This window comes from Prauserella sediminis (assembly GCF_014195435.1).
GTDB lineage: Bacteria > Actinomycetota > Actinomycetes > Mycobacteriales > Pseudonocardiaceae > Prauserella > Prauserella salsuginis.
The window spans coordinates 228,015-343,357 of record NZ_JACIBS010000002.1; the positions used below are offsets into that span (position 1 = coordinate 228,015).

Annotated in this window: 107 protein-coding genes (2 of these 107 cut by a window edge); 31 read left to right on the forward strand and 76 right to left on the reverse strand. The window is 71.6% G+C overall.

Annotated features, from left to right (window positions below; all coding sequences use genetic code 11):
- Positions 1-448, reverse strand: the 5' end (the start) of a protein-coding gene (locus tag FB384_RS19435; protein WP_183786111.1) for an acyl-CoA dehydrogenase family protein. Its footprint begins 671 nt before the window's first position; the window shows 448 of its 1,119 coding nt (coding positions 1-448); the start codon lies at positions 446-448; its stop codon lies off the left edge, out of view.
- Positions 449-668: 220 nt separating this feature from the next.
- Here FB384_RS19435 and FB384_RS19440 point away from each other — a divergent pair, with 220 nt between their 5' ends.
- Positions 669-1,943, forward strand: coding sequence for an alpha/beta hydrolase (locus tag FB384_RS19440; protein ID WP_183786113.1), 1,275 nt, complete (start codon positions 669-671; stop codon positions 1,941-1,943).
- Here the strand turns inward: FB384_RS19440 and FB384_RS19445 are convergent.
- A complete protein-coding gene (locus FB384_RS19445) occupies positions 1,900-4,074 on the reverse strand; it encodes an acyl-CoA dehydrogenase family protein (RefSeq protein WP_221213441.1) in 2,175 nt (724 codons plus the stop codon). The genes FB384_RS19440 and FB384_RS19445 overlap by 44 nt on opposite strands.
- A 131-nt stretch (positions 4,075-4,205) precedes the next feature.
- Here FB384_RS19445 and kstR point away from each other — a divergent pair, with 131 nt between their 5' ends.
- Positions 4,206-4,850, forward strand: a complete 645-nt coding sequence (gene kstR, locus FB384_RS19450) for a cholesterol catabolism transcriptional regulator KstR (RefSeq protein WP_183786117.1) — start codon at positions 4,206-4,208, stop codon at positions 4,848-4,850.
- Positions 4,851-4,915: 65 nt separating this feature from the next.
- On the opposite strand, the gene FB384_RS19455 is transcribed toward kstR, so the two are convergent.
- The 6 genes from FB384_RS19455 to FB384_RS26535 all read right to left on the reverse strand — a co-directional run bounded on the left by FB384_RS19455 (position 4,916) and on the right by FB384_RS26535 (position 15,048).
- A complete protein-coding gene (locus FB384_RS19455; RefSeq protein WP_183786410.1) occupies positions 4,916-5,749 on the reverse strand; it encodes an LLM class F420-dependent oxidoreductase in 834 nt (277 codons plus the stop codon).
- A gap of 123 nt (positions 5,750-5,872) precedes the next feature.
- Positions 5,873-9,109 (reverse strand): fused isobutyryl-CoA mutase/GTPase IcmF, encoded by a 3,237-nt coding sequence (gene icmF, locus FB384_RS19460; protein ID WP_183786119.1) that lies wholly within the window; start codon positions 9,107-9,109, stop codon positions 5,873-5,875.
- 108 nt (positions 9,110-9,217) lie between these two features.
- The gene (locus FB384_RS19465; RefSeq protein ID WP_183786121.1) at positions 9,218-9,841 is read right to left on the reverse strand and encodes a GTP-binding protein; all 624 of its coding nucleotides are present in this window, start codon (positions 9,839-9,841) and stop codon (positions 9,218-9,220) included.
- Positions 9,822-10,469, reverse strand: a complete 648-nt coding sequence (locus tag FB384_RS26915) for a DUF742 domain-containing protein (RefSeq protein WP_228726485.1) — start codon at positions 10,467-10,469, stop codon at positions 9,822-9,824. Before FB384_RS26915 ends, FB384_RS19465 begins: the two co-directional genes overlap by 20 nt.
- 8 nt (positions 10,470-10,477) lie before the next feature.
- Entirely contained in the window at positions 10,478-10,930 is a 453-nt protein-coding gene (locus tag FB384_RS19475) for a roadblock/LC7 domain-containing protein (protein ID WP_030533451.1), read from the reverse strand.
- On the reverse strand, positions 10,927-15,048 hold the full coding sequence (locus FB384_RS26535; protein WP_323985318.1) for a nitrate- and nitrite sensing domain-containing protein: 4,122 nt from the start codon (positions 15,046-15,048) through the stop codon (positions 10,927-10,929). Before FB384_RS26535 ends, FB384_RS19475 begins: the two co-directional genes overlap by 4 nt.
- A 1,143-nt stretch (positions 15,049-16,191) precedes the next feature.
- On the opposite strand from FB384_RS26535, the gene FB384_RS19485 reads away from it, so the two are divergent.
- From FB384_RS19485 to FB384_RS19495, 3 genes are all read left to right on the forward strand, one after another.
- The gene (locus tag FB384_RS19485) at positions 16,192-17,379 is read left to right on the forward strand and encodes a type III PLP-dependent enzyme (protein WP_183786123.1); all 1,188 of its coding nucleotides are present in this window, start codon (positions 16,192-16,194) and stop codon (positions 17,377-17,379) included.
- Positions 17,369-17,767 (forward strand): adenosylmethionine decarboxylase, encoded by a 399-nt coding sequence (speD, locus tag FB384_RS19490; RefSeq protein WP_183786125.1) that lies wholly within the window; start codon positions 17,369-17,371, stop codon positions 17,765-17,767. The genes FB384_RS19485 and speD overlap by 11 nt, the downstream gene beginning before the upstream one ends.
- A gap of 66 nt (positions 17,768-17,833) precedes the next feature.
- Positions 17,834-18,691 carry a spermidine synthase gene (locus FB384_RS19495; RefSeq protein WP_183786412.1) on the forward strand — a complete coding sequence of 286 codons (858 nt, stop codon included), beginning with the start codon at positions 17,834-17,836 and terminating at the stop codon, positions 18,689-18,691.
- Here FB384_RS19495 and FB384_RS19500 read toward each other — a convergent pair.
- The 7 genes from FB384_RS19500 to FB384_RS19530 all read right to left on the reverse strand — a co-directional run bounded on the left by FB384_RS19500 (position 18,669) and on the right by FB384_RS19530 (position 24,529).
- Positions 18,669-19,049, reverse strand: a complete 381-nt coding sequence (locus FB384_RS19500) for a DUF3817 domain-containing protein (RefSeq protein ID WP_183786127.1) — start codon at positions 19,047-19,049, stop codon at positions 18,669-18,671. The two genes, FB384_RS19495 and FB384_RS19500, sit on opposite strands and share 23 nt — an antisense overlap.
- A gap of 4 nt (positions 19,050-19,053) precedes the next feature.
- On the reverse strand, positions 19,054-19,500 hold the full coding sequence (locus FB384_RS19505; protein ID WP_183786129.1) for a hypothetical protein: 447 nt from the start codon (positions 19,498-19,500) through the stop codon (positions 19,054-19,056).
- A 96-nt stretch (positions 19,501-19,596) separates the two neighbouring features.
- Positions 19,597-20,430: a lytic transglycosylase domain-containing protein gene (locus tag FB384_RS19510; protein ID WP_183786131.1), complete on the reverse strand. Its 834-nt coding sequence runs from the start codon at positions 20,428-20,430 to the stop codon at positions 19,597-19,599.
- A gap of 415 nt (positions 20,431-20,845) precedes the next feature.
- A complete protein-coding gene (locus tag FB384_RS19515) occupies positions 20,846-21,349 on the reverse strand; it encodes a helix-turn-helix transcriptional regulator (protein WP_183786133.1) in 504 nt (167 codons plus the stop codon).
- Positions 21,350-21,705: 356 nt separating this feature from the next.
- Positions 21,706-21,873 (reverse strand): hypothetical protein, encoded by a 168-nt coding sequence (locus FB384_RS19520; protein WP_183786135.1) that lies wholly within the window; start codon positions 21,871-21,873, stop codon positions 21,706-21,708.
- A gap of 327 nt (positions 21,874-22,200) precedes the next feature.
- Positions 22,201-23,343: a CaiB/BaiF CoA transferase family protein gene (locus FB384_RS19525; protein ID WP_183786137.1), complete on the reverse strand. Its 1,143-nt coding sequence runs from the start codon at positions 23,341-23,343 to the stop codon at positions 22,201-22,203.
- Between the two features lie 28 nt (positions 23,344-23,371).
- A complete protein-coding gene (locus FB384_RS19530) occupies positions 23,372-24,529 on the reverse strand; it encodes an acyl-CoA dehydrogenase family protein (protein WP_183786139.1) in 1,158 nt (385 codons plus the stop codon).
- A 118-nt stretch (positions 24,530-24,647) separates the two neighbouring features.
- Between FB384_RS19530 and FB384_RS19535 the strand changes: the two genes are divergently transcribed.
- Complete coding sequence (locus tag FB384_RS19535) at positions 24,648-25,292, forward strand: TetR/AcrR family transcriptional regulator (protein ID WP_183786141.1); 645 nt, start codon at positions 24,648-24,650, stop codon at positions 25,290-25,292.
- Positions 25,293-25,580: 288 nt separating this feature from the next.
- Positions 25,581-27,203, forward strand: coding sequence for a succinic semialdehyde dehydrogenase (locus tag FB384_RS19540; protein WP_183786143.1), 1,623 nt, complete (start codon positions 25,581-25,583; stop codon positions 27,201-27,203).
- A 272-nt stretch (positions 27,204-27,475) separates the two neighbouring features.
- Here FB384_RS19540 and FB384_RS19545 read toward each other — a convergent pair whose 3' ends face one another.
- From FB384_RS19545 to FB384_RS19565, 5 genes are all read right to left on the reverse strand, one after another.
- Positions 27,476-27,724 carry a DUF397 domain-containing protein gene (locus FB384_RS19545; RefSeq protein ID WP_183786145.1) on the reverse strand — a complete coding sequence of 83 codons (249 nt, stop codon included), beginning with the start codon at positions 27,722-27,724 and terminating at the stop codon, positions 27,476-27,478.
- Between the two features lie 22 nt (positions 27,725-27,746).
- Complete coding sequence (locus tag FB384_RS19550; protein WP_183786147.1) at positions 27,747-28,607, reverse strand: helix-turn-helix domain-containing protein; 861 nt, start codon at positions 28,605-28,607, stop codon at positions 27,747-27,749.
- Between the two features lie 220 nt (positions 28,608-28,827).
- Positions 28,828-29,730 (reverse strand): acyl-CoA thioesterase II, encoded by a 903-nt coding sequence (gene tesB, locus FB384_RS19555; protein ID WP_183786149.1) that lies wholly within the window; start codon positions 29,728-29,730, stop codon positions 28,828-28,830.
- A 47-nt stretch (positions 29,731-29,777) separates the two neighbouring features.
- Entirely contained in the window at positions 29,778-31,202 is a 1,425-nt protein-coding gene (pyk, locus tag FB384_RS19560; protein ID WP_183786151.1) for a pyruvate kinase, read from the reverse strand.
- Between the two features lie 91 nt (positions 31,203-31,293).
- A complete protein-coding gene (locus FB384_RS19565) occupies positions 31,294-31,956 on the reverse strand; it encodes a DUF2461 domain-containing protein (protein ID WP_183786153.1) in 663 nt (220 codons plus the stop codon).
- Between the two features lie 418 nt (positions 31,957-32,374).
- Between FB384_RS19565 and FB384_RS19570 the strand changes: the two genes are divergently transcribed.
- Positions 32,375-33,856, forward strand: coding sequence for an NCS1 family nucleobase:cation symporter-1 (locus tag FB384_RS19570; RefSeq protein ID WP_183786156.1), 1,482 nt, complete (start codon positions 32,375-32,377; stop codon positions 33,854-33,856).
- Between the two features lie 106 nt (positions 33,857-33,962).
- Complete coding sequence (locus FB384_RS19575; RefSeq protein WP_183786158.1) at positions 33,963-34,694, forward strand: aspartate/glutamate racemase family protein; 732 nt, start codon at positions 33,963-33,965, stop codon at positions 34,692-34,694.
- 47 nt (positions 34,695-34,741) lie between these two features.
- On the opposite strand, the gene FB384_RS19580 is transcribed toward FB384_RS19575, so the two are convergent.
- Positions 34,742-35,431: a GntR family transcriptional regulator gene (locus FB384_RS19580; protein ID WP_183786160.1), complete on the reverse strand. Its 690-nt coding sequence runs from the start codon at positions 35,429-35,431 to the stop codon at positions 34,742-34,744.
- A gap of 180 nt (positions 35,432-35,611) precedes the next feature.
- Entirely contained in the window at positions 35,612-36,637 is a 1,026-nt protein-coding gene (locus FB384_RS19585; RefSeq protein ID WP_183786162.1) for a 6-phosphofructokinase, read from the reverse strand.
- Positions 36,638-36,804: 167 nt separating this feature from the next.
- On the opposite strand from FB384_RS19585, the gene FB384_RS19590 reads away from it, so the two are divergent.
- Both FB384_RS19590 and FB384_RS19595 read left to right on the forward strand, forming a co-directional pair.
- Complete coding sequence (locus tag FB384_RS19590) at positions 36,805-37,218, forward strand: hypothetical protein (RefSeq protein ID WP_183786164.1); 414 nt, start codon at positions 36,805-36,807, stop codon at positions 37,216-37,218.
- Positions 37,219-37,513: 295 nt separating this feature from the next.
- Positions 37,514-38,626 (forward strand): 3-deoxy-7-phosphoheptulonate synthase, encoded by a 1,113-nt coding sequence (locus FB384_RS19595; protein WP_183786166.1) that lies wholly within the window; start codon positions 37,514-37,516, stop codon positions 38,624-38,626.
- Between the two features lie 58 nt (positions 38,627-38,684).
- Here FB384_RS19595 and FB384_RS19600 read toward each other — a convergent pair whose 3' ends face one another.
- A complete protein-coding gene (locus FB384_RS19600) occupies positions 38,685-39,185 on the reverse strand; it encodes a polyadenylate-specific 3'-exoribonuclease AS (protein ID WP_183786168.1) in 501 nt (166 codons plus the stop codon).
- Between the two features lie 145 nt (positions 39,186-39,330).
- Positions 39,331-40,110: a lysophospholipid acyltransferase family protein gene (locus FB384_RS19605; RefSeq protein WP_183786413.1), complete on the reverse strand. Its 780-nt coding sequence runs from the start codon at positions 40,108-40,110 to the stop codon at positions 39,331-39,333.
- 229 nt (positions 40,111-40,339) lie between these two features.
- On the opposite strand from FB384_RS19605, the gene FB384_RS19610 reads away from it, so the two are divergent.
- Complete coding sequence (locus FB384_RS19610) at positions 40,340-40,579, forward strand: hypothetical protein (RefSeq protein ID WP_183786170.1); 240 nt, start codon at positions 40,340-40,342, stop codon at positions 40,577-40,579.
- Complete coding sequence (locus FB384_RS19615) at positions 40,576-41,169, forward strand: hypothetical protein (RefSeq protein WP_183786172.1); 594 nt, start codon at positions 40,576-40,578, stop codon at positions 41,167-41,169. The genes FB384_RS19610 and FB384_RS19615 overlap by 4 nt, the downstream gene beginning before the upstream one ends.
- A 22-nt stretch (positions 41,170-41,191) precedes the next feature.
- Here the strand turns inward: FB384_RS19615 and FB384_RS19620 are convergent, their stop codons facing one another.
- From FB384_RS19620 to FB384_RS19650, 7 genes are read right to left on the reverse strand one after another with little or no spacing between them, the layout of a single operon-like run.
- Complete coding sequence (locus FB384_RS19620; protein WP_183786174.1) at positions 41,192-42,082, reverse strand: NUDIX domain-containing protein; 891 nt, start codon at positions 42,080-42,082, stop codon at positions 41,192-41,194.
- Positions 42,083-42,131: 49 nt separating this feature from the next.
- Entirely contained in the window at positions 42,132-43,070 is a 939-nt protein-coding gene (locus FB384_RS19625) for an ROK family protein (RefSeq protein ID WP_183786414.1), read from the reverse strand.
- An 18-nt stretch (positions 43,071-43,088) separates the two neighbouring features.
- Complete coding sequence (locus FB384_RS19630) at positions 43,089-43,733, reverse strand: hypothetical protein (protein ID WP_228726486.1); 645 nt, start codon at positions 43,731-43,733, stop codon at positions 43,089-43,091.
- On the reverse strand, positions 43,730-44,902 hold the full coding sequence (locus tag FB384_RS19635; protein ID WP_183786176.1) for an ArsA family ATPase: 1,173 nt from the start codon (positions 44,900-44,902) through the stop codon (positions 43,730-43,732). Before FB384_RS19635 ends, FB384_RS19630 begins: the two co-directional genes overlap by 4 nt.
- A 5-nt stretch (positions 44,903-44,907) precedes the next feature.
- Positions 44,908-45,351, reverse strand: a complete 444-nt coding sequence (locus FB384_RS19640) for an SRPBCC family protein (protein ID WP_183786178.1) — start codon at positions 45,349-45,351, stop codon at positions 44,908-44,910.
- A gap of 27 nt (positions 45,352-45,378) precedes the next feature.
- Positions 45,379-46,167: a metallophosphoesterase family protein gene (locus tag FB384_RS19645; RefSeq protein ID WP_183786180.1), complete on the reverse strand. Its 789-nt coding sequence runs from the start codon at positions 46,165-46,167 to the stop codon at positions 45,379-45,381.
- Between the two features lie 4 nt (positions 46,168-46,171).
- Complete coding sequence (locus FB384_RS19650) at positions 46,172-46,588, reverse strand: polyketide cyclase / dehydrase and lipid transport (protein ID WP_183786182.1); 417 nt, start codon at positions 46,586-46,588, stop codon at positions 46,172-46,174.
- A 121-nt stretch (positions 46,589-46,709) separates the two neighbouring features.
- Between FB384_RS19650 and FB384_RS19655 the strand changes: the two genes are divergently transcribed.
- On the forward strand, positions 46,710-48,503 hold the full coding sequence (locus FB384_RS19655) for an AMP-dependent synthetase/ligase (RefSeq protein WP_183786184.1): 1,794 nt from the start codon (positions 46,710-46,712) through the stop codon (positions 48,501-48,503).
- Positions 48,504-48,848: 345 nt separating this feature from the next.
- Here FB384_RS19655 and FB384_RS19660 read toward each other — a convergent pair whose 3' ends face one another.
- The 8 genes from FB384_RS19660 to FB384_RS19695 form a co-directional block, all read right to left on the reverse strand.
- A complete protein-coding gene (locus tag FB384_RS19660) occupies positions 48,849-50,789 on the reverse strand; it encodes a peptidoglycan D,D-transpeptidase FtsI family protein (RefSeq protein ID WP_183786186.1) in 1,941 nt (646 codons plus the stop codon).
- A gap of 53 nt (positions 50,790-50,842) precedes the next feature.
- On the reverse strand, positions 50,843-51,730 hold the full coding sequence (locus FB384_RS27540; RefSeq protein ID WP_183786188.1) for a hypothetical protein: 888 nt from the start codon (positions 51,728-51,730) through the stop codon (positions 50,843-50,845).
- Entirely contained in the window at positions 51,727-52,686 is a 960-nt protein-coding gene (gene rsmH, locus FB384_RS19670; RefSeq protein ID WP_183786191.1) for a 16S rRNA (cytosine(1402)-N(4))-methyltransferase RsmH, read from the reverse strand. The genes FB384_RS27540 and rsmH overlap by 4 nt, the downstream gene beginning before the upstream one ends.
- Before the next feature lie 199 nt (positions 52,687-52,885).
- The gene (gene mraZ, locus FB384_RS19675; RefSeq protein WP_183652950.1) at positions 52,886-53,317 is read right to left on the reverse strand and encodes a division/cell wall cluster transcriptional repressor MraZ; all 432 of its coding nucleotides are present in this window, start codon (positions 53,315-53,317) and stop codon (positions 52,886-52,888) included.
- Between the two features lie 444 nt (positions 53,318-53,761).
- Positions 53,762-54,547 (reverse strand): ESX secretion-associated protein EspG, encoded by a 786-nt coding sequence (locus FB384_RS19680; protein WP_183786193.1) that lies wholly within the window; start codon positions 54,545-54,547, stop codon positions 53,762-53,764.
- Positions 54,544-55,188, reverse strand: coding sequence for a PE-PGRS family protein (locus FB384_RS19685; RefSeq protein WP_183786195.1), 645 nt, complete (start codon positions 55,186-55,188; stop codon positions 54,544-54,546). Before FB384_RS19685 ends, FB384_RS19680 begins: the two co-directional genes overlap by 4 nt.
- The gene (locus FB384_RS19690) at positions 55,185-55,760 is read right to left on the reverse strand and encodes a DUF3558 domain-containing protein (protein WP_258935934.1); all 576 of its coding nucleotides are present in this window, start codon (positions 55,758-55,760) and stop codon (positions 55,185-55,187) included. The genes FB384_RS19685 and FB384_RS19690 overlap by 4 nt, the downstream gene beginning before the upstream one ends.
- Before the next feature lie 62 nt (positions 55,761-55,822).
- The gene (locus FB384_RS19695; protein WP_183786197.1) at positions 55,823-56,218 is read right to left on the reverse strand and encodes a hypothetical protein; all 396 of its coding nucleotides are present in this window, start codon (positions 56,216-56,218) and stop codon (positions 55,823-55,825) included.
- Between the two features lie 227 nt (positions 56,219-56,445).
- On the opposite strand from FB384_RS19695, the gene FB384_RS19700 reads away from it, so the two are divergent.
- The 3 genes from FB384_RS19700 to FB384_RS19710 all read left to right on the forward strand — a co-directional run bounded on the left by FB384_RS19700 (position 56,446) and on the right by FB384_RS19710 (position 61,537).
- Entirely contained in the window at positions 56,446-57,639 is a 1,194-nt protein-coding gene (locus tag FB384_RS19700) for an AAA family ATPase (RefSeq protein WP_258935935.1), read from the forward strand.
- 131 nt (positions 57,640-57,770) lie between these two features.
- Complete coding sequence (locus tag FB384_RS19705; protein ID WP_183786417.1) at positions 57,771-59,042, forward strand: DUF58 domain-containing protein; 1,272 nt, start codon at positions 57,771-57,773, stop codon at positions 59,040-59,042.
- Positions 59,039-61,537: a transglutaminase family protein gene (locus FB384_RS19710; RefSeq protein WP_323985320.1), complete on the forward strand. Its 2,499-nt coding sequence runs from the start codon at positions 59,039-59,041 to the stop codon at positions 61,535-61,537. Before FB384_RS19705 ends, FB384_RS19710 begins: the two co-directional genes overlap by 4 nt.
- 324 nt (positions 61,538-61,861) lie before the next feature.
- On the opposite strand, the gene FB384_RS19715 is transcribed toward FB384_RS19710, so the two are convergent.
- The 3 genes from FB384_RS19715 to FB384_RS19725 form a co-directional block, all read right to left on the reverse strand.
- Positions 61,862-62,278 carry a DUF3040 domain-containing protein gene (locus FB384_RS19715; RefSeq protein WP_183786202.1) on the reverse strand — a complete coding sequence of 139 codons (417 nt, stop codon included), beginning with the start codon at positions 62,276-62,278 and terminating at the stop codon, positions 61,862-61,864.
- A 206-nt stretch (positions 62,279-62,484) separates the two neighbouring features.
- Positions 62,485-63,738, reverse strand: coding sequence for a DNA polymerase IV (locus tag FB384_RS19720; RefSeq protein ID WP_183786204.1), 1,254 nt, complete (start codon positions 63,736-63,738; stop codon positions 62,485-62,487).
- A 58-nt stretch (positions 63,739-63,796) separates the two neighbouring features.
- Positions 63,797-64,558, reverse strand: a complete 762-nt coding sequence (locus FB384_RS19725) for a class I SAM-dependent methyltransferase (protein ID WP_183786206.1) — start codon at positions 64,556-64,558, stop codon at positions 63,797-63,799.
- Between the two features lie 157 nt (positions 64,559-64,715).
- Here FB384_RS19725 and FB384_RS19730 point away from each other — a divergent pair, with 157 nt between their 5' ends.
- The 3 genes from FB384_RS19730 to FB384_RS19740 all read left to right on the forward strand — a co-directional run bounded on the left by FB384_RS19730 (position 64,716) and on the right by FB384_RS19740 (position 68,288).
- Positions 64,716-65,561, forward strand: a complete 846-nt coding sequence (locus FB384_RS19730) for a ParA family protein (protein ID WP_183786208.1) — start codon at positions 64,716-64,718, stop codon at positions 65,559-65,561.
- 3 nt (positions 65,562-65,564) lie between these two features.
- Positions 65,565-66,410, forward strand: coding sequence for a DNA-formamidopyrimidine glycosylase family protein (locus FB384_RS19735; protein ID WP_183786210.1), 846 nt, complete (start codon positions 65,565-65,567; stop codon positions 66,408-66,410).
- An 828-nt stretch (positions 66,411-67,238) separates the two neighbouring features.
- A complete protein-coding gene (locus FB384_RS19740) occupies positions 67,239-68,288 on the forward strand; it encodes a quinone-dependent dihydroorotate dehydrogenase (protein ID WP_183786212.1) in 1,050 nt (349 codons plus the stop codon).
- Between the two features lie 45 nt (positions 68,289-68,333).
- Here the strand turns inward: FB384_RS19740 and pspM are convergent, their stop codons facing one another.
- From pspM to rimO, 6 genes are all read right to left on the reverse strand, one after another.
- Positions 68,334-69,311: a phage shock envelope stress response protein PspM gene (gene pspM, locus FB384_RS19745; RefSeq protein ID WP_183786214.1), complete on the reverse strand. Its 978-nt coding sequence runs from the start codon at positions 69,309-69,311 to the stop codon at positions 68,334-68,336.
- Positions 69,312-69,356: 45 nt separating this feature from the next.
- Entirely contained in the window at positions 69,357-70,223 is an 867-nt protein-coding gene (locus FB384_RS19750; protein ID WP_183786216.1) for a PspA/IM30 family protein, read from the reverse strand.
- A 202-nt stretch (positions 70,224-70,425) separates the two neighbouring features.
- Entirely contained in the window at positions 70,426-70,908 is a 483-nt protein-coding gene (locus FB384_RS19755; protein WP_183786218.1) for a helix-turn-helix domain-containing protein, read from the reverse strand.
- Positions 70,909-71,097: 189 nt separating this feature from the next.
- A complete protein-coding gene (locus FB384_RS19760) occupies positions 71,098-71,574 on the reverse strand; it encodes a CinA family protein (RefSeq protein ID WP_323985323.1) in 477 nt (158 codons plus the stop codon).
- A 31-nt stretch (positions 71,575-71,605) separates the two neighbouring features.
- Positions 71,606-72,274 (reverse strand): CDP-diacylglycerol--glycerol-3-phosphate 3-phosphatidyltransferase, encoded by a 669-nt coding sequence (gene pgsA, locus FB384_RS19765; RefSeq protein WP_183786220.1) that lies wholly within the window; start codon positions 72,272-72,274, stop codon positions 71,606-71,608.
- Positions 72,271-73,722: a 30S ribosomal protein S12 methylthiotransferase RimO gene (gene rimO, locus FB384_RS19770; protein WP_183786222.1), complete on the reverse strand. Its 1,452-nt coding sequence runs from the start codon at positions 73,720-73,722 to the stop codon at positions 72,271-72,273. The genes pgsA and rimO overlap by 4 nt, the downstream gene beginning before the upstream one ends.
- Positions 73,723-73,786: 64 nt before the next feature.
- Here rimO and FB384_RS19775 point away from each other — a divergent pair, with 64 nt between their 5' ends.
- Together FB384_RS19775 and FB384_RS19780 are read left to right on the forward strand one after the other, a co-directional pair.
- Complete coding sequence (locus FB384_RS19775; protein WP_183786224.1) at positions 73,787-74,284, forward strand: amino-acid N-acetyltransferase; 498 nt, start codon at positions 73,787-73,789, stop codon at positions 74,282-74,284.
- Positions 74,285-74,479: 195 nt separating this feature from the next.
- Positions 74,480-74,920, forward strand: coding sequence for a phospholipase (locus FB384_RS19780; RefSeq protein ID WP_183786226.1), 441 nt, complete (start codon positions 74,480-74,482; stop codon positions 74,918-74,920).
- 89 nt (positions 74,921-75,009) lie between these two features.
- On the opposite strand, the gene FB384_RS19785 is transcribed toward FB384_RS19780, so the two are convergent.
- Entirely contained in the window at positions 75,010-77,724 is a 2,715-nt protein-coding gene (locus tag FB384_RS19785) for an FtsK/SpoIIIE family DNA translocase (protein WP_183786228.1), read from the reverse strand.
- A 236-nt stretch (positions 77,725-77,960) separates the two neighbouring features.
- Here FB384_RS19785 and FB384_RS19790 point away from each other — a divergent pair, with 236 nt between their 5' ends.
- Positions 77,961-78,704 carry a lysophospholipid acyltransferase family protein gene (locus FB384_RS19790; protein ID WP_183786420.1) on the forward strand — a complete coding sequence of 248 codons (744 nt, stop codon included), beginning with the start codon at positions 77,961-77,963 and terminating at the stop codon, positions 78,702-78,704.
- Here the strand turns inward: FB384_RS19790 and FB384_RS19795 are convergent.
- The gene (locus FB384_RS19795) at positions 78,685-79,206 is read right to left on the reverse strand and encodes an Lrp/AsnC family transcriptional regulator (RefSeq protein WP_323985325.1); all 522 of its coding nucleotides are present in this window, start codon (positions 79,204-79,206) and stop codon (positions 78,685-78,687) included. The two genes, FB384_RS19790 and FB384_RS19795, sit on opposite strands and share 20 nt — an antisense overlap.
- Positions 79,207-79,314: 108 nt before the next feature.
- Between FB384_RS19795 and FB384_RS19800 the strand changes: the two genes are divergently transcribed.
- Entirely contained in the window at positions 79,315-80,331 is a 1,017-nt protein-coding gene (locus tag FB384_RS19800; RefSeq protein ID WP_183786230.1) for an EamA family transporter, read from the forward strand.
- Positions 80,332-80,381: 50 nt separating this feature from the next.
- Here FB384_RS19800 and FB384_RS19805 read toward each other — a convergent pair whose 3' ends face one another.
- The 5 genes from FB384_RS19805 to thyX form a co-directional block, all read right to left on the reverse strand.
- Entirely contained in the window at positions 80,382-82,079 is a 1,698-nt protein-coding gene (locus FB384_RS19805; RefSeq protein WP_183786232.1) for a ribonuclease J, read from the reverse strand.
- Entirely contained in the window at positions 82,076-83,101 is a 1,026-nt protein-coding gene (dapA, locus tag FB384_RS19810; protein ID WP_183786234.1) for a 4-hydroxy-tetrahydrodipicolinate synthase, read from the reverse strand. The genes FB384_RS19805 and dapA overlap by 4 nt, the downstream gene beginning before the upstream one ends.
- A gap of 173 nt (positions 83,102-83,274) precedes the next feature.
- Positions 83,275-84,816: a serine/threonine-protein kinase gene (locus FB384_RS19815; protein WP_183786236.1), complete on the reverse strand. Its 1,542-nt coding sequence runs from the start codon at positions 84,814-84,816 to the stop codon at positions 83,275-83,277.
- A gap of 55 nt (positions 84,817-84,871) precedes the next feature.
- A complete protein-coding gene (locus FB384_RS19820) occupies positions 84,872-85,273 on the reverse strand; it encodes an ACT domain-containing protein (RefSeq protein WP_183786238.1) in 402 nt (133 codons plus the stop codon).
- 9 nt (positions 85,274-85,282) lie between these two features.
- Positions 85,283-86,035, reverse strand: coding sequence for an FAD-dependent thymidylate synthase (gene thyX / locus FB384_RS19825; protein WP_183786240.1), 753 nt, complete (start codon positions 86,033-86,035; stop codon positions 85,283-85,285).
- Between the two features lie 311 nt (positions 86,036-86,346).
- On the opposite strand from thyX, the gene FB384_RS19830 reads away from it, so the two are divergent.
- Positions 86,347-87,033, forward strand: a complete 687-nt coding sequence (locus tag FB384_RS19830; protein ID WP_183786242.1) for a toxin-antitoxin system HicB family antitoxin — start codon at positions 86,347-86,349, stop codon at positions 87,031-87,033.
- Between the two features lie 2 nt (positions 87,034-87,035).
- Positions 87,036-87,935, forward strand: a complete 900-nt coding sequence (locus FB384_RS19835; protein ID WP_183786244.1) for a DUF4097 family beta strand repeat-containing protein — start codon at positions 87,036-87,038, stop codon at positions 87,933-87,935.
- On the opposite strand, the gene FB384_RS19840 is transcribed toward FB384_RS19835, so the two are convergent.
- Complete coding sequence (locus tag FB384_RS19840; RefSeq protein ID WP_183786246.1) at positions 87,919-89,148, reverse strand: winged helix-turn-helix domain-containing protein; 1,230 nt, start codon at positions 89,146-89,148, stop codon at positions 87,919-87,921. The genes FB384_RS19835 and FB384_RS19840 overlap by 17 nt on opposite strands.
- Positions 89,149-89,200: 52 nt before the next feature.
- Here FB384_RS19840 and FB384_RS19845 point away from each other — a divergent pair, with 52 nt between their 5' ends.
- Together FB384_RS19845 and FB384_RS19850 are read left to right on the forward strand one after the other, a co-directional pair.
- Positions 89,201-89,761 carry a GNAT family N-acetyltransferase gene (locus FB384_RS19845; protein ID WP_183786248.1) on the forward strand — a complete coding sequence of 187 codons (561 nt, stop codon included), beginning with the start codon at positions 89,201-89,203 and terminating at the stop codon, positions 89,759-89,761.
- A gap of 298 nt (positions 89,762-90,059) precedes the next feature.
- A complete protein-coding gene (locus FB384_RS19850) occupies positions 90,060-90,599 on the forward strand; it encodes a hypothetical protein (protein ID WP_183786250.1) in 540 nt (179 codons plus the stop codon).
- Between the two features lie 160 nt (positions 90,600-90,759).
- Here FB384_RS19850 and FB384_RS19855 read toward each other — a convergent pair whose 3' ends face one another.
- The 11 genes from FB384_RS19855 to FB384_RS19905 form a co-directional block, all read right to left on the reverse strand.
- Positions 90,760-91,221 carry a hypothetical protein gene (locus FB384_RS19855; RefSeq protein ID WP_183786252.1) on the reverse strand — a complete coding sequence of 154 codons (462 nt, stop codon included), beginning with the start codon at positions 91,219-91,221 and terminating at the stop codon, positions 90,760-90,762.
- Positions 91,218-91,973: a 4-hydroxy-tetrahydrodipicolinate reductase gene (gene dapB, locus FB384_RS19860; RefSeq protein WP_183786254.1), complete on the reverse strand. Its 756-nt coding sequence runs from the start codon at positions 91,971-91,973 to the stop codon at positions 91,218-91,220. The genes FB384_RS19855 and dapB overlap by 4 nt, the downstream gene beginning before the upstream one ends.
- Positions 91,970-93,331 carry a M16 family metallopeptidase gene (locus tag FB384_RS19865; protein WP_183786256.1) on the reverse strand — a complete coding sequence of 454 codons (1,362 nt, stop codon included), beginning with the start codon at positions 93,329-93,331 and terminating at the stop codon, positions 91,970-91,972. The genes dapB and FB384_RS19865 overlap by 4 nt, the downstream gene beginning before the upstream one ends.
- Before the next feature lie 103 nt (positions 93,332-93,434).
- Positions 93,435-95,684, reverse strand: a complete 2,250-nt coding sequence (locus FB384_RS19870; protein ID WP_183786258.1) for a polyribonucleotide nucleotidyltransferase — start codon at positions 95,682-95,684, stop codon at positions 93,435-93,437.
- A 299-nt stretch (positions 95,685-95,983) separates the two neighbouring features.
- Positions 95,984-96,253 carry a 30S ribosomal protein S15 gene (gene rpsO / locus FB384_RS19875; RefSeq protein ID WP_183786260.1) on the reverse strand — a complete coding sequence of 90 codons (270 nt, stop codon included), beginning with the start codon at positions 96,251-96,253 and terminating at the stop codon, positions 95,984-95,986.
- Positions 96,254-96,350: 97 nt separating this feature from the next.
- Positions 96,351-96,869 carry an RNA 2',3'-cyclic phosphodiesterase gene (thpR, locus tag FB384_RS19880; RefSeq protein ID WP_183786262.1) on the reverse strand — a complete coding sequence of 173 codons (519 nt, stop codon included), beginning with the start codon at positions 96,867-96,869 and terminating at the stop codon, positions 96,351-96,353.
- Positions 96,870-96,900: 31 nt separating this feature from the next.
- Positions 96,901-97,383, reverse strand: coding sequence for a helix-turn-helix transcriptional regulator (locus tag FB384_RS19885; protein WP_183786264.1), 483 nt, complete (start codon positions 97,381-97,383; stop codon positions 96,901-96,903).
- A gap of 163 nt (positions 97,384-97,546) precedes the next feature.
- Positions 97,547-98,506, reverse strand: a complete 960-nt coding sequence (locus FB384_RS19890) for a bifunctional riboflavin kinase/FAD synthetase (protein ID WP_183786266.1) — start codon at positions 98,504-98,506, stop codon at positions 97,547-97,549.
- Between the two features lie 102 nt (positions 98,507-98,608).
- Entirely contained in the window at positions 98,609-99,499 is an 891-nt protein-coding gene (gene truB, locus FB384_RS19895) for a tRNA pseudouridine(55) synthase TruB (protein WP_183786268.1), read from the reverse strand.
- 25 nt (positions 99,500-99,524) lie between these two features.
- Positions 99,525-100,856, reverse strand: a complete 1,332-nt coding sequence (locus FB384_RS19900; RefSeq protein ID WP_183786270.1) for an MFS transporter — start codon at positions 100,854-100,856, stop codon at positions 99,525-99,527.
- Between the two features lie 129 nt (positions 100,857-100,985).
- A complete protein-coding gene (locus FB384_RS19905) occupies positions 100,986-102,290 on the reverse strand; it encodes an MATE family efflux transporter (RefSeq protein ID WP_183786422.1) in 1,305 nt (434 codons plus the stop codon).
- A 94-nt stretch (positions 102,291-102,384) separates the two neighbouring features.
- On the opposite strand from FB384_RS19905, the gene FB384_RS19910 reads away from it, so the two are divergent.
- Together FB384_RS19910 and FB384_RS19915 are read left to right on the forward strand one after the other, a co-directional pair.
- Entirely contained in the window at positions 102,385-103,923 is a 1,539-nt protein-coding gene (locus tag FB384_RS19910; protein ID WP_183786272.1) for an NAD(P)H-binding protein, read from the forward strand.
- An 89-nt stretch (positions 103,924-104,012) separates the two neighbouring features.
- Positions 104,013-105,053, forward strand: coding sequence for a TRM11 family SAM-dependent methyltransferase (locus FB384_RS19915; RefSeq protein WP_183786274.1), 1,041 nt, complete (start codon positions 104,013-104,015; stop codon positions 105,051-105,053).
- A 238-nt stretch (positions 105,054-105,291) separates the two neighbouring features.
- Here the strand turns inward: FB384_RS19915 and rbfA are convergent, their stop codons facing one another.
- From rbfA to rimP, 6 genes are all read right to left on the reverse strand, one after another.
- The gene (gene rbfA, locus FB384_RS19920; RefSeq protein ID WP_183786276.1) at positions 105,292-105,741 is read right to left on the reverse strand and encodes a 30S ribosome-binding factor RbfA; all 450 of its coding nucleotides are present in this window, start codon (positions 105,739-105,741) and stop codon (positions 105,292-105,294) included.
- Between the two features lie 96 nt (positions 105,742-105,837).
- A complete protein-coding gene (locus FB384_RS19925) occupies positions 105,838-106,134 on the reverse strand; it encodes a DUF503 domain-containing protein (RefSeq protein WP_183786278.1) in 297 nt (98 codons plus the stop codon).
- A 96-nt stretch (positions 106,135-106,230) separates the two neighbouring features.
- Positions 106,231-109,179, reverse strand: a complete 2,949-nt coding sequence (infB, locus tag FB384_RS19930) for a translation initiation factor IF-2 (RefSeq protein ID WP_183786280.1) — start codon at positions 109,177-109,179, stop codon at positions 106,231-106,233.
- 147 nt (positions 109,180-109,326) lie between these two features.
- Entirely contained in the window at positions 109,327-109,530 is a 204-nt protein-coding gene (locus tag FB384_RS19935) for a YlxR family protein (protein ID WP_372497677.1), read from the reverse strand.
- Between the two features lie 104 nt (positions 109,531-109,634).
- Entirely contained in the window at positions 109,635-110,696 is a 1,062-nt protein-coding gene (nusA, locus tag FB384_RS19940) for a transcription termination factor NusA (protein ID WP_183786281.1), read from the reverse strand.
- The gene (rimP, locus tag FB384_RS19945; RefSeq protein WP_183786282.1) at positions 110,693-111,259 is read right to left on the reverse strand and encodes a ribosome maturation factor RimP; all 567 of its coding nucleotides are present in this window, start codon (positions 111,257-111,259) and stop codon (positions 110,693-110,695) included. The genes nusA and rimP overlap by 4 nt, the downstream gene beginning before the upstream one ends.
- Positions 111,260-111,536: 277 nt before the next feature.
- Between rimP and FB384_RS19950 the strand changes: the two genes are divergently transcribed.
- On the forward strand, positions 111,537-112,472 hold the full coding sequence (locus FB384_RS19950; RefSeq protein WP_258935952.1) for a ferritin-like domain-containing protein: 936 nt from the start codon (positions 111,537-111,539) through the stop codon (positions 112,470-112,472).
- Here FB384_RS19950 and FB384_RS19955 read toward each other — a convergent pair.
- The 3 genes from FB384_RS19955 to FB384_RS19965 form a co-directional block, all read right to left on the reverse strand.
- Positions 112,455-113,024 carry a hypothetical protein gene (locus tag FB384_RS19955; protein WP_183786284.1) on the reverse strand — a complete coding sequence of 190 codons (570 nt, stop codon included), beginning with the start codon at positions 113,022-113,024 and terminating at the stop codon, positions 112,455-112,457. The two genes, FB384_RS19950 and FB384_RS19955, sit on opposite strands and share 18 nt — an antisense overlap.
- A gap of 386 nt (positions 113,025-113,410) precedes the next feature.
- Positions 113,411-114,448 carry an aminotransferase class V-fold PLP-dependent enzyme gene (locus tag FB384_RS19960; protein WP_183786285.1) on the reverse strand — a complete coding sequence of 346 codons (1,038 nt, stop codon included), beginning with the start codon at positions 114,446-114,448 and terminating at the stop codon, positions 113,411-113,413.
- Positions 114,449-114,487: 39 nt separating this feature from the next.
- Positions 114,488-115,343 carry the 3' portion of a PH domain-containing protein gene (locus tag FB384_RS19965; RefSeq protein ID WP_323985336.1) on the reverse strand. 680 nt of this gene lie beyond the right edge of the window, so the window shows 856 of its 1,536 coding nt (coding positions 681-1,536); the start codon falls outside the window, past its right edge; it ends in the stop codon at positions 114,488-114,490.

Genomic DNA, 115,343 nt, shown 5'->3' on the forward strand with positions numbered 1-115,343 from the left:
GCCGCCACGTCGTGGCCGCGGCCGTCTGCCCCGGAGCCGACGCGGTGGTCGCGGTGGTCGCGGGACGTTCGGCCATCGGGGCCGAGGGTTCGTGCAACGCGGCGGTCAGCAGCGCGTCCCCCGCCGCCACGGCCTGCAGCAGGCCGGCGTACCGCTCGGCCGCACCGAGGTCCACGAGTGGCGCCAGGCCGAGCGTCAGGGTCGCCCACGCGGGCGCGTGCGAGCCGGCGCGGCCGACCTCCCGCACCACGGCGGCCGTCTCCGCGGCACCGAGCCCGTCCCCGCCGAGCGATTCCGGCACGGCGAGGGCGAGCAGTCCGGCATCGGCCAGTCCGCGCCAGGCCTCGGCCCCGTCGGCGGCACCGCCGCCATCGCCCGCGGCCCGGGCCAGTGCACCCGCCGTGAGTTCGGACGCGGTGCGCTGCGTCTCGTCCGGAGTGAAATCCACGCGACTCCTTCGTCCAGCGCCGTCCGGCGTCGCCGGTCCTCGCGAGCGCCGCAGGACCGTCCCCACGACGACCGCGACCCGCCGGTCCGACACCATCGATATTTGTAACATGTTCTAGTTTGCTGGATGGATGCACCCGCTGGCAAGGACGCTCCCGATTTCCAAGGGAGGAACCAGTTCTCGACACAGGACGCCACCGGTTCCCGGATACGCTGGCCGCATGCACGCGTTGTTCCGTGCGCGCCGAGCGCTGCAACTGGCCCTGACCACCAACGCGATCCGGCCGTGGTCCGGACACCGGGTCTCCGTCCCCACCTTCGTCGCAGGCTGGCTGACCTCCGAACTCGCGCCGCACCTGCTCGCGCTCACCGCCGCCGACACGGCCGCCCACCTCGTCCGTCACCGCCGCACGAGCGACCCCGCCGGCCTGACGATGGCGGCCGCGTCCGCGGGCGGACTCGCCACCCTCATCGCATCCGCCCGCCGCGCCCGTGACGTCGTCGACACCGCTCTCACCGACGCCCTCGGTCCGGACCACCGCGCCGCGACCGGTGAGCGCACACCCGACGACGTGGCGACACCGTGGGGCAGGCTGGCGTTCCCGTTCCGCATGGACACCCGCGGTGTCCGGCGCGACCGCGACATCGCCTACGCCCAGGGCGGACGCCGGTTCCTGCTGGACGTCTACCGGCCGAGCGAACCCGGCACCGGCAGGCCCGTGCTGCTGCAGGTGCACGGCGGCGCGTGGATGACCGGCAGCAAGAACGAGCAGGGCGTCCCGCTGATGCTGCACATGGCCCGGCGCGGCTGGACGTGCGTGGCGATCAACTACCCGCTCTCGCCCCGGTCCCGCTGGCCCGAGCACATCGTGGCCGCCAAACGCGCCCTCGCCTGGATCCGGGACCACATCACCGACTACGGCGGAGATCCCTCGTTCGTCGTCACCACGGGCGGTTCGGCGGGCGGGCACCTGGCGTCGCTGCTGGCACTGACCCCGAACGACCCCGCGTTCCAGCCGGGCTTCACCGACAGCGACACCAGCGTGCAGGGCTGCGTACCGCACTACGGCGTCTACGACTTCGCCGCGACGAGCGGCTCCCGCGCCAGCGCCGCTCGGATGCGCGGCCTGCTGGCGCGGTTCGTCATGGGCCCCGACCCGACCCACGAGGACTACGTCGCCGCCTCCCCGCTGGACCGCATCACCGACGCGGCACCGCCGTTCTTCGTGATCCACGGCGACCTGGACAGCCTCGTACCCGTCCGCGAGGCACGCCGGTTCGTCGACGCCCTGCGCGCCGTCTCGCCGCAGCCCGTGGCCTACGCCGAGATCCCGGGCGCACAGCACGCGTTCGACATCTTCCCGTCGATCCGCAGCGCCCACGTCGTCGGCGGCGTGGAACGGTTTCTCGAATGGACCCGCGCCCAACACCGCAACGGCCCGGGAACGCCCGTCAGCGGCGAGGCAGGCCCAGCAACCGCTGCGCCACCACGTTGAGCAGCACCTGCGTCGTCCCGCCCGCGATGCTCAAACACCGCGTGAGCAGGAACTCGTGCTGCGCCGCCGACGTCGCCTCGTCGACGACGACTCCGCGGGAACCCCGCACCTCCAGTGCCGTCTCGGCGACCTCCTGCCGGTGCCGCACCCCCAGCAGCTTCTGCACGCTCGACTCCGCACCGGGCTGACCGCCCCCGAGCCTCCGGACCGTGTCCCGCACGCCGAGAACCGACACGGCCGACCCGTCGACGACCAGCGCACCGAGACGTTCCGCATCCAGGTCGGGCTGCGCGACCAGCAGTTCCTCCACGGCCTCGCCGACGGCCGATCCGCCGCCGAGTGCGACGCGCTCGTTGGCGAGGGTCGTACGCGCGAGCGACCACCCGCCGTTCACCTCACCCACGACATCGGCGTCCGGAACGAACACCCCGTCCAGGAACACCTCGTTGAACCGCACCTCACCGGTGATCTCGCGCAGCGGCCGCACCTCGATGCCCGGCGCCCGCATGTCGACGAGGAAGTACGTGATGCCACGGTGTTTCGGGGCGTCCGGGTCGGTGCGGGCAAGGCAGATCGCCCGGTCCGCCTCGTGCGCGAGCGAGGTCCAGACCTTCTGACCGGAAAGTCGCCATCCGGCGACGCCCTCGCGCTCGGCCCGTTCCGCCGAGGTGCGCAGGGACGCGAGGTCGGATCCTGCTCCGGGTTCGCTGAACAGCTGGCACCACGTCACCTCGCCGCGCAACGTCGGCAGGACGAACCGTCGCCGCTGCTCCTCGGAGCCGTGTTCGAGGATGGTCGGCAGCGCCCACGCGCCGACCACCAGGTCGGGCCGCGTCACGTCGGCGCGATCGAACTCGGCGTCGATCACCAGCTGCTGGGCCGGCGTGGCGTCGAGCCCGTACGGCCGAGGCCAGTGCGGCGCCAGGTAACCGCTCTCGGCGAGCCGCACCCGGGCGTCACTCCCGGCCAGGCCGGCGACCTCAGCCGCCAGTGCGGCCGCTGCGCGGCGCGTCTCGGCCAGTGCCTCCCCCTCGGGGGCGCCGCTGCCGGCGTGGGCGTCGACGTCGACCTCGACACCGCGCCGGAGACCGCCCCGGGTCAGCTCCCCCGCACGGCAGCGCCACCGCGCCGTGCCACCGAGCAGCTGACGCAACGACACCGCGCGGCGCAGGTACCGGTGCGCGTCGTGCTCCCAGGTGAAGCCGATCCCGCCGAGCACCTGGATGCAGTCCTTGGCGGTGTCGACGGCCGCGTCGAGCGCGCCCGCAGCAGCGACCGCCGCGGCGACGGCGAACTGCTCGCCGTCGCCCGTGTCGGCGGCCCGTGCGGCATCCCACGCGAGCGCCGCGGCCGACTCGGACCGGCACAGCATCTCCGCGCACAGGTGCTGCACCGCCTGGAACGCGCCGATGGGACTGCCGAACTGCTCCCGGACCCGCGCGTACTCGCTCGCCGTGCGCACGCACCAGTCCGCCACGCCCGCAGCCTCCGCGGCCGCCAGCGTGGCCGCGAGTTCCGGCACCGCGATCCGGCCCAGCACGTCGGCCGCCGGCACGGTCACCGCCCGGAGCTGCGCCGTCGCGACGCGGCGGCTCGGGTCGAACGATTCGTGCTCGGCCACCCGGACTCGCCCTGCTTCGACCGCGAACCACACCGTGTCCGCAGCGGACACGCTCGCCACGTGCTCGCCCTCGGCACCGTCGGTACCGGTGCGCGCGGCGAGCACCAGCACATCCGCGTCGGGACCGTCCACCAGCACCGGTGTGGTGCCGTCGACGACGAGGCCGCCGTCCCCGCCCGGCCACGCGACGAGATCCGCCGCATCGAGTGCCACCGCCGCCCGCACCGTGCCCGCGGCCACGGCGGGTGCATGCCGGGCGGCCACAGCGGACTCCGGCCGCTGGGCCCACGAGAGCCCGGCGAGGATCGTGCCGAATCCGGCGCCGCCCGCCAGCTCACCCGCTGCGGCCGCGATTCCCGCCACCAGGTCCGTCACACCGCCGCCCGCCCCGCCGAGCGACTCCGGCAGGGCGATCGACGGCAACCCGATGCCGCCGATCGCCGTGGCCGGGTCCGGGGACTGCGCCGCGGCGCACACGGCGTCGGCCAGTGCTCGTTGCTCGTCCGTCATCGCGATACCCACGACGGCGATTGTAGAACATGTTTCACTTAACCGGGTGTAGCCCGAGCATCGGTTTCAGCCGATATTGGGTAGACTGCAGATCAGGACTGGAACAGGTTCTTTAATCAGGAGAGATGCCGATGGCAAGCAAGCCCAAGGCGCCGGCCTCGTCGAAGACGGCGTCCCGGAGCTCGACCGCTCTCGGCCCGATGGGCGGGGACGAGCCCGGGACGGCGGCACAGCGCGACCGGCGCAAGCGCATCCTCGACGCGACGCTCGCCCTCGCGGCGAAGGGCGGCTACGACGCCGTGCAGATGCGTACCGTGGCCGAACGCGCCGACGTCGCCCTCGGCACTCTCTACCGCTACTTCCCGTCCAAGATCCACCTGCTCGTGTCCGGACTCGCGCGCGAGTTCGAACGAGCACAGGACAAGCTCGACCGCGGCAGCATCCCGGGCGAGACGTCCACCGAGCGACTGCTCGTGGTCCTGGGCCGCAACACCCGCATGATGCAACGGGACCCGCATCTCACCGAGGCGATGGTGCGGGCGTTCATGTTCGCCGACACCACGGCGGCGGCCGAGGTCGAACAGGTCGGCGCCATGATGGAGAACATGTTCGCCAAGGCGATGGGCATCGAGGAGCCCACCGACCACGACCGCGACGTCTTCCACGTGATCGCCGACGTCTGGATGGCCAACCTCGTTGCCTGGGTCACCCGCCGTGCGTCCGCGGCGGACGTCGCCAAACGCCTCGAGTTGTCGGTCCACCTGCTCCTCGACTGAACCGTCAGGGCGTTCCCCCGCAAACCCCGCGGTCCGAGGGAACGCCCGCACGATCCGCCGGACTCTCAGCTGCCGTAGCGCTGCGCGAAGGCGGCGAACTCGTCGAGTTCCCGCAGCGTGTCCGATTCCGGCGCGGTCTCGAGCATGAAGGTCACGTGGTCGACACCGGCCTCGGCCCACCCCGCGATCACCTTCTCGTCGGCGGGCGCCCCGAAGATCGCCATCGGCACATCCGGCTTCCCCTGCTCGGCGAACCAGTCCTGCGCCTGCCGGATCTCGTCCGGGCTGGTGTGCGGCCGCGGCAACCAGCCGTCGCCCCAGGCGACGGTACGGCGCAACGCCGCCGGACTCTCACCGCCCACATAGATCGGTGGATGCGGCGTGGCGGCCGGCTTCGGCCACGCGTACACGGGGTCGAAGTCCACGAACCGGCCGTGGAACTCGGCCTGCTCCTCGGTCCACAGCCGGGTCAACGCCTCCAGCTGCTCGTTCATCAGTGCGCCGCGGGTCGCCGGGTCCACGCCGTGGTTGCGCATTTCCTCACGGTTCCATCCGACACCGACGCCGAGCACGAACCGGCCGTCCGACACCAGATCCAGGCTGGCGCCCTCGTTCGCGGTGTGGATCAGATCACGCTGTGGCAGCAGGGCGATTCCCGTGCCCACGGTCAGCTCCCGCGTCGTCGCGGCGGCCGCGGTGAGCGCCACGAACGGGTCGAGCGTGCGGTAATACTTGCGCGGCAGGTCACCGCCGTCGGGATACGGCGACTCCCTGCTGACGGGGATGTGGGAATGCTCGGCGAGGAACAGCGAGCTCAGGCCCCGTTCCTCCAGCGCCGCACCCAGTCGGCCCGGCCGGATTCCCTCGTCGGTCACGAACGTCGAAACACCGAACTTCATACCCATGCCCAACCGGCCGCCCTCGGCATGCATTCCCGGAACGGACAACCGGGGACCAAAGACAGGTCACTCCCTCCGCCGAGGCCGTGACCGGCGGAGGGAGTGGTGCCCGACCGATCGCGGTCAGACGTTGCGTCGGTACTGGCCGCCCACCTCGAAGAACGCCTCGGTGATCTGCCCGAGCGAGCACACCCGCGCCGCGTCCATGAGGACGGCGAACACGTTCTCGTCCCGTGCCGCCGCGTCCCGCAGCCGCGTCAGCTGCACCTGGGCCTCGGCGTGGTTCCTCGTCTGGAAGTCCTCGAGGCGCTGCAGCTGCGAGCGCTTCTCGTCCTCGGTGGCACGGGCGAGTTCGACCTCGCCCTCCGCCTCGTCGTCGTCCGGGTTGCGGAACGTGTTCACCCCGACGATCGGCAGCTCGCCGTTGTGCTTGAGCCGCTCGTAGGTGATCGACTCGTCCTGGATCTTGCCGCGCTGATAACCGGTCTCCATCGCGCCGAGCACACCGCCGCGTTCGGAGATGCGCTCGAACTCGGTGAGCACGGCCTCCTCCACGAGGTCGGTGAGCTCGTCGATGATGAACGATCCCTGCAGCGGGTTCTCGTTCTTCGACAGGCCCCATTCCTTGTTGATGATCATCTGGATGGCCATGGCACGGCGCACCGAACTCTCGCTCGGGGTCGTGATCGCCTCGTCGTAGGCGTTGGTGTGCAACGAGTTGGCGTTGTCGTACAGCGCGCACAACGCCTGCAGCGTCGTGCGGATGTCGTTGAAGTTCATCTCCTGCGCGTGCAGCGACCGCCCCGAGGTCTGCACGTGGTACTTGAGCTTCTGCGACCGCTCCCCCGCGCCGTAGCGTTCGCGCATCGCCACGGACCAGATCCGGCGGGCCACCCGGCCCAGCACCGAGTACTCGGCGTCCATGCCGTTGGAGAAGAAGAACGACAGGCTGGGGGCGAACTCGTCGATGTCCATGCCCCTGGCCAAATAGGACTCGACGTAGGTGAAGCCGTTGGCCAGCGTGAACGCCAGCTGCGAGATCGGGTTCGCCCCGGCCTCGGCGATGTGATAGCCCGAAATGGACACCGAGTAGAAGTTCCGGACGCCGTGTTCGATGAACCACTCCTGGATATCCGACATCATCCGGAGGCTGAACTCGGTGGAGAAGATACAGGTGTTCTGCCCCTGGTCCTCCTTGAGGATGTCGGCCTGCACCGTGCCGCGCACCTGCCGCAGTGTCCACTCGCGAATCTCGGCGGCCTCGTCGGCGCTCGGCTCGCGCCCGTGCTCCGAACGGAACACGTCCACCCGCTGGTCGATCGCCGTGTTCAGGAAGAACGCCAGGATCGTCGGAGCGGGACCGTTGATGGTCATCGAGACCGACGTCGACGGCGCCGTGAGGTCGAAGCCGTCGTAGAGCGCCTTCATGTCGTCGAGCGTCGCGATGGAGACACCCGACGTGCCCACCTTGCCGTAGATGTCCGGGCGGGTGTCCGGATCGAAACCGTAGAGCGTCACCGAGTCGAACGCCGTCGACAGTCGCTTTGCCTCGGAGTCGGCGGACAGGTACTTGAACCGCCGGTTCGTCCGGAACGCATCACCTTCGCCGGCGAACATGCGGGCCGGATCCTCGCCGTCGCGCTTGAACGGGAACACGCCCGCGGTGTACGGGAAGTAGCCGGGCAGGTTCTCGCGCCGCAGGAACGACACGAGTTCGCCCTTGTCCTTGTACCGCGGCAACGCCACGCGCGGAATCCTGCTGCCGGAGAGCGTGTCCCGCCACAGCTCGGTGCGGATCTCCTTGTCCCGCACCGTGAACGCGAGCTCCTCGCCGCGGTAGGACTCGGACAGCTCCTCCCAACGGCCGAGCAGCTCGGTCGTCTTGCCGTCCACGTCGGACTCGGCACGTTCGAGCAGACGGTCGAGCGCCGCTGCGTCCCCGCCGTCGGCGGCGAGCGCCTCCCTGGCCACGGCGAAGTGCTCGCGGGTGCGCACGGCGTCGGCCTGACGTTCGGTCTCGGCGTGGTAGCCGCGCACGGTCTCGGCGATCTCCGCCAGGTACCGGACCCGGTGCTGCGGGATGATCGTCGCCGTCTGCGTCGACACCTTGCCCTCGACCTGCTCCAGCGTCCCCGCCGACACCGACAGCCCGCCGTCGGCCAGCATGTCGCGCAGCTCCTGGTACAGCGCCGTGACGCCGTCGTCGTTGAACGTGGCCGCGCTCGTGCCGTAGACGGGCATGTCCTCGGGGTCGGAACCGAACGCCTCACGGTTGCGCACCAGCTGCCGTGCGACGTCACGGCGCGCGTCCTCGGCGCCGCGCCGTTCGAACTTGTTGATCGCCACCACGTCGGCGAAGTCGAGCATGTCGATCTTCTCGAGCTGCGAGGCCGCGCCGAACTCGGGCGTCATGACATACAGCGAGTGGTCGACGTGGTCGACGATCCCCGCGTCACCCTGGCCGATACCGGGGGTCTCGACGATGACGAGGTCGAATCCGGCCGCCTTACAGGCCAGCACGGTCTCGTCGAGGCCCTGCGGGATCTCGCCACTGGTGGTGCGCGTGGCCAGCGACCGGAAGAACACGCGGTCGCCGTCGAGACAGTTCATCCGGATGCGGTCGCCGAGCAGTGCACCACCGCCGCGGCGGCGCGTCGGGTCGACCGCCAGCACCGCGATCCGGAGCTTGTCCTCCTGGTCGTTGCGGAACCGGCGCACGAGTTCGTCGGTCAGCGACGACTTGCCGGACCCTCCGGTGCCGGTAATACCGAGCACGGGCACCGTCCGCGCCTGGGCCGCCTCGCGGACGGCACCGAGCCACTCGGCGGACAGGACACCCTGCTGCAGCTGCGAGACCACTCGCGACAGCGTCCGGGTATCACCCGCCAACAGCTGGTCCAGGTCGCCGGCGGGCTGCTGGGCCAGGTCGACGTCGCACTCCCGGACCATGTGGTTGATCATGCCCGGCAGGCCGAGCTCCAGCCCGTCCTCCGGTGAAAAGATCCGCGCCACACCGCGCGAGTGCAGCAGGTCGATCTCGTCCTGGACGATGACGCCGCCGCCACCACCGAACACCTTCACATGGCCCGCCCCGCGTTCCCGGAGCAGCTCGACCAGGTACGAGAAGTACTCGACGTGGCCGCCCTGATACGCGCTGATGGCCACGCCCTGCACATCCTCGGTGATGGCGGCCGTCACGACCTCGTCGACGGAGCGGTTGTGCCCGAGGTGGATCACCTCCGCACCCTGCGCCTGCAGGATGCGCCGCATGATGTTGATCGAGGCATCGTGTCCGTCGAACAGACTCGCCGCAGTGACGAACCGGACGGGATGCACAGGCTGGTGCAGCTCGGTGGTCATGCCACCAAAATACTTGGACTTCCTACTAATTCAAAGCCGCAGTCGACCGTGACGACGGTCTCTCCCGCCCGCGGTGGCCGCGGAAGCACGGCCGCCGGGGTCGTCCACTCAGCCGACAGGCTTCGGAGCCGCGGCGCCGCGCACCGCCAGCCACTGCTGCATGGCGTATTCGACCATCGTGATCAGCGTCTGCTTGGTCGATTCGCGTTGCCGGGCGTCGCAGCGCACCAGTGGGATGCTCTCGTCGATCGACAGCGCCTCCCGCACGTCACCCAGGTCGTGCTGGAGCACACCGTCGAAGGTGTTGACGCCGACGATGTACGGCAGGCCCCGGTCCTCGAAGAAGTCGATGGGTGCGAACGAGTCGGCGAGGCGCCGGGTGTCGGCCAGTACGACGGCGCCGATCGCGCCGCGCACCAGGTCGTCCCACATGAACCAGAAGCGCTCCTGGCCGGGCGTGCCGAACAGGTACAGGATCAGGTCCTCGTCGAGCGAGACGCGACCGAAATCCATGGCCACCGTGGTGGTGGACTTGTTCGGCGTCGCCGCCGTGTCGTCGATGCCGGTGCTCGCGTCCGTCATCATCGCCTCGGTCGTCAACGGCACGATCTCGGACACCGAACCGACGAATGTTGTCTTGCCCGCGCCGAATCCGCCTGCCACGACGATCTTCGCCGAGGTCATCGTCTGCGGCGCGGCCTGGCGCGGTGCCTTAAAGCCGACGGAGTCCACTCAACACCCTTTCCATCAACGTAAAATGCGCTTCGGCGTTCTCGCTGCCCGCCACGGTGCGGTGCACGGTCACCAACCCCGTGTCCGCCGCGTCGCTGATCAGCACTCGCGCCACTCCGAGCGGCACCTGCAGAACCGCTGCGATCTCGGCCACCGAACGCGGAGTCCGGCATTCTTCCATGATGACCTGATGCTCGAGCTGATCGGGGACCGGAAGGACCGCGGCATCACGGGTCGAGATCAGCGTCTCGAGTTCCAGCGGGTAGTTCGCTTTCGTCCGGCCGCCGGTGATGGCGTAAGGACGGACGAAACCGGTTTCCTCAGCCGCCAGCGGCGGTGCCACCGGCTCGACGGGGATGGGTTCGGCCGACACAAACTGCTCCTCTCCGGTCCATGACCGGTCGTGGTCCTCCTCACCGGGCCACACCACGTCGGTGGGTTCGGCCGGTGCGGACGACGCTGCTTCCCGGCTGTCGTGCTCGCCGGTTGCTTCCCGACTGTCGTCGGGCTCGTCCCTGCGCTTGCCGCTCTTGCGGCCGCGCAGTCCGGACGTGAGCGCGAAGCCGTTGAGCACGTCAGCGATCGCGCTCTCGTCGTTCCCGCTCCCGAATCCGGAGTCAGTGCTCATCGCTACGGTCATCCCACCGATCCGCCGACCAGCGGGCCGCCCGCGCCCTGGAGCTGCGCACGCAGCTCGGGCGTCAGGATCTGCCCGACCCGGTCGACGAGGAGCGTCATCTCGTACGCCACCTGACCGATGTCGCAGTTCGGCGCGGCCAGCACGGCCAGGCACGAACCGTCACTGATGGACATCAGCACCATGATGCCGAGTTCCATTTCGACGACCGTCTCGTTGACGGCGCCCGCCTCGAAGCAACGGGCGGCACCCTGGGTCAGGCTGATCAGGCCGGAGGCGACGGCGGCGAGCTGGTCGGCGCGGTCGAGCGGCAGCCGGTTCGACGCGGTGAGTAGCAACCCATCCGCCGACACGACGACGGCATGCGCCACGCCCGGCACTCGCTCGGCGAAGTCGTTCACCAGCCATCCGAACTGGTTCTGTTGGGGCTGAGCCCGATCCGGCGCGGTCATTCACCCTCCACTTTCTGTTCACTGCTGTCGCTCGCCTGAGCGGTCCGATGCCGGCCTCGGCGAATTCCCTGCTGGAAACTGCTGAGCCTGCCCTGCACGTCGGCGGGGTCACGCTCGCGCCGCGGCCGGCTACCCGCCGGTCCCGTCGACGTCGCACTGCCCGGCATGAGCTGCTGGCCGCGCTGGCGGCGGGGCAACCCGGCCGGGGTGTAACCGGTCGGCGCCGCATCCGACGCCGACTCCACCGTCCGCCACCGCTCGTCCGCGGCGAACGTCCAGTCGGACGTGGCGGCCGGGCTCCCCTCGGTGTCGGCTGCTTCCCTGGTCCCGGCTTCGGTGGTCGCCGCTTCCGTGGTCGCCGCTTCCGTGGTCGCCGCTTCCGTCGTCACGGCTTCCGTGGTCGTGGCTTCGGCGCCCGCGGTGCTGGCCGCGTCATCCTCAGCCGTAGCGCCTGCGGTCGCCGGCTCGGCGGTCGCAGCGCTCGCGTCGGCCTGCGTCGCCTCCGCACGGACGCCGTTCACCGGTGAGGTGCCGTCGGCCGCCGGGTTCGCCTGCGGCTGCGGAGTCGTCGCCGAGGCGGGCCGCGGCTTGCGCCGCCGCTGCGGCAGGCCCGCCGCGGTCGTCGGCGCGTCGGCCCCGGAGCGCCGGGGCTGCGGGCCCCGTCCGCCCGGTGCCGCCGACCCCGACTCCCGCGACTTCGGGGTCGGCGATGCAGCGTCCTGCGACGCCGAGTCCTGAGAAGCGGAGTCCTGAGAAGCGGAGTCCTGCGCTGTGGCGTTCTCCGAGGCGTTCGCCGAGGCCGGTGTCGCCGTCCCGTGCCCTGCCGTCTCCTGCGCTGCCGTCTCCGGTGCCGTCGCATCCGGCGCCGTGCTCTGGGAGTCGGCGGCGGCCCGGTCGGCGGCTGCCGCGACGCCGTTCACGGGCGCGTCCGATGCCGTCGTGGCGTCGGCCTGGTCCTCCGGGTCCTTCCTGCGCCGACCGCGGCTGACGCCCTGCTGGAAACTGCTCAGGCGGCTGCGCACGCCCGAGGCGTCCCGCGGAGGCTTCGGCGCCTCGTGTGACACGCCGTTCACGGCACCGCTGTCGGCGTCCGACGCGCTGCCCGGCATCAGCTTCCGGCCGCGCTGCCGCTGGGGCAGGCCCGCCGACGTGTAGCCCGCGGGTTCGTCGGCGGCCGACCGACGACGCGGGTCGGTCGACGTACCCCAACCCTGGTCCTCGTGTCCGTCCGAAGTGCTGCGGAACCAGGCCGACAGCATGTCGTTGAAGATCGGCGTGCCCTCGGAGCCGTCCTTCTGCTTCGGTTTCGGTTCGGGAGCCGGCGGCTGCTTGGCCGACGTCGCGGCGTTCCACCAGTCGGTGACCTCGGTGTCCGGCGCTGCGAACAGGGCGGACCCACCGAGACCGGAGCTCGGCGCGGCCGCACCGTTCCGGTCCGCGTCGTCGGGCTCCGCAGCGGCGTCCGACGTGCCGTCGGATCCGGCCGCGGCACCGGTGCCCGCCGATCCGCCGGACCGCGAACTCCCGTCGTGGGAGGTGCGGCTCGCACCCGGCTTGCGGCGCGGAAGGTTCGGCTTGGCGCCGTTCCGCGTTCCCGAGCCGGTCCCGTCGCTCGACGATTCGGAGCCGCTCTCGTGGTCCTGGTCCTCGGCATCGTGCTGTGATCCGGACCGTGGCTCGTCGGCCGGGCCGCCCTGCTGCGGGATCGGCAGGCCACCCTCGTCCGCCGTCGAGCGCCCGTTTCGGTCGCCGCCGTTGCCTGGGCCGGACCCCGCCGCGTCGTCGTTCCCGGACGCCGGCCGGTCCGTGTCGCCACCCTGCTGTTCGGCACCGGTGACGGGGCTGAACAACGCCGTTCCGGACACCTCGGTTTCCGACGGAGCATCGCCGCCCTGGGTCAGCGGAGCGAAGGAGGCCGGCAGTGCCGAGCCGGCGGCACGGCGCTGCGGCAGTCCGCTGCTCGTCCCGGCGGCCCCGCCGTTGCCGGTGGCCGCCGTGCCGTTCGCAGCCGTGCCGTTCGCAGCCGTGCCGTTCGCAGCGGTCGGGCCACGGCCGGTGACCGCCCCGGTCGCCGAACCCGGCGTACCGGCAGGGCGTGCCGTGTCCCCGGGAGCGGTCTGCGCGAGCACCTCCGTGGGCGTCTGCTGTTCGACGATGACGACCTCGGAGGGCACGGTCACGACGGCCGTGACACCGGTGGAGTCCGGACCGCCCTGCAGGGCGATGCGGAAGCCGTGCCGCTCGGCCAGCCGGCCGACCACGAACAGGCCCATCCGCCGGGAGGTCGCGATGTCGACGGGACCGACGTCGCGGAGCCGGCCGTTGGCCTCCTCCAGTTCGGCCTCGTTCATACCGATGCCACGGTCGGTGATGTCGACCTGCAGCGCGCCGTCGTCCAGGAGCCTGCTGGAGAGCGTGACCCGAGTCTCCGGTGCGGAGAACGCGGTCGCGTTGTCGAGCAGCTCGGCCACCAGGCGGACGAGGTCGCCCGCGGCGTAGCCGACAACCCGCGCCGATGGCGGGGTGTTCACCACGACCCGCTGGTACTGCTCGATCTCGGACACGGCCGCACGGAGCACGTCGGTCGCCGACACCGGCCGACCGGACCTCCTGCCCGGCTCGTCACCGGACAGCACCATGAGGTTCTCGTTGTTGCGCCGCATCCGCGTGGCGAGGTGGTCGAGCTGGAACAGCGTGGCCAGCTGGTCGGCGTCCTCCTCGTCCCGTTCCAGCCGCTCGATGAGCTGCAGCTGCCGCTGCACGAGGCTCTGACTCCGCCGGGACAGGTTGACGAACACGCCCGCGAATCCCGCCCGCATACCGGCCTGCTCGACCGCGAGACGCAGCGCCTGGTTGTGCACGGCGTCGAACGCACGGGCGACCTGCCCGATCTCGTCATCGGTGGATACCGGGACGGGGCGCACGACCGGGTTCTGCGACTGGCCGTCCTGGATCGACCGGACGGCTTCAGGCAGCGCCCGGTCCGCCACGTCGAGCGCCGCGGTGCGCAGCACGTTCAGCGAACGCAGCAGCTGCCGCGTGATCACGAACACGACGACCGCGGCCAGGGCCAGTGCCAGGACGAACAGCACGGCCAGCCAGACCACCGCCGCGTGCGCACCGCTCGCGGCGTCGTCGGCGCCGGTCATGACCTCGTCGCCCAGCTGGCCCGCGAACTGCCCCGTCGAGGCGAACACGCCACCGGAGACGTCCTGCCACTGGCCCGCCGGGATCTCGTCGAACGCGGCGTCGGCGCCCTGCCCGGCGAGGAGTCCGCGCATGATCTGTTCGCGGTTGTCGAACGCCTCGCCGCGCACGGCCTCGTTGAAGGCGTTGCGCTGCTCGACGGTGGCCGCGCTGCCGAACTCGGTCAACCGGTCGTCCAGCCGCACCGCCGAGGTCCGGAGCTGGTCGAACTCGCTCGGGGCGAGTCCCCCGCGGTCGATGCCGTGCGCCACCAGCACCTGCTGGATCGACACCTCCTCACGGGCGACCAGGACATCGTGCAACGCGGTGGGAGTGCCACCCACGGCACGGTCGCCCATACCCGACACCGCGGCGACGTCGACCGCGAGCAGCGAGGACGTGATGACCGAGTAGGACTGTGCCGCCTGGATCGCGCCGAGCTGGCCGGTGCGGACCCGTTCCCGCAGCGACGAGAGGCGGTCGAGCTGCTCGTTCAGGTCGGCGCGCGGCTCGGTGAGCGCGTCGAGCTCGGCCCCCTCCGTGCCGAGCGCGGCCCGCACCGGACCCACCGCGCGGTCCACCTCGTCGCGGAGTTCGGTCAGCTGCGCCGAATCGGCACCGTTGCCCTGGGTGAGCGCGGCCGCGGTGGCGGTGCGCTCCCGCTGCAGGGCGTCGAGCAGCGTGCGGGATGCGGAGTTGAGCTCCGCCAGCTCCGCCACCCGGTCGTACCGGTCCGCTCGGTCGAGCTGGGCCGCGAGCGTCAGTCCGCCCAGCACCAGCGCGATGACGATGGGAATCACCGTGACGGCTCCGAGCTTGGCTGGCAGTTTCCAGTCCCGCCAGCGCGCCAGAGCCTTCCACGGGGACGGCTTCGGGGCGCCCTCTCCGAGAAGCTGCCCCACGGGCACTCGGCCTTCTCCTGCAACGGTCACGTACGTGACTCCCTCTCCGGCTCGCTCACGGCCACGACGATCTCCGGCCCGGTACGGCGCGGGGCGGCCCTGTCCGGGAGTCCGGCAGAGCACGCCGGCCCGGACGGACCGGCCGGGACCCGGCCTGTGCACCGCGCGCTGTACCGCATGTCTGGTCGTTCCTCCGTATCCGGCTTCTCCGGGACGGGCGCCGGATACGCCCGGCCTCGTGCCGGACACCGCCGCCGTGACGCCGCAGGCCCGAAGACCGCGGACGCCACCGACGCTGTCGCCACCCGACCCGTCGGCCCGGTCGCCGCTGTCGCTTCCGCCCGCCCCGGCCGTGCCGTCCTCCCCCACAGACACCGGCCGGCGAGTTGCGATCTGCAGGTTGAATCCACAGATCCGTGCCGTGGCACCCAATTCGCTTGGCCGGGGCGTCAGAAATCGTACAGCCAATCGGGTTGTCACCAAATGATCTCGACAGCCACAGCATGACCAGCGGAAATCGTCATTCACCCGACTCGGCGGCACTCGGTTTCCACTTTCCGGGAACACGGCGTGGGAATTTGGTTACTGAAGTCGCAGCAGCTTCCTGGTCAAGTTTCACCCACATGGATCAGACCTCAGCCTTGAACCCCTCCAGCAGTCCACCTCCACCGGGGCGGCGATTACGCAGCGAGTTCAAAGAGTCCCCGATCTTGTGGTGTATCCCGGATGCACCTACCCGGCCGGTGTCCCTCGAACCGGTGGTCCAGTCCTCTACCCCGCCGAAGGGACGCCGGCCGACTCACCCGTCCGCAGACCCCGCCCTCCGCCGTCTCCCCGCGCCGGTCGGCGGCATATCAGCGGCCTGATCACTACACCGTGCAACAGACCTCGCCTGTCAACCCTGGTGTCTGTCACCCGATTCAGCGACTTTTGCGACTCCCCTGAAAACGGAGAGCACAATTGCTGTGGTTCTACATCATCGGCCGCAATGCGGACAGAAATGACAGGGTGGCCATACCGTCCACCCACGGAATTCACGACACGCAACAGTTCCACGCGTGGCCTACACGGTTGGTGAATGGACGCCGCTCGGACCGGTGATCAAGTTGCACGCCGCACACTCACCCGGCCCAGGACCGGGCGCCGAGGTCAGGACCTGCGAACCTCACCCACGTGAACCACCGTGACCACACCCCGACACCGCCTCCGGCGTTACGACGGTTCCTGGCCGAGCACAACCCACCGACCCCGTGCCTCGTCGTGGACACCGACACCGTCGTGGCCCGGTACCGGGCACTCGTGGCGGCATTCCCGCAGGCCCGCATCCAGTACGCCGTCAAGGCCAATCCCGCCCACGAGGTCCTGCAGGGGTTGGCCGAGGAGGGCGCCTGGTTCGACGTCGCCAGCCCCGCCGAGATCGACCTGTGCCTGGCCGCGGGATCCGAAGGCCACACACTGTCCTACGGCAACACCATCAAGAAGCCGGCCGACATCGCCCACGCCCACGCCGCCGGCGTGGCGGAGTACACCTGCGAGGCCGGCAGCGATCTCCACGCCATCGCCGCTCACGCCCCCGGGGCGCAGGTCTCGGTGCGGCTCCTCGTGGACCCGCCGGACTCGGCGACGCCGTTCGGCCGCAAGTTCGGCTGCAGCCCCGCGCTCGCCACGGACCTGCTCGTCGAGGCGGCAGAGCTGGGTCTGGACCCGGTGGGCGTCAGCATCCACGTCGGCTCACAGCAACAGGACCCGGACGCGTGGGACGGCGCGATCGCGTCGGCCGCCTCCGTGTTCACCGAAACGGCAGCACGCGGCGTGCAGCTGCGCAGGCTCAACATCGGCGGAGGCCTGGCCACGAGCTACCGACGGCCCGCGCCGGACCCGGCCGACTACGCCGCCGCGATCGGCCGGTCCCTGCGCACGCATTTCCCCGACGGGGAACCGGAACTGGTCGTCGAACCCGGGCGCGCGATCGTCGCCGAGGCCGGGCTGATCCGCGCCGAGGTGGTCCTGGTGAGCCGCAAGGACCCGCACGACGACCACCGCTGGGTGTACCTCGACATCGGCCGCTACAACGGGCTCGCCGAAACCGAGAACGAGGCGATCACCTACCCCGTCGAACCCGTCGACCCCCGCGGCGGTCCCGACGGTCCGGTGATCCTGGCCGGCCCGACGTGTGACGGCGACGACGTGCTGTATCAGCGGACGCGGTACCGGTTACCCGAGTCCTTGCGCGCCGGGGACCGGATCGACATCCTTGCCGCCGGCGCGTACACGGCGAGTTACTCGTCGGTGGCGTTCAACGGCATTCCGCCACTCCGTACCTACTGCATCCGCGAAGGGAGGCCAACCGGTGCCGACTGACCGCAGCGACGTCGGTGCGTTCTCGGGAACGCACGTTCTCGCCGAGCTCGACGGTGTCGACCCACGGTTGCTCGACGACGAGCCGTTTCTGCGCGCCGCGCTGGCGCGCACGCTCACCGAGGCCGGCGCGACGGTCTGTGACGTCATCGCCCATCGGTTCCAGCCACAGGGGGTGACCGTGCTGGCGATGCTCGCCGAGTCCCACGCGTCGGTGCATACGTACCCGGAGATCGGGGCGGCGTTCGTGGACGTGTTCACGTGCGGTGACCGCGCCGACCCCGCTCATGCCGTCCAGCTGCTCGGCGACGCCCTGAGCAGCGGGCCGGTGACCATGTCCACCGTCCGGCGCGGCCACCCCGCCCGGCAGACGACCATGACAGGAGGGTGAGGCGTGTCCCCCACCAGCACCGGATCCGCCACCGCGACCGAGATCGTCGAACCGCTCGCCGACGGCATGACCCGTACCTGGCGGGTCGACGAGGTGGTGGTCGACACGACGACCGAGTTCCAGCACGTCGTGATCGGCCGCACCGCCCACGGCCTCACCCTGTTCTGCGACGGCGAGCGGCAGAGCACCGACGCCACCCAGCTCGTCTACCACGAGGCGCTGACCGTGCCGCCGCTGCTGCTGGCCGACCAGGTGCGTTCCGTGTTGATCATCGGTTCGAGCGAAGGTGTCGCGAGTGCGATGGCCCTCGCGCACGGGGCGGCACGGGTGGACCACGTCGACATCGACGCCGAGACGGTCCGCCTGTGCGCCCGGCACCTGCCCTACGGCTACACCGAGGCCGAGCTGGCCGCCGCCGAGTCGCACGACGGACCGGTGCGGATGCACTACCGCGACGGCTTCGACTTCCTGGCCTCGGCCGAGTCCGCGGGCACCCGCTACGACGTCGTGCTGATCGACCTACCTGACGAGAGCGAAGATCCCGAGGCTCAGCACAACCGCCTCTACGAGGCCGATTTCCTGCGGCGATGCGCCGGCCTGCTCGCCCCCGGCGGCGTGGTGACCTGCCAGGGCGGCTGTCCCACGATGTGGCGCAACCGCACGCTCGTCGCCGCATGGCGGCGATTCACCGAGCTGTTCGACACCGCCGTCTACTACGGCTCCGACGAACACGAGTGGGCGTTCCTGTCGGGCAGGCACGACCGGATCGGCGACCCGGTGGCCACGATGCAGGACCGGCTCGCGGCCGTCACCGCGGGCGGCGAGGGCTACCGACCCGAGTCGATCGACGCCGAGGCATTGCGGGCGGGCACCGTGCCCCCGCATGCGGTGCGGACGTCGGTCAGAGCTTCTTCCCCGCGGTGACCCGCTGGTGGACCTTGCGCTCGACCCAGAACGACAGCAGCGGCACGCATCCGGCAAGCAGTACGCCGATCGTGCCCTTCACCGACCAACGGGCCTTGAGCGCGAGGTCCACCGCCAGCACCAGGTAGATCATGTAGACGACGCCGTGGATCGGCGAGTACACCGCCGACGGGCCCGCGTTGTCGAAGCCGTAGCGGATCACCATCACGACCACCAGCCCGAGCAGCCCGATACCGGTGGCGAAGGCGGCGACGCGGAACCGGGCCAGTGGCCCGCGCAACGATCCCGGGGCCTGGCCGCCCGTGGCGGTCGTGGCCGCGGTGTTCCCGCCGTCGGCGTCGCGGTCGGTCGTCACCATGTCGTCACTTCACCTCTTGGTCACGTGCGTTGAGCTCGGCCAGGTACCGGTTGTACGCGGCGAGTTCGGCGTCGGCGGGGTCTTCCCGGTCGCTTCCGTCACTGTCGGACCTGCGCCACTTCGGGGCGGGGCGCCGGGCGGGTTCGCGGGAATCGGCCACCGGGGCGGACGGATCACCGGTCTGAGCCGTGGCGTGGCCGTGCTCGGCGCCGGATCCGTCGGTGGCCTCGTCGGCCCTGCGGCGGCTCAGTACCCGCCACCGCCAGACCATGAACGCGGGAAACAGCCCGAACAGCGGCCACTGCAGGACGTAGCCGAGGTTCTGGAACGTTCCGCCTGCCGAGGAGAATCGGTCCCACTGCCACCAGGCCAGTCCGAAGCACACCACCATGGCCGCGACACACAGCAGCGTGATGCCCACGGCACGGCCGGTGACGGAGCGGGGATTCACGTCTCCGACGCTAGCACTCCCACCGCCGCGACCGCGGTCACACACCCCCGGGCCACGGAGGTCGGGCCCGCACCACGGGTGGCCCGGCGGGACCGCTCAGCCTCGCGAGCCCGCGGCCTGCGCCGCGTAGCCGTCGGCGAGACCGAAGACCTTCTGCGCGTACTCGACGGAGTTGTTGTAGGACATGATCCCGGCCCACCAGCCGTCGGCTCCGGACATGTCCCGGCCGCCGGCGCACAGGTAGCGCGCCGCGGTGACGGCGGCGTCGTCGATCTGCTGCGGATCGGCCCGGCCGTCGCCGTTGCCGTCACTGGCGTAGCGCACCCAGGTACTCGGGATGAACTGCATGGGCCCGACGGCCCGGTCGTGCCGGCGATCGCCGTCGAGTCGGCCGCCGTCGGTGTCGGTGATGCTGCGGACACCGGGGGTTCCGTTGAGGGGCACACCGATGATCGGGCCCGAGGGCCTGCCGTCCTGCTGGAGTGTGACGCCGCCGTAACGGCCGTGGTCGGATTCGACACGGCCGATGCCTGCCAGCGTGGCCCAGGAGACGCGGCACTCCGGCTCGTGCTCGCGCATCGCGAGCTCCGCGTAGCCGTAGGCCCGCAGCGCGCGGGCCGGCACACCGGTGGCCGCCGCGGTGTGTTCGGCCCAGGCGTCGAGTGAATCGGCGGGACGTTCCCGCCCACCGCCACTGCTGGCACCCGGGTCCGAACGCGGTTCCGGCGCCACCGACGCCTGCTCGGCGGGAGCAGCCGAGCCGGGCGTCACACGTGCCGGTTCGATGTCGCGCGCGGGCACGTCGGTCGTCGTCGGGCTCGCCTCCGGCGTCGCCGCGCCGGCCGCCAGCCAGACGCCACCCGCACCGAGGGCGAGCACGAGCAGGACGATTCCCAGTCGCGCCGCCACGGGCCTCAGTCCCGGCATCATGCCGCCACGGTGCTGCCCACCGTCCCCGGTTCCCGCTGTGCGCACCGCCTGGCCTTTCCGTGCACCGATTCACCCGTGGGGCTAACGAACGGAGGCACCGTAACGTTACGCCCGTCCGGTGACGGGGACGGCACGCCGAACGGATCGTCACGCGCGATCGGCCGTCACGGCGGGCCGGCCCGCACCGGGACGACTCCCGCCGCACCGTGCACGCCGAACGGCTCCGTAGGACACCGCACGCCGCACCGCGCACGCCGGGCAGCGCCGCAGCGTCCGTCCGTACACGGGCCGGCGGCTTCCGCAGGCCCGGACACGTGCGACAGCGCCGTTGCCCGCCCGCACCGGTACCTGCCTCCACCGGTACCCGCCTGCATCATGGCCCGGCGGCCCGGCGCCCGGTGGCCCGGCGGCGCTCTCAGCTCGCGGCGTCGCGGCGCTGCCGCGCCAAGCGGGCCACGCACCAGGCGGGCGCGCTGCCCCTGCGCAGGTGTTCGAGGACCGTGAGAGGACCGAGCCACTTGGCGAGATCGTCCGGGGTCAGCCCGGCCGCGCGGTAGTCGAGCGCCCGCTGGTCGAGCGGGCTGATGCCGGCATCCCACCACGCCTCGGCCTCGCGCACGTCACCGAGCATCTGCCACCACCCCGCGGCGGCGACGAGAAGCTCGTCGGGCGCCTCGGGCAACCGCTGCCGCATGGCGTCCAGATAGGTGGTGTCGGCGCTGTCGAGAGCGGCCCACGCACCGGCACCCGCCGCACCCCGCTGCCCCGGAATCCCGGGGGCCTGCTGGGCCGCCTGTGCCGTCCGCGGGGCCTCGGCGAGCCAGGACGTGGCGATGCGGTGCGCCTCGACCTCCTCGGCGCTCTGTTCACGCTCAGAGGTCCACTGCTGGATGACCGCGTCAACGCCGGGATCGTGCATCCCTGCCTCCTTCTGCAACGCACATCGGAGTCGCTTGCGGAAAGACCGAGAACAACGTGCTCACCAGAGCAACGCTGTTCGAACTGCCGCCGGGCAATCGTCGAATCGGCCCGATCACGCAATGTGAGCACCGTAGGAGAGCGACTCGGCTCCACGCCAGACCCTCTCGGCGACAGATTCGGTGACCTGCACTTTAGGCCTCGGAATCCACCCGGATGGTCCAGTCCGCCGCCCGAAAACGCCCTGGATATACGCTGTGTGATCGCATTCTTCAGGTGGTCACGACGTTTTGCCGGTGCCGGGTTTCGAGCACCGGACGACGAACTGTCCATGATGTGGATACTGCGGCGTAACCGTCAGGAAAAGAGGCGCTCCACAAAGGTCACGAGAGCCTGGGCACCGTCTCCCAGCCAGCCCAGGGCGGTCTGCACGGCGTCGGCCGACTCGGTGGGTTTGCTGATCAACAGGAACAGGACGAGAGCGACGACGCCGAAGATGAGGAATTTCTTGAGTCCCGGTGACATCGCTCCACTCAATTCTTCACATCGGCGGCCGGTCGCGTCTCCCACCGGTTCCGCCGTGCCGAGGGCCGTACGCGGTGACGGCCCGATGAACGCCGGTGAACCAGGCCGCTCACGCGGCTCATTCAACATCATCGTCACCGGGCCGTGGGCCGCCTGACCGGTTCCCACACGAACGGCGGAAGCCGGTTACGGAACGCGCCCGTAGATGACACGTCCGGGTGGCACCCTAGAAGGGTGAGAACCCGGGCCGGCGGAGCGACACGCCGCGCCGTCACGGCTGCCACCGATGCCGGTCGCGTGCCCATGGCTGCGACCGGCACCCGCACCTCACGCGACGGCGCCGGCCTCCCGTAACGCGGCGATGGCGTCGCCGTCGTAGCCGAACTCGCCCAGCACCTCGGCCGTGTCCGCACCCGCCGGATGCGGCGCCTGCGGCTCCGGCGCCGGCGTGCGGCCGAACTTCGGCCCCGGCGCGGGCTGCACCATCCCGCCGACCTCTGCGAACGTCCCGCGGGCGACGTTGTGCGGGTGGTCGGCGGCTTCCTCCGGCGTGAGCACCGGCGTCAGGCACGCGTCGGTACCCGCGGCCTTGGCGACCAGCTCGTCGCGGGAGTACTTCCCGATCGCCTCGGCCAGGATCTCCCGGAGCTTCGGCCACTGCGACTGGTCCAGGTGCAGCGGCAGCGACTCGGCGTCGAGTTCGAGCACCTCCACCAGCGCGGCCCAGAACCGCATCTCGATCGCGCCGACGGCCACGTACCGGCCGTCGGCGCAGGCGTAGGTGTCGTAGAACGGCGCGCCCCCGTCGAGGAGGTTCGCGCCCCGCTCCCCACTCCACGCACCGGCCGCCTTCATGCCGTACAGCTGCGTGGTCAGCAGCGCCGACCCGTCGACCATCGACGCGTCGACGACCTGCCCCACACCGGAGGACATGCGTTCGTAGAGCGCCGCGAGCACACCCATCGCGAGGTACAGCCCGCCGCCACCGAAATCGCCGAGATAGTTCACCGGCGCCACCGGCTTGTCGCCTGCCCTGCCGATGGTGGACAGGGCGCCGGAGAGCCCGATGTAGTTGATGTCGTGCCCCGCGACCGGCGCGAGCGGGCCGTCCTGGCCCCAGCCGGTGATGCGCCCGTACACCAGGCGCGGGTTCCGCGCGTGCACCTGCTCCGGCCCCAGTCCCATGCGCTCGGCGACGCCGGGCCGGAACCCTTCGATGAGCACGTCGGCCCGCTCCGCCAGCGACAGCACCACCTCGACGCCGTCCGGCGTCTTGGTGTCGACGCCGATCGTGCGGCGACTCCGCGTGAGCGGGTCGTTCGGAATACCGAGCACGTCCGCCCCCGGACTCGCCCGGTCCACGCGCACGACGTCGGCGCCGAGGTCGGCCAGCATCGTGGCCGCGAACGGAGCCGGTGCGAGACCGGCCAGTTCGATCACGGTCAGCCCGCCGAGAGGTCCAGCGTTCATGGATGTCACCTTTCCGCCGCGGGCCGGCTCACAGCGTCCTGGAGATGATGTCCTTCATGATCTCGCTGGTCCCACCGAAGATCCGCGAGATGCGCATGTCGGCCCAGGCGCGCGCGACGGGGTACTCCATCATGTAGCCGTAGCCGCCGAACAGCTGTACGCAGTCGTCGATGACGCGGTTGGCCCGCTCGGTGGTCCACAGCTTCGCCATGGCGGCGCCCTGCACGTCGAGGTCGCCGCGCAGATGCCGTTCGATGCACTGGTCGAGGAAGGCGCGGGACACCGCTACCTCGGTGGCCGCGTCGGCCAGGGTGAACTTGGTGTTCTGGAACTTCGACAGCGGCCTGCCGAACGCCTCGCGTTCGTGGGTGTAGGCGATGGTCTGGTCCACCGCCGCCTCCATCCCGGCCACCGCGGTGACGGCGATCAGCAGCCGTTCCTGCGGCAGCTGCTGCATCAGCTGGAAGAAGCCCAGGCCCTCCTGGTCCCCGAGCAGATTGGCGACGGGCACCCGGACGTCGTCGAAGAACAGCTCGGCCGTGTCCTGCCCCTTCAGACCGATCTTGTCGAGCACGCGGCCGCGGCGGAACCCCGCCGCCGACGTCGGAACGGCGATCAGCGACATGCCCTTGGCCCCGGCGTCGGGATCGGGATCGGTCTTGCACGCCACCACGACGAAGTCGGCCATCGCGCCGTTGGTGATGAACGTCTTGGCACCGTTGATGACGTACTCGTCACCGTCTCGCACCGCGCGCGTCGTGATGCCCTGCAGGTCCGATCCGGTGCCCGGTTCGGTCATGGCGATCGCGCCGATCCACTCGCCGCTCGCGAGTTTGGGAAGCCACTCACGCTTCTTCTCCTCGGCCGCGTAGGCGAGCAGGTAGTGGGCCACGATCCCGTTGTGCACGGACACGCCCCACGCGCTGTCACCGCTGCGGGCCTGCTCCTCGTAGAGCACCGTCTCGTGCGCGAAGCTGCCGCCACCGCCGCCGTACTCCTCGGGGACGGACAGGCACAGCAGACCGATCTCGCCCGCTTTGGTCCAGACCTCCCGGTCGATCTGCTTGTTCTCGATCCACCGGTCCTGATGCGGGGTGAGCTCCTTCTGGCAGAACGACCGCGCCATCTCGCGGAAGTCGTCGAGCTCCTCGGTCAGCCACGGGCTCCTGGGCAGTTGCAGCGGCACGGCGGGCCTCCTTGATCACCTGGCACTGGGGTGGAAAACATTCCGCATGGAATGTAAGTTCCGATCGGAATCTACAACCACCGTCCCAGCCGGTAAAGGGGGCACAGGTGATGCGCTCATGACAACGACGCCACCGACACCGCCGTCGTCCTCGCGCACGCCCTCGTCCGCGCGGGCACACCGCACCCAGGCGGAGCGGCGCGCACAGACCCGCGCGGCCCTGCTCGACGCCACCATCGAATGCCTGGTGGAGCTGGGGTATCCACGCACCTCGATGCAGGAGATATGCGCGCGCGCCGGAGTCTCGAAAGGCGCGTTCCAGCACCACTTCGCCTCCAAGTCCGATCTCATGGCCTCGGCGGTGGAACACCTGACGACCAGGCTGCAGCGCAGGCGTGCACCGGAGGCCAAGGAACTGCCCGAGGGGCCGGACCGCATCGCCGCCGCGATCGACCTGCTGTGGGACTCCTACTCCGGAACCCTCGCCACGGCCGCGATGGAACTCTGGATCGCCGCACGCACCGACCCCGAACTGCGCAGCGCGATCCGGCCGGTCGACCGCGCACTGGGCCGGTCGACCCTGGAACTGCTCACGGGGTTGTCGGGCGACCTGCCCGAGGAGCGGATGCAGACACTGTTCTGGCTCACGGTGAACCTGACCCGGGGCCTGGCCCTCGACGCCGAGCTCGGCGGTGATCCGCGCCGCCGGGAGCAGCTGCTCGCCGAGTGGAAGCGCATCGCGACGCTGCACTTCGGCGAATGACTCTGCGGTGAATGACGCCGCACTCCGGTGAGTGCCGCGCTTCGGTGAGTGCCGCGCTTCGGTGAGTGCTGCGCTTCGGTGAGTGCTGCGCTTCGGTGAAGAAGGCCCCGCCGCGGATCTGCCTCCCTGCGGCGCCCGAGCTCGGCCACTGCGGGGCACCCCGGTGGCGCCACGGTGTCGTCGCGGGTGAACGCGCCCGCGACGACGCGCCCGCAGCCTTGCGGGGATTGCATTCGGCGGTAAGGTATTACTCGCGAGTAACAGTTTTTTGGCTCCCCGGAGGCTCCCGTGACCAGCACCGTGCCGAACACGCCCAGCCACCCCGGCTCCACGGCCGGCCCCGCTGACCCTGTCGGCGGGGTGTCCGGAGCGCCTGCCCGGCGGCGTGCCGAGCAGCTCACCCACCGGGTCGCCGCCGGCATGGACGCAGCACCGGTGACGATGTCCGCTCCGTTCACCGGTCAGCCGATCACCCCGCTGCCACAGGCGGCCGACGCCGAGGTCCGGCAGGTGTTCACCCGGGCACGCGAGGTGCAGCCGTCCTGGGCCGAATGGCCCGCGCGGGAGCGCCAGCGCGTGCTGCTGCGGCTGGCCGATCTGGTTTTGGCCCACCAGGACGAGGTTCTCGACCTGGTGCAGGTCGAAGCGGGCAAGGCGAGGATCGACGCCTTCGACGAGGTGAGCGCGACCGCCCTGGTCGCCTCGTACTACGGAAAGCACAGCGCGCGGCTGCTCGCCCCACGCCGGGCCGCGGGTGCGCTGCCGCTGCTGACGAAGGCCAGCGAGGTCCGCCACCCCAAGGGCGTCGTCGGGGTCGTCTCGCCGTGGAACTATCCGCTCGCGCTGACGGCGATGGACGTACTGCCTGCCCTGGCCGCGGGCAACGCGATCGTGCAGAAGCCCGACAACCAGACGGCGCTGTCGGCGCTGTGGCTGCACGAGCTCGCCGAGCAGGCCGGGCTGCCCGCCGACGTCTGGCAGATCGTGCTGGGACGCGGATCGGCCATCGGCGACGCGATCGTCGAGGAATCGGACTACGTGTGCTTCACCGGCTCGACGCCCACGGGCAAACGGCTGGCCGGGCAGATCGCCGAGCGGCTCACCGGCTATTCCCTGGAACTCGGCGGCAAGAATCCGATGGTCGTGCTGCCGGACGCCGACGTCCGTAAAGCCGCCGCCGGTGCCGTCACCGCGTGTTTCTCGTCGGCGGGCCAGCTGTGCGTGTCGGTCGAGCGGATCTACGTGCACGAGAGCATCCACGACGAATTCGTCCGCGCACTGGCCGAACGGACCGGGGGGCTCACACTCGGTGCAGGCCTCGACTACCACGCCGGCATGGGCTCGCTCACCTCCCAGGACCAGCTGACCACAGTGGCAGCACACGTGGACGACGCCCGCGCGGCCGGAGCGACCGTCGTCACGGGCGGGGCGCCGAGGCCGGACCTGGGCCCCCTGTTCTACGAGCCGACAGTGCTCACCGGCGTCACCGAGCAGGCGAAGCTGTTCCGCGAGGAGACGTTCGGCCCGGTCGTGGCCGTGTACTCCTACTCGGACGTCGACGAGGCGGTCGCACGCGCCAACGACACCGAGTTCGGCCTCAACGCGAGCGTGTGGACCCGTGACGCCCGCCGCGGCGAGGAGGTCGCCCGGCGGATCAAGGCCGGCACCGTCAACGTCAACGAGGGCTACGCCGCCACGTTCGGCACCGTCGGGGTGCCGATGGGCGGGATGAAGGAGTCCGGCGTCGGCAGGCGCAACAGCGCCGAAGGGCTGCTCAAGTACACCGAGGCCCAGGCGGTGGCCGTGCAACGCGGCCTGCGGCTCCGCCCGTTCCGCGGAATGCCGCCGCGCCTGTGGGCCAAGGTCATGTCGGCCGGTATCGCGGCGCTGCGGCGACTCCCCCGCCGCTGACGCTCGCCCCTGCCGGGCCGAGGGCCACCGGCTCGGCAGGGCGCGCCGCCCGCGTCAGCCGGCTTCTCCCAACAGTCCGCGGTCGTATGCGGCGGCCACAGCCTCGGCCCCGCGACGCACGCCGGTTCATGATGCGGGACTGCCTCGTTCACGGGTGACTGTGAACGAGACGATCGCCGCAAGGCCGGACCCGCGGCATCGGGCGATCACGTCGCTCGCGCCTGCCGCGGGCCCTTACCCGCCGCCTTACGCGGCCCGCAGCGGGTAAGGGATCAAGGACGGTCGAGTACGCCGCTGCGCGCGGCCGTCAACAGCACGTCCCATTCGGACGCCGTCATCCGCAGCATGCCGCCCGCGGGATTCTTCGAGTCCCGCACCGCCGTTCCGCCGGGGGTGAACGCCACTTCGACGCAGTCGTTGCCGCCACCGCTGTAGCTGCTCTTGCGCCATGCGAGCGCGCCGGGCTCGATCCCGTGCGAGCTGTCCGACACGCTGCAGTGGGAGGACGGGGCGCTGGCCATGTGTTCTCCTTGTCGATCCGTTTCAGTTGTCGTGTTTCTCGAACCGCCGCGCGGCGGCCTCGATCATGTCCAGCGAATCATCGGGCTTGGCGGCCGCAGCGCGCAAATGGTCGAACATGAGCGCATAGCGATGCACTTCGGCGCTGTCCTCGAGATACAGCCCGCCATTCGTGCTGTCGACGTAGACGACGTCCTGATCGGCCTGTTCCGGAAATCCGAGAATGAGAAACGGGCCCTCCATTCCCGGATGGGCACCACCGTCGAACGGAACGACCTGAATCGTCGCGTGTGGCAACGCCGCGACGTCGAGCATGCGCCACAGCTGTTCGGCCATGACCTCCACGCCGCCGACGGCCCGATGCAGCACGGCCTCGTCCATCACGGCCCAGTACTCGGGCGGATGTGCGTCCTGCAGTAACGCCTGCCGTTCCATCCGCGCCTCGACCCGGCGATCGACCTCGCTCTCGGTGGCGTCGGGCCGCATCGCTCGGATCACCGCACGAGCGTACCTGCGCGTCTGCAGTAGGCCCGGTACGAGCAGCGCCTGGTACGCCCGCAGCGAGGCGGCGTCCGCCTCGAGCCCGACGAACGTGCCGGTGAAGACCTCGTTGTAGGCGTGCCACCAGCCGCGTTTGCGTGCCTCCCGCGCCAGCTGCACCAGCGCGTCGGCGTCTTCCCCCGTGACGCCGTACAGCCCCAGCATGTCGCGCGCATCCCGCGGGGTGACCCCGACGTGGCCGGTCTCGACCCGGCTCACCTTGGATGCGGAGCATTCCAGCCGTTCGGCCACGTCGTCGATCGTCAACTCCGCGGCCTCCCGCAGCCTGCGCAGTTCTCCGGCCAGCCTGCGGCGGCGCACGGTCGGGCCCTGACCACGCGTCATCGCTCACCTCCACTCGTGCCGCGCCCCATCTAACCACCGAGCGCGCCGAAAAGAAGGTGCCGGTGAATCACGTCGGCACTCCGTGTTCGCGACCATTCCGAGAACTGCAAATTGCATTTCCGCGAAATGTCGACCGGTAGCACCGCAGTCCACGCGGACACCACGCGCGAAAACACTCGAGCCGCGCGCCGGCCGGGTCACCACATGCGCGGCGCGTGGACTAGAGGACGCGGACCAGGCCTTCCTGGACGACGGTCGCGATGTGGCCGCCGTCGTGGGCGAAGAACCGGCCCGTGGCCAGACCGCGCGCCCCGGAGGCGGTCGGCGAGGTGCTGTCGTAGAGGAACCATTCGTCGGCCCGGAACGGGCGGTGGAACCACAGTGCGTGGTCGAGACTGGCTCCGAGCACCCGGTCGAACTCCCAGTACACGTCGTGTTCGGCGAGCACGGAGTCCAGCAGCGTGAGGTCCGAGGCGTAGGTCAGCACGCAGACGTGCAGCAGCGGGTCGTCCGGGAGCACGCCGTCGGCCTTCATCCACACCCGGTTGCGGCCTTCCCAGTCGCCGGTCTCGCGGGTCACCCACGGCGGCTGGTTGACGTACCGCATGTCCAGCGGCCGCGGGCCGGCACGCAGGGCGAGCGTGTCGGCGTACGGGGCGACGCGCTCGGCGAGCGTCGGCAGCGTCTCGGGAGCCGGCACGTCCGGCATCTCCCCCGAGTGCTCCACGCCGTCCTCGGCCAGCTGGAACGACGCCGACAGCGTGAAGATCGCCTTGCCGTGCTGGACCGCCACGACCCGCCGCGTGGTGAAGGACCGACCGTCTCGGACCCGGTCGACCTCGTACACGATCGGCACGGCCGGATCGCCGCCGCGGATGAAGTAGGCGTGCAGCGAGTGCACGTGACGCTCGGCAGGCACCGTGCGGCCTGCGGCGACGAGAGCCTGCCCTGCGACCTGCCCGCCGAACACGCGGGTCGGCGAGTTCGGCGGGCTCACCCCGCGGAAGATGTTCTCCTCGATCTTCTCGAGGTCGAGGAGATTCACCAACCGGTCCAGCACCGGCTGCCCACCGCCCGAGTCGTCGCCGGGTTCCGATGCCGCCGCGCGCGCCAGTTCCGTCATGGCCCGATTCTTTCACCGCCGCGGCGGAGCGACCGGGCGGACACACCTCAGGCGTGGTCGTCCTCACCGAGCCGGTGAACGCGGATGAGATTGGTCGAACCGACCGTTCCCGGCGGCGAACCGGCGACGATGACCACCAGGTCGCCCGGCTGATACCGGCCCGTCTCGATCATCGCCCGGTCGCACTGCTGGATCATCCGGTCCGTCGAGTCAGCCTTCGGCACGAGCTGCGTGTGGGTGCCCCACGTCAGCGCGAGCTGACTGCGCACGCTCTCCAGCGGCGTGAACGCCAGCAGTGGCAACCGGGTGTGCAGTCGCGCGAGCCTGCGCATCGTGTCGCCCGACTGGGTGAACGCCACGAGCGCCTTCGCATTGAGCCGCTCGCCGATGTCGCGCGCCGCGTAGGAGATGACACCCCGCTTGGTGCGCGGCACGTGCGACAGCGGGGGCACCGCGGGTAGGTCGGATTCGACGGCCTCGACGATGCGCGACATGGTCTGCACCGTCTCGATCGGGTACCGGCCCACGCTCGTCTCTCCGGAGAGCATCACCGCGTCGGCGCCGTCGAGCACCGCGTTCGCGACGTCCGAGGCCTCGGCTCGGGTCGGCCGGGAGTTGCCGATCATGGAGTCCAGCATCTGTGTCGCGACGATGACCGGCTTGGCGTTCTCCCGCGCGATCTGGATGGCGCGTTTCTGCACCAGCGGCACCTGTTCGAGCGGCAGTTCCACGCCGAGATCGCCGCGCGCCACCATCAGACCGTCGAAGGCCAGCACGACCGCCTCGAGGTTGTAGACCGCCTCGGGCTTCTCCAACTTGGCGATCACCGGCACACGGCCCTTGCCGACCCGGTCCATCACCTGGTGGACGAGGTCGATGTCGGCGGGCGAACGGACGAACGACAGCGCGATGAAGTCGACGCCCAGCTCGAGGGCGAACTCCAGGTCCTCGACGTCCTTGTCGGACAGCGCCGGCACCGACACGTTCATGCCCGGCAGCGACACGCCCTTGTTGTTGCTGACCGTGCCGCCCTCGGTCACGGTGCACACCACATCCGACCCGTCGACCTCGTCGACCGTCAGCCCGACCTTGCCGTCGTCGACCAGCAGCCGGTCGCCCTGCTTGGCGTCCTCGGCCAGCCCCTTGTACGTCGTGGACACGCGGTCGTGGGTACCGACCACGTCCTCGACGGTGATGCGGACCGTGTCGCCGGTGCGCCATTCGACAGGGCCGCTGGCGAACGTGCCGAGTCGGATCTTCGGACCCTGCAGATCGGCGAGGATGCCGACGGCCCGGCCGGTCTCGGCCGCGGCGGAACGGACGAGGTTGTAGACCTGCTTGTGGTCGTCGTGGTCGCCGTGGCTGAAATTCATCCGGGCGACGTCCATCCCCGATTCGACGAGGTCTCGGACCTTCTCCGCCGTCGCCGTTGCGGGGCCCAGGGTGCATACGATCTTCGCTCGTCGGCTCACGCCTGCACAGCCTAGACGGTCGTCGCCGTCGCGTCTTGACCGATCCGGTCTCCGCGCGCCACACCGAGCGGTGTGCCCGATCACACCCCGGTCAGCGGCGTGGTTGTGCACTCACACCGACGTGATCACGAGCCCACTCGTTCAGCGCCCGCACCTGCCGCCACGCGCGGCGCACCCGGTCGAGACACTCCGGTTCGTGGAGCGTGTCGTCGGGCTCCCACGTGTGGATCGCGTACAGCCTCCGATGCCGCAGCAGGTCGAGGCGGGGATGGTCGGCCGGCACGCCACGCGGGCGGGTCTTGAGGGTCTCCCCCGCGATCTGCCACCCCTGGTCGCGCAGATCGTCGAGGATGCGCTCGAGGGCACGGCCGTGTACGTCGGTGTCGACCGCTTGCCGGAACCGGGCGAGCTGGTCGGACGCGAGGTGGAAACACCCGCCACCCGCCCGCAGACCGGCGGGCCCGACCTCGACGTAGCAGGCACCCCCGCCGCGGCCCGCTTCGATCACCCCGCCGCAGTGGGTCTTGTAGGGCGTCTTGTCGTTAGCGAACCGCACGTCGCGGTACGGGCGGAACACCTTGGGCTCACCCAGGTCGGAGAACTCGTCGGCCAGTTCGGCGAGCAGCGCCTCCATCGGCCCGCGCACGTCGCGGCGGTAGATCTCGACATTGGCGTTCCAGTACGGCTTCGAGTTGTCGGCCACCAGGCCGTCGTAGAAGTCGATCGCGTACTCGCCGAATCCCGTGAACCCCACGGCGCCGAACCTAGATCATGCCGGCCGAGCGGGTCGCCGGCCCCGGCCGTGCCCGCCACGGGCCCCGCTCACCTCGCGCCCACCGACCGAGGCGCTATCGGTGCCGGCTGATCAGCGACGGAAGGCCGCCCATCGCACGCCCGCACCCAGCCTTGACGTGGATTGACGGCGTGACTAGCGTGCCTCACGCACGTCGAAAGTATACTTTCGCATAACGGAATAAACGCCACAACAGCGTCAAAACACAACAGCGTCATAACGTCGTGGCGCTACCCGCTACTCGCAGCAGCACCGCCTACCCGACCTCGGATCCGCCAGGAGCGAGCGGCCTTCTTCCGTCCGCGGGCCACTGCCCCCGGCAGTGGCCGCCGAAACGAGCGGACCGACCACTGCCCAGCGGAAACTTGGAGGCTGGTCAATGACGACCACGGACGAGCAGCCGACTGCGGAATCCCGAGGAGCCGCCAGCTCCCGCCTGTACAGTTACGACCTCGCCCCGACGAAGCGCGAAGGACGCCGTTGGGGCGCCTACAACGTCTTCACGCTCTGGGCCAACGATGCGCACAGCCTCGGGAACTACACCTTCGCGATCGGCCTGTTCGCGATCGGACTCAACGTGTGGGGCATCCTCGTAGCCTTCGCGCTCGCGTCCGCCTTCCTGTTCCTGCTTCTCAACCTGTCCGGATACATGGGACACAAGACCGGCGTGCCGTTTCCCGTCATGAGCCGGATCGCCTTCGGGATCAAGGGCGCGCAGATACCGGCGGCCGTCCGCGGGTTGGTCGCCATCGCGTGGTTCGGTATCCAGACGTACCTCGCGTCGAGCGTGCTCAGCACACTGCTCGTGGCCATGTTCCCCTCGATGCAGGTGCTGGAGAACCAGTCGGTACTGGGATTGTCGCTGCTGGGCTGGATCACCTTCCTCGCCCTCTGGGTCGTTCAGGTCGTCATCGTCAGTTACGGCATGCACGTGATCCGCCAGTACATGGCGATCGCGGCTCCGACAACGCTCATCACGATGTGCGGCCTGGCGATCTGGTTGTTCATCGAAGCGGGCGGATCCATGTCGTTGTCCACAGCGGACCCGTTGACCGGTGGCGCGATGTGGCTGCAGGTCCTGGAGGGCGCCGCTCTCTGGGTCGTGATCTACGGCACGTTCGTGCTGAACTTCTGCGACTTCACGCGCTCGGCCAAGAGCCGCCGCTCGATCGTCCGCGGAAACCTTGTCGGGATCCCGGTGAACATGCTGTTCTTCGCGGTCATCGTCGTCGTGCTCAGTGGGGCGCAGTTCGAGCTGAACGGACGCGTGATCACCAGCCCCACCGACATCGTCCAGACGATCCCCAACATGTTCCTGCTGGCCGCGGCCTCCATCGCGCTCATCGTCCTCACGATCGCGGTGAATCTGCTGGCCAACTTCGTGGCGCCCATCTACACGCTCGTCAACCTCTTCCCACGACAGCTCAACTTCCGCCGAGCGGGCATCGTCAGCGCACTCATCGGCCTGGCCATCCTGCCGTGGAACCTCTACAACAGCCCCGTCGTGGTGAACTACTTCCTCGGTGGGCTCGGCGCACTGCTCGGCCCTCTCTTCGGCGTCATCATGGCCGACTACTGGGTGTTGCGCAGGACCCGCGTGAACGTGCCGGACCTCTACACCGAGGATGCGCAGGGCGAATACCACTACCGGCGCGGCTACAACCCCAAGGCGGTGTGGGCCTTCGTCCCGGCGGCGGCGATCGCCGTCGTGCTGGCGCTGGTGCCTGCCTTCGGTGCCGTCTCCGGCTTCTCCTGGTTCATCGGGGCGCTGCTCGGTGCGGCCTTCTACGTCGTCATCGGCGAGCGCAAGTCCGAGGCGCACGATGTGGACGGCGAGTCCATCGCCGTGACCTCCGAATAGACCACCAGCCGCACGATCCACCGGACCACCGCCCGCAGGCGCAGTTGCGGGGCAACCTCCCCGCGCAGCACGGACGAACTCAGCGAACCCAGAGGGAACAACAGCGATGCGCATTCTCGTCGTCAACGTCAACACCACGACCTCGATCACCGAATCGATCGGCAAACAGGCCGAGGCTGCCGCATCCGCAGACACCGAGATCGTTGGGTTGACGCCGTCCTTCGGCGCGGAGTCGGTCGAAGGAAACTACGAGAGCCACCTCGCTGCGATCGCCGTGATGGAACGGGTCCGGGCCTATCCCGAGCCGTTCGACGCCATCATCCAGGCCGGTTACGGCGAGCACGGCCGGGAGGGACTGCAGGAACTGTTCGACGTCCCCGTCGTCGACATCACCGAGGCGGCCGCGAGCACCGCCCAGTTCCTCGGCCGCACCTATTCGGTCGTGACCAGCCTGGACCGCACCGTCCCCTTGATCGAGGACCGGCTCACCCTCGCCGGCCTCAGCTCCCGGTGCGCCTCGGTGCGTGCCAGTGGGATGGCCGTGTTGGACCTCGAACGCGACCCGCAGGCCGCCGTCGACGCCATCGCCGAACAGGCGGTGAGTGCGGTACGCGACGACCGGGCGGAGGTCATCTGTTTGGGGTGCGGCGGCATGTCGGGGCTCGCCGAACGCGTCGTGGAACGCACCGGGGCTCCCGTGGTCGACGGGGTGACTGCGGCGGTCACGATCGCCGAGTCCCTCGTGCGCCTCCAGCTGAAGACATCGAAGGTCCGCACGTACGCATCGCGGCGCAGCAAGAACATGACCGACTGGCCGCCACCGCAGCCGAAGGCGTGATGTGCGCGTGTGTCAGGCCCGGGCGCCGACGCAGCCGGCGGTACAGCTCATGCCCCGCTGGGTTCCGGTGCGCTCAGCGCCCCGTCGACAAGGTGGTCGAGCACCATGCGCCGACTGGAGCGGACGTGCCGCAGAGCGACCTCGGCAGCGGCCTCGGCATCCTCGCGAACGATGGCGGCGTGCAACTCCTCGTGCTCTCGGCACACGCGTTCCGGCTCGAGGTTCAACCGGAACAACCACGCCAACCGGCCGTGCAACGGTTCCAGCATCGACATCAGCAGTTCGTTGCCCGCCAGCGCGACGAGCTCGTCGTGGAACGCCGCGTTGGCCCGGAACATCTCCTCGGTCTCCCCCGCTCGCAGCGCCGCGCGGGCCTGCTCGGCGAGCTCGCCCATGCGCCCTGCTCGCCGCGAGCCAGCCTGTTCGACCGCCCGCCGCGCCGCGAGCACTTCGAGCGCTTCCCGCACGTCGAAGAGCTCTTCCAGCTCACGCCGATTCAGGCTGCGGACGAACACACCACCCCGCCGAGGGAGCACCTCGAGCAGTCCCTCGCTCTGCAGCATGCGAATCGCCTCGCGCACCGGAACCCGTGAGATGCCGAGCTCAGCGGCGAGGTCGTGCTCGAGCAGGCGGTCACCCGGCCGCAGTTCTCCCTCGGCGATGCGCGCGTGCAGGATGTCGCGCACCTGCTCGCGCAACGGGGCACGCGAATCCGTACGGAGCTTCCCAGCGGACACGGCTCCTCCTCGTCGCTCGCCCCGACGCGGGGGCGCCCGGTCCGGGCACACCGCGGTATCAGCTGCGGGTGATTCTCGGTGCTGCCCAGCGTAGATCAGGATTCGACGGCCCCTCGACCACCGTGCGACCGCAACCGGCGCCCAACCGGGCCGAACCGGCCGCGGGAGGAATCCTCGCGATCAGCCGAAGAAGACCTCGGCCTCGGCGTAGCGCTCGGCGGGCACCGTCTTCAGCTCGGCGGTGGCCTCGGCGAGCGGCACGCGGACGATGTCCGTGCCACGCAGGGCCGTCATCGTCCCGAAGTCCCCGTCGGCGACCGCGTCCACGGCGTGCAGGCCGAATCGCGTGGCGAGCACGCGGTCGTAGGCGGTCGGCGTGCCGCCGCGCTGGGTGTGGCCGAGGACGACCGCGCGCGATTCCTTGCCGGTCCGCCGCGCGAGCTCGTCGGCGAGCCACTGGCCCACTCCGCCGAGCCGCACGTGTCCGAACGCATCCTTCTCGCCGGTCTGGAGCACCTCGGCCCCACCGTCGGGCTGCGCCCCCTCGGAGACCACGACGATCGGTGCGTACTCGCGTTCGAACCGCGACTGGACCCAGCCCGACACCTGCTCGATCGAGAACGGCCGTTCCGGCACGAGGATGACGCTCGCCCCGCCCGCAATGCCGGAGTGCAGCGCGATCCACCCGGCGTGCCTGCCCATCACCTCGACGACCAGGGCCCGGTGGTGCGATTCCGCCGTGGTGTGGAGCCGGTCGATCGCCTCGGTGGCGATGTGCACCGCGGTGTCGAAGCCGAACGTGTAATCGGTGGCGCCGAGGTCGTTGTCGATCGTCTTCGGGACGCCGACCACGTTCACGCCTTCCCGGCACAGCCGTTCCGCCACGCCGAGCGTGTCCTCGCCACCGATGGCGATCAGCGCGTCGACGTGCTCGGCGGCCAGGACCTCCAGGATCCGCTCCGTCCCGCCGCCCTCGGCGTACGGATTGGTACGCGACGAGCCCAGGATCGTGCCGCCGCGGGTGAGGATCGGTTCGACGTCGTCGGGACTGAGCGGGCGCAATGATCCGGTGAGCGGGCCGTGCCAGCCGTTGCGGAATCCGACGACGTCCCAGCCCCGTTCACCGATGCCCTTCAGGGTCACCGCGCGGATCACCGCGTTCAGCCCGGGACAGTCGCCGCCACCGGTCAGGACACCCACGCGCATCGAGTTCCACCCTCCGCAGTTCGCACGTCACTGTGTGCGCCCAGGATAGACACACATCACTGGATCGGTGCAGCGGACGGCGGGAGTCGGCGGGGCGTGCGCGGCGGATTCGGCTGCTCACCGCGGCGGCGGATAACAGACGCGGCTTCCGTGTCGATCTTTCCGACATGCCGGATTCTTCGCGCGCGGGACATCTGCCCGGCCTTGCGGGCCCACCCGGCGGCCCGGTCGAGCGGCGCGCGACAGGACGTGCGGCGACAGCCGCCGTCATGCTCGTACTCACCCCGCTGCACGGTCTCGCCCTCCTGGCTGCCCTGCTGGCCATGGAATCGTGGGACGGGAGCGGACGGGGCGTGCCGTTCCGCGCCTGCACGGCTGACTCGGTCTCGTGCTCCGGCCCGAACCTTCCGATGATCGCCGGCGGGATCCTCGTCGTCCTCTCCTGCGTGGCCGTCGCCGTCCACGCGGGAATGCGCACGGGACGACTGCCCCCGCGGTGGCGGCACCGCGGCTTCCTGGCGTGCATCGCCGCCCCGGCCGCCGCGCTGGGAGACACCGTCGCCGCCCTCCTGCTCTGGTGATCGGATCGCGCCGGCCACGCATGACCCCATCGGAGTAGACACTGGCCTCAGCGGAGTAGACAGCGGCCCATCGGAATCGACAAGGCCCCCATCGGCTTAGACAAAGGTCACTGGACCGATGAAGCTAGGTAAGCCTCTGCTACGGTCCAGGGCATGCAGCGCTATTACTGGTTTACCTGGCCGGCCCGGAGTGGGCCGGTCGGCGTGACCGTGCGCTGACCCACAACCACTTCGAGCCGGACGACGAGCCGGCTCGGTGTTGCCCGGGGCGGCTTGCGGAAAGGAAGTCACCCCGATGGCCACTCTGCCGACCACGGAATCCCCCGATCCCACCGCGGCATCCCCTGCGGGCACCCGCCTGGACGATCACCGCATCACCCATGTCAGCCCGCTGATGTCGCCCGCGCTGCTGCGCCAGGAACACCCCGTCGACGACACCGTCGCCCGCACCGTCACCGCGGGCCGCGAGGCCGCCGTGGACATCCTGTCCGGCCGCGACGACCGGCTGCTGGTCGTCGCCGGACCGTGCTCGGTCCACGACCCCGAGGCCGCACTCGACTACGCCCGGAAGCTCGCGGCCCACGCCGAGAAGGTCCGCGGCGAGCTGCACATCGTGATGCGCGTGTACTTCGAGAAGCCCCGCACCACACTCGGGTGGAAGGGCCTGATCAACGATCCCGACCTCGACGGCCGCTTCGCCGTCAACAAGGGCCTGCGCCTCGCGCGCCAGTTGCTGCTCGACGTCTCCGCGCTCGGCCTTCCGGTCGGCTGCGAGTTCCTCGACCCGATCATTCCGCAGTACATCGCCGACATCGTGACGTGGGGTTCCATCGGCGCGCGCACCGCGGCCAGCCAGGTGCACCGCCAGCTCTGCAGCGGACTGTCGATGCCGGTGGGGATCAAGAACTCCACGGAAGGCGACGTGCAGGTCGCGGTCGACGCCACCCGCGCCGCCGCGGGGAGCCACGTCTTCCCCGGAATCACCACCGACGGCGTGTCCGCGCTGCTGACCACGGCGGGCAACGAGGACTGCCACGTCATCCTCCGCGGCGGCAGCGCGGGCCCGAACCACGACTCCGGCACGGTCGCCGACACGCTTGCCCGGTTGCGAAAGGCGGACCTGCCCGAACGCGTCGTCGTGGACGCCAGCCACGGCAACAGCGGTAAGGACCACGTCCGCCAGGCCGGGGTCGTGACGGAGCTGGCCGAACGCATCGGCGCGGGCGAGCCCGGGATCTCCGGCCTCATGCTGGAGAGCTTCCTCGCCGACGGCAGGCAGGATCTCACCCTCGGGCGCGCGGCGGACCTGGACTACGGCCGCAGCATCACCGACGCGTGTCTGGACTGGACCACGACGGCGTCGCTGCTCGACGACCTCGCCGCGGCGGTACGCGCCCGCCGGGGCTGACGGTCCCGCGCGGCCGAGCTGGCCGACCGGGCGCGGCGGAATCGCCTGCCGCGCCCGGTCAGTCGGTGAACCCGGCGCTCCGGCGCACCTGTTCGATGATCTTCCATCGCTCCAGGTTGTGCTGCGCGTCGGCGAGCGCGTCGTGGGCGTCGGCCGGCTGTTTGGGCAACGCGGGCTTGCCGACGTCCTCCCAGCGCTGGCGCAGGTCCCGGGTGAACCGGGGCAGCTGCCGCGGCAGCTTCGGCATCGCACCCCACAGCTGGGCCAGTGCGACGTGGTCGTAGGCGGCGTACCAGGCCCACAGTTCGATGCCGTCCGACGGCTTGCCGAAGAACTCGAGCAGGTCCTCGCGGATCCGTTCGCGACTGCGCCAGGCCTTGTCGGCGGGCGACGGCAGCTTGTCGAGCACGTTGTCGCGCACCCACTTGCCCGCCTTGGCCGGGTCGAACTCGGTCGAGACCGCGTAGAAGCTGCGTCCGGATTCGTCCACCACACCGATCGACACCAGGTCGATGGTCACGCCGTCCTCGATGAATTCGGTGTCGTAGAAGAATCGCACCGCAGCACCGTAACGGGCGCCCCGCCGGAGCGTGTGGGCCGGTCCGGCGGTACCCGTGACCGTACCGCGGTCCGCCCGCCCGTGGCCGCCCGCACGCGTGCAACCCGCCCGTCCACCCCGTCGCACAGGCGCGGGCTTCGAGTACTCAGCCCGCGCGACTCTCCGGCATCCGGGACGAGGCCACATCGGCCCCGGACCGGCCGACCCCACCGACCTCGCCGGCCTGCGGCTGCAGCGGCACCGCCGCCTCGCCGAGGTCCTCCTTGGCCTTGGCGGCGTAGACGTCGACGTACTCCTGGCCGGACAGTTCCATGAGCGCGTACATGATCTCGTCGGCGATCGACCGCTCCACGAACCGGTCACCGGCGAGCCCCTCGTAACGCGAGAAGTCGAGCGGCCTGCCGAAGCGGATCTCGAGCCGCCGCGGCCACCACATCTTCGAGCCGATGGGGTTGACCTTGTCGGTGCCGATCATGGCGACGGGGATCACAGGCGCCTGCGCCTCGAGCGCGATGCGCGCGACGCCGGTCTTGCCCTTGTACAACCGTCCGTCGGGCGAGCGGGTGCCCTCCGGGTAGATCCCGAGCAGCCGCCCCTCGTCGAGCAGCCGGACGGCCGTGTCGAGCGCGGCCTGCGCCGCCGAGGCGCCCGAGCGGTCGATCGGGAACTGGCCGGAGGCGGTGAAGAACCACTTCTTGAGCCGCCCCTTGATGCCGGGCGCAGTGAAGTACTCCTGCTTGGCGGGGAACGTCACCCGCCGGGACACGTACACCGGCATGAAGAACGAGTCGGCCACGGCGAGGTGGTTGCTCGCGATGATGGCGCCGCCCTCGGCCGGGATGTTCTCCGTGCCGGTGACCTTCGTCGGCCACAGCAGCCGCAGCAGCGGACCGAGCAACACGTGTTTGAGCAGCCGATACAGCACCGGGCCGCGCCTCCTCATCTCCGCACCCAACCGAAGCGATCACAGTACGAACGCCGTGTGCACCGCCACAACAGCGGGACCGCAACCACCATGTATCTCACACCGGACACCGCTGCGGCGAGGCGTCGGCCTCCCCTCCCACGGGGAGAGCCGACGCTTCGCGCCCGCACGCCGCGCCGCCGTGCGACGATGACACCCGATCACCCGTGCAGAGGGAGGGACCTGCGGCATGCCCGTGCTCGCCGGCTCCGAGCCGTTCCGGCACACCGGGAACAGTCGAACCGGGGTGTCGCGGTGCCGCGGTGTCGCCCGCGGCGCGACCGACGGCGTCGGTACCGATCCGGCATGGGTCGCCGACATCGTCTTGCACAACGGCTTCCGCGTCGCCACCCTCGGTGGCGACGCGCCGCTTCTCTTCGAACGCGGCACCGCGTTCGCGGCCGCGGTCAGGCAGGTGGGGACCAAGTGAGCAGACCAGGCTCCGACGGACCGGAGAACGTCGACGCGACGTTCGAGGAGATCGTCGCGGATCTCCGTGCGCAGGGTTTCGACGAGCACGCGTTCGATCCGCAGGGCTTCGACGAACCCGGCGGCGACCACCGTGACGACCGGGGCGGGGCCGCGGGCGATCGCGGCGGCGCGCTGGCGGAGCGCCCCGGACCGGGTCCTGCCGACGACCGCGACGACGACCGTGACGACGACGGCGGCCCGGCCGGGACCGCCCCGGGCTCGCGCGGTGACGGGTGGCGGGACAGCCCGATCGCCTGGGACGAGACGATGTTCGGCCCGGCGCCCGGCGGCGACGAGGATCCCGACGACCACTTCGTCCCGCCCGAACCGCCGCCGCTGCCGAAGCCGCGCAAGGGCGCGGTGGTCGTACTGGTGCTGCTGGTCCTCGGAATGCTGCTGTTGATCGCCCCGTCGCTCGTCGGCCTGTCCGGAGGGGTGGCCACGCCGCTCGGCATGCTCGCGCTCGCGGCGGGACTCGCGCTGCTGCTGTTGCGCGTCAGGCAGGGCCCGCCGGACGGAGCCGACCCGACCAACGGTGCCCAGGTCTGACCCATCGTCGTGGGCGGGCTCCTCACTCGGGCGTGCAGGCGTCGAGCAGTCGCCACAGCGCGTCCGGGGCCATGGTCGCCGTGGCACCGGCGCCGAGACTCCCCCGCCGCCGGTCGTCGGCCGTGACCGCGACGAGATGATCGCCGGGCCCGGCGGCCCGCGCGCGACGGACGACCGCCGGGAACCCGCCGTCACCGGTGCCGCCTGCGTCCACCAGCTCGACACCGGCACCGGAGCCGCCCGCCGCCGGGCCGTCGCCGACCAGCACCACGTGCGGCCACCACGTCCAATGCGCAGCTCCGGCCACGTCGCCCAGGCCCAGATCGCCCGCGGCCACGCCGACGCCGGCGAGTACCGTCAGCCGGTCGCGCAGCCGCGGCACCGCTCCGGCCTCGCCACCCGGCCGGCCGGGGCGCGCGCCGAGCACGGTGTCGGCGTCGACCAACAGCACGAGCCGCCGGTCGAGCTGACCGCGAAGCTCCGGCCAGGCCGCGGCGAACCCGCTGTGCAGCGGATAGTCGGCGACGTCAGCGGGCGATACCCAGCGCAGGGCCGTGCTCTCGGCGTTGGTCACACGCGGCTGCGCCGCGTCACCGACCGCCGTCGCGAGGACCGTGGTGTACCGCCAGCTGCCGTGTTCGTCGGCGCGCTGGGCGAGCACCCGGAAGGCCTCGCCGGACACGGCCGTCTCCTCCTCGGTCTCCCTGGCCGCTGCCTGGGCAGACGTCTCCTGCGGCTGCACCGCGCCGCCCGGCAGCGCCCACGGGCCGCCTTCGTGCGTCCAGTCGGCGCGGTGCTGCAGCAGCACTCCGCGACGCGGATCGCTCAGCAGCAGCCCGGCGGCTCCGAACAGCCCCCAGTGCCGCCGTCCGCAGTCGCAGCTGACGAATCCGTCCCCGTTGCCGACCAGCATCGTTCGAATCTAGCGTGTCCGGCCCGCGACACGCCCGTGGCCGACAGGATCAGACCACTCCCCGGCCGCTCTCGGCCGCGAGCGTGGCGGCGCCGACGATGGCGGCCTCGTCGCCCAGTTGCGCCGTCCGGATCCGTGCGTGCGGACGGTGTTTCCCGCCCGTCACCGCGCGCAGGTACGTCTCCCGCGCGTCGTCGAGGAACAGCGGCGCCGACGCCGATACGCCCCCGCCGATGACCACGACTTCCGGGTCGTAGACGTCGGCCACGAGCGCCAGGCCTTCCCCGAGCCACCGGGCGAGCTCGGCCATGGCTCTGCGCGCGAGGGGGTCACCGTCCCGCGCGGCCCCGGCAACACGGCGGCCCGTCACGGCGCCCGGGTCCCCGGCGGCCTCCCGCGCCAGCACCGTCGAGTGCTCGGGCCGGGTCGCCAGCAGTTCGATCGCCGTGGCGGCCAGGGCCGTGCCGCTGCAGTACCGCTCCCAGCAGCCGGACTTGCCGCACGGGCACTGCCGTCCGCCCGGCACGAGGCACAGATGGCCCAGCTCGGGCGCCACGCCGTGCGCGCCGCGGAACAGTTCACCGCCGAGCAGCAGGCCGGCGCCGATACCGGTGCCGAGCGCGACGAACACGCCCACCGACGCGCCCCGCGCCGCTCCGAAGCGATACTCGGCGAACGTCGCCGCGTTGGCGTCGTGTTCGAGGGTCACCGGCAGTCCCAGCCGGGCACTCATGTGCTCGGCCACCGTGGCGGTCCGCCACGGCAGGTGCGGGGCGAACATCACCGACGTGCGATCGCTCCCGACGAATCCGGCGACGGCCAGGCCCACGGCGGCCACCTCGTGCCTGCTCCGCAGGTCTGCCACGACACCGGCGATCGCCTCCTCGAGGGCCGTCTCGTCGCGCGGGGTACCGGTGCGCGCGGTGTCGAGCACGTCGCCGGTCCCGTCGACGACCCCGGCACGGATGCTCGTGCCGCCGACGTCGATTCCGATCGCGGCCACGGGCTACTCCCCCGGTTCCCAACTCTCACGCGGGCGTACGGGCACCCGCTGAACCCGACGCGACGAGCCTGCGGGCCCGCTCCCGCCGGAACCGCGGCCGGGCCGCTCGGCGAACACCGACGCCGGTGTGGCGGTGAAGCCCGCCGGGGCGGGCCCCGGCCGGGACGACGGACGGTAGCCGGGCATGTGCACCCCCTCGTCCGGCTGCCACCGGTCGGCGAGCACGGCGCGGAGCAGCGCGATGAGCGCAGCGGCCTGGTCGAGCACGCGCACCGCGATCTCCGGCGTCTCACCCCGCACGATCGCGATGACGGCGCAGAGCGGGCACCACGAACACGCCGATGCCCGGTCGCCGTCACCCTCCGCCGCGGCGTCGGCCCCGGAACCGGCCGGCGAGCCGGGGTGCGCGGCGCTCTCGTGCGAGCCCGGCTGCGAGGCGCCGCCCCACGGGGTCTGCGCCTCGCACGAGCCCGGATCACCCTGGCCGTGTCCCGCGGCGAACACGCTCCGCAGCCACGGCTCGGCCCGCTCGGTGACGAGGTCGACCAGCAGCCGGATCTCCTCGGCCAGCCGCGCGCCGTCGGCCGTGGGCCCGGCCCCGGCTCCCGGTTCCCCCGCGCGGCCCGCGGGCCCGTCGGTGCCGCTCATTCCGCTCCCTCCAGGTGCACGAGCACGCCGCGGGGATCGGATTCGGCATCCGTGATCCGGCAGGCGCGCAGTGGTTCCGGCAGCGCGATCAGCCTGCGCACACCGTCGACCGTGATCGCGAGATCGTCGTCGACCCGCGCCAGGTCGACGACGCTGTCCCGGGCGAGCGGCACTGCCACCCGGAGCCGATAGCCGTCGCCGGCTTCGAACATCTGCAACAGCGGGCCGCCGGCCTCCGTCGGTGCGGAGCCGTCGGCCGTCGAGCCCTGCCCGAGCGGGTCCGACGTGCCGTACAGCTCGGTGGCGATCTCCCGCAGCGCGGCCACCCCGACCGGTTCGTCGGCGCGGTACTCGACCGAGCGCAACCGCTCCGCGGCCTCGCCCAGCCCGGAACGGGCCAGCTCCGCCAGCACCTCGTCCTGTTGCCGGCGGCGCTGCCGTACCCATGCGGCGGCTGCGCCGCGCCACCAGCCCGGCGAGGGCATCACGCGGTTCGCGATCATCCCGTCGACGCGGATGCCGCGCAAGGCGAGCGAGGTCAGCGTCCGCCGCGTCTCGGCGACGACGACCCGCTCGGGCGTGAACACCAGCCGCACGCTCGTGCGCACAGGGTCGGTCAGCAGGTCCCGCAGCGACCGGGTGTGGTCCGCCAGCCGGGCCATCGACCGCGCCAGCCCGGACCGCTTGGCCACAGGACCCGCCATACGCCTCAGATACCCCGACACGGCCTCGGGCAGCGCCAACAGGCGCAACGTCTCGGCCGTCGGGCCGCAGTCGACGACGACGGCGTCCCACTGCCGCGTCCCGGCGAGCCGCTGCACCTCGCCGAGTGCCAGCAGCTCGTCGACCCCGGGAACGACGCTCAGCTCCTCGGCGGCGAGCCCGTCCAGTCCGCCGCCGCGCACCAGCGCCGCCTGCAGCTGCTCGCGCACGCCGTCCCACGCGCCGTCGGCCAGAGCGCGGACGTCGAGCTGCGCGCCGTACAACCCGTCGGCCACCGCCGCCGGCTCGTGCCCGAGCGGCACCGCGAACGCATCGGCCAGCGAATGTGCCGGGTCGGTCGACACGACCAGTGTCGCGGCCCCGCGGTCCGCCAGTGCGGCACCGGTCGCGGCAGCCAGCGTCGTCTTGCCGACACCGCCCTTCCCGGTCAGCAGCAGCAGTCGCACGCGCGTTAGCCCTCGGCCTCGACGCGCTTCTTCAGTTCCTTCAGAGCAGTGTCCATGATCATTTTCTCGGCCTTGCGCCGCAGCATTCCGATCATCGGCAGCGCCAGCTCCACGGCCAGCGTGTACGTGACCTTGGTGCGGTCACCGCCGAGCGGTTCGAGCTCGTACCTGCCGTTCTGGGTCTTCTGCATCTGGCCTTTCACCAGATGCCAGCTCACCGACAACCCGTCGTCGGCCCAGTCGTACTCGAGCGTGTAGACGTCCTTGACCGGGCCCGAGTCGAGCGTGAACCGCACCTGCGTGGCCCGGCCCCGTTCGTCGGTGCCCAGCACCTCGGTATGCTGCACCGCCTTGGCCCACTCCGGATAGGCAGGCAGATCGGCGATGACGGCCATGATCTGCTCCGGAGGGGCATCGACCTCGATGGACTGCGTGGACTGGTCGGCCATGGCGCTAGAGCGTAGCGGTCCGGTGTTTCACCATCGCAGCACGTAGGGCCGCGGGTCGCGCTTGAAATGTCCCACGTTGCGGCATTCGGTCACCCCGACCCGCTTCGCAGCGGCCAGCGGCTGGTGAACGTGGCCGAACAGCGACCACCGGGGCCGCTCCCGCACGATCAGGTCGGCAAGCGCCTCCGAGCCGAGCTCACCCCGCCGCGCGACGACGTCGTAGGTCAGTTCCGGCAGCGCGGGCGGGATGTGACTGCACAGCACGTCCACGCCGGTCAACCCGGCGACGGCCTTGTCGAACTCCTCACGCGTGCGCAGGTAGGGCCGCCACGCCTGGTCGCGCCGCGGCGCCGCACCCTCCGGCAGCACCGCACCCCCGACGAACCCGAACCGGAGCCCGCCGATGTCGCAGACCTCACCGTCGACGAAGTGCAGGCCGGGCGCCTCGAACTCCGGCCACAGCGCGGGGGCGTCCACGTTGCCGGGGATCGCATAGGTCGGCGCGGGCAGCACGCCGAACAGTCGCGTGTACTGCTCGCGCACGGCCTCGTCGACCGCGGACCGCGGGTCGTCCAGGCTTCCCCACAGCCGTTTCGACAGCTCGACCATCTCCCGCCTGCGGCCTTCGCGGCGCAGCGTGGCGAAGGTGGCGACGTGCTCGGCGCCGAACAGCGAACCGAGGATGCCGCCACCGTGCTCGTGGTAGTCGACGAAATCGATCAGGTCACCGAGCACGACGAGCGCATCGGCACCGTCCCCGGCGCGCGCCAGCGCCTCGGCGTTGCCGTGCACGTCGGAGACCACATGAACCCGCACGTGATCATTCTACCGCCGCCGGCGGCGGCATCCCGGCGGCGCGGCCGTCCTCCAGCGTCACCTTCAGGTCCAGCGCGATCGCCTTCGCCGCACGCGCCCGTCGGTCGAACTCGCGCCGCAGGAGCGCACCGGAGAGGCGCTGGCCTTCACCCGTGACGGGGGTAGCGCGCAGGAAATAGTGCAGCAGGGTGCCGTCGAGCACGGGTTCCAGCCACACCTCCATCGTGCCGACCAGCGCGCCCCGCACGGTCCAGCGCAAGCCCTGATCGCCGCGGTCGGTATAGACTTCCAAGACCAGGTCGGGCCAGTACCGCCGCCACGCCGCCGGGTCCGCGAAGACCGCGGCGAGTGTGCTCGGGGGCACGGTCAGGAAGGTCTCGTCGACGATGTCGAGCGCAGGCTCGGATTCGGATCCGGTCACGGTTGCGAGATGGTATGCGCCTCACAACACGCGCACACCCACCCATGGTGAACGGCACCGGCACCGGCTAAGTTGACCGGCGAGTAACAACGTTGTTTGGAATCCCACTGCGGAGGTTGACGTGCGCGAATACAGCGCCCCAGCACTACGGCCCATCGCCGACGACGAGAACGCCTCCGACGTCGTCTGGGCCAACGCCGAGCGGTTCGGCGACACCGTGAGCTTCCGTCGACTGATCGACGGGTCGTGGCGCGACGTCACCGCGCGCACCTTCGCCGCCGAAGTGCTCTCCGCCGCCAAGGGCCTCATCGCCGCCGGTATCGAGCGCGGCGACCGGGTCGGCCTGATGTCGAAGACCCGCTACGAGTGGACCCTGTTCGACTTCGCGATCTGGGCCGCGGGCGGCGTCACCGTGCCCATCTACGAGACGTCCTCGGCCGAGCAGGTCCACTGGATCCTGTCCGACTCGGGCGCCAAGGCGGTCATCGTCGAGACCGACGAGCACACCGCCGCCCTCGGCGAGGTCCGCGACCGGCTGCCCGAGCTGGCCCACGCCTGGCAGATCGACGGCGGCGACCCCGCGGTCGAGGCGCTGACCGCGCTCGGCGCCGACCGCGCCGACGACGACGTCCACACCCGCCGCCGCTCCGTGGGGGCCGACGACGTCGCCACGATCTGCTACACGTCCGGCACGACGGGCAGGCCGAAGGGCGTCACCCTCACCCACCGGAACCTGCTCTCCGAGGTGCGGGCCGACATCGACGCGTTCCCGGATCTGATGGAGTCCGGCAACTCGCTGCTGCTGTTCCTGCCGCTCGCCCACATCCTGGCGCGCGCCATCGCCATCACCGCGTTCACCTCCCGCGTCACGCTCGGCCACACCGACACCACGGATCTGGTCTCCGACCTCGGCGCCTTCCGGCCGACGTTCGTGGTCGCCGTGCCGCGCGTGTTCGAGAAGGTCTACAACTCGGCCAAGCTCAAGGCACACGCCGCGGGCAAGGGCAAGATCTTCGACGCGGCCGAGGCGACCGCGATCGCCTACAGCCAGGCCACCGACGCCGGCAAGGTCGGCCTGGGCCTCAAGCTCAAGCACGCGGTGTTCGCCAAGCTCGTCTACAGCAAGCTGCACGCGGCACTGGGCGGGCGGTGCATCGCGGCCGTGTCGGGCGGCGCCCCGCTAGGCACGCGCCTCGCGCACTTCTTCCGCGGTATCGGGGTGCCGGTGTTCGAAGGCTACGGCCTGACCGAGACCACCGCCGCCGCATGCGTCAACACGCGCGATGCCTTCAAGGTCGGCACCGTCGGCAGGCCGGTCGCGGGCACCTCCGTGCGCGTGGCCGAGGACGGTGAGCTCATGCTCTCCGGTGGTGTGGTGTTCGGCGAGTACTGGCGCAACGAACAGGCCACCGCCGAGTCCCTCGAGGACGGCTGGTTCCACACCGGTGATCTGGGCGAGGTCGACGACGAGGGCTTCGTCAAGATCACCGGCAGGAAGAAGGAGATCATCGTGACGGCGGGCGGCAAGAACGTCGCCCCGTCGACGATGGAGGATGCGCTCAAGGCGCACCCGTTGATCAGCCAGGCGATGGTGGTCGGCGACCAGCGTCCGTTCATCGGCGCGCTGGTGACCATCGACGAGGAGTTCTTCCCGACGTGGAAGGAGCAGAACGGCAAGCCCGCCGACGCCACCGTGGCCGACCTGGCCGGGGACGAGAAGCTGCGTGCGGACGTGCAGGCCGCCGTGGACGAGGCGAACAAGCTCGTCTCACACGCCGAGGCTGTCAAGAAGTTCAGCATCCTGCCGCGGGACTTCACCGAGGCGGGCGGCGAGGTCACGCCGAGCATGAAGCTCAAGCGCAATGTCGTCAGCAAGAACTACGCGGGCGACATCGACTCGCTGTACGCCAAGTAGGTCAGCGGCCGGTTCCATGTGGGAGGGGTGCTCACCGCGCGGTGAGCACCCCTCCCACATGTGTGCCTCCTCCCGCCCCACCCGGCGGGTCCGGCACCGCCTGCCGTCCGTCCGCGGTCGCCGCACACGGTCCCCGGCCGCCGCACGATCCCGGCCACGCCGACGTCGCAGACGGATCATCACCGTCCGCTGCGGACATCACCGTCCCCGGGTCCTGCCGCCACTCTCGGGCCGTGCCGCCACGTCCGGATCAGCGGTGCTCCCGGAAGGGGCACCGCCACCGCGACCCGTGGCCGCCCCTCCGGGGTGTCTCGGACCGCGACGGCCGCGGGCCACCGCCGACGGTCACTGCCGCCGAATCAGCGGCACGACCGGCGCCTGCTTGTCCGACAGCGGGATCTCGTACCGCTGCGCCAGGTAGGACGAGATCTGCTTGAACAGCGGCGCGGCCGAGCTGCCCGCGGGCAGCGTCGTGTCCGGAGCGTCGAGCCGGATGCCGACGACGAAACGGGGGTCGTCGGCGGGCAGAATCCCGGTGAACGTGATGTTGTAGAGCTCGTTGCTGTAGGCACCCGTCTTCGGGTCGACCTGCTGACCCGTGCCGGTCTTGCCCGAGATCTGGTACCCCTCGATCGCGGCCTGCGGCGCCGTGCCGCTGTCGTAGAGGTCGCCGTCCTGCGTCGTCGCCCGCAGCATGTTGCGCACCTCGCGGGCGGTCTTCGCACTCACGACGCGCGTGCGCTCCGGCTTCGATTCGGCGACGCGCCTGCCGTCGGGCGTGCGGGTCGCGGCGACGACCCGCGGTTGGACGCGCACGCCGTCGTTCGCGATCGCCTGGTACATCCCCGCCATCTGCAGCACCGTCATCGACAGCCCCTGGCCGATCGGCAGGTTGCCGAACGTGGTGCCCGACCACTGGTTGCGCGGCGGAATGTAGCCGGGGCTCTCGCCCGGCAGGCCGGCACCGGTGCGCTGGCCGAGACCGAACTTCTTCATCAGGTCCATGTACCGGTCGGGGCCGAGCTCCTGGGCGAGCATCAGCGTGCCGACGTTCGACGACTTGGCGAAGATGCCGGTGGTGGTGAACGGCTGCGTGCCGTGTTCCCACGCGTCGCGCACCGTGTGGTCGGCGACCTTCATCGAACCGGGGACCCGGTGGACGTCCCGGGGGCCGGTGACACCGTCCTCGATCGCCCCCGCCGCCGTGACGAGCTTGTTCACCGAGCCCGGTTCGAACGGCTGCGTGACAGCCTCCTCCGTCATGAGGTCCGGGTCGAGGTTGTCCGGGTCGAGGGTCTGCTCGCTCGTCAACCCGTAGATCTCGCCGGTCTTCGAATCCAGCACCACTGCGCTGCCGCCGTCGGCGCGCGATTTCGCGACGTAGTCCGACAGCATCCGCTGCAGGTTGTACTGCACGTCGGAGTCGAGGGTCAGTTCGAGGTCGGACCCGGGAACCGCCGGTTGCACCTCCCGCTCCGTACCCGGGATCACCACGTCGGTGCCCTGCGCCGTGTCCACGACCTGCCGGCCCGGCTCACCCGTCAGCACGCTGTTGCGCGCGCTCTCCAGCCCGGCGAGCCCTTCGATGTTGTGTTTGGACTGGTCCGGCTCCTCCATCCGCCAGTTGGCGAAGCCGACGATGTTCGACCCGATTTTCCCTGCCGGATACTCCCTGCGGGCGCGCTTCTCGTAGCCGATCTCCGGGAACTTCTCCTGGATCTCGTCGGCGACCGACGGCTTCACGTCGTCGACGAGATAGGTGAAGCTCGAATCCTTGTCGCGGAACTTCTCGAGCAGCTCGGACTCGGTCGTCTTGTCCGGCACCTGCTGCGCGATGAACTTCGCGATCTCGGCGACCCGCGTGTCGAAGCTCTCGTCCGAGTCCGGGTTCTTCTTCTCGGCCTCGGACCAGTTCTTGCGCATCAGCCGCAGGTTCGCCCACAGCGTCCTCGTCTCGACGCTGAACGCGAGTTTCGCGCCGTTGCGGTCCACAATGGAACCGCGCTGGGCCGGGATGTCGATCGTGGTGGTGCGCTGCTGCTCGGCGCGCGCCGACAACGCCTCCGCCTGGAATCCCTGCACGTGGACCAGTTTGACGCCGGTGGCGACGAGCACCACGGCGAGCGCGATCCGGCCCGCCACGAACCGGCTCCGCGTACCACGGTCGGCCGGGGCCTGCCCGGCGCGACGAGCCTTCGCCGAGTACGTCCGTCCCACCGGGCCGCGCCCCCGCGACGGCGCCTTACCGCTCGCGCCCCCCGCACCAGCCGGTCGTTTCGGTCGCATCGGTCCCCTCCGGATCACTCACACTCTCCCCGCCCGCGCCGACGGGCGGGGAGTCAGTCGGCCGTCTCCTGGCCGTCGGACTCGGCAGCCCGGTCATCGGCGCCGGCGTCCCCAGTGTCACCGCTGCGGGAGCTGTCGTCGCCACTGCCGCGGTCACCGCGCGTGTCGGCTCCGGCCTGCTGGTCACGCTGCTGGCCGCGTTGCCCGTCCGGTGCGTCGTCGTCCGGTTCGTCGCCGCCCCGTGCGTCGTTCCCCCGCGAGTCGTTCCCCTCCGAGTCGTTCCCCTGCGAGTCGTTCCCCTGCGAGTCGTTGTCGGCTGCGTTGCCGCCATCCCGGCCGCCACCACCGTCGGCGGCCCGGCCGTCGTTCCCGTGCTCGGCGGGCTGTTGCGGCGCGGGCCCGTTCGCGCGCTTCGGCTCGCCGACCACGCGCACCGCGCCGTCGGTGGCCACGACGAGCCGCGCCGGATCGCCGCCCGGGACCATGCCAAGCGCCTCGGCCCGTTCGGCGAGCTGTGCCGGCGCACCGGCCGACGCGACCGCACGCTGGAGTTCCTCGGACCGTTCGGCCAGCGAGTCGTTGTTCTGGCGGAGTTGTTCGAGCCGGTACGAATCGGAGATCGCCTGGGTCGAGAGCCACAGCGTCGTCGCCACTCCCACGGCCATCAACGCCATGAGCATCAGCACGAACGACGCCCGGGACCGCGGCCACCGGAGCTGCAGGCGCAGCCTGCGCGGCTCGGGCGTCTCGCTGCGTTCGGTCTGCCGCTGCAGCGCCTCGACGCGCTGCGCCCGGCGAGCGTAGGCGCGCTCTGCCGCAGAGCTGCGGCGGCGCGGCGAGCCGGTCGCGGGAGCGGAAGCCGGTGCCTGCCTCGTGCCACGCCGCGGACTCTGCCGCGGCCGCTCGACCGGCTGGGAACGAGGACGTGCGGGTGCAGTCATGAGGCAGCCGCTCCAATCCGCTCGGCCGCGCGCAGACGTACCGACGCCGCACGCGGGTTGTGCTCGATCTCCTGCTCGCCCGCCTTCTCGGCACCGCGGGTGAGCAGGCGGAACTCGGGGCCGTGGCCGGGAAGCTCGACGGGCAGTCCCTCCGGGGTCCGCGAGGCGGCACGGTCGGCGAGGGTCCGCTTGACGATGCGGTCCTCGAGCGAGTGGTAGGCCTCGACGACGATGCGACCGCCTTCGCCGAGCGCGTCGAGCGCGGCCGGCACGGCGGTACGCAGCACGTCCAGCTCCTGGTTCACCTCGATACGCAGGGCCTGGAACGTCCGCTTCGCCGGATGCCCGCCGGTGCGCCTGCTGGCGGCGGGCACGACGTCGTAGAGCAACCGGACGAGCCGCTCACTGCGGTCGAAGGGCTCGGACTCCCGTTCGGCGACGATCGCCTTGGCGATCCGCTGGGCGAACCGTTCCTCGCCGTACTCGCGCAGGATGCGGGACAGCTCCGGGACCGAGTACGTGTTGAGCACATCGGCGGCACGCAGACCCGTGGTCTGGTCCATGCGCATGTCCAGCGGAGCGTCCTGAGCGTAGGCGAAGCCACGGTCGGCGACGTCGAGTTGCATCGACGAGACACCCAGGTCCATGAGCACGCCGTCCACATGCGACAGGCCGAACTCGTCGAGGACGTCGGGCAGCGCGTCGTACACGGCGTGGACGTACTCGACACGGTCCCCGTGGCGCGCCAGCCGCTGCCGGGCGCGCTCGAGTGCGTTCGGGTCCCGGTCCAGACCGATGAGCCGCAACCGTGGATGTGCCGCCAGCAGGGCGTCGGCGTGGCCGCCGAGACCGAGTGTCGTGTCGACGAGAACGGCGTCGCGGTCGGCCACCGCGGGAGTCAGCAGCGCGGTGACCCGGTCCAGCAGCACGGGCAGGTGCGCGGAGTCACTGGTCACTGCGCCCCCTTCCGTCCCGCCCCACCGGGACTGTCCTCCCCGACGCGGGGCGGATGCCTACAGGTTGCGGGCCTGATACCGGGGAAGGTGCATCAGGGCCGCAGCCTGAGGGCATCCGCGCCCACGTCGTCCGTTCGTTGCTTCCCGCGTCCCCGACAACTCGGGAAGCACGCCATGACCGGATCTCCGGTTTCCCGCGTCAGAAGACACCGGGCAGGATCTCCTCCTGCGCCTTGGCGTAGTTGTCCTCGTTCTCGTCCAGATAGGACTGCCACGCCTCGGAATCCCAGATCTCCAGCCTGGTGATCGCCCCGATCACCACGCATTCCTTGTTGAGCCCGGCATAGCGCCGCAACTCGGGTGCGATCGGAATCCGACCCTGGCTGTCCGGTCGCTGTTCGTCGGTTCCCGCGAACAGGTACCGCTGGTAGGCCCGCACCGATTCGTTCGTGAACGGGGCCTCCGCGACCTTCCTGGCCATCTGTTCGAACTCCGCTCGCGGGAAGACGTAGAGGCAGTGGTCCTGACCTTTGGTGATCATCAGACCCCCAGCCAACGCTTCCCGGAACTTCGAGGGCAGCGTCAACCGCCCTTTGTCGTCCAGCTTCGGGGTGTGAGTGCCGAGGAACATCGGCCTCCACCTCCCCTGCCGAGCCCGCAATCCGTCCCGTCGGACCCGCCGGCATCGACCACGGAGCTCCCTTCCGCCCCACTGCTCACCACCGTACCCCACTTCTCCCCACAGTCAACGTGAAAAGCCGGGAAACAGGATCGAACCAGTGGCGTTCACCCAGGTCACAGCCGTGGTTCTACAGTGGGGGACGGTGGGGGAAGATCGCCGCCCCGGGGGATGTAGTCGACCTCCCGACGCCCACAAGACGCCCGCTATGCCCGATTCGCGGGCGAAATTCGCCGTTCGGCAGGTCCGGTGGGTGACAGTGGGGAACCGTCGTCCCCGAAGTGGGGAGCACCGTGGGGAGCCCCCCCCCGGAGTGGATGGGACCACCGGTGGGGAGCGGGGTGGGGAACCATGGTCGCCGGCGTCCGGGGCGGGCGGCCGTGGGCGCGAACGCCGTCAGCGGCGGCCGGGTGCCGCAGGGGACCCGGCGACGGTGATCTGTTCCCCTGCGAGGAGGTCGGCGAGACGGGCCGCCACGCGCTCACGGCCGGTGGGCGCCACCGTCAGCCAGGGATCGCCGGCGGGGCCGGGCCGGACGACGGCCGTGTAAGCGCCCACGTCGGTGAGGAACCAGCTGATGCCACCCTGCCTGACGAGCCGGGTCGCCTCGCGGCGGTACACGGAGAACTGTCCTGCCGACAGCACCGGTCGTGCCTGGATGGCCAGCACCTCGCGCACCTGGCGGTCGTGGGCGCGCGAACCGGTGCCGCCCTCGTAGACCGGATCGGCGGCCGTGTCGAGGGTGGCCGACGGCAGGCTCACGCCGTGTCCTGGCCCGCCCTCGACATCGGGCAGGATCGCCGCCGCCTCTGCACAGGCGCGGTCGCGTGCGACGGCGTCGAGACCGATGGTGCGGTTCGGCTGGACGGCCAGCACTCCCCTGCCGTCGGGCAGTTGCGCAACCAGTCCGCGGAGTGGTTCGGGGTCGGCCGCGTCGAACAGCACTTCGCACTCGATCGTCGCAGCCGCCGCAGCGATGCCGGCCAGCCGGCCGCGCAGCGCCTCGTCCAGTTCGCCGGGGTACAGACCGCGGTCGGCGAGGTTGGCGTAGACATCTCGGCGGATGCTCGCGCGTTCGTCCTCGGTGCGGCCCACGCTCGGCACGGCGAGCACGGACGGCGGCGCGCCGAGTTCCAGGTCCGACCAGAGCACGTCGAACGCCGATGCCGAGAGGCGGATCATGCCGGGCCGCTCAGCGACGGCGGCACCGTGAACGAGGGCACCCGCGCCGCGTCGCGCAGCGCGAGATCACGCGCGTGCAGCACGTCGATGGCCCGGCGCCGCGCCTCCTCGGCCTCGGCGCGACGCTCCGCCATCACGTCGGTCAGACCGGCCAGGGCGGCCAGGTCGCCGGTGCCCATGGCGTCACGGATCATCGCGCCCGGGTCGTACGAGACCGGATCCGGCATCGCCGACCGCGCGTGCGCCGACGCACCCGTCTGCGCCGACACGGCATCGCCCAGCGTGCCGGCGGTCGCCGCGGCCTGTCCTGCCCAGGCGGTGGCCCGGCCCAGCGCCGCCCGCAGCGCCTGGCCGGCCTCGCCCTGCCACGCCTCCTCCGAGGCTGCGGCCGTGCCGGCCAGTTGCTCGCTCGCCTGCTGCAGCGTGCGACCGAGGCTCCGCCATCCCGTGCCGATCTCACCGGCGGACTCGGGATCGTTGCCGCTGTCGACGATGTCCTTGAGCTGCTCGTGGCTGTACCACTCGTACCGCACTCCCGGTTCCGGGAGTGCGGGGCCGGCGGTGCCCTCTCCCCCGGCGGCGCCCGCACCGCCCTGTGGTGACCCGCCGTGGGACGGCTCGCTGGGTGACGGCTCGCTCATCCGGCCCTCCCGGGAAGATCGGGTGCAATCAGCTCCGCCACGGCCGACGCACGGTCGCAGGACTCGCTGGTACCGCGGAAGTCCGCCGTGGAGACATCGATGTGGACCGACGCGGCCGGCCCCGCGGCGAGCAGCACCGTGCAGGTGCCGTCGTCGGCGGCGGGATCGGCGACGCGCCGCGCCTCGCGCCCCGCGATCTGCAGCGGGGTCGTCTGCCCCTCCGGCTGCAGCTCGGCCAGTGCGGACGTGGTGTCGAACGTGACGGTGACGCCGCCGGCACCCGGCTCGGTGTAGTCGCAGGCGCGGACCGAGCCGACGGTGCGCCGCTCCCCCGGCACGGTCAGCCCGGCCGTCGACCGCTCGGCGGGCGTCAGCCACGCACACGGATCCGGATCGGCCGTCACCGCGCTCGCGGACGGTGCCGTCGTTCCCGACGGCCCGGTCTCCACCGGCGTGTCCGGCGACGCACCGCCTGCACCCGCCGCCGCGTCCCCGCCGGCCTCGCCGCACGCCGACACCCCGAGCAGAGCCGCACCGGACAGCGCCGCCACGAGCCCCGCGCGGAGCTTCACCGCACCACCGCTGCGTACACCCTCACCCGTTCCGGTACCGCGCGGCCGGCCTAACCACCGGTTCACCCGCCGTGACAATCGACGCCCTTCAACTCGCCCTCGGCCTGCTCGTCCTGACTGCGGTACTGCTCGAGCGCGGTGGTGATCCGGGATCGCAGATCCGCCAGCTCCCTGCCGAACGCCACGAGCGCGTCCGAGACCGCACCCGAGGCCGGTTCGGCCCCGCCCGCGGGGTCGATGCCGTAGCGGGCCATGAACTCGCCGATCTCCCCGGCGTAGCCACCGCCGAGCGGCACCGATCGGCCGAGCACCTTCGCCTCCCGGACGAGCCTGCCGACGACGTCCTGGAGGTCATTGATCTGCTGCAACGCGTCCTCGGCCAGCTCCGGCGCCACGGCGAAGGTGCCGGCCGGCACGTCGACCGGGCCCGTGACGGGGGTGGGCGTACCACTGGTCATCGCGAGGTGCCTCTCCGTAACCGGACGGTTCCAGCCCGCAATCCTAGGCGACCGTGTGCCGGTGTCCAGCCCGCCACTCGTCTCGCGCGGCCGCGGTGGCCGTGCGCCTGCGGCCGTGTGCCCGGTGTCACCGAGGCACCACGCGGGGTGAATCCCCTCGTTTCGCCCGTGTTTGACACACTTCATGGGAGTCTGGAGCAGGGCGCATGCACGAATGTGGAGGTCGCGTGACGTCGAGAGGGCACACTGCCGCAACCACCGAGACGTTCGGTGACCGCCCCGCGTATCCGACGGCCGGAACGCCCGCACCGCACGCGGTCCTCGGCGACCTGCACGACACGGCACAGCGCATCGGCGCGAACGTGGAACGCGTGCTGGTCGGCAAGCCCGACGTCGTCCGCATCGCACTGGTCACCCTGCTGTCCGAGGGGCACCTGCTCGTCGAAGACGTCCCCGGCGTCGGCAAGACCTCCCTCGCCAAGGCGCTGGGCCGGTCCATCGACTGCACCGTGAGCCGTATCCAGTTCACCCCCGACCTCATGCCGAGCGACGTCACCGGCGTGTCGATCTACAACCGCCAGCAGGCGACGTTCGAGTTCCGCCCCGGTCCGGTGTTCGCGAACATCGTCGTCGGCGACGAGATCAACCGCGCCTCTCCCAAGACCCAGTCCGCGCTGCTGGAGTGCATGGAGGAACGGCAGGTCACCGTCGACACGACGACGTACCCGCTCGACTCGCCGTTCATGGTCATCGCCACGCAGAACCCGATCGAGATGGAGGGCACCTACGCGCTCCCCGAGGCCCAGCGCGACCGCTTCACCGCGCGCGTCTCGGTCGGCTACCCGGACCCGCAGGCCGAACTGGCGATGGTCGACGAGCACGCGGGCCACAACCCGCTCGAGGACCTCACGCCGGTGTCGGACGGCGAGACCGTGCATCAGCTGGCCCGCGCCGTCCAGCAGCTGCACGTCGCGCCCGAGGTGCGGCAGTACGCGGTCGACCTGGTGTCGGCCACCCGGCAGCTGCCGGAACTGCGGCTCGGCGCCTCCCCGAGGGCGACGCTGCAGTTGGTCCGCGCCGCGCGCGCCCAGGCCGCGCTCGCCGGCCGCGAGTTCGTCGTGCCGGACGATCTGCACGCGGTCGCCGTGCCCGTACTGGCCCACCGGCTCGTCCTCACGACCGAGGCACTCGCCGCACGCCGCTCCGCCTCGGACGTCATTCACACCGTCCTGCAGCGGGTTCCCGTGCCCCAGCGCGGCGCGCCGGCGGGTGGGGCGGCCGGCACCGGAGCACCCGGTGCCGGCGCCCGCCCGCCGGTACCGCACTCCGCCAACGGCCACGGCGGCCAGCCGGCGCGGCCGGGTGCCGGTGCGGGCCAGCCCGGCGCGCCGGACGGCCACGGCGGCCCGTACGGCCACTGAACACGGATCCGACCATGACCAGCTACGCGGCGGGCGATCCGGCTCCGCGGACACCTGCCGGCAGGCCCGCGAGCGGCACCGGGTCCGAGCGAGCGACGGCACCCCCGGCGGTGCGACCGCGCCGCCGGGTCCTGCCACGCGCGCTGTCGGGCCTGACCACCCGCGGCCGCTGCCTGCTCGCCGCGGGCGTCGCCGCAGCGGTCTGCGCCGTGGTCCTCGACGAGCGCGGGCTGCTCCGCGTCGCGGCCTTCGTCGTGGCACTGCCCCTGCTGGCGGCGGCGCTCGCGGCGGCGTCCAAGGTGCGGATCGGGGCGCGGCGCACCGTCACCCCCGAGCGCGTTCCCGCGGGTGGCGACGGCGACGTGTGCCTCGACCTGTGGCGCACCGGCCGGCTCCCCGCCGGGGAGATCCTGCTCGAAGACCGCCTGCCGCCCCCGCTCGGCCCGCGGCCACGGTTCGTGGTGGAACGGCTCCCCCACCACCCCGTCACGTTGCGCTACCCGATCCGGCCCGGCATGCGCGGTGTCCACCGCATCGCCGCGCTGCGGGCGACGATCACCGATCCGTTCGGGCTCTGCGAGGTCGAACGCGATCTCGCGGCGCCGTCGCCGGTCGTGGTCGTGCCACGGGTCACCCCGCTGCGCGGCCGTCCCGGCGGCGCGGGCACCGGCGGGGTCGACAGCGGCAGCAACCGCCACCACGCGGGCCAGGGTGACCCGGACGTCATGGTGCGCCAGTACCGCACGGGCGACGACATGCGGAAGGTGCACTGGCGCTCCACCGCGCGCCGCGACGAGATCATGGTGCGCGTCGAGGAACGGCCGTGGCGGGGCGGCACCACCGTCCTGCTCGACCGCCGTGCCGCCGCGCACCACGGCGTCGGCCACCCCGACGGCAGCCTCGAATGGGCCGTCGAATTCGCCGCGAGCGTGTGCGTGCACCTGAGCGGTTCCGGCAGCCCCGTGCGCCTTGCCGACGAGCGCGGCGACGTCCTGGCCGACCTCCCTGACGGTGCGGGCCCGGCGGGCGGCGGTGTCGTCCTCGACGCGCTGGCCGCCCTGCAGCCCGCCCACGAACGCGACCTCGCCGTCTCCTCCGGCCCGGCACACGCGCAGGGCCACGAGCTGATCGCCGTGCTCGGCACCGTCGGCGGCCACGGCATCGCCGAGCTGACCCACACCCGCCCCCGCGGAGCGCCCAGCCTCGCGGTGCTGGTCGACACCGCGTCGTGGCAGCAGCCCGGTGGCGGTCCCACCGCGGCCGTCACCGACACGGCCGCGCTGCTGCGGGCCGCGGGCTGGCGCGTCGTCGTCGCAGGCCGGCGCGCGGACGTCGCGGACATCTGGGCGCAGCTGTGCCGCGCCACGGCGACCACCCCGCTGCAGGCGGGTGGTTCCCGGTGAGCGCGCCCGCACCGACCGCACCGCCACCGCCCGGCCCGGAGACCGCACCGTCACGCTGGCGGCCACGGGTGAGCCTGCACGGCATCGTCGGACCGCTCATGGCGGCGCTCGCGACGATCGCCGTCGCCACGGCGCTCACCGGCGTCGTGCAGGGCTGGTCCTGGTTCGGCGACATCGTGACGGCGGCGCTGCTCATCGCGGGCACCGGGATCGTGCTGCGCATCCTGCGACTGCACCCGTTCCTCGTCGGCGCCGCCCAACTGGGGGCGCTGCTCCTGCTCGTCACCGGATCGTTCACCACCGGTGGTGTGCTCGGCCTGTTCCCGGGGCCGCAGGCGTTCGGCGAACTGCACCAGGTGCTGACAGCCGGTTTCGCCGACATCCGCACCGGACTCCCGCCGGTCGAGGCCAGTGCCGGCATCCGCTGCCTGATCATGATCACCGTCGGGCTCGTCGCGCTGGTGGTCGATCTGCTCGCGGTGACCGCCGCCGCTCCGGCGGCGACCGGTCTCCTCCTGTTGTGCGTCTACGCCGTGCCGTCGGCACTCACCCCGGAACTGCTGCCGTGGTGGACGTTCGTGCTCGGTGTCGTCGCGTACGCCGCGCTGCTGGCCGTCGACGGCAGCCACCGGCACCGGGTGTGGCGCACCCGCGCCCCCGCCCGGGGATCGGGGGCCGGTGTGGGGTCGATGGCCGCTCCGTCGGGACTCGTCGCCACCGCCGTCGCAGCGGGTCTACTCGCGGGCGCGACGCTGACCTTCGTCGGCACCGAAGGCAGCCTGCCGGGCTCGGAACCCGACCGACAGTCGGCCCCCGGCGGACTCGGCGTGGAACCGTTCACCTCGCTGCGCGGCATGCTCGGCGACCGCACCCCCACCCGGATGTTCGAGGTAGACGGCCTCGGCGACAACGCGCCGCTGATGCGCGCGTTCACGCTGTCCCGGTACATACCCGGGCAGGGCTGGGGGCTGCCGGACGGGCGCCGCATGCCTGCGGGTCGTCCCGCCGACGGTCCGCTGCCGACGGTGCCGGGCGACACGGTCTCCGGGGAGGCACGGACCGTCCGGGTCACGCCCGTCAACTGGTTCGACGTCTGGCTGCCGACCTACGGGAAGATCCGCAACCTCGATCCGCCTCCGGGCGACTGGTACTACGACCCGGGCAGCGGGTCGGTGTACAGCGAGGACAGGCGCAGACCGCGGTCCTACACGATGACGACGTCGCTGTCCGAACCGACGCGGGAGCAACTACGCGCCGCCGGCACCGTCTCCGGACCCGATCCGCGGTACCGGGAGGTCGCCCGGATCGACCCACGCGTGCGTGCCCTCGCACAGGACCTCACCTCCGACGCGCCGACGACGTTCGGCAAGGCACAGGCCGTGTGGCGGTACTTCACCGACCCGTCCAACGGCTTCGTCTACGACACCGAGACCGCACCGGCGTCCGATCCGGACGCGCTCGCCGACTTCGTCCTGCGCGGCAAACGCGGCTTCTGCGAGCAGTACGCCTCCGCCATGGCGGTCATGCTCCGTTCCCTCGACGTGCCGTCCCGGGTCGCGGTCGGGTTCACCCGCGGCACCACCGACGGTCAGGGCACCCGCGTGCTCACCTCGGAGGACGCCCACGCGTGGGTCGAGGTCTATTTCGGCGACGAGCTCGGCTGGGTGACGTTCGACCCCACCCCGCTCACCAACGGCCGCGGATACACGCCCGACTACCTCGACACCGAGGACAACCCGGCTCCCGACGACCCGGACGAGTCGTCGCAGGTTCCGGACAGTTCGACGCCCGCATCGGAACCGTCCCGGCCCGCCGACGCTCCGGAGCAGCAGGCCCGCGGCGAGGGCGCCGGACCGCCGCCGCAGTGGCCCGGCTGGCTGGCCGGCATCCTGCTGGTGCTGACCACCGGCGGGGTCGCCGTGCTGGGCAGACGCGTCGCCACGACCCGCGCCGCACCCGTCGCCGTGGTCTCGGCAGTGGTCGCCGCCTGGGGTGTCACGCTGGTGCTGGCCGCGTGGCTCGTGCACTGGGCCGTTGCACTCGGCGTGTTCGTCGTCGTCGCCGGACTCCTCGGACCTGCGTGCGCCCGGGAGCTGATCCGCCGCCGGCGGCTCGCCGAGGTCTCCCGCGTGACAGCGGCGTCACCGGACGCCGCGTGGCGCGAGGTACGGGCCGAATGCACCGACCGAGGACTCGACCTGCCGTCCACGGCGACACTCCGGCAGGCCGCGGAGACGATCGGCGACCGGCTCGAACTCGACGACACCGGCCGCCGCGAGCTGCAGACGATCGTCTCCGCCGTGGAGCGGGCGTGGTACAGCCCGGCCGCGGGTGCCGGTGAGGAAGGACACGGCTCCGCGCAACCGGAGGACTCCCCACGGCCGAAACTGGACCACGCACTCGCGGGCCTGCGCGAGAGCCTCGCCCGCTGCGCACCGTTGTCGTGGCGGCGACGGGTACTGCCGCGGTCGCTGCTGCACCGCCGCGACCGCTGAACCCGCGAGCACCCCGGCCCGCGGCGATCCGCCCGGTCCCGCGTTCACGCCAGCCCGCGTTCGTTCCGGCCCACGGCGATCACCCAACGGGACAGGCTCGACGCGACGGTGCCGGATCCGGCAACCACGGGACGCTTTCGGGCACTGGCGAGGAGCCGGTTCCGGTCGAGTGGGGTCGACACAACTCGAGCAGGGCTCCCGCGAGGGGAGCCCTGCTCGAGAACGGCTGTGCGGTCGGCGCGATCCGGCGCCGGACGGGTCACACCTGCACGGGAACCCGGGCCTCGGTGACCCGCCGTCGCGGCGTGGACCGGACGGGCGTCGTCATCTGTCGTCGAACCGCTGGCGGAGCCGGTCCTCCATCCGTTGGGAGAACGAACTGCGCCGACGTTGAGCGGCACCGGACGAACCGCCACCGGATCCGCCCGAACCGTTGCCGGATTCCTCCTCCGGCTCCCCACCTGCTCGCATGGCAGTGACGACGAGCACCACCCCCAAGAACATCGCCAGGAAGCCGAACACGCTGATCAGCGGGATCTCGGCCACCCGCACCGGCACGACGACGCCGAGCACGAGCAGGCCGATGCCCACCACGAACAGCGCGGCGCCCTGCAGGCGCCTGCCCCGCTTCGGGCGGCGTACCTTCGCGCCGCGTACCGACGATGCGAACTTGGGGTCCTCGGCATAGAGCTCGCGCTCGATCTGATCGAGCAGCCGCTGCTCATGCTCGGAGAGTGGCATCTTTCCTCCTCCGGCACAGCGCTTCCCGGCGCCACCTGGCGGCACCGGACCGCATTTAAACGTGGACCCTGACAGCCCCGGTCGGGGTGTCAGACTCCAGGATACGAGCACCGCGCGTCGGCGACTACCCGATCTCCCCTTCCAGCCGCAGTGTTTCCTGCGGCGACCTCCGGCCGTCGCCGGACGGGCACGGAACGCGACCGACATCACCTCTCATCGGGTGACAACAGGGACGCCGGCCGCACGGCCCCGGCCCCGAATCGCGATCGTGCGTCGTCGGCCGCGACCTCGGCATCGCGCCACCGGGGCTCGGGCGCGTCAAAACTGAGCTGTTCCGCGGCGTCGCCGGCCGTCAGGCCTTCGACCCGTACCCCCACGAGGCGCACCGCCACGCCGGACGCGGCCTCACGCAACAGTTCGGTCGCGGTGGCGTGGATCTCGCGGGCCACGTCGGTGGCGGCAGGCAGCGTGCGGGCCCGAGTGATCGTACGGAAGTCGGAGAACCGCAGCTTCAGCGACACCGTCCTGCCCTTCAGCCCCTTCCGGCGCAGCGTCGCGGCGACCCGCTGGGCCAACCGCAGCAGCTCCCGCTCACACGTCCCACGATCGTGGACATCGGCGTCGAAGGTGTGCTCGGCACCGACCGACTTCTCCTCCGACTCCGGCACCACCGTGCGGTCGTCATGACCGTGGGCCAGCGCATGCAGGTGCTCGCCCGCCGCGGCGCCGACGCTGCGGCGGAGGCGGTCCACCGGCGCGGCCGCGACGTCGGCGATCGTGGCGTAACCGTGGCTGCGGAGCGCCTCCTCGGTGCGCCTGCCGACACCCCACAGGGCCGACACCGGCAGCGGGTGCAGGAACGCCAGGGTCTCCGCGGCGGGCACGACGACCATGCCGTCGGGTTTCGCCATCCCGGATGCGAGCTTGGCGACGAACTTCGCCCTCCCGACACCGACCGAGCAGGTGATGCCGTGGTCGGCGGCCACCCGCTCGCGGATCCGCGCCCCGATGTCGGCCGGTGTCGCCTGCAGCCTGCGCAGCGCACCGCTCACGTCGAGGAACGCCTCGTCGAGGCTGAGCGGTTCCACCAGCGGCGTGATCCCGCGGAACAGGGCCATGACACCGTCCGAGACCTCGCGGTAGGCGTCCCGGCTGGGCGGCAACCACACCGCGTCCGGGCACAGCTTCCGCGCCGCCGCGGCGGGCATCGCCGAGCGCACGCCGTAGCGCCGCGCCTCGTACGTGGCCGACAGCACCACCGACCGCGGGCCCGCACCGGCCACGACGACGGGCCTGCCGACGAGCTCGGGGCGGCTGCGCAACTCGACCGCCGCGTAGAAGGCGTCCATGTCGACATGCAGCACCCCGCACCCGGTGTCGTCCGGCGACGCCTCGCGCGGGGTGCCGGTGCGCACCAGGAACCGCTCGTGCCCGCCGGGCAGCTGCGCATTACGTCCCACGGCGCCAGACTAGCGGCCGCCACCGACGATCCCGGCAGTCACGGCGCGGCCGGAGACCTCAGCCGGGCCGGCGTGCCAGGACGTGCAGCCTGCTCGCGATGTCCCGCAGCGGCGGGGTCACGGCGGCCAGGTCCTCGAACTCGGTGATCTCCCGCTCCCTGGCGGCGTCCGCGCCGTCGTCGCCGGCATCGAGCTGGTGGACCACGTCGGCGACCACGCCGTCGCCCTGCATCAACGCCACGGCCAGGCCCGCGCCGCCGAGCAGCATTTCCAGGCCGGAGGTGTCGAACCGGCGCAGCACCGTCTCCGAATCGCCCGACAGCACGCCGTCCGGCGCGGTGAGCAGGGCCGTGGCCTCGGAGAGCCGGCCGGCCAGTGCGCGGTGCAGCACCGCGGCGTGACGGTTCGCCACGAGCACCGACACGGCGCCGCCGCGTGCGGTCACCGCCGCGAAGGCACGCACCGCGGCGGCCGGATCGTCGACCACCTCGAGCAGACCGTGGGCCAGCACCAGGTCGGCGGACCCCTCCGGCACCCGGTGGGCCAGCCCGTCGACGTCGTCGGCCACCACGGTGATCCGTTCGTCCGCACCCACCTCGCGGGCCCGGCGGCGGAGTGTGGCGACGGCATCCGGATTCGGCTCGACGACCGTCACGTCACAGCCCTGCCCGGCCAGCGGGACCGCCCAGCCGCCGGTGCCACCGCCGACGTCGATCACCCGCGGCCTGCCGGACCTTCGCTCGCGCGCCTGCGCCAGTTCGTCCACCAGCACTCGCCGTACGGCCGGGGATCCGTGGCCGGCCGCGTACTCCGTTCGCATGGGCGCCCAGCGTAGTCACGGCGGTCCGGGCCCGCGCGCCCCGCCACCGGGACACGCCGCCGACGACGCCCCGCGGCCGACCGCCACCCGAGTGAGGGATCTCCCCCGTGATCGCGGCGCCACCCCGTGACACTCCGCGAGCCGATACGCTGGGCGCGTGCATACGGTCGCGGTACTGAGTCTCAAGGGAGGCGTGGGCAAGACGACGGTCGCCCTCGGGCTGGCCTCCGCCGCGCTGCGCCGGGGCGCCCGCACGCTGGTCGCGGACCTGGACCCGCAGGGCAACGCCACGGCCACCCTCAACCCGCCGATGACGACGGCCTCCCTGACCGCGGTGCTGGACACGCCACGCGACGCGGTCATCGCCGATGCACTCGCCCCCAGCAGCTGGAGTCCCGAACTGGACGTCCTCGTCAGCTCCGAGGACCTGGAGCTGCTCAACGAGCCCGGCCCCGACAGCAGGCGGCTGGACAACCTCGCCCGCGCGCTCGAGCAGCTCCGCGCCCGGCCACAGGGCGAACGGCCGTACGAGGTGGCGATCCTCGACTGCCCGCCGTCACTGGGCAGGCTCACCCGGTCGGCACTGCTGGCCGCCGACACGGCTCTGCTGGTGACCGAGCCCACCATGTACGCCGTGTCGGGAGCCGAGCGCGCGTTCGAGGCGATCGAGGCCGTCCGGCAAGGCCCGAACCCGCGGTTGCAGTCGGCGGGCGTCCTGGTGAACCGGATGCGCCCGCGCTCGTACGAACACCACTACCGCGTGGAAGAACTACGGGAGACGTTCGGCCGGTCCGTCATGCCCACGGCCATCCCCGACCGGCTCGCGATCCAACAGGCCCAGGGCGCCTGTCTGCCGATCCACGAGTGGAAATCCCCCGGCGCACACGAGATCGGGCTGACGTTCAACATGGTGCTGGCCAAGATCCTGCGCTCCAGCCGCGCGGGCCGGCACCGCCTCCCCGGTGCGGCCGACGACCCCTCCGCCCAGCCCGACTCGGCGTGAACCGTGCCCGAGGGCGACACCGTCTTCCTCACCGGCGCGCTGGTCGGCCGCGCACTGACCGGGCGCACACTGACGAGAACGGATTTCCGCGTCCCGTCCCTGGCTACCGCCGACCTCGCCGGATCCGAGTTCGCCGGCGTGCGCACGGTGGGCAAGCACCTGTTCTTCCGGTTCCGCGGCGTACCCCACGGCTCCCGCCGCCGCGCCGACGGCGCCGGCCGTGAGCTGAGCCTGCACAGCCACCTGCGCATGGACGGTGCCTGGCGCACGTACCCCTCCGGCCGCCGTTGGGGCGTACCCGCCCATCAGGTGCGCGTCGTGCTGGCCGCCGGCGACGTCGAAACCGTCGGCGTGCGAGTGCACGACCTGGCACTGCTGTCCACATCGGACGAGCATCGCTGGGTCGGCCGACTCGGCCCCGACCTGCTCGATCCGGAATGGACCGACGACCACACCGCACGCGCCGTCGCCGCACTGACCGCCGACCCCGGACGCGAGATCGGCAGCGCCCTGCTCGACCAGACCGCAGTGGCCGGCATCGGGAACCTGTACAAGGTCGAGATCTGCTTCCGGTTGGGCGTCACACCGTGGACCCCGGTGTCCGATGTAGACGTAGCCGCCGCCGTCGCCCTGGCACGGCGGCTGTTGCGCGCCAATGCGACACGCTGGGAACAGAGCACCACCGGCGACCTCGCCCGAGGCAGGCGCACCTGGGTGTACGAACGCACCCGCCAGGGCTGTTTCCGCTGCGGCGGCCCCGTCCGGGTGGCCGACCAGGGCGCCGGCATCGAACGCCGACCGACCTGGTTCTGCCCGCGATGCCAACACGGCCCCGTACCGCACCGCTGACTCCCGCGCCTCCCCTCGCGACCCGCGCCTCCCCTGGTGACCGGCGCCTTCCTTGGTGACCGGCGCCTTCCTTGATGACACCGCGCCATGTCCGGTCACACCGAACCGTGGGGGCACGCGAAGGCTCGGGGGGGTCAGCGCGTCCCGTGACGGCGCGGCTCCCCGTAGCACCGGAACCGGCCGCCGGCGAGCCGTGTCCACGCGCCGCCGGAAAAACACGTTGCCGGACACGACCGCACGCGCCTAGCGTGGCGGGTACACGAGAAAGGAGGTGGTCCGACAGTGAAGAACTACAGGGCTCGTGAGGTGGCCGTCCGCTAGGACGGTATGCGGACCACCGCGTGCCGCCCGGCGAATACCAGGCGGTCACCGGCCCCCGATGCTCCCGAGGACCGGTCCACCACGGGCCCGGACGGCTGACGACGTCCGGGAGTCGCATCGGGGGTTTCCCCATTCCGCACCCGCCGACCGAGATCGGCGAGTGGCTCCGCCCGCGGCACCGGGAAACCCCGGCCGACGCACCGGGGGCTGCCCGGCTTGGCCGTGTCCCACCAGCATCTTTCTGTGTCCCACGGCCTCCGCTGTGTCCCACGGCCTCCGCTGTGTCCCACAGCTCTGCTGGGCGGCAACGGCCGCTGCTGCGCGCCGCGCTGCTGCACCCCGGCTCAGCCGTGTCCGGCCGGCTTCGCCGTGTTTCCGTGTCCCGGACCTGCTGTACCCCTGCGCCCTGCCACCGTACCGGTGACCTACGGCCGTCCCTGTGCTCTCCGCCGCTCCCGGCGGCCCGGCGCGGGCGGCCCGCGCACACATGCGGCACCATGAACAGCCGTGCTCTTCGACAGTCTGCTCCGGCCCGCGTTGTATCGGCTGCACGGCGGCGACGCCGAGCAGGTACACGAACGCACCGTTCGTGCGCTCGGCCTGCTGAGTTCCGCGCCCGCCCCGGTCCGGGCGGCACTGCGGCGCACCTACGCGGCCGACACGCCGGTCACCGCCTTCGGAGTTCGGTTTCCCGGCCGCGTCGGGCTGGCCGCGGGCATGGACAAGGACGGGCGGGCACTGCACGCCTGGCCCGCGCTCGGGTTCTCGTTCGTCGAGGTCGGCACCGTCACCGGACGTGCCCAGCCGGGCAATCCCCGGCCGCGACTGTTCACGCTCCCCGCGAGCGACGCGGTGATCAACCGCATGGGCTTCAACAACGCGGGCGCCGAGGCACTCGCGGCGCGGCTGGCCCGTGACGGCACACCGGACGTCCCGCTGGGGATCAGCATCGGCAAGTCGAAGGTCACGCCGATCGACGAGGCCGTGGCCGATTACGAGACGTCCCTGCGCGCCCTGCACCCGTTCGCCGACTACGTCGCGATCAACGTCAGTTCGCCCAACACGCCGGGCCTGCGCAGCCTGCAGGACCGCGATTCCCTCACCGAGATCCTCGCCGCACTGCGCGATCTCGCCCCCACGACGCCGTTGCTGGTGAAGGTCGCGCCCGATCTGACCGACGCCGCGCTGGGAGAACTGTTGCAGGTGTGCACCGACCACGGCGTCGCCGGGGTCATCGCCACCAACACCACGCTCGGCCGCGACGGCCTGGCGGACGCCGACGCCGCGGCAGCGGCCGAGACCGGCGGGCTCTCCGGCAGCCCGCTCACGCGGCGAGCCCGCGAGGTGGTGCGATTCGTCCACACGCGCACCGGCGGCGCGCTGCCGATCATCGGGGTCGGCGGGATCGGCGGGCCGGCCGACGCCGAGGCGATGCTCGACGCGGGCGCCGCGTTGGTGCAGCTGTACACGGCACTGGCGTTGCACGGCCCGTCGGTGGTGCGCTCCATCAACCGGAGTCTCGCCGCGGAGCACGCACGGTGGCGAGACGTGCACTGAGTCCGCGGTCGGGCGCGGCCTCCGGCGCCGGAGCGCCGGGTTCGCTCAGGACAGCTCGCGCAACGCAACGGCGAGACCGGCGAGCCGGTCGGTCGCGTCGGTGAGTGCATCCTTCGCCGGGCTCGCGCCGTCGCTGCTCGCCGCGACGGCCCTGCCGGCCGCGGCGACGAGCGCGCCGTACCCCTCGAGGCCCTCGTCGAGCTGCTCGCGCAGTGCCGTCACCGCCGAGTCCAGGCCGTCCCGTTCCCGTGCCGGCGCGGCGTCCCGCGCGCGTTCGATCGATTCGAGACGAGCCGCGAGCCCCCGCAGCGCCGCCGAGGCGTCCATCGCCGTGGCCCGCGCATCCTCGACGTCGAAGCCGGTCGCGCCCGAGGGCGCACCGTGCTGCGGTGTGGCCAGCTGGTCGAGCAGGTCCGTGAGCGTCCGCTCGCTGTCGACGAGCTTCTCCATCGGCGCCCGCGCAGCCGAACCGGTGGGCGGCAACATCGACGCCGGATCGGGCCGCGGCGGTTCGACCTTGCCGAGTCTGCGCAGTTTCGTACCGGACGACACGGCCAGTGCGCCGAACACGACCGTGCCGGCCGCACCGGTCAGGGCACCTTCGACGCCCTCGTACGCCCCGATGACGCCGAAGTACCCGGCGACCGCCCACAGCACGGCCAGCAGCGTCAGCATCGCCCACAACGTGAAGGCTCGGCGCGTCCAGCGCACCCGCCGGGCGTGTTTGGCTTCGGGAGAGTTCCAGGCGGCGAGCTTGTCACGGACGTCGGTGACGACCGTGAGGTCCACCTTCGGGCGCGGCGCGGGTGGCCCGCCGGTGCGCGCACCGTCGGACCTTCCGGTCCGGTCACCGTCCCGATCCGACGCGCGGTCCGCACTGCCGGATGCCCGCTGGTCCTCCGGCGGCAGGTACTTCTGAACCTTCTCCTGGGCCTTCTGCGCGTAGTCGGGCAGTCGTTCAACGTGCTTACCGAGCTTCGCCGTCAGCTCGCTGAAATCTCGTCTGCCCGACTTCCCCGCCATGACCGCCTCCCGGAAAGCTCGTGAACCGGCCCGATCCGGCCGCTATCAGGCCTGGTTCTTCTGCTGTTCGGCCTGCACGCGCTGCTGGATCTCCTTCTGGATGTCCGAACCGGTGGCTGCAGGCTGCGCGGCGCCCGCCGACGACGTACCGGACGTGGTGGCACCGTCGGTCACCTCGCCTGCCACGGCCCCGCCGCCCATCGACGCACGGATCTGTTCCAGCCGGTTGTGCCCGGCGAGCTGCGTCGTCGAATGCTGGACCTCCATCATGCGGCCCTGCACCGAGTTCTGCGCCAGCTCGGCCGATCCTACGGCCGTGGTGTACCGCTTCTCGATCTTGTCACGGACCTCTTCCAGCGACGGCGTGTTGCCCGGGGCGGCCAGCTCGGTCATCTGGTTCAGGGACGCGGAGACCTGCTCCTGCATCTTGGCCTGCTCGAGCTGCGACATCAGCTTGGTGCGCTCGGCCAGCTTCTGCTGCAGCATGCTGGCGTTGCGCTCGACGGCCTGCTTCGCCTGGTCGGCGGCCTGCAGCGCCTGGTCGTGCAGCGTCTTGAGGTCCTCGATGCTCTGCTCGGCGGTGACCAGCTGGGCGGCGAAACCCTCCGCGGCCGTCTCGTACTCCTGCGCCTTCTGCTCGTCACCGCGGGCGCGGGCCTCCTCGGCCAGCGTGAGCGCCTGACGGGTCGACGACTGCAGCTTCTCCACCTCGCCGAGCTGGCGGTTCAGCTTCATCTCCAGCTGCCGCTGGTTACCGATCACCGAGGCGGCCTGCTGCGACAGCTGCTGGTGGTTGCGCTGCGCCTCCTCGATGGCCTGCTGGATCTGCACCTTCGGGTCGGCGTTCTCATCGACCTTCGCCGAAAACGCCGCCATCAGGTACTTCCATGCCTTCACGAAAGGGTTGGCCATCTTTCCGCCTGCCTTCTCCACGTCCCACGGGCTTACTGGTCCGGTGTTGTCACCGCTGGCCGTCGACCTGGCAACGTGCAACCCCCGGTGTTGGGTTCCATCGTGTCAGGTCGACCGCGGTCGTTCCACAAGACCCCGAAGGATTTCGGGGTTTTCACCGGCCTCCACCGAACGAACGGATGATCTCGGCAGGTGATCGGACTCAGGCCACCAGCGCGGCCTTCGCCTCGGGCTGATGGATCGTCGTGCGCAGCACCGGCGACAGCTGGAGGTCGGTCAGCTCGTCGCCGACGGGGCCCGTCACGAGCGAACCGCCCTCGAACCCCTCACGGCCGCTCGCGGCGCTCGCGTGCGCCTCGCCGACGTCGACCCCTCGGTCGGCCGGTGCGTCCGTGCCGTCGACAGCGGGTTCGACGGGCCCGTCCACGCCCCCGACGGTGTCCACGCTGTCCAGCGCGGAGACGTCACCGGCGACGCTGACCAGCAGATCCGACAGGGGAAGATCCAGAGCCTCGCAGATCGAGGCGAGCAGCTCGCTGGACGCCTCCTTCTGCCCGCGTTCGACTTCGGACAGGTATCCCAGGCTCACCCTCGCGACGCGCGAGATGTCACGCAGCGTCCGCTGCCTCGTGGTCCGGGCATGGCGGAGCCGGTCACCGATCGCCTCACGTAGCAGCACGGTCATCACGCGCCTCCCTTCAACCACCGCCCACGGTACCGACCGGGACCGACACCGCACAGTGATTAGCGCGGCCCGTCCGCCATCGGCGAACGACCGGCCACCCGGACCGGGCGTCACCACGACGTCGGCGACGATCGTCGGCATCCGCACCCGGAACGTCCGGGCGGGCTGTGTCCAGGTACAACGCCGGCATCAGCCCAGTTGTTCCGCGAGCAGGAGGAGAACCCCGCCGACCGCACCGGTACGCACCGCGTCGCGGTCCCCCGCGAGCTGCAACGTCCGGGCGTGGCGGCCGTCAGGACCACACACGGAGACGTGCACCGTTCCCGGAGCCACCCCGTCCTGGGCCGCCGGACCTGCGACACCGGTCAGTCCGAGCCCCCAATCGGCTCCGCACCGCCGCCGCGCCCCGGCCGCCAACTGCGCCGCCACCTCGGGATGCACCGCGCCCTCGGCCTCCAGCAACGACGCCGACACACCGGCCAGCTCGTGCTTGAGTTCCGTCGCGTACACGACCAGGCCGCCCCGCAACACCGCGCTCGAGCCCGGCACCTCGGCCAGGGTCGCGCACACCAGGCCCGCCGTCAGTGACTCGGCCGCGGCGACCGTCTGCCCCGCATCTGTCAACAGCTCGACGACCCGCCGCGACAGTCCGCCCTGCTCCGTCACGAACGCCTGCCGATCACCACACACCCGCCGGTCACGAGTCCCCTCCCGAGGTGCTCGCGCGCAGGCGCAGCGCACGCACGACGTAGTCGAGGCCGGTCGCGACCGTCAGCACCAGTGCCGCGACCAGCACCGCCCAGCTCACCACGTCCAATACCGCAGGCAACGGCAGCAGGAACAGCCCGATGGCGACGACCTGGGCAAGGGTCTTGGCCTTGCCGCCGCGGCTCGCCGGGATCACCCCGCGCCGGATCACCCAGAATCGCAGCAGGGTGACACCCAGTTCCCTGACGGCGATCACGATCGTCACCCACCACGGCAGCTCGCCGAGCATGCTCAGCCCGACCAGTGCGGCACCGATCAGCGCCTTGTCGGCGATCGGATCGGCGATCTTGCCGAAATCGGTGATGAGGTCGTACTTGCGGGCGACCCAGCCGTCGACGTTGTCGGTGAGCGCCGCGAGCGCGAACAGCGCCGCCGCGACGTACCGCCACATCTCACCGCTGTCGCCCTCGGCCTCGCCGGCGCTGCTCGCGAACAGGGCGACGACGAACAGCGGCACCAGCACCAGCCGCGAGATCGTCAGCAGGTTGGCGATGTTCAACGTGGGCACCGGCACCGTGCTCGGCTGCGCAGCCCCGTCGGCCGGACCGGAACCGCCCGCAGCCCCCGAGGCACCGTCGCCTCCGGCTGCGCCGGTCACGGCGCTGCGTCCTCACCGCCGGCAGGCCCTGCCGGGCGCACGATCAGATCGACACCGGCCGTGTCGACCACCTCGCAGCGGATCAGCTCACCCCGCTCGACACTCCCTGCGCCGAGCACGACGCACTCGCCGTCGACCTCGGGTGCCTGGTGGGCGGCGCGCCCGGTGACCTCGTCCTCGGAGTCGTCGCCCGACTGTTCGACGAGCACGTCGACGACGGTGCCGATCCGGTCCTCCGCCCGCTGGGCCGTCAGCTCCTCGACCAGTGCCGATATCCGCGCGACGCGCTCGGCGATCACGTCCTCGTCGAGTTTGCCGTCGTAGCCCTCGGCCTCGGTGCCGTCCTCGTCGGAGTACCCGAACACCCCGACGGCGTCCAGGCGAGCTCCCGTCAGGAAGCGCTCCAGTTCGGCCACGTCGTCCTCGGTCTCGCCGGGGAATCCCACGATGACGTTGGTGCGGATGCCCGCCTCGGGTGCGTACTCGCGAATCTGGTCCACCAGCGCCAGGAACGAGTCGGTGGACCCGAACCGCCGCATCCGCCGCAGTACGGACTCGCTGGAATGCTGGAACGACAGGTCGAAGTAGTCGGCGACACCCGGTGTCGTGGCGATCGCCCTGACCAGGTCGGGACGTGTCTCGGCGGGCTGCAGGTACGACACGCGCACGCGCTCGATGCCCTCGACACCGGCCAGCCGCGGCAGCAGCGCCTCCAACGCCCGCGTGCCGCCCAACTCACGCCCGAGATCCTTGCCGTAGGACGTCGAGTTCTCGCTGACCAGGAACAGTTCGCGCGCGCCCTGTGTGGCCAGCCATGCGGCCTCGGCCACGATCTCGTCGGGGTGACGGGAGACGAACGAACCCCGGAACGACGGGATCGCGCAGAACGAGCACCGACGGTCACATCCGGAGGCGATCTTCAGCGACGCGACCGGCGCGTCGTCGAGCCGCGAGCGCAGCACACGGGGACCCCAGCCAGTGTGGCCGGGCACCGCGACGTCCTCGGCCGCGGCGGGCCGTTCGACGGGACTGATCGGCAGCAGCTTCCTGCGGTCCGCCGGCGTGTGCGAGGCGACCTGCTTGCCCGCGGCGACGTCGTCGAGCCGCTCGGCGAGGTTCGCGTAATGGTCGAAGCCCAGTACCGCGTCGGCTTCCGGCAGGCTCTCGGCGAGCTGCTCGCCGTAACGTTCCGCCATGCAGCCGACGGCCACGACCTTCGCACCCGTGTCGGACGCGGCCAGCAGCGTGTCCACCGAATCCTTCTTCGCCGACTCGACGAAGCCGCACGTGTTGACCACGACGACGTCGCTGCCCTCTGGATCGCCCGCCAGTTCCCAGCCTCCCGCGGCGAGTCGCCCCGCGAGTTCCTCGGAGTCGACCTCGTTACGGGAGCAGCCCAGGGTCAGCAGGGACACCCTGCGGCCGGGCGAGGAATCTGCGGAAGACATCTCGACAAGAGTAACGACCAGGCCATCGACGTGTCCGCGCAACCCGGCCGCTAGCGTTTGTGCGGTGGAGTCACCGATCATTCGCCGTGCCCGTATCGCCGATGTCGCCGAGATCAAACGCCTCGTCGACGCGGACGCGGGCAAGGTGCTCCTCGAGAAGGACCTGGTCACGCTCTACGAGGCCGTGCAGGAATTCTGGGTCGCCGAGCTGGATGGCGAGGTCGTCGGCTGCGGCGCCCTGCACGTGCTGTGGGAGGACCTCGCCGAGATCCGCACCGTGGCGGTCGATCGCGCCGCCCGCGGCCACGGCATCGGGCACGCGCTGGTGTCGGCGCTGATCGACCTCGCGCGCAGACTCGGCCTGCCCCGCCTGTTCGTGCTGACGTTCGAGACCGACTTCTTCAGCAGGCACGGCTTCCGCGCCATCGACGGCGCACCCGTCCCCGAGGAGGTCTACGAGGAGATGCGCCGCTCCCCCGACACGGGTGTCGCCGAGTTCCTCGACCTGCCGTTCGTCAAGCCCAACACCCTCGGCAACACCCGCATGCTCCTCGAACTCTGACCCCACGGCGCAGGACCCCGCGCCGAACGCTGCCGTCGGTCGCCGCGGCGGCCCCAGGACGTGTGGGGATGACGCTCCGTCACCGGATACGTAGCCGAACGTTCACCGTCCGTCCCACCGAGAGCGGTAGTGGTCCATACCACTTCCCGCGACACTGTTCCTCGCTGTCACCCGCGACCGTGAGGAGCACCCGGTATGACCTCCGCGTCCCTGAAACGCGCCCTGCGCGGCGTCGTCGCCTCGTCCGCCGTCGCGGCGGCCGTCGTCGTCGGAGCACCCGCCGCCCAGGCGATGGACGCCCCCGCGATCACCGACCAGTACCTGTTCGACACCTCACTGTCGCAGTTCGGCGCGATCCGCGCCCAGCAGCCCTACCCCGACCAGCTCGACTGGTCGTCCGACGCCTGTTCCTGGTCACCCGACCGGCCGCTGGGCTACGACTTCACCCCGGCCTGTCACCGCCACGACTTCGGCTACCGCAACTACAAGCGACAGGGCCGGTTCACCGAGGCCGCGCGGCTGCGGATCGACGACAACTTCTACACCGACATGCGGCACCAGTGCGGCGGCGCGTCGGCGTGCAACGCGGCGGCCTGGACCTACTACCAGGCGGTCCGCCAGTTCGGCGCGAGCTGACACTCGCGGCCGCACGCGCGCCCCGAAGGGCCCCGGGGGCGCTGAATACCCCGAAGGTGCCCTTGGGGGCATTCAGTGCCCCCGGGGCATCACTCCTCGGAGGACGGCTCGTCGTCGGTCTGCGGCGGGTCGTCACCGCGGATGAACGCGAGCGTCGCGGGCAGATCGTCGGGCTTGACGAGCACGTCCCTGGCCTTCGAACCCTCGGACGGTCCGACGACACCTCTGCTTTCGAGCAGGTCCATCAGCCGCCCGGCCTTGGCGAACCCGACGCGGAGCTTGCGCTGCAGCATCGAGGTCGACCCGAACTGTGAGGTGACGACGAGTTCGGTGGCCTGCAGCAGCACGTCGAGATCGTCGCCGATGTCCTCGTCGATCTGCTTCTTCTCGTCGGCCTTGGCCTGGGTGACGCCCTCGGTGTACTCGGGCTCGGCCTGCTGCTTGGTGAAGTCGACAACCGACTGGATCTCGTCGTCGCCGATGAACGAGCCCTGGATGCGGATCGTCTTGCCGGCGCCCATCGGCAGGTACAGACCGTCACCCATGCCGATCAGCTTCTCGGCGCCCGGCTGGTCGAGGATGACGCGCGAGTCGGTCAGCGACGACGTGGCGAACGCCAGCCGCGAGGGCACGTTCGTCTTGATCAGACCGGTGACGACGTCCACCGACGGCCGCTGGGTCGCGAGCACGAGGTGGATACCGGCGGCACGTGCCTTCTGCGTGATGCGCACGATCGCGTCCTCGACGTCCCGGGGCGCGGTCATCATCAGGTCGGCGAGCTCGTCGACGATGGCGAGGATGTACGGGTACGGCCGGTACTCGCGTTCGCTGCCGGGCGGTGCCGTGATCTCCCCGGAGCGCACCTTGGCGTTGAAGTCGTCGATGTGGCGCACCCGGTTGGCCTGCATGTCCTGGTAGCGCTGCTCCATCTCCTCCACCAGCCACGCCAGCGCGGCCGCCGCCTTCTTCGGCTGGGTGATGATGGGCGTGATCAGGTGCGGGATGCCCTCGTACGGCGTCAGCTCGACCATCTTCGGGTCGATGAGGATCATCCGGCACTCGTCGGGCGTCGACCGTGCCAGCAGCGAAACGAGCATCGAGTTGACGAAGCTCGACTTACCGGAACCGGTGGAACCGGCGACGAGCAGGTGCGGCATCTTCGTGAGGTTCGCGGTCACGAAGTCGCCTTCGATGTCCTTGCCGAGACCGATCACCATCGGGTGCGTGTCCTTGCCGGCCTTGGACGACCGGAGAACGTCACCGAGCCGGACCATCTCGCGGTCGGAGTTGGGCACCTCGATCCCGACGGCCGACTTGCCGGGGATCGGCGCGAGCAACCGGACGTTGTCGGTGGCCACGGCGTAGGCGATGTTCTTCGTCAGCGCCGTGATCTTCTCGACCTTCACGCCGGGGCCGAGTTCCACCTCGTAGCGCGTCACCGTCGGACCGCGGACGAAGCCGGTGACCTGCGCATCGATGTTGAACTGTTCCAGCACACCCGTGATCGACTCGATCATGGCGTCGTTGACCTTGCTGCGGGCCTTCGGCGGGTCGCCGAGGGTCAGCAGGTCCGGCGGCGGCAGGGTGTAGTCGCCGTCGACGGTGCGTGTGATCGCCAGCGCGGGCTCGGCCTGCGCGGCGTCGGACTTCGCCTCCGCCTTGGCCGCGGCCTTGCCACCGGTCTTCTCCGCGGCCTTGTCCGCGCTCTTGTCGACGGCCTTGTCGGCGCTCTTCGGCCGGGCCCCGGACGCCGCCGTCGCGCTCTGCTCGGCTGCCTCGGACGCAGCCGTGTCGGCGGCCTCGCCGTCGAGCATCTCGTCCAGTGTCGACGCCGCCCCCGACGCGGACTGCCGCCGTCGCGACGGCTTGCGCAACCGCACCGCCGACGGATCGCCCTCTGCCACCGGATCCGCGCCGCCGCGGCCCCGTGCCGTCTCGCCGTCGACTTCGAACGCGTCGCCGTCGTCGTCGGGCTCGGCACCCCATTCACTGAGCCGCCGCGGAATGTCGCGCACCGGGGTTCCCGTGAACACGAGGACCCCGAACACCAGCGCCAGCACGAGCAGCGGAGCGGCCACCCACACCGTGACGCCGCGGGCGAGCAGGTCGCCCGAGAACCAGCCGAGCCCGCCGCCGGCGTACATGAGTCCTTCGTGCCCCTGCGGGCGCGCGTTGATCAGGTGCAGCAGTCCCAGCACCGCCAGGCCCATCAGCAGCATGCCGATGACCCGGCGCGGACGCGTCTCCGGATTCGGCTCCGAGCGCATCAGTGCCACGGCGAGCACGAGCAGCACGAGCGGAATCGCCACCGAACCGGCGCCGAAGACCGTGCGCATGCCGATCGTGACGATCTCACCGACCGGTCCCGCGCTCTCCCACAGCACACCCACGGCCGTGATGAGCGCCAGGGCGATCAGGCCGAGCGCGAGCCCGTCCCGGCGGTGTTCCGGTTCCAGGTCGCGGGTCCGGCCGACCGTGCGGGCCAGGCCGCCGACGGCCTTCGCCGCGAGGTTCCAGCCTCCGCGGACGGCCGAGCCCGCGTTGCCGCCCGAGCGGCCCTTCGCCCCGGACCTGGCCGCGGCACCTTTTCCGCCCGCGGCGGGTTTCCTCGCCGGGGTGCGGGACGACGACGCGGCCCTGGTGCGCGACGACGAGGCACGCTTCGTCCCGCCGCCCGTCCCGCCGCCGGAGCCGCGGGCCCCGGAACCGGCGCCCGAGCGCCGGGATCCGCCGGACTTGGCGCCGGAGCTGCCTGATCCGCGCGCCGCGCCGCCTCGGCCTTTCGTCACCGACCCACTCGCCATGTCCCCACGGTAACCGGATCACCACCTGCGTCCCAGCCGCCACACGCGGCCCGCGCGTCACGAACGACGAGGTCACACCGTGACCCGGCACTGAAGGGCGATACGCCGCCGACCGGGCGGCTGCACTCATCCGTGCGCGTGACATCCTTCTGGACATGCTGAGCGGTACGACCGGCGGTAACACCCACGATCACTCTCCGTCACGCGGTGGCGGGACGCCGGCCATCTGGCGCGCGATGCTCGCGGCGGACCACAACCTCGTCCGCGTCGCGGGCCGGCTCCGGGTCACCGGCTCCGTACCCCGGCGGCTGCGCGGCAGGCCCCTGCTCATCGCCGCGAACCACATCGGCAATTTCGACCCGTTCGTGCTGATGGCCGCATGCCGGTCGATCGGGCTGGCACCGCGGTTCATGCTCGCGGGCGGCCTCCTGGACGCCCCGGTGCTCGGCACGGCGCTCAAGGCCAGCGGCCACCTGCGCGTCGACCGCGGATCCGCCTCGGCGGTGCAACAGTTCGCCGACGCCGTCGACGAACTCACCTCGACGCGCGTGCCGATCATCGTCTATCCCGAAGGGCGGATCAGCCACGACCGCGGTCTGTGGCCCGAACGCGGCAAGACCGGCCTGGCCCGCCTCGCGCTGGGCTCAGGCGTGCCGGTCGTGCCGATCAGCCAGTGGGGCGCACACGAGGCGGTCTACTGGGGCACCGAGACGGTCGGCGGGTTGGGCGATGTGGTTCCCCTGGCACGGTCGGGCTTCACCGCGCCGCTGCGCAGGCCGACGTTCCGGGTGCACTTCGGCGACCCCGTCGACCTCAGCGGGTTCGACGCGGGTACGCCGGGCCACGCCGTGAAGGCCCACGCCAAGATCATGCAGACGATCACCGACGGTCTCGTCCCGCTGCGCCGCGACGAACCCGACGTCCCACGGTTCCACGATCCGACAAGGCCGACGGACACGATCAGTCCGTGGCGCCCCTGACCTCACCGGCAGGGACCCGGCCGCGCGCCGGCTCGCGTGTCGGCACCGCCACCCCGGTGCGCACGGGGTCGAGCACGAACAGCGTGGTGTAGCGCTTGACGTTCGGATCCTGCTGGAACAGGCGTTTCGCCACCTCGTTCTCGTGGCGCATGCCCACGCAGGCGAGCACCACGACGTAGTCGTAGTCGCCGGAGACCTCGTAGGCCTGCTGCACCTCGGGGGCCTCGAGCAGCCGTGCACGGTAGCGGCGGCCCTCCTCGGGAGTGTCGTCCTCGATCGTCACGAGGCAGACGGACAGGATCACCTCGGGCACGTGCCGCGGGTCGAGCACCGCGACGTTGTGGCTCAGCAGCCCGGCCGAGCGGTAGCGCTGAACCCGCCGCAGCACCGCACTCGGCGACAGTCCCACCTCGTCGCCGAGGTCCCGCAGCGTGCGGGACGCGTCCCGCTGCAGCAGCGCGAGCAGGTCGTGGTCGACGTCGTCCAGCATCAGATCACTCACGCAATAATGTTGCGCTGCGCCGGGATAATTTTCAATCGGCCGCACCCTGATCCCGATTACCGTCAGCGTTATCCCCGATCCCTTCGACCTCGACGAGGACCTCTGCGCATGACCACGACCCGGCCCGCACAGCCGGCCGGCGGCGACGCCGCCCCCGCACCGCCAGCCACCTCACCGCCCACCCTGCGCCCGCACGCCGGCCGCGGGGTGCTGTTGCTGATCGTGGCCTCGCTCTGTTTCGGCAGTTCCGGTGTGATCGGCAAGCCCGCGATGACCGCGGGCCTCGGCCCGGAACAGGTCGCCGCCGCGCGGATCGGCATCGCGGCGCTCGTGATGCTCACGTGCGTCGCGCTGCTGCGCCCGTCGCTGCTGCGGGTCCGCCGCGGGCAGTGGCGGTTGCTGGTCGCCTACGGCCTGCTGGGCGTCGCGGGTGTGCAGCTGCTGTACTTCGTGGCCGCGTCCCGGATCCCGGTCGGGGTGGCGATCCTGCTGGAGTTCACCTCGCCCGTGCTCGTGGCGCTGTGGGTGCGGTTCGTCCGGCGGGTCCGGCTGCCGTGGCCGATGTGGCTCGGCATCGCGCTCGCACTGACCGGGCTGGCCATGGTGGCGCAGATCGGCGCCGGCCTCACCCTCGACGCGGTCGGACTGCTGGCCGGCGCGGGGGCGGCCCTGTGCTCGGCGGCGTACTTCCTGCTCGGCGAACGCGGTGTCGCCGATCAGCACCCGCTCGGCATGGTCACGTGGGGCATGACCGTCGGTGCCGTCGCGGTGTGCGCCGTCGCGCCGCCGTGGACGTGGCCCGCCGACGTCGTGACCGCACCGGCCGAGCTCGGACCGTGGCAGCCGCCGGTGTGGGTACTGCTGGTCGCCGTGGCCCTGCTGTCGACCGTGCTGGCCTACAGCGCGGGCACGGCGTCCCTGCGGCATCTTCCCGCGGCTGCGGCAAGCGTGCTCGCGCTCATGGAACCGCTGATCGCGACCGGGTTGGCCTGGCTACTCCTCGGCGAAGCGCTCACCTGGTCGCAGGTCCTCGGCGCCGGGATCCTGCTCGGCGGTGCCGCACTGGTGCAGCTGACGTCACCGCGGAAACAGCCCGTGGGCGAACCACTCCCCGCCGCCGACTGACCCGGACGGCCCCACCCGGACGGCCGGGTGGGGCCCGCTCACCACGCGGGTCAGACCGGAATGACCGTCGGGACGATCATCGGGCGGCGCCGGTAGGTCTCGGCGACCCAACGGCCCACCGCGCGGCGGATCGCCTGGGCGATGCGGTGGGTGTCGGTGATGCCCTCCGCCTCGGTGCGCGACAGTTCCATCTCGACCAGCGACGCCGCCTCGTCGAGCGCCTTCGGATCATCGGAGAAGCCCCGGCCGGACACGGTCGGTTCACTCATCGCACGGCCGGTCGCGGAGTCGACGACGACGGTGATCGCGATGAACCCGCCCTCCCCCAGGATCAGCCGGTCCGACAGCGTCGACTCGCCGACGTCGCCGACCGACAGCCCGTCGACGTACACCTCGCCGATCTCGACCCGCCCCGTGGCCTGCGCCTTGCCGTCGATCAGGTCGACGACCACACCGTTCTCGGCGAGCACGACGTTCTCCGGCGTCACCCCGGTGCGTACCGCGAGTTCCCCGTTGGCCCGCAGGTGCCGCCATTCACCGTGCACCGGCATGACGTTGCTCGGTCGGACCGCGTTGTACAGGAACAGCAGCTCGCCGGCCGAGGCGTGCCCGGAGACGTGCACCTTGGCGTTGCTCTGGTGCACCACGTCGGCGCCCAGCCGCACGAGCCCGTTGATGACGCCGAACACGGCGTTCTCGTTGCCGGGGATCAGCGAGCTGGCCAGCACGACCGTGTCCCCGGCGCGGATGGAGATCTGCCGGTGCTCGCCGCGCGCCATGCGCGAGAGCGCCGACAGCGGTTCCCCCTGCGAACCGGTGGAGACGAACAGGACGTGCGACTCCGGCAGGTTCACCGCCTCGTCGAGATCGATCAGCAGGCCCTCGGGCACGTTCAGCAGGCCGAGCTCGGCGGCGATGTTCATGTTCCGCACCATCGACCGGCCCACCAGGGCCACCCGCCTGCCGTGCCTGACCGCCGCGTCCAGCACCTGTTGCACCCGGTGCACATGGCTGGCGAAGCACGCGACGATGACCCGCTGCCGCACCTTCCCGATCACGTCGTCGAGCACGGGCCCGATCTCCCGCTCCGGCGTGACGAAACCGGGCACCTCGGCGTTGGTGGAGTCCACGCACAACAGGTCCACGCCCTCGTCGCCGAGCCGGGAGAACCCGGCCAGGTCGGTGAGCCTGCCGTCGAGCGGCAGCTGGTCGAGCTTGATGTCGCCGGTGTGCAGCACGACACCGGCGGGCGTGCGGATCGCCACGGCCAGCGCGTCCGGAATGGAGTGGTTGACCGCGAAGAACTCGAGGTCGAACGCACCCACGTTCCGCCGCTCACCCTCGGCGACCTCGACCAGCACCGGCTTCTGTTTGTGCTCGCGGCACTTCGCCGCGAGCAGCGCCAGGGTGAAGTTCGAACCGTACACCGGCAGATCGGGCCGCAGCCGGAGCAGGAACGGCACCGCCCCGATGTGATCCTCGTGCCCGTGCGTGAGCACGAGGCCGTCGACCTCGTCGAGCCTGTCCTCGATGGCGCGGAAGTCCGGCAGGATCAGGTCGACGCCCGGGTGCGGGTCCTCGGGGAACAGCACCCCGCAGTCGACGATCAGCAGCCTGCCGCCGTACTCGAAGACGGTCATGTTCCGGCCGACTTCGCTGATGCCGCCCAGGGCGACCGTGCGCAGCGCGCCGTCCGGCAGTGCGGGTGGTGCGGAGGTCGGTCCGGGGCCGACCGCGAGTTCACTCACTGATGCAGTGTCCCAACGCTGGTGTGGGTGGTGGGCGTGACGTAGGCCGCGGCCTCGTCCGCACGGCGCGCACGAGAACCGGCCCAGTCCTCCGCTCGGTATGCGTCGAGCGGCACGCCGGCCTGGGTCAGGTCCGCGGCGATCGCCTCCACCTGGTCGTCGGTGGCGGGGACGATCGGCAGCCGAGGGCCACCGACGTCGAAGCCACGCAGGCGCAGGGCGGTCTTCGAGAACACGACACCGCCGACGCGGGAGAACGCACGATACACCGCGAGCATGCCGCGATGGTTGGTGCGTGCGGTGGACGTGTCGCCGTCCTCGTAGGCCTCGATCATCGCGCGGATGCGGCCCGCGACCACGTGGCCGATCACGCTGACCACACCGGCCGCGCCGACCGACAGCCACGGCAGGTTCAGCGCGTCGTCGCCCGAGTAGTAGGCCAGGTGCGTGTTGGCGATGACCTCGCTGCCTGCCAGCAGGTCGCCCTTGGCGTCCTTGACGGCGACGACGCGGGGATGCTCGGCGAGCCTGCGCAACGTGTCGACCTCGATGGGCACGATCGACCGGGGCGGGATGTCGTAGAGCATCACCGGCAGTTCCGTCGCGTCGGCGACCGCGGTGAAGTGCGCCTGCACGCCGGCCTGCGTCGGCCGCGAGTAGTACGGCGTGACGACGAGCAGGCCGTGGGCACCGGCCTTCTCTGCCTGCTGGGCGAGTTCGACACTGTGCCGCGTGTCGTAGGTGCCGGCTCCGGCGACGACGGCGGCGCGGTCACCGACCGCCTCGACGACGGCACGCAATAGGCGCGCCTTCTCGTCGTCGGTCGTCGTGGGGCTCTCGCCGGTCGTCCCGTTGACCACGAGGCCGTCGTTGCCCAGGTCCACCAGGTGTTCGGCGATCTCCTGCGCCCGCGTCACGTCCAGTTCGCCCTGGTCGTCGAACGGGGTGATCATGGCGGTCAGCACGCGGCCGAAGGGACGTCCCGGCGCGGCGGTGGGCGCGGTAGGCAAAGCGGTCGACATGCCGCTGACGGTACCTCCCGCAGGGCCGGGTCGGCGCGTCGACCATGCCCCGCGGGCGGGACTCCACGCGCGTCCCGCCGCGCGCCGGAGGATCACCGCCGACGCCGCGTCACCACCGGAAGTTCTTGCGCTCTCGCTGCGGAACCTCGGTCGGCACCCGGGCCGAGCCGGGGTCAGGCGACGCCCCGCGTGACCGTCCCTTCGAGCCTTCCGCTGTCGGCGGGAACCAGGAAACACAGCACGCTGCGGACCGGCGAGTCGAAGTCGTCGGCGGGCTCCTGGTTCCACTCGTCCTCGGTCGGCACCAGTGCCAGGAACCGCAGGCCCGGCCGCTCGTCATCCTGGACCCGGTTGGTGTGGAACGTCGCGGTGCACTTGGCCTCGGCGAACGCGCGCAGCCGGTCCTCACCCGGGTACGTCGCCGCCGCGGCGTCGGAATCGCTCGACTCCGGTACCGCGGGGGCGATCTCGAACAGCTGCGCGTCGTGGGCCTCGTCCTCGCAGTCGACCCAGTTGCTCGACGCGAGCGCCCGGCCGCTCGCGAGCGGCGTGTTGACGCAGTAGTTCGAACTGCCGTCGATGTCGTAGTTGGCGATGTCGCCACCGCGGCCGTAGGTCAGGGTCTCGGCCATCGCGTCGTCAACCGCCGGGCCCCAGAACGGCTTGCCCGCGAAGAATCCGCCGACCAGCAGTGCCACCGCCGCCACGGCGCCGCCGACGATCAGCAGCTTGCGCCGCGTCGGGTTCGCGGACGCGGGGCCCGGGCCCGGCGTCGCGGCGAGCGTCGGCGGACCGCCGTAGTGCATGGCCGTGGCCTGGGCGTCGCCGCCGGGAGGGGTGGGCGGTCCCGGTTGCGCCACGCCGGGCTGCGCGGCGGCGGTCAGCAGGCCCCGCGCCTGGCCCGCCGGGATCCGCGCTTCGGGCGCCGCGGTCAGCATGCCCATGATCGCCTGCGCCAACGGGCCGTGCGCCCGGGCCAGCGGCGGCATCTCGTGCATGATCGCGTGCAGGGTCGCCGCCGTGGTCGAGCGCTGGAACGGCAACATGCCCTCGGCGGCGAAGTACAGCGTCGCGCCCAGCGACCACAGGTCGGACGCGGCCAGGGCCTCCTGGCCCGCGACGCGTTCCGGAGCCATGAACGCCGGTGAGCCGACGAGCATGCCGCTGGTGGTGATCCGGGGATCGTCGACGGCCTGGGCGATGCCGAAGTCGGTCAGTTTCACCCTGCCGTTCGGCGCAACCATGATGTTGCCGGGTTTGACGTCCCGGTGAACGATCCCGGCCCGGTGCGCGGCCTCGAGGGCCGACAGCACCTGCTCACCGATGCGGGCCACTTCGTGCGCCGGCAGCGGGCCGCGCCGGTCGACGAGGTCCGACAGGGTCGGCGCCTCGACCAGTTCCATGACGATGAACGTCGCGTCGCCGTCGGCGACCACGTCGAACACGGTCACCACGGCCGGGTCGTTGAGCCGTCCGCCGGTACGCACCTCACGCAGGATGCGCTCGGAGAACACGCCCGCGTCCTCGGCACCGTCCGGCAGGCGCAGTTCCTTCACGGCCACGTGCCTGCCGATCACGGTGTCCTCACCGCGCCAGACAACGCCCATGCCGCCGCGGCCCAGCTCCTCCAGCAGGGCGTAACGCCCGGCCACCGTGCGCAACGCCGCGTGGGCCCGGGTACTCGAATCGGTCTGCTGCTCGGGGTTCTCGGTCACACGCCCTCACTTCGTCCTCACGGTGCGTGCCGCATCCTAGCGGCGCATCACCCGGTCAGACGTCGGCGCGGTGCACCTCGTGCCCTCCGGATCGCAACGCATCGACCGCGCGGTCGAGATCACCGGCCGCGACGAGGAAATGGTCGGTGTCGAAGGTCGAGAGCGCGAACAGTGCGACCCCGGCCGCGGCCAGTTCGCTCGACAGGGCCGCCACGATTCCGGTGAGGCTGAACGCGAGCGGGCCGCGCACCGTCAGCAGCCGCCACCCCGGTTCGGCCCGGTCGGTGGCGGGCACGCGCTCCGACGGCCCGACCACGGACAGCTCCTCGGCCGTGCGGACGACCGACACGAGCTCCCCGCCCGGCGGGTCGAGCAACGCGGCGGGCACGGGTGCACCCGCGTCGAACCGGGCGACCGTGTATTCCCCTGGCTGAACGTCGATGGCGAGCCGGCGCACGTTTCCCCCTCAGCCTTCCGCGACGCGCGGACTGGTGGCGACCTCGGTGCCGTCGGGCAACTCGGAGATCGTGAAGTCGGCGAACACGTTCGGCGCGGCCTTCTGCAGCTCCCGCAGACAGGCCACGGCCAGTTCGCGGATCTCGACGTCGGCGTGCTCGGTGGCGCGCATGCCGACGAAGTGCCGCCATGCGCGGTAGTTGCCGGTGACGACGACGCGCGTCTCGGTGGCGTTCGGCAGCACCGCGCGGGCGGCCTGGCGGGCCTGCTTGCGGCGCAGCGTGGCGTTCGGCGCGTCGGCGAACTTCTCCTCGAGCCCCGCCAGCAGGTCGGTGTAGGCATCCACGCTGGCCTGGGCGGCGGCGAGGAACTTCTCGTGCAGCTCGGGGTCCTCGGCGATGACCTCCGGCTCGACGAACGCGGCGTCCTTCTCCGGCACGTACCGCTGCGACAGCTGCGAGTACGAGAAGTGCCGGTGCCGGATCAGTTCGTGGGTCAGCGACCGCGAGATGCCGGTGATGTAGAAGGTGACCGACCCGTGTTCGAGGACCGACAGGTGGCCGACCTCGATGATGTGGTCGAGGTAACCGGCGTTCGTGGCGGTCTTCGGGTTCGGCTTCTGCCACGACTGGTAGCAGGCCCGTCCGGCGAACTCCGCGAGCGCCTGCCCGCCGTCGGCGTCGGTGCTCCACGCCACGTCCTCCGGTGGCAGGAACTCCGTCTTCGCGATCACGCGCACCTGCGGTGACACCGTTTCGGCCACGTCCGACTCCCTCTGCCGACGACTCCTCAGGCAGCGTACTGCCCGGCTCCGACCTTTCCGTCCGGCCGGGCCGGAAGCGCCCGCGCGGGTGAGCAAGCGCCCGCGCGGGGTGAATCACCGCCCCGCAGCAACTCACCGCACCCGCAGTACTCACCGCACCGCCGCACTCACTGCCCCGCAGCACTCACCGCACCGCAGCACTCACCGCACCGCAGCACCACGTCCCCGACGACGCCGGTGACACCACCGGAACCACTGTCCGACACCACGATCCGGTTGCGTGATGTCACGAATGACGTCAGAGTGGTGTCATGGATCTCACGCCGTATCTGGATCGCCTCCGCGAGGACCTCGCCACGAGCGCCTCGGCGGGCGATCAGGACATGAAGCGCACCGCGGCGGTGCTCTCGGCCGCCCTCGAACCCGCCGCGCGGCTCACCCTCATGAACGCCCTCGCCGACATGGCGGCCGAGGTCACCGCTCACCTGCACGATCAGGTCGTGGACGTCCGGCTCGACGGACGCGACGTCCGGGTCGTCGTGACCGGACCGGAGCGACCGGGCTCGGGCATCGGGGGCACCACGGACGGCGCCGGCCCCGCGGCCGGCAACGGAACCGGCGGCGATGACGTCACTGGTGACACCGACGGCGGGCCCGACACCGGCGGCACCGGCCCGTCGGGCGCTCCGGGCGGCTTCGGCGACGCCGCCGGCGCCGGTGGTGACATCAGCCGCATCACGCTGCGCATCGTCGAGCAGATCAAGGCCCAGGCAGAACAGGCCGCCGCGGCCCAGGGACAGTCGCTGAACGCGTTCGTCGCCCAGGCGGTGCAGCAGGCGGTCCGCGGCGGACTGCACGGCCACGGAGGCCGGCGAGGCCCGCGCGGCGCCGGCGAGCCCCATGGCCGGGGCCCGACTGGCGAGCGCGGCGACTGCGGCCCGGGCGGCCGCTCCGAGCACCCGACCCGATCACACCTGCACGGCTGGGTGGAAGGTTGACCATGAACGAACAGCAGTCCGAGCCGATGCGCACCGAAGCGTTCGAGGCTTCCGATCCGGTGGACATCGACGTCGACATCCCGTTCGGACGGGTGGCCGTGCACCTCGGTGGTGAACCGGGCTCGGTGGAGATCCGGCACGACCCGGCCGCGCATCTGCCGTGGACCGAGAGCGTCGCCGGCATCCTCAGCTGGGTGGGCGACCGGTTCGGCACCGAAGACCTGGTCGGCTCGCCGGAGGAGGCGATCGCGCAGTGCTGCATCGAGCGCGAGGCGCGAGCTCTCGTCGTGCGCGGGCCGCAGGCGCTGCCCCTGCACGGCGTGCCGCTCGCGGTGACGGTGCACGCGCCCGAGGGCTCGGCCGTCCGGGTCCGCGCCGCGGCCGGTCCCGTCACGGTGACCGGGACGGCACACCGGCTCGAGCTGACCACCGGCTCCGGCGAGGTGCGTGTGGGCGACGCCGACGGGCCGGCGACGATCCGCGCGGGCGGCGGTGACGTCACGACCGGCACGCTCCGCGGCGGGCTGCAACTGCGCGCGAGCCGGGGCGACGTGGCGGTCGCCGCCCTGCCCGCGACCGGGAGCGTGACGACGGCCGGTGGCGCGGTCCGCCTCGGCGAGGTCACCGGCGACGTCCTGGTCCGCACGAGCAGCGGTGACGTGACCGTGGCCGACGCGGGTGCCGGCACGGTCGAGGCGACCACCGGGTCCGGCACCATCCGCATCGGCGTCCGCTCCGGAGTGGCCGCCGAGATCGACCTGTCCTCCGGATCGGGACGGGTGCGCAGTGAGCTGGACGTGGCCGACATGGCACCGGACCGGGAGGTTCCCCTCGCCGTGCGCGCTCGCACGGGCGCGGGCGACGTCGTCGTCACCGGGGCTCTCGTCACCTCCGCGGGCTGACCTCGCGGCGCAGCACGGGTACCAGGTCACCGCGTTCGCCGACCTCGATGTCCTCGAGCGCGAGCCAGTCGGCCGTCTCGCGCAGCCGCGCGGCGAGCTCCGCGGCGACGCGGCCGTGGTCGACGCCCGGTTCGGCGAACGCACCGGGCACGCGCAGCACCGACGCGGCGCGATCGGCTTTCAGGTCCACGCGCCCGACCAGCCGGCCGTCGCACAGGAACGGGAAAACGTAGTAGCCGTACTCGCGACGCTGTGCCGGTACGTAGATCTCGATGCGGTAGCGGAACCCGAACAGCCGCTCGGTGCGGTCGCGCTCCCAGATGAGCGGATCGAACGGGCACAACAGTGCGCTGCCGGTCACCGTCCGCGGCGTCGTGGCCGCGGTATGGCGGTACGCCTGCTGCCGCCAGCCGTCGACCCGGACCGGTTCGAGTGTGCCGGCTTCGACCAGGCCGGCCACGGCCGCGCGCGTCTCTGGCGGGCCGAGCCGGTAGTAGTCGCGCAGGTCCGTCTCGGTCGCGACACCGAGGGCTTCGGCGGAGGAGGCGACGAGTTCGCGCGCCGCCTCCTCGGGGCCGACGCGCCGCTGCCGGATGTCGGCGGGCACGACCCGTTCGGTGAGGTCGTAGCAACGCTCGAAACCGCGGCGCGTGCCCGTGGTCAGCTCGCCCGTGCCGAACAGCCACTCGCAGATCTTCTTCACCTCCGAGCGCTCCCACCACGAGCCGGGTGTGCGGCGCTCCCCGCCGGTCAGTTCCTTCTCGACCGTTCCCGCCCCCACCGGGCCGAGCTCCTTGACGACGGCGAGCACGTCGTCGACCAGGCCCGGGGACTGCTCGGCGAGCCGCGCATACCCCCGCCACCAGCCCGGCCGTTTCGCCCCGGACATCAGCAGCGGCCAATCGGCCACGGGGATCAGGCTCGCCTCGTGGGCCCAGGCCTCGACGAGCAACCTCGGTTTACGAGCGGTGTCGCGCCACGCGGCGTCGTCGACGAGCGCAGGGTCGTATGGGCCGAGCCGGGACAGCAGCGGGGCGTAGTGGGCACGCATCGCCACGTTCACCGAGTCGAGTTGCAGGAGTTTCGTGCGCGACAGGACGCGGCGCAGGTGCCGGCGGGTCGGGGCCGCCGCAGGGCGCGGATCGGTGAACCCCTGTGCGGCGAGGGCGGTGCGGCGCGCGACGGGCAGGCTCATGGTCCTCACCCGTGGCATGCTGCCAGCCGCCCCCGACGATCCCGTCGTCACCGGCCAGTAGGGTGCCGGTATGACGGACGCCACGGTTCGCGTCGCGGGCCCCGACGACGCCGCCGACATCGCCGCCATCCAGGTGCGCACGTGGCGCACGGCGTACGCGGACGCGCTCGGCCAGGCCACCGTCGACGCGCTCGACGAGGCCACGCTCGCCGACGAATGGGCACGCGCCGTCGAGCACCCGGCCTCCACGGTCTACGTGGCCCGCGAAGGGACCACGACCGTGGGTTTCTGCGCCGCCGGCCCCGCCCCTGCCGACGACACCGCGGCCGCCGACGGCTCCCCGCCCGCCGACGCCGCCGAGGTGGCTCTGATCGCGACGGTGCTCGTCGAACCGCGCTGGGGCCGGCGCGGGCACGGTGGCCGCCTGTTCGGTACGGCCGCCACCGACCTGCGGGCGATGGGCCACAGCCGTGGGGTGACCTGGGTCTCGCAATCCGATTCGGCGGCGCTGTCGTTCTTCCGCGGCATAGGCTGGAACCCGGACGGCACCGTGCGCACCCTCGACACGGGGGAACGGACGGTGCGGGAGCTCCGCCTCACCGGCGGACTCGACGTCCGATTGGACCACTGACACGCCGGGCCGTCACGCCCGCAACAGCCAACCCGGCGGCGCGGTTCCGGCCGTGCCCGAACCGAGAAACCGGCGGCGAATGGGTGCGACCGATCACATCGCGGCGGCGATGTCTGTCATAGTCGATTCCGTCCCTGTAACCGCACCGAACCGGTGATCCCTTCACCGCACCGACACTCCACCGCTGCGATGCTGCGCCCACCGCGGTAACGCCGGTGGTGGCACCGCGGACCCGGCCGTCCGCGTCGCTACCGCCCAGCGGATCCGACCACCGACCCCGACCGCCTGCGGAGACACTGTGCTGACCTGGTTGTGCGTCGCCTTCGGTGTCGCCGTCGGGTCGGCACTGCTGCCGGTGGTCAGCGTCGAGCTCTTCCTCATCACGGTGATGACCGGCGAGAGCGAGACGATCCCCTGGCTGCTCATGGGCGCCGTCGTCGCGGCGGGGCAGGTCGTCGGCAAGCTGCCGTACTACCTCGCGGCGCGGGGCTCGATCCACCTGCCGCGGTTCCTGCACGAGCGGTTGCACCGCCACCGGCAGGAACGGCCGCCCACCCCGCGCCGGGAACGCTGGCGCCGTCGCACGAAACGGATGCGCGGCTGGCTGGAGGCCCTGCGCGAGCGCTGCCACCGGCACCCGCATTGGATGGCGAGCACCTACGGCGTCAGCTCCGTGGTCGGCCTGCCGCCGTACATGGCCACCGTCGTGCTGGCCGGTTTCGTCAACATGCGCCCGTCGCTGTTCGTGGGGGCGGGCCTGGCGGGCCGGTTCGTCCGGTTCAGCCTGCTCGCCGCGTCCCCCGCCGTCGCCGCGGGCTGGCTCGGCATCCCGCTCTGACACCGGACGACGAGCACCCGGCTACCGGTCGAGCATCCTGGCCATCGATCGAACGGCGTGGCAGCGGACGACGAGCACGGCGGATCGGTCGCAGACCGCGTCGCAGCCGTGTTCACGCATCCGGCGGCAGGAGTCCGCGACCCCGCCGCCGGATCCGCGTTCAGCGGTCGGCGGCTCCCGATTCGAGGGCTTCGAGCTCGACGGCCTTGTGCATCGTGGCGCGGGCGCGTTTGCGGTCGCCCGCGATGTCGTAGGCGTAGGCCAGCCGATACCAGCGGCGCCAGTCGTCGGGCTCCTGTTCGAGCTCGGCGCGGCGCTCGTCGAACCACGCATCGGCGGCGTCCCGGTCCACCCGCCCCGACGGACGGCGCGGCAGGTCCGAGACGTCCGGCAGTCCGCCTTCGGCCTCGAGCCTGCGCGCCAGCCGCTGGATCCGGTTCCCGGAGCGCCACGTCGTCCACAGCATCCACGCGCCCAACAGGGGCAGCACGAACACGCCCGCGCCGAGAACCATGGGAACCGGCTCACCGGTCCTGAGCAGCGCCACCGCACGGCCGGCCAGCAGGACCAGGTACAGCGCCACCGCGGCCGTGAGCACGATGGCGACGTTGCGGGCCTTCACAGGTCGAGCACCTTCTCCAGCCCGACCGTCAGCCCGGGCCGCTTCGGCATCTCGCGGATCCCGAGCAGCACACCCGGCATGAACGAGCTCCGGTCCATCGAGTCGTGCCGGATCGTCAGCGTCTCCCCCGCGGCGCCGAACATGATCTCCTCGTGCGCCACGAGTCCCGGCAGGCGCACCGAGTGCACCCGGACGTCGCCCAGGTCCGCACCGCGCGCTCCATCCATTTCGGACACCGTCGCGTCGCTGCCCGGTTCGATCCCGGCCTCCGCCCTGGCCTGCGAGATCATCCGCGCGGTGTGGGCGGCCGTGCCCGACGGGGCGTCGGCCTTGCGGTTGTGGTGCAGTTCGATGACCTCGGCCGAGTCGTAGAACCGCGCTGCCTGCTGCGCGAACCGCATCGCCAGCACGGCCCCGAGCGCGAAGTTCGGCGCGATGAGCACGCCCAGCTCCGACCGCTCGGCGAGCCACGAACGCAGTTGGCCCAGGCGCTCGTCGGTGAACCCGGTCGTGCCCACCACGGCGTGCATGCCGTGGGACAGCACGAATTCGAGGTTGCCCATCACGGCGTCGGGCCGGGTGAAGTCGACGACGACATCGGCCTTCGCCTCGACCAGCGCAGCCCGGTCACCGGCCGAGCCGACGGTCGCGACCAGGTCCATGTCCGGAGCGCCCTCGACCGCACGCACGGTCTCCGCGCCCATCCGGCCCGTGTGGCCGAGAACGCCGACGCGAATCGGACTGCTGGTCATGCGATCACCTCGTGCAACTCGTCGGGAAGGTCCTCGTCGTGAGCGTACGGCCCGACGACCACGCCGCTGGTGACACCTCCCGGCCTGCCCAGCAGCGTCCGCGCGAGCGCCGCGACGTCGTCGGCCGTGACGGCGTCGATCCGGGCGACGTTGTCCTCGACGCTCAGATACCGGCCGTGGTTCAGTTCGTTCTTGCCGAGCCTGGTCATCCGTGCGGCCGTGTCCTCCATGCCCAGCACCAGAGCGCCGCGCAGCTGACCTTTCGCCCGCGCGACCTCGGCCTCGCTCAACCCGTCGGCGGCAACGTCGGCGAGCACCCCGGCCGCGACCTCGGTGACCTCGCCGAGCCGGTCGGGCTGGCATCCGGCGTACACCGACAGGTGGCCGGTGTCTGCGTAGGTCGCCACCGAGGAGTAGACCTGGTACGCGAGGCCGCGGCGCTCACGGACCTCCTGGAACAGGCGCGAGCTCATCCCGCCGCCCAGAGCGGCGTTGAGCACTCCGAGGGCGTATCGCCGCTCGTCGTGCCTGCCGAGGGCAGGCATGCCGAGCATGACGTGCGCCTGCTCGGTGTCGTCGGTGCGCAGCTGCAGACTCCGTGTCCGGCGGGGCCGTGCGCGACCCGCACGCGGGGCCACGGGCGCAGGGTCGCCGTCGAGCCTGTCGCCGAGAGCCTTGCGCACCAGCCGCAGCACTGCGCCGTGTGTGACGTTGCCCGCGACCGCCAGCACCATCCGGTGCGGCACGTACTGCCTGCGGTAGAAGCCGCGCAGCGCTCGCGCCGACATGTCCTGAATGGACTCCTGGTTGCCGAGAACCGGCCTGCCGAGCGCGTGCCCACCCATGACGGTCTCCACGAACGTCTCGTGGAGCAGATCCTCCGGGTCGTCGTCGCGCATGGCGATCTCTTCGAGGACCACGCTGCGCTCGGTGTCGACGTCGGCGTCCGTGCACCGGGCCTCGAACACCACGTCGGTCACCAGGTCCATCGCCACCGGCAGGTCCTCGTCGATGACCTGCGCGTAGTAGCAGGTGTGTTCCTTGGCGGTGAACGCGTTCAGCTCCCCGCCGACGGCGTCGATCTCCTCGGCGATGGCCGTCGCGTCGCGCCGGCCGGTGCCTTTGAACAGCAGATGTTCGAGGTAGTGCGCCGCACCGGCGACCGCGGGCCGCTCGTCACGGGAACCGACACCGACCCACAGGCCGACCGTCGCCGACCGCACGCCCGGAACCTGCTCGGTGATCACGCGCAACCCACCGGGCAGGACGGTGCGCTTAACCCGCCCGCCTCCGGAGACCGACTCCAGGGTGCGGGTGCTGCCGACGGGCTGTTCGTGCCCGGGATTCTGCCGTGCCATCAACCTGCTTTTCGCCCCATGTCACACGGCGACCCGCCGCGGCAGGGTATGCCGTCGGCGGGTCGCCGTCGTGTGTGTTCGTCCTCGTCCGTGCCGGCGCCGGTCAGGCGTCGGTCGACTCGGCCTCCTCCGACGCGGCGCCGTCGTTGTCGCTCTCGCCGTCCTCGTCGACCACGACCAGGCTGATCTTGCCGCGCTGGTCGATGTCGGCGATCTCGACGCGCAGCTTGTCGCCGACGTTGACGACGTCCTCGACCTTGCCGATGCGCTTGCCGTTGCCCAGCTTCGAGATGTGGACGAGGCCGTCCTTACCGGGCAGCAGCGAGACGAACGCGCCGAAGGCGGCCGTCTTCACGACCGTGCCGAGGAAGCGCTCGCCCACCTTCGGCAGCTGCGGGTTGGCGATGGCGTTGATCTTGTCGATCGCGGCCTCGGCGGACGGACCGTCCGCCGCACCGACGTAGATGGTGCCGTCGTCCTCGATGGAGATGTCGGCGCCGGTCTCCTCGGTGATCGTGTTGATCATCTTGCCCTTCGGCCCGATGACCTCACCGATCTTGTCGACCGGCACCTTCACCGTGGTCACGCGCGGGGCGTACGGGCTCATGTCGTCCGGCTCGTCGATCGCCTCGGACATCACGTCCATGATCGTCAGCCGGGCGTCACGGGCCTGGTTCAGCGCGGCGGCCAGCACGTCCGACGGGATGCCGTCGAGCTTGGTGTCCAGCTGCAGGGCCGTGATGACGTCCTTGGTACCCGCGACCTTGAAGTCCATGTCGCCGAACGCGTCCTCGGCGCCCAGGATGTCGGTCAGGGCAACATAGCGCGTCTCCCCGTCGACCTCGTCGGAGACCAGGCCCATCGCGATACCGGCCACCGGCGCCTTCAGCGGCACACCGGCGTTGTACAGGCTCATCGTGGACGCGCAGACCGAGCCCATCGACGTCGACCCGTTCGAGCCCAGCGCCTCCGAGACCTGGCGGATGGCGTACGGGAACTCGTCGCGCTTCGGCAGCACCGGCACCAGCGCACGCTCGGCGAGCATGCCGTGGCCGATCTCGCGCCGCTTCGGCGTGCCGACGCGGCCCGTCTCCCCGGTGGAGAACGGCGGGAAGTTGTAGTGGTGCAGGTAGCGCTTGGACGTCTCCGGCGAGAGCGTGTCCAGCGTCTGCTCCATCCGGAGCATGTTCAGCGTGGTGACGCCCAGGATCTGGGTCTCACCGCGCTCGAACAGCGCCGAACCGTGGGCCCGCGGGATGGCGGCGACCTCGGCGGCCAACTGCCGGATGTCGGTCAGGCCACGACCGTCGATGCGCACCTGGTCCCGCAGGATGCGCTGGCGCACGAGGTGCTTGGTCAGCGACTTGAACGCCGCGCCGACCTCCTTCTCGCGGCCTTCGAAGGCCTCGCCCTCGCCGATGCCGACCTTCTCGAGCACCGCCGCCTTGACCTCGTCGGTGGCGTCGTCGCGGTCCTGCTTGCCGCCGATGGCCAGCGCCTTGGTGAGCTCGTCGGTCGCGATCGCGGCGACGGCGTCGTAGGCGTCCTGCTGGTAGGCGGGGAACAGCGGGTACTCGCCCGTCGGCTTCGCCGACACCTCGGCCAACCGCTGCTGCGCCTCGCACAGCGCGCGGATGAACGGCTTCGCGGCGTCCAGGCCCTGCGCGACCGTCGTCTCGGTCGGCGCGGTCGAGCCCTCGGCCACCAGGTCGAGGGTGTTCTCGGTGCCCTCGGCCTCGACCATCATGATCGCGACGTCACCGGCGCCGTCACCGACGACGCGGCCCGCGACGACCATGTTGAACGTCGCCTTCTCGAGCTGCGACCAGGTCGGGAACGCGACCCACTGGTCCTCGATCAGCGCGACGCGCACGCCGCCGATCGGACCGGAGAACGGCAGGCCGCCGATCTGCGTGGAGGCCGATGCGGCGTTGATCGCCAGCACGTCGTACGGGTCCTCGGGGCTGAGGCTCTGCACCGTGATGACGACCTGGATCTCGTTGCGCAGGCCGTCGGCGAACGACGGGCGCAGCGGCCGGTCGATCAGCCGGCAGGTCAGCACCGCGTCGGTCGACGGGCGACCCTCGCGGCGGAAGAACGCGCCGGGGATACGGCCGGCGGCGTACATGCGCTCCTCGACGTCCACCGTCAGCGGGAAGAAGTCGAAGTGCTCCTTGGGCTGCTTCGAGGCCGTGGTGGCCGACAGCAGCATGGTCTCGTCGTCCAGGTACGCCACGACGGAACCGGCGGCCTGCTTGGCCAGCCTGCCCGTTTCGAAGCGCACCGTGCGCGTGCCGAACCGGCCGTTGTCCAGTACGGCTTCGGTTTCGTGCACGGTGTCTGTGTCTGTCATGAAAGTGATTACTCCTCGTACTGCCGCACGCGACACGCACTTCCCCGCCCTTCGGGGCCCGTCCGGGTACGAGGCCGGCCATCGATCGAAGCTCACGGGAGGAACTCCCGGGAGCCACTACCGAGGACCGGCTGCGGCGTCCCCGCACGCGGCGCGTATCGCCTGCGAAACTCTCTGTAAGTGTGTCTCGGGCCGCGCCCGCCGGTGCTGTGCCGACTCGCGCGCCCGAGGGGAGCCTATTGCGGCTCCGATGGAGCGAAGGGGAGCGACCCGCCGGGCCACTCCCCTTCGTCACGAAGTCATCGGCGGAGGCCGAGTCGCTGGATCAGCGAACGGTACCGCGCGATGTCGACCCTCATCACGTAGTTGAGCAGCCGACGGCGACGGCCGACCAGCAGCAGCAGACCACGACGCGAGTGGTGGTCGTGCTTGTGGGTCTTGAGGTGCTCGGTGAGCCCGGTGATCCGCTTGGTCAGCAGGGCAACCTGAGCCTCGGGCGAACCGGTGTCCGACTCGTGCAAGCCGTACTCGGACAGGATCGCCTTCTTCTCGTCGGTGGACAGCGCCACGCGTCACTCCTTGTGTTCAGTGCCGTGTTCGTCATGTCGGTACCGGCCGCCACGGACTGCAGCCGGACTCGACTATCCAGCCTATCAGCGGTTGCGGTCACCGCAGCGCACGGCCGAGGCCGAAGCGGGACACCGGCGTATACACCGGCCCCGCGGGCCCGCGGTCGCTACGCAGCAGCAGGACCTCCGCCGGTTCCCAGGCCGGGCCGCGATGGCCGGCCAGGTCACTGGCCAGCTCCTCCAGTCCCGCACGCGGACCGCCGCGTGCCACCGTCACGTGTGCGCGGAACCGGCGGCGCTCACCAGTGGGGCGCACGGCGTCGGCGAGCGGGGCGAGCTGCCCGGATTCGACGATCACCCCTGCCCACAGCACCCCGGGGAACACGCCCGCGCCCGCCAGGCGCAGCACGGGCGCCTGCAGACCGTCGAGCCGCCGTGCCAGCCAGGCGGTGCGCGCCTCCGGCTCGTCCTCACCGTAGAAACCCAGCGTGATGTGCCAGCCCTCCGGAGCGGTCCAGCGCAGCCCCTCGGCATCGGTGGCCGCGCACTCCGCCAGCCGGGCACGCAGCGCGTCGGCCGCCGCCTCGGGCACCGGCAGGGCACTGAACAGCCGCACGCCCACGTCTACCTTCCCGGGCGGCCCGCCGTCATCGCGGGTCCTTGCCCGCCCTCCGCAGCAGGTCGGCGATCGAGGGGAAGTCGGCATCGAGCCGTTCGGCGGCGCCGATCAGGTTCTCCCCCTCGGCGACCTCGCGCAGCGCATTGAGCACCTGCTGGTCGTCCGGCCCCGCAGCCAGCGGCATGCTGTCCCTGCTGACCGTCGGCCGCGATTCCTTGACGTCTTCGAGCGCCGCCTGGATGGCCTCCTTGCTGCCGCCGGCGACCTCCGGCAACAGCACTTTGCGCTCCAACATGATGAGCCGCGCCAGCACGACCGGATTCCCGATCTTGGCGCGCCTGCCGCTCATCACCTGGCTCAGCATCGGTGCGCTGATCCCCAGTACCTCGGCCAGATAGGCCTGCGACACGTCGAAGGCCACGACGAGCCTGCGCACGCGGTCGCCGAGTGGTTCCCCGTACCACTCGCGCTGCAACGAGACGTTGCGCTGGACGATTTTGTGGTCCTCCACGTCAGCCCCTGCTCCCCTCGCATGTCCGGTCCCCGGACGGCCCGGCGACCCCTCCCGGCATCTTGCCAGGCCGCAGCCGGCGGTCGGGACGGAACGGACCAGCTGTTCACTATTGCACCCGCGCGGCCGGCCCACCACCGCCGACGGGTCCCCGGGACCGGCGTCAGGCCACGCCGAGCAGCCGCCTGGTCCGCACCACGTCGTCGGCGATCTGGTCGACCAGCCCGTCCACGCCGTCGAACGCGATCTGGCCACGGATCCGCCCGACGAAGTCCAGCGATACCTGCTGGCCGTAGAAGTCCTCGTCGACGTCGAGCACGAAGGCCTCGACGGTGCGTTCCCGGCCGGAGAAAGTCGGGTTCGTGCCGACGGACACGGCGGCGGGCAGCTGCCCGCCGTCCGCGCGGACGAACCAACAGGCGTACACGCCGTCGGCCGGGATCGCCGCGAACCGCGGCGGCGACAGGTTCGCCGTCGGGTAGCCGAGATCGTGTCCCCGGCCGTCGCCCCGCACGACGATGCCGTCGAGCCGGTGCGGCCTGCCGAGCGCGTCCGCGGCCGCCACCACGTCACCGGCGTCGATGCACGAGCGCACATAGGTCGACGAGAACGTGATCTGCTCGGCCTCGCGGGGTCCACCCGGCAACGCGGTCCCCTGCAACGTGGCGCCCTGCGCGGTGAACCCGAACCGTTTCCCCAGTCGCTCCAACGTTTCGACGTTGCCCGCGGCCTTGCGCCCGAACGTGAAGTTCTCCCCCACGATCACCGCCGCCGCGTGCAGCTTGTCGACGAGGATCTCGTGCACGAACTCGTCGGGTTCGAGCCGGGACAGCTCCGGCGTGAACGGCAGCACACAGAACACGTCGACGCCGCGCTGCTCGACCAGGTCGGCCTTGCGGCGCAGGGTCGTGAGCTGGGCGGGGTGCGAACCCGGCCGCACCACTTCGGACGGATGCGGGTCGAAGGTCAGGACCACCGACGGCACCCCGAGCTCGGCGGCCGTGGCCACCGTCCGATCGATGAGTACCTGATGCCCCCGGTGAACCCCGTCGAACACCCCGACGGTGACGACGCAACGCCCCCAGCCACCGGGCAGATCTGTCAAACCGCGCCAACGCTGCACAGTGCAGCAGCCTAACGACCGTGCGCGCAGCCGGGGTCAGCCGGGCTGGACCGGGTGCCCTGCGGCCGGGCCGGGCCGGTCCGCTGCGGCAGCGGTGTGCCGTCAGGCCGGGAGCAGGACGACCACGGGCTTGGCCGCGCCGCGCTGGTCCTCCGCGAGTGCGAGCACCTCGCCGTCGGGGCCGAACACGCCGTACACGCCCGCGATGCCGGCCGCGGGCAACCGCTGGCCGTGCCGCACCGCCCGCGTCTCGGCGGCGTCGACGTCCCGGCGCGGGAACGCCGCGGCCACGGCCTCGGCCAGGGTCAGCGACAGCCCCGGCTCGGCCTCCACGGCCTCGAGCGTGCGCGCCGCGGCCAGCGTGAACGGACCGACGGTGGTGCGGCGCAACTGCATCAGATGCCCGCCCACGCCCAGTGCGGCGCCCAGGTCACGGGCGAGCGCGCGCACGTAGGTGCCCGACGAGCAGTCCACCATCACGTCCAGCGCGATCCGGTCACCCTCCCTGCGGGTGGCGAGCAGATCGAAGCGGTGCACCGTCACCGGCCGCGGCGGCAGGTCGACGTCCTCGCCGTCGCGCACCCGCGCGTAGGCCCGTTTGCCGTCGACCTTCACGGCGCTGACGGCGCTGGGCACCTGCTGCAGCTCGCCGGTCAGGCCGACGATTCCCGCGGCGATCGCCCCGTCGGTGACCGCGCTCGCATCGGTCTCGGTGAGGATCTCCCCTTCGGCGTCGTCGGTCGTCGTGGCGGCGCCGAGCGTGATCGTGGCGAGATAGGTCTTGCGGTCGAGCGCGAGGTGGCCGAGCAGTTTCGTCGCGCGTTCGACCCCGAGCACGAGCACACCCGTGGCCATCGGGTCGAGCGTGCCTGCGTGGCCGATCTTGCGGGTGCCGAGGAAACGGCGTGCCTTGGCGACGACGTCGTGCGACGTCATGCCGGCGGGCTTGTCGACGATCAGCAGGCCGGGAGGTGGCGCGGGCGGTCTGGACACGGCCGCCGACTGTAGCGAGCGCCGACTAGGCCACCGAGGCCAGGTCCCAACGGGTGCGGGTGACCGGCACGGGCACGTCCTCGCCGCGCTCCTGGGCGGCCAGCACCGCCGCCCGCGCCCGCCGGAACCACACGACGACCCGCGACGTGCCGAACACGAGCACGGCCACGATCGCCAGCAGGGCGATCCGATAGGCGCCGCCGGTCAGTTCCAGCAGCACGCCGACGAGCAGCGAGGCGGCGGTCGTGGCGCAGAACCCGCCCACGTTGACCGCGCCCGTGGCCGTGCCGACACGCGGCAGCGGGTTGTAGTCGCGCACCAGGGCGAACCCGACCGACGAGACCGGCGCCCCGAGCGACATGAGGACGAACGCCACCACCAGCACCGCGATCGGCACCTGGCCCGGCCACGCGAGCAGCACCGCCCAGGTCAGCGTGAGCAGTGCGCCGTAGCCGAGCACCGTCGGCATGCGCAGGTCCGGCCTGCGGCTGAAGAACCCGCCCGCGAGCGGGTTGGACAGCATCGCGCCGATGACGAACACCATCAGCAGCGAGCTCGCGCTCGTCTCCGAGTAGCCGAGCTCTTCGACCATGTAGGGCACGCCCCACAGCAGGGTCATCACGTTGAGGCTGAACGGCATCGAGAAATGCGTCCAGAACCCGAGCCGCGTCCCCGGAACCCGCCACGCGGCCCGCAGGTCACCGCCGACCTCCGCGAGGGACTTGGCCTCGGCCGAGGCCGTGCGCCGCTCCGGGGTGTCGCGCACCGCGGCCAGCACCACGACCACGTACCCCAGCGTGACCAGGCCGGCGACGAGGAACGTCGGGGTCCAGCCGGGGCCGGACAGCAGCAGCGCCAACGGCAGGGTCGCGGCGAGGTTGCCGACGAACCCGAGCGAACCGGTGAGCGTCGTGACGAGGACGTACTGGCGCCCCGGGAAGTGGTTGGCCGCGAGCCGCAGCACCGACACGAAGGCGAGCGCGTCGCCGACGCCCAGGACGCCGCGGGCGAGCAGGCCCAGCGCGTAGGTGTCGACGAGTGCGAGCAGCACCTGCCCGGACCCGAGCATCAGCGCGGCGGCGGTCAGCACGGCCCGCGGGCCGTACCGGTCGACGAGCAGTCCGGTCGGGATCTGCATCGCGGCGTAGACACCGACCTGCAGCACCGTGAAGGTGCCCAGCCCCGCCGCACCGACACCGAACCGTTCGGCCGCGTCGAGCCCGGCGACACCGAAGGAGGCCCGGTGGAACAGCGCGAGCAGGTAGACGAACGCGCCGGCGCCCCAGATCAGCCACGCCCGACCGGGCGCGGAGGCGTTCAGCGGTCTACTCGACGGCACCTGTCCTCCTCGTCGCATCGAATGGGTGGACAGACGCAGCGGCCGTCCCCATACGTTCTAGTGCATCGGCTGCCCGGTCGGCACCCGCACCGGCCCCGTGACCGCAGTGGAGTTGCCCACAGGGCGGGCGCCGGCCCTGTGGCGGTGTCAGGTCCGGACCGCGCCGGTCACCGCCCACCGGCCACCACGCCAACGCACCACGACGAATCCCAGGCGCAGCACCATGAACACCGTCAGTCCCGTCCAGATGCCGGCCAGTCCCCAGCCGAAGCCGAGCGAGGCCCAGATCAGCGGCAGGAATCCCAGCAGCGCGCTGCCGAGCGTGGCGTTGCGCAGGTAGGCGGCGTCGCCCGCGCCGAGCAGCACGCCGTCGAGCGCGAACACCACACCGGCGACGGGCTGGAGCGCCACGAAGAACCACCAGGCATGCGGGATCTCGCCGAGCACACCGGCGTCGCTGGTGAACGCCAGCGGCAACACCTGCGACACGGCCGCGAACACGACGCCGAGGCCGCAGCCGAGGATGAGGCCGTACCGGACGATCTGCGTGGCGATCCCCCGGGCACGCCGCCTCGACTCGGCGCCCAGCGCGGCGCCGATCAGGGACTGGGCGGCGATCGCCACGGAGTCGAGCACGAGCGACAGGAACGTCCACAGCTGCCACACGACCTGATGGGCACCGACCGCCTCGGTCGAGGTTCGTGCGGCGACCGCGGTCGCCGACAGGAAGCATGCCTGGAAGCCGAGACTGCGCAGCACCAGGTCGCGGCCGAGGATCAGCTGGGCCCACATCACGCCCGGGTGCGGGCGCAGCCGGGCGCGTTCCTTCGCCAGCGCGCGCAGGAAGAGCCCGCCCGCCACGGTCTGCGCGACGACGTTGGCGATCGCCGACCCTTCCAGCCCCCACCCGAACGGATACACGAAGACCGGGCACAACACCGCCGACAGGCCGTTGCCGGCCAGCACGTACCGCAGCGGACGCACCGCGTCCTGCACCCCGCGCATCCACCCGTTGCCCGCCATCGTCACGAGGATCATCGGCGTGCCGCACAGCGCGATCCGCAACCACGACACCGTCGCGTCGGTGATCGCCTCGTCGCCGGAGAGCATGCTCGCCACGGGCTCGGCCAGCAGCTGGCCGAGCCCGAGGATGACCAGGCCCACGGCGAGCGCCAGCCACGTGGCCTGCACACCCTCCTCGACGGCTTCGCCGCGCCTGCCCGCGCCGTGCAGCCGCGCCGTCCGCGAGGTCGTGCCGTAGGACAGGAACGTGAGCTGGGTCGACACCAGCGCCAGCAGCGTGCCGCCCAGCGCGAGCCCCGCCAGCGGCAGTGCCCCCAGATGCCCGACCACCGCGGTGTCCACGAGCACGTACAGCGGTTCCGCCGCCAGCACGCCGAGCGCGGGAACGGCCAGGCCGAACACCGTACGCGCCGGGGCACGTTCCTCCATCACCTCGACCACGCACCGAGCGTAAACGGGCCCACCGACAACCCGGTCATGTGACAGATGCCGTGATCGTCACAGCCCGCCTAGCGTCTCGGACATGGACGAGACGAACGAAACAGTGCTGGTGACAGGGGCGACGGGACAGGTGGGACGCCACGTCGTCGCGGGACTAGTGGAGGCAGGGGTGCCCGTGCGGGCGCTGACGCGCAACCCGGAGACGGCGGATCTGCCGGACGACGCCGAAGTGGTGGCGGGCAGCCAACTCGACCCCGCCGGCCTGGCACGGCACCTCGACGGTGTGTCGGCCGTGCTGTTCATGCTGCCGGACTTCGACCTCGACGCCCTCACCGAGAGCGTGCGCGTCGTCGGCGATCACGTCCGGCACGTGGTGCTGCTGTCCTCCGGCGCGGTGCGCGACGACGTCCCCACCGGCGAGCAGCCGGGGCCGATCGCCCATGCGCACGCCGTCCTCGAGGAGGCGATCCGCGCCACGGGGGTGTCGTGGACGTTCCTGCGGCCCTACGGGTTCGCGGCCAACACGCTGGAATGGGCGCCGGCGATCCGTTCCCGGCAGCGCGTCGCCCTGGTACAGCCCGAGGTGCCCACCGCTCCGGTCGACGAACGGGACATCGCGGCCGTCGCCGTGCGGGCCCTGACCGAGGACGGCCACGACGGGGCACGCTACGAGCTCACCGGACCCGAACTCGTCACCCCGGCACGGCAGCTGGAGATCATCGGCGAGGTCACCGGCAGGCACATCGCCTGGAAGGAACAACCCGCCGAGGAATGGGCCCGCTCGCTGCTCGGGCCGGACACGCCGGACGAGGTGATCGCCGGGATGGTCGACGACTTCACCGACCGCGACCCCGCCCACACCGACACCGTCGCCCGCGTCACCGGCAGGCCGGCACACACGTATCGCGACTGGGTCGAGGCACACACCCGGGATCTGGCCGGCCTGCTGCCGCCGGTCTCGCGCGCCGACGCCGGCTACGTGCTCGTCAGCACCTGGCGGGTCGCCGACACCGGCTCCCAGCGCGCGGCCGCGGCCGCCGCCGTCGACGACTGGCGCGACCGCCCGTGGCCCGCGGGCCTGCTGGCGCACAGCGTGCTGCTCGGCACCGACGGCCACACCCTGGTGCACTACTCGCAGTGGACGGATGAGGAGTCACTCGAGCAGTTCCGGCGGGCAGGCCGGACCGCACGCAACGACACCATCGACGCGGACGTCCCCGGCATCGAGCGCCTCGACGCGGCTGGCTACCGGCTCTACCGCGAGGCAGTCCCCGAGCAGCCGTTCGAGCCCGGCGTCGTCGTGCTCGTGTCGTTCCGCACCGACACCGCCGCCACCGGCGAGCGGTTCGTCGACGAGTTGATCGGCCGGCATCCGGTGACCAACGGCGAACCGGCTCCGGAGGGCATGGCGGGCAACCACTTCCACATCGCCGTCGACGGCAGCCGGATGCTCAACTGGGCGGAGTTCGCCACCGTGGAGGCGCACGAGCGCGTCGTGGCGGAGCGCCTCCAGGCCGACGACGATGTGCCCCAGCTCGTGGAGCGCACACCGGGACTCGACGCTGTCGGGTTCCAGCGGTTCGTGCCCTACCGCACCGTCTACGGACCGCCGGTCCGCTGACGTCCGCACGGTGACGTCAGCTCGGTGCCGCCCCGCTCGCCCCGCGCCCACACGGCCGGCGCGAGCGGGGCTCGCCTACTCTTACGCCGATGTCCGAGTACGCGATTCTGATCCTGCCGTCGGCCAACCGGGTCTACACCGACACCTCGCCCCGACTGCTGCAGGCCGAGCTGACCGCATTCGGCGAGGCCGTGCTGTCCACCGAGGTGCGGGAGCCGGGCACGCGCACGATCGGCGGCGCGTCCTACGTCACGTTCAGCACGCCCGAGCCACTGACCGCCGACGACATCGCGTTGCTGTCGAACCTGTCGTCGGCGTACGTGCTGTTCGAGATCACCGGCGAGCTGCTCCGGCCACTGCCCCTGTCACCGGCCGACGTGTTCGACTCGGACCTGCTCACCATCCAGAAGTACAGCGGCAAGACCAACGAGCTGTTCACCAAGCTGCTGCTGAACCTCACCGTGCTCGCCTCCGACCGCCCGCGGGCGATGGTCGAGGGTGGTCTGCGGCTGCTGGATCCGTTGTGCGGCAGGGGAACGACGCTCAACCAGGCCATGATGTACGGGTTCGACGCCACCGGGCTGGAACTCGACGGCAAGGATTTCGAGGCCTACCAGCAGTTCATCAAGACGTGGCTGCGCACCAAGCGGGTCAAGCACAAGGCCGAGGCCGGGATGCTGCGCCACCACAAGGCGCGGCTGGGGCGCAGGCTGGACATCGAGTACGCCGCGTCGAAGGAGCAGTACAAGGCGGGCGAGACCCGCACCCTCGGCTACCTCAACTGCGACACGCTGCACACCGACGAACTGCTGCGCCCCGGTTCGGTCGACCTCGTTGTCACCGACGCGCCCTACGGCGTGCAGCACGGCAGCCGCACACCGGATCGAGTGCCGGCACGCAGCCCGCGCGATCTGCTGGCCGCGGCCGTTCCGGGGTGGGCCAGGGTGCTGCGGCGCGGCGGCGCTCTGGGCCTGTCGTGGAACACCCACGTGGTGCCACGCGACGAACTCGCCCGCATCCTCACCGGCGCCGGCCTGACCGTCCGCGACGGCGACCCCTACGACACCCTGGGCCACCGCGTGGACCAGGCCATCGTGCGCGACATCCTCGTCGCGACGAAGGACGGCTGACGACGAACGGCGGACCTCTCGATCCGAATCGGCCCTGCTCCGAATCGGCCCTGCTCCGAATGGGCCTCGGTCGCGCTGCGGGGTCTGGCACCGCGCCGCGGGATCTGCCACTGCGCCACAGGCTCAGACACCGCGCCGCGGGATCTGCCACGACGGGACCGTGGCCCGCGCCCCCACGCTCGGCGACATCGCACGCGGACCGCGATGATCCTCGCCGACCGGTAGCGGCCGGGTGGGACTACTGGTCGTCCTCGTCGGACTTGGCCGGCTTGTACGGGTCGGGCTCCCCCGCGGGCTGCGCCGCGGTGGCTTGGCGGGCGACCTCGGCATCGGCCTCTCGCGCCTTGGCGAGGAGTTCGTCGATGTTGCGCGCCTCGGACGGGATGTTGTCCGCGACGAACGTCAGCGTGGGCGTGTACCGCACGCCCGTGCCCTGCCCCACCTTCGTCCGCAGCACCCCACGGGCGGACTCCAGTGCGGCGGCGGCACCGGCGAAATCCGGTGCCGCGTCGAGGGTTTCGCCGAGCACGGTGTAGTACACGGTGGCGTCCCGCAGGTCACCGGTGACCCGGGCGTCGGTGATCGTCACGTTGCCCAGCCGCGGGTCTTTGATCTCGTGTTCGATCGCGGACGCGACGATCTGCGCGATCCGCTTCGCCAGCCTGCGTGCCCGAGCCTTGTCAGCCACGGCCATCCCCTCACTCGTCCGATCGCCGGCACCTCACGGATCCGGCGTACCACCCTGATGTTCCGGCCGTCTCGCCCGGCGTCGGCGACACGGCCGCTATTCGTCGTCCGCGCCGTACACCCGCCTGCCGGCCGAGAGCAGCTCGACCTCGGGGCGTTCGGCCACGAACCGTTCGCAGGCATCCAGCACGTCGCGCACGTGTGCGCCATCGGCCGCGACCGCCGCAACACCGATGGTGACGCGGCGGTAGAGCTCGCGCTGTCCGGCCTCGGCGACAGCGACGTCGAAGCGCCTGCGCAACTCGGCCACGATCGGCCGCACCACGGAACGCTTCTGCTTCAGTGAACGCACGTCCCCGAGGAGCACGTCCAGCTCCAGCGACCCCACGAACACCGTCGCACCGTCCTGTCACACCGCGCCGGTACGCGCATCGGAACGGATCACGCCGGTGGGGCGGGAACCTGCCCCGCCCCACCGGCCGTGTCCGTCTTACACGCGCGGCTTCTCGCGCTGCTCGTACGTCTCGACGATGTCGCCGACCTTGAGGTCGGAGAACTTGCCGAGAGTCATACCGCATTCGTAGCCGTCGCGGACCTCGGTCGCGTCGTCCTTGAACCGCCGCAGCGATGCCACCGGCAGCTCCTCCCTGACCACGACCCCGTCGCGCAGCACCCGCGCCTTGGCGTTGCGCCGGATGAGCCCCGAGGTGACGAGGCAACCGGCGATGGTGCCGAACTTCGAGGACTTGAAGACCTCGCGCACCTCCGCCTTGCCGAGCTCGACCTCTTCGTACTCCGGCTTGAGCATGCCCTTCAGAGCCTGCTCGATCTCCTCGATCGCCTGGTAGATCACCGTGTAGTACCGGACGTCGACGCCCTCACGGCTCGCCCGCTCGGTCGCCTTGCCCTGCGCCCGCACGTTGAACCCGATCACCACGGCGTCGGACGCCGTCGCCAGGTCGATGTCGCTCTCGGTCACGCCACCGACACCGCGGTGCACGATGCTGAGCTCGACCTCCTCGCCCACGTCGATCTGGTTTAGCGAGCTCTCGAGCGCCTCGACGGTGCCCGAGTTGTCGCCCTTGATGATCAGGTTGAGGCTGTTGGTCTCCTTCAGCGCGGAGTCCAGGTCCTCGAGGCTGACGCGCTTGCGCTTGGCCGCGTTCTCGGCGTTGCGGATGCGGGCCTGGCGGCGCTCGGCGATCTGCCGTGCCACCCGGTCCTCCTCCACGACCAGGAACGTGTCACCGGCACGCGGCACCGACGTGAAGCCGATGACCTGCACCGGACGCGACGGGTCGGCCGCGGTGACGTCCCGGTTGTGCTCGTCGACCATGCGGCGCACGCGCCCGTAGGCATCGCCCGCCACGACGGAGTCGCCGACCCGGAGCGTGCCGCGCTGCACCAGCACGGTCGCCACGGGACCGCGGCCGCGGTCGAGGTGCGCCTCGATCGCGACGCCCTGCGCCTCCATCTCCGGGTTGGCCCGCAGGTCCAGCGCCGCGTCCGCGGTCAGCAGGATCGCCTCGAGCAGCCCGTCGATGTTGACGTCCTCCCGCGCGGAGATGTCGACGAACATCGTGTCGCCGCCGAACTCCTCGGCCACCAGCCCGTACTCGGTGAGCTGCTGGCGGATCTTCTGCGGGTTGGCGCCTTCCTTGTCGATCTTGTTGACCGCGACCACGATCGGCGACTTGGCCGCCTGCGCGTGGTTGATCGCCTCGATCGTCTGCGGCATCACGCCGTCGTCGGCCGCGACCACGATCACCGCGATGTCCGTCGCCTGCGCACCGCGGGCACGCATGGCGGTGAACGCCTCGTGACCCGGGGTGTCGATGAACGTGATGGTCCGCTCGTCGCCTTCGAGCTCGGTCTCGACCTGGTAGGCACCGATGTGCTGGGTGATGCCGCCAGCCTCACCCTCGGCAACCCGCGTCTTCCGGACGGTGTCCAGCAGGCGGGTCTTACCGTGGTCGACGTGACCCATCACGGTCACGACCGGGGGCCGCACCTGCAGGTCCTCGTCGGTGCCCGCGTCCTCGCCGTAGGTGATGTCGAAGGCCTCGAGGAGCTCGCGGTCCTCTTCCTCCGGGCTGACGACCTGGACGTTGTAGTTCATCTCCGTGCCGAGCAGCTCGAGCACGTCCTCGGAGACCGACTGCGTCGCGGTGACCATCTCGCCGAGGTGGAACAGCACCTGGACCAGCGACGCCGGGTTGGCGTCGATCTTCTCGGCGAAGTCGGTCAGCGAAGCACCGCGGGGCAGACGGATCGTCTCGCCGCTGCCCTTCGGCAGACGCACGCCACCCACGGACGGCGCCTGCATGTTCTCCATGTACTCCTGGCGCTTCTGCCGCTTCGACTTGCGGCCCTTGCGCGAGGGACCACCGGGACGCCCGAAGGCACCGGCCGTGCCGCCGCGGCCACCACCGCCGCCGCGACCACGGAAACCGCCGCCGCCGGGGGGACCACCGGGACCGCCACGGCCGCCACCGGGACCGCCGCCGCCGGCGGGAGGACCACCGGGTCCACCGCGACCGCCGCCGGGTCCACCACGACCACCGCCGGGTCCACCACGGCCGCCACCGGGTCCACCACGGCCGCCACCGGGACCGCCGCGGCCACCGCCGGGCCCGCTCGGGCGAGCGGGGCGCGACGGCATCATGCCCGGGTTGGGGCGGGGCGGCATGTTGCCGGGGCTCGGCCGGTTACCGCCGCCCTGCTGCTGACCGCCCTGCTGCTGGCCACCTTGCTGCTGGCCACCCTGCTTCTGGCCACCCTGGCCGCCCTGCTTCTGGCCGCCCTGGCCGCCGCCTTGCTGGCCGCCGCCGGGACGCGGCGGGGCCGGCCTCGGCGTGGGCGAACCGGCACCGACGCCGAACGGGTTGTTGCCGACCCGCGGCTGCTTCGGACCCGGCTTCGGCCCGGGCTTGGGGCCCTGCGGCTTCGGTGGCACCACGGAGCCACCGGCGTCGTCCTGCTTGGGCGCTTCCTTCTCTGGGGTCGCCTTCGCGGCCGGCACCTGCTCGGCCGGCTCGGCGGGCTGTGCCGGCTGCGCAGGCTGGGCCGGCTTCGGGCCGGGCTTCGGTCCCGGCTTGGGACCGGGCTTCGGCGCGGCCGACTTCGCGGCCTCCTGCTTGTCCGCCTGCTGCGGCGCGGACTGCGCCGACGCGGCGGGCTGTGCCTCCGATGCCTGCGCCTGCGATTCGGGCGCACCACTGTTGGCGGCGGGCTTCGCCGCGGACTTGCCGCCGCCCTTGCCGCCGCTCTTGTCTCCGGCGCCGCCGTAGGCATCGCGGAGACGCCGGGCGACCGGTGCCTCCACGGTGGACGACGCGGACTTCACGAACTCGCCCTGCTCCTTGAGCTTGGCGAGTACTTCTTTGCTCGTGACACCGAGCTCTTTCGCGAGCTCGTGCACGCGGGCCTTGCCTGCCACTGCTCTCCTCAACTGAGGCCAGGCAGGCAGAGTACCCGCTGACCTCGTCTTATCGTCGCGCGTTCATGGCTTCAGCTTCACGGCTGACTCATGACGGGTCGACCTGCTTCCTTGTTTCCGACCAGAGCCCGGGGAGTTCCCGGGCTCTCATTCTCCGGTGGCGAGCCGTTCCACGACGCTCCGCACGCCGGACGTGTCCAGCGGACCGGACACGCGCAGCGCACGGGGAAACGCTCGTTTCCGTTCGGCCTTGGCCAGGCACGCCGGGTCGTGATGCACCCAGGCACCACGTCCGGGGAGCCGTCGCCGTTCGTCGGCGACGAGCTCGCCGCCTGCCACGACCAACCGCAACAACTCGTCGCTACACGCCCGTCGACGGCAACCGACGCACGTACGCATCGGGCCGGTCATCGACGTCGGGCGTTGCACCGCTTCCCAGTTTAGCCCGTGACCTGTCACTCGGTGGAACCGGTTACCGCAGTGTGCGGTGAGTCCTCCGGCTGGGGGTCAGGAGATGCCTCCTGCTGGGGTCCGGCATCGGGTGCGGCGTCGCTGCGGATGTCGATCCGCCAGCCGGTCAGCCGCGCCGCGAGCCGGGCGTTCTGGCCTTCCTTGCCGATCGCCAGCGACAGCTGGAAATCCGGCACGACCACCCGTGCGGTCTTGGTCCGCTCGTCCACGACGGTGACGGACACTGCCTTCGCGGGCGAGAGCGCGTTCCCCACGAACTGCGCCGGATCGTCCGAGTAGTCGATGATGTCGATCTTCTCACCACCGAGCTCGCTCATGACGTTGCGCACCCGCGCGCCGACCGGCCCGATGCAGGCACCCTTGGCGTTCACGCCGGGAACCGTGGACCGCACGGAGATCTTGGACCGGTGGCCCGGCTCCCTGGCCACGGCCGTGATCTCCACCGTGCCGTCGGCGATCTCCGGCACCTCCAGTGCGAACAGCTTGCGCACCAGGTTCGGGTGCGTGCGCGAGAGGGTGATCTGCGGACCGCGGGCACTGCGGGCGACCTGCCACACGTACGCCTTGACCCGGCCGCCGTGCGGATAGTTCTCCCCCGGCACCTGCTCGGCGGCCGGGAGGACGCCTTCGGTGTCGCCGCCGATGTCGACCACAACCATGCCCCGGGCGTTGGCGCGCGCGTCCCGCTGGATCACGCCCGCGACGATCTCGCCCTCCTTCGCGGAGAACTCGCCGTAGGTCTTCTCCTGCTCGGCGTCGCGCAGCCGCTGCAGGATGACCTGGCGCGCGGTCGTCGCGGCGATCCGCCCGAAGCCCTCGGGCGTGTCGTCCCACTCCTCGGCGATCTCGCCGTTCTCGTCGAGCGTGTGGGCCAGCACCCGCACGTATCCGGTCTTGCGGTCGATGTCGATCCGGGCGCGGGGCTGATGGCCCTCGGTGTGCTTGTAAGCCGTGAGCAGTGCGGACTCGATGGCCTCGAGTACCGCTTCGAACGGAATGTCCTTGTCCGCCTCGATGGCCCGCAGCGCGGCGATGTCGACGTTCACCTCGGCTCCTCCTCCGGTGCTGCCGCCGCGGCACCCTCGCTGTTGTCGTTGTCGCCCTCGGCTGCCTCGCCGGCGTCCTGTTCCAGGCGCTTCAGCTCGCCTGCGGGCGGTTGCTTGAACTCGACCTCGAGCACGGCCTTCGCGACATCGGCGTAGCGCACGTCCCGGATCGTGCCGTCGACGAGCAGGCGCACCGCGGTCTCGTCGGCCCGGCCCACCCTGCCGGTGAACTCGGCACCCTCGGTCGGGGTCACCCGCACCTGGCGGAACTTCGCGCGGCGCCAGTGCCGCTGCGTGGTCAGGGGCCGGTCGACGCCCGGCGAGGTGACTTCCAGCGTGTAGGCGCCCGCGATGAGGTGTTCGTGCTGGTCGAGCGTCTCGGACAGGACCCGGCTGACGTCGGCGACCTCGTCCAGTCCGACACCGTCGTCGCTGTCGACGACGACCTTGACGAGTTTGCGCCGCCCGGCCTGCTGCACGTCGAGCGCGTCGAGATCGAAACCCGCGGCCGTGACGGCCTCGGCCACGATGGGCTCCAGCCGGCTGGCGAGTTCGTTGGGCACCGTGATGCTCCCGTGAGTTGCTGTTGTGTATGGGTCTTGTCGGTATGTGTGTCGTCGGTACGGGTGTTGTGGCTGTGGTTCCGGGTGTCGGGGGTTCGTCGGTGTCCGGCTGTGGTCTGTCCGGCCGTGTGCCGAGGTCGTCCGAATGTACGGCCGACGGCGGCCGCGCGCGCCGCCGGACAGGGGTGGTCCAGCTTATCGTGTCGCCGCCGCCGTCCGCCGACCAGCGGGGTCCGCGCGAGCCGCCGTACCGGATCGCCTGGCAGGATGGCTTCTCGTGACCTTCCGCCGACCGGTGTCCCCTCCGAATCGCCGGGCCGTGCTCCGCGGCCTCGCGCTGGCCGTCCCCGCCGCCGTGGGCCTGGGTACGGTCGCGGGCTGCACGGACTACGACGACAGCCCGGACGCGCTGCTCCCGCTCCTGGACGCCGCCGAGGCCGACGCGCAGGCGGCCCGTGCACTCGGCGGATCCGGTGCCGAACAGGTCGCGGCCGTCCGCTCGGCGCACGCCACGGCGTTGCGGCGCGAGGTCGACCGGCTCAACCGGCCACGGCCGACGGCGACGTCCGCACAACCCGCCACCGTCGCGGGCGCGGCGGAGCTGGGCCAACGACTCGGCGACGCCCGCACGCACGCCGCCCGCCTGGTGCCCGAGCTGCCCGCATACCGCGCAGGCCTCGTCGGCGCGGTGGCCGCGGGCTGCGCCGCCGCACAACAGCTCGACGAGGCGTTCGGCGCGGGCCAACCGGGGCCGCTGCAACGGGTCTCGGCCGGTCCGCTCGACGAGGCGGCCGTCGGTGCCCTGCAACAGGCGCTGGCCGGGGAACACGCCGCGGAATGGGTGTACACCACGGTGACGGCGTTCCTGCCCGACAGTTACGACAACGGGCTGACCGGCGGCGGCGAGGCGCACCGGGACCGCAGGCTGGCATGCGAGACGCTGCTGCGCGCCGCCGGCGTCACCCCGCGCGCGGCCGAACCCGCGTACAGCGGTGAGGACCCGGTGTCCGACCAGGATTCGGCGGTGCGGCTCGTGATCGACGCCGAGACGGACGCGATCGGCGCCTGGCACGGCGTGCTGGAACGCACCGAGGATCCCGGATTGCGCGACGTCGCCACCCAGGCCCTCGTCGGATCGGCGACCCGGTGCACGAGCTGGCGCCTCGACGCGGGGAGAACACCCGCGGCGATCGCGTTACCGGGCCGCGGCTGACAGCCGCAGCGCGTCGTGGGCGATCTCGCCCAGCAGCTCCGGCGGGCCTGCCGAGTCGGCGAAGAACTGGGTCTCGACGATCGTGAGCCGGTTGCCGACGACCCGGGAGGCGTACTCACCGGTGGCGACGTTCGGCGCGCCCGGCAGGTTCGCGGTGCCGTCGCGGATCAGGTCGTTGACGTTGCCCGTGCCGTCCGTGTCGGTGGTGACCTTCAACTGCTTGGCGCCGGTCTGCCCCGGCATCGTCACGACCACGACCGACACCAGGGCGCGGGCGTCCTGTGCGCGCGTCTCGTACAGCGAGCGATGCACCTGTTCACACGGGTGCTCCCGGAACCAGCCGACGACGTCGCCGTAGGCGTTGGCCGCGCACCCCGCCGAGATCTCCGGCCCCGCCACCTGCGTGTAGTCGAACTCGCCGCTGGTCAGCGGATTCTGCTGCGGCGCCGCGGTCGGATCCTGGCCCGCCGGCTCGTAGCGGATCAGCCACCACACGAGTCCGGAGACCACCGCGATCGCCACCAGCGCGCCACCGCGCAACGCGGTCCGCATCCGCGGCGACATGCCGGACGGACCGGACCTGCCGGAGCCGTCCGTCGGCGCCTGCTGTCCGGGTGGTGTCGGCTGTCCGAGTGGCGCCTGCCGACCGGGTGGTGCGTGCTGGCCGGCCGGTGCAACCCCTGCCGCGTGTGGTGCCGTGGCCGCGGCGGGCGCGCCCGTCACGGTGGGAGCAGGTGGTGCCGCGCGAGTGGGCGCCGACGGAGTCGACGGCACTGCCGGGGTCGACGACGCTGCCGGGGCGGAGGGACCTGCCGACGGACCGGACCACTGCGGTTGCGGTCCGTGATGTCCATACACCGGTCCGGGCTGTGGTCCACTCGTTCCGGGGAACTGCGGCTGCTGTCCTGGCACGGCCCGTGACGGTAGCGGATCCGGTGTCAGCGGAGGGCCGCAACCGCCAGATCGACGTCCTCCCAGGTGTTGTACAGATGGAACCCCATGCGGAGCCGACCCGCCCGCACGCTGGCGCGCAACCCCGCGCGGGCGAGCTGTTCCGGTGCCACATCGGTGTCGACCGCCACGATCGCGCTGCCCGCGGCCGGCAGGCCGAGCTCGTCCAGCAGCGCATCGGCCAGACCGGCGCAGTGCGCGTGCACGGCGTCGAGATCGAGCGAGGCCAGGTAGTCGAGCGCCGCCGCGGCCCCGACGAACGGCAGCCACGCCGGTGAGGCGTCGAACCGGCGCGCCCCGGAGGCCAGCCGCAGCGGCAAGCCGTACACGGTGTCCCACGGATCCTCGCCCGCATACCAGTTGGCGCCAACGGGGTGGCCCCGCTCCAGCGCCCGCGGGTGCACCGCCAACCACGCCGCACCACGCGGGCTCAGCAGCCACTTGTAGCCCGCGCCGACGACCCAGTCGGCCCAGTCGAGGTCGAGCGCCAGCCACCCGGCCGCCTGCGAGACGTCCAGCGCCACGGCGATCCCGGCATCGGCGGTGACGGCGCGCAGTGCGTCGAGATCGGCGACGGTTCCGTCGGCGGACTGGACCACACTCACGACCACGAGGTCGTGCCCGTCGACCGCGGAGGCCAGTTCGGCGACCGGCACCGTCTCGACGGTCACCCCGCGGTGGGCCTGTGCGGCGAACGGGAACGTGACGCTGGTGAACTCGCCCGTCACGGACAGGACGCGCGCACCGTCGGGCAGGCCCGCCGCGACCGGCGCGAGCAACCCCGCCACGGTGGCACCGACCGCGACCCGCTCGGCCGGCACGCCCACCAGCCGGGCGAACGCATCGCGTGAGGTGTCGACGGCGGCCGTGAAATCGGGCGGGTCGTCGGCACCGGTCCGCCACCGGTCGACGGCCGCCGCGACCGTGTCGGCCACGGCGGCGGAAGGGATGCCGATGCTCGGCGTGTTGACGTACCCGGTCGGCACGTCGAACGCGGCGCCGAAGGCGTGACGGGAAGCGCTCATGATCAACACGCTACGCCGGGCACGCCCGTCGGGCGACGGTCACACGCGTTCGAGCAACGGGCCGAACAGTCCCGGCACGGCGTCGTCGGCGAACGCGAGCCCCTCGGACGCGTCGACGTCCGGCACGGAGTAGGCACCGGAGCCCGCCGCCGTCGTCGCGGTGATCGTGAGAAGTCCCCTGCGGCGCTGGAAGAGCGACTGCCGGGCGGTCAGGCCGATGACCCCGCGGCGCTGCAGGGCCACGGTGCTGCGGCGCACGCTGCCGCGGCGGGCCACGAGGTAGTCGCCGCTGAGGCCGTGGCCGAGGTTGCGGTAGGCGTCGACGGCGAGCGCGAGGGCGATCGGCACGCCGACGACCGCACCGATCCACGCCAACTGGCCGAACAGCGCCGAGGAGAACACCCACCCGCAAGCGGCCGCCACCGCGACGGGTGCGGCCGCGGCGGCCAGCGCCCAGCGAATCCTCCTGCCGCGCGCGGCGACCGGATGTCGCGTCAGCACGGTCGACGCCGGACCGGCGGTCTCCCGCAACACGGCCGCGGCGACCCGGCTCGCCTCACCGTGCGGGGCCGCGGGCAGCAGCGTCTTGCGTGCGCCCTTGTCCTCGTCGCTCTGCGACCGCAGCCCGGTGGCGACGGCGTCGACCCGCGCCCCGCCCGCGAGGCGCACGCCGAGCGGTTCGACGAGTTCGACCCCGCGCAGGCGTTGCTCCTCGATCGAGATCGACCGTGCCGTCAGCAGTCCCCGGCGGACCCGCAACGTGCCACCGGGCTCGCGGTCGAGGCGGAAGTTCCACCACATCTCCACCAGGACCGCGAGCGAGCCGAGCACGCCGATGACCAGGCCGACGGCCACGACCATCGCGATGCCCCCGACGAGGCCGAACCCTCCGAGC

Bases quoted from the DNA above. Each gene is read 5' to 3' on its own strand.
- FB384_RS19440 (WP_183786113.1), top strand. From the start codon at position 669: ATGCACGCGTTGTTCCGTGCGCGCCGAGCGCTGCAACTGGCCCTGACC.
- FB384_RS19445 (WP_221213441.1), bottom strand. From the start codon at position 4,074: ATGACGGACGAGCAACGAGCACTGGCCGACGCCGTGTGCGCCGCGGCG.
- kstR (WP_183786117.1), top strand. From the start codon at position 4,206: ATGGCAAGCAAGCCCAAGGCGCCGGCCTCGTCGAAGACGGCGTCCCGG.
- FB384_RS19455 (WP_183786410.1), bottom strand. From the start codon at position 5,749: ATGAAGTTCGGTGTTTCGACGTTCGTGACCGACGAGGGAATCCGGCCG.
- icmF (WP_183786119.1), bottom strand. From the start codon at position 9,109: ATGACCACCGAGCTGCACCAGCCTGTGCATCCCGTCCGGTTCGTCACT.
- FB384_RS26915 (WP_228726485.1), bottom strand. From the start codon at position 10,469: ATGAGCACTGACTCCGGATTCGGGAGCGGGAACGACGAGAGCGCGATC.
- FB384_RS19475 (WP_030533451.1), bottom strand. From the start codon at position 10,930: ATGACCGCGCCGGATCGGGCTCAGCCCCAACAGAACCAGTTCGGATGG.
- FB384_RS19495 (WP_183786412.1), top strand. From the start codon at position 17,834: ATGACCCGTACCTGGCGGGTCGACGAGGTGGTGGTCGACACGACGACC.
- FB384_RS19500 (WP_183786127.1), bottom strand. From the start codon at position 19,049: ATGGTGACGACCGACCGCGACGCCGACGGCGGGAACACCGCGGCCACG.
- FB384_RS19510 (WP_183786131.1), bottom strand. From the start codon at position 20,430: ATGATGCCGGGACTGAGGCCCGTGGCGGCGCGACTGGGAATCGTCCTG.
- FB384_RS19515 (WP_183786133.1), bottom strand. From the start codon at position 21,349: ATGCACGATCCCGGCGTTGACGCGGTCATCCAGCAGTGGACCTCTGAG.
- FB384_RS19520 (WP_183786135.1), bottom strand. From the start codon at position 21,873: ATGTCACCGGGACTCAAGAAATTCCTCATCTTCGGCGTCGTCGCTCTC.
- FB384_RS19525 (WP_183786137.1), bottom strand. From the start codon at position 23,343: ATGAACGCTGGACCTCTCGGCGGGCTGACCGTGATCGAACTGGCCGGT.
- FB384_RS19535 (WP_183786141.1), top strand. From the start codon at position 24,648: ATGACAACGACGCCACCGACACCGCCGTCGTCCTCGCGCACGCCCTCG.
- FB384_RS19545 (WP_183786145.1), bottom strand. From the start codon at position 27,724: ATGGCCAGCGCCCCGTCCTCCCACTGCAGCGTGTCGGACAGCTCGCAC.
- FB384_RS19550 (WP_183786147.1), bottom strand. From the start codon at position 28,607: ATGACGCGTGGTCAGGGCCCGACCGTGCGCCGCCGCAGGCTGGCCGGA.
- tesB (WP_183786149.1), bottom strand. From the start codon at position 29,730: ATGACGGAACTGGCGCGCGCGGCGGCATCGGAACCCGGCGACGACTCG.
- FB384_RS19570 (WP_183786156.1), top strand. From the start codon at position 32,375: ATGACGACCACGGACGAGCAGCCGACTGCGGAATCCCGAGGAGCCGCC.
- FB384_RS19575 (WP_183786158.1), top strand. From the start codon at position 33,963: ATGCGCATTCTCGTCGTCAACGTCAACACCACGACCTCGATCACCGAA.
- FB384_RS19585 (WP_183786162.1), bottom strand. From the start codon at position 36,637: ATGCGCGTGGGTGTCCTGACCGGTGGCGGCGACTGTCCCGGGCTGAAC.
- FB384_RS19590 (WP_183786164.1), top strand. From the start codon at position 36,805: ATGCCGGATTCTTCGCGCGCGGGACATCTGCCCGGCCTTGCGGGCCCA.
- FB384_RS19595 (WP_183786166.1), top strand. From the start codon at position 37,514: ATGGCCACTCTGCCGACCACGGAATCCCCCGATCCCACCGCGGCATCC.
- FB384_RS19610 (WP_183786170.1), top strand. From the start codon at position 40,340: ATGCCCGTGCTCGCCGGCTCCGAGCCGTTCCGGCACACCGGGAACAGT.
- FB384_RS19620 (WP_183786174.1), bottom strand. From the start codon at position 42,082: ATGCTGGTCGGCAACGGGGACGGATTCGTCAGCTGCGACTGCGGACGG.
- FB384_RS19630 (WP_228726486.1), bottom strand. From the start codon at position 43,733: ATGAGCGGCACCGACGGGCCCGCGGGCCGCGCGGGGGAACCGGGAGCC.
- FB384_RS19640 (WP_183786178.1), bottom strand. From the start codon at position 45,351: ATGGCCGACCAGTCCACGCAGTCCATCGAGGTCGATGCCCCTCCGGAG.
- FB384_RS19660 (WP_183786186.1), bottom strand. From the start codon at position 50,789: ATGCGACCGAAACGACCGGCTGGTGCGGGGGGCGCGAGCGGTAAGGCG.
- FB384_RS27540 (WP_183786188.1), bottom strand. From the start codon at position 51,730: ATGACTGCACCCGCACGTCCTCGTTCCCAGCCGGTCGAGCGGCCGCGG.
- mraZ (WP_183652950.1), bottom strand. From the start codon at position 53,317: ATGTTCCTCGGCACTCACACCCCGAAGCTGGACGACAAAGGGCGGTTG.
- FB384_RS19680 (WP_183786193.1), bottom strand. From the start codon at position 54,547: ATGATCCGCCTCTCGGCATCGGCGTTCGACGTGCTCTGGTCGGACCTG.
- FB384_RS19685 (WP_183786195.1), bottom strand. From the start codon at position 55,188: ATGAGCGAGCCGTCACCCAGCGAGCCGTCCCACGGCGGGTCACCACAG.
- FB384_RS19695 (WP_183786197.1), bottom strand. From the start codon at position 56,218: ATGACCAGTGGTACGCCCACCCCCGTCACGGGCCCGGTCGACGTGCCG.
- FB384_RS19715 (WP_183786202.1), bottom strand. From the start codon at position 62,278: ATGCCACTCTCCGAGCATGAGCAGCGGCTGCTCGATCAGATCGAGCGC.
- FB384_RS19725 (WP_183786206.1), bottom strand. From the start codon at position 64,558: ATGCGAACGGAGTACGCGGCCGGCCACGGATCCCCGGCCGTACGGCGA.
- pspM (WP_183786214.1), bottom strand. From the start codon at position 69,311: ATGGCGGGGAAGTCGGGCAGACGAGATTTCAGCGAGCTGACGGCGAAG.
- FB384_RS19750 (WP_183786216.1), bottom strand. From the start codon at position 70,223: ATGGCCAACCCTTTCGTGAAGGCATGGAAGTACCTGATGGCGGCGTTT.
- FB384_RS19755 (WP_183786218.1), bottom strand. From the start codon at position 70,908: ATGACCGTGCTGCTACGTGAGGCGATCGGTGACCGGCTCCGCCATGCC.
- rimO (WP_183786222.1), bottom strand. From the start codon at position 73,722: ATGTCTTCCGCAGATTCCTCGCCCGGCCGCAGGGTGTCCCTGCTGACC.
- FB384_RS19780 (WP_183786226.1), top strand. From the start codon at position 74,480: ATGACCTCCGCGTCCCTGAAACGCGCCCTGCGCGGCGTCGTCGCCTCG.
- FB384_RS19785 (WP_183786228.1), bottom strand. From the start codon at position 77,724: ATGGCGAGTGGGTCGGTGACGAAAGGCCGAGGCGGCGCGGCGCGCGGA.
- FB384_RS19790 (WP_183786420.1), top strand. From the start codon at position 77,961: ATGCTCGCGGCGGACCACAACCTCGTCCGCGTCGCGGGCCGGCTCCGG.
- FB384_RS19800 (WP_183786230.1), top strand. From the start codon at position 79,315: ATGACCACGACCCGGCCCGCACAGCCGGCCGGCGGCGACGCCGCCCCC.
- dapA (WP_183786234.1), bottom strand. From the start codon at position 83,101: ATGTCGACCGCTTTGCCTACCGCGCCCACCGCCGCGCCGGGACGTCCC.
- FB384_RS19830 (WP_183786242.1), top strand. From the start codon at position 86,347: ATGGATCTCACGCCGTATCTGGATCGCCTCCGCGAGGACCTCGCCACG.
- FB384_RS19835 (WP_183786244.1), top strand. From the start codon at position 87,036: ATGAACGAACAGCAGTCCGAGCCGATGCGCACCGAAGCGTTCGAGGCT.
- FB384_RS19840 (WP_183786246.1), bottom strand. From the start codon at position 89,148: ATGCCACGGGTGAGGACCATGAGCCTGCCCGTCGCGCGCCGCACCGCC.
- FB384_RS19845 (WP_183786248.1), top strand. From the start codon at position 89,201: ATGACGGACGCCACGGTTCGCGTCGCGGGCCCCGACGACGCCGCCGAC.
- dapB (WP_183786254.1), bottom strand. From the start codon at position 91,973: ATGACCAGCAGTCCGATTCGCGTCGGCGTTCTCGGCCACACGGGCCGG.
- FB384_RS19865 (WP_183786256.1), bottom strand. From the start codon at position 93,331: ATGGCACGGCAGAATCCCGGGCACGAACAGCCCGTCGGCAGCACCCGC.
- FB384_RS19870 (WP_183786258.1), bottom strand. From the start codon at position 95,684: ATGACAGACACAGACACCGTGCACGAAACCGAAGCCGTACTGGACAAC.
- FB384_RS19900 (WP_183786270.1), bottom strand. From the start codon at position 100,856: ATGCGACGAGGAGGACAGGTGCCGTCGAGTAGACCGCTGAACGCCTCC.
- FB384_RS19905 (WP_183786422.1), bottom strand. From the start codon at position 102,290: ATGGAGGAACGTGCCCCGGCGCGTACGGTGTTCGGCCTGGCCGTTCCC.
- FB384_RS19910 (WP_183786272.1), top strand. From the start codon at position 102,385: ATGGACGAGACGAACGAAACAGTGCTGGTGACAGGGGCGACGGGACAG.
- FB384_RS19915 (WP_183786274.1), top strand. From the start codon at position 104,013: ATGTCCGAGTACGCGATTCTGATCCTGCCGTCGGCCAACCGGGTCTAC.
- FB384_RS19955 (WP_183786284.1), bottom strand. From the start codon at position 113,024: ATGCGGACCGCGTTGCGCGGTGGCGCGCTGGTGGCGATCGCGGTGGTC.
- FB384_RS19960 (WP_183786285.1), bottom strand. From the start codon at position 114,448: ATGAGCGCTTCCCGTCACGCCTTCGGCGCCGCGTTCGACGTGCCGACC.